A 112,230-nucleotide genomic window follows, 5' to 3' on the forward strand; every position below is an offset into this window, starting at 1 on the left:
AATAGGCTAGGTAAATTTTCGTAAGCTGTTCTAGCATCGGTTCCATGCCCTCAACCACCTTGCCAAGAAGGTAGCTGCCCATGGATTTCGCCTATTCACCCAAGGTTCAGGAACTGCGTGAGCGCGTGACCGCGTTCATGGACACTTATGTCTATCCAGCTGAAGCCGTGTTCGAGCGCCAGGTCGCCGAAGGCGATCGCTGGCAGCCGACGGCGATCATGGAAGAGCTCAAACTCAAGGCCAAGGCCGAGGGCCTGTGGAATCTGTTCTTGCCCGAGTCGGAACTCGGCGCCGGCCTGACCAACCTCGAATACGCGCCGCTGGCGGAAATCATGGGCCGTTCCCTGCTGGGGCCGGAACCCTTCAACTGCTCGGCACCGGACACCGGCAACATGGAAGTGCTGGTGCGTTACGCCAATGAAGAGCAGAAGCAACGCTGGCTGGAGCCGCTGCTGCGCGGCGAGATCCGCTCCGCCTTCGCCATGACCGAGCCGGACGTGGCATCGTCCGACGCCACCAACATGGCCGCCCGCGCCGTGCGTGATGGCGACGAATGGGTGATCAACGGCAAGAAGTGGTGGACCTCGGGGGCCTGCGACCCGCGCTGCAAGATCCTGATCTTCATGGGCCTGAGCAACCCGGACGCACCGCGCCACCAGCAGCACTCGATGATCCTGGTGCCGGTCGACACCCCCGGGGTGAAGATTGTCCGGCCGCTGCCGGTGTTCGGTTACGACGACGCCCCCCACGGCCATGCCGAAGTGCTGTTCGACAACGTACGGGTGCCGTACGAGAACGTGCTGCTGGGCGAGGGTCGTGGCTTCGAGATCGCCCAGGGTCGCCTTGGCCCGGGCCGGATTCACCACTGCATGCGCTCGATCGGCATGGCCGAGCGCGCACTGGAGTTGATGTGCAAGCGTGCGGTGAGCCGTACCGCGTTCGGCAAGCCGCTGGCGCGCCTGGGCGGTAACGTCGACAAGATCGCCGATTCGCGGATGGAGATCGACATGGCGCGCCTGCTGACCCTGAAGGCGGCGTACATGATGGACACCGTCGGTAACAAAGTGGCGAAAAGCGAAATCGCCCAGATCAAGGTGGTGGCGCCGAACGTGGCCTTGAAGGTGATCGACCGGGCCATCCAGATTCATGGCGGGGCCGGGGTCTCCAACGATTTCCCGCTGGCCTACATGTACGCCATGCAACGCACCCTGCGCCTGGCCGACGGCCCGGACGAAGTGCACCGCGCGGCTATCGGCAAGTTCGAAATCGGCAAGTACGTGCCCAAGGAAATGCTGCGCAGCGGGCATTAAAAACGATCGTGGGCTCCGCTCCTACAGAATCTTCCGTAGGAGCGAGGCTTGCCCGCGATAATGTCCTCGATTACGCCGCCGATTTTCCCTCCCTCAATACACCCAGACCTCCACCCGCCGATTCTTGATCCGTCCCTCGTCCGCGGTATTGGCCGCGACCGGCATCTGCGCGCCAAAACCGCGGATCTCGCGCAGCACCACACCGTTTCTCACCAGTTCCCGGCGCACGGTCATCGCCCTCAGCTTGGACAGCAGCGCCGCGCGTGCCGGATCGTTCTTGGCGTCGCCGAAGCCGACCAGGGTCACGCGCTTGGCTAGTTTGTCGTGGCGCTTGAGAAAATCCAGGACCCGCGCCAGATCCTGGTGCGCCTTGTTGTCGAGGGTGGCGCTGCCTTCCTCGAAGCGAAAGTTCACGGTCAGGCGCTGCGCCTGCCGGGCGATGGCCTGGTACCCCTCGGGCATCTGCGGGGCGGGGGTGACGCTCATGGCCAGCACCGTCTGCGCGATAAAACCGTTGGCCGCGACTATCGCCTGGCCCCTGGGGCTCTGGGCGAAACGTACCAGGGCGCGGGCCCAGGGGTTTTGCTCATCGGGTGGCAGGTAGAAGTACAGGCGCCGTGACAGCGGGTAGTCCTCGGTAGCGATCAGGCTGTCGAGGGGCAACATCGGTTGCGAGCCGCCGTCGACGATCGCCACGGCCTTGGCCTGGCGCACATAAGGCAGGCCGATAAAACCGATGCCCTGGGGATCGTGGCTGACCGCGTCGGAGAGCTGCTCGCTGGACTCGAAGCGTTGCGCCGTGGCGCTGAGGTTCTTGCCGCGTTGGGCCAGCACCAACTCCTTGAAGGTGTCGTAGGTGCCGGACCGGTCATCGCGGGCGTACAGGTGAATGGCACCGCCGATGCCACCCAGTTCTTCCCAGGTTTTCACCTCGCCGCTGAAGACCCGCGCCAGTTGTTCGGTGTCCAGCCGCGTCAGCGGGTTTTGCGGGTGGAGGATGATCGCCAGGCCGTCGATGGCGATCACCTGTTCGGCCTCGGGATCTTTCAGGTCGCCGAGGGCTTCCAGTTCCACCAGTTCGCTGTCCTTGATCGGCCGTGACGCGGCGGCGAGGTCGGCGCTGGCGTTCTTCAACGCGGCAAAGCCGGTACTGGAGCCATGGGCGGCGATCTCGACGAAAACGCGCCGGCCCTGGGCATCCTGGCCGGTCAACCGACGCTCGTTGTCTTTGCCTGAGGCCTCGATCCGGATGTCGAGCAAACCCTGTTCCTGCATCAGGCCCTTGACCAGGGCCGGGCCCAGCGCGGCACCGATGGTGTTGGAACCCTGGATGCGCAGCACCGGCTGGTCGCCGCCAGCCAGGGGCAGGGCGGCGGACACCGACCAGGGCAGGGCGTAGCAAACGAAGCCGACCAGCAGCAGGCAGAGGGTTCGGCACCAGAGGTCCCGTTCACTGACGGTACAAACGCGTGACATGCGGCAATGGCCTTCTATGGCGGGAGCGAGTGCGGCGAGATTAAGTCAGGGAGGTGACGGAGATATGACGGTTGATGCGGGTAATCAGAGTCTTCTCGTGGCTTTTCGGAATGCTCTTAAAGACCCGGCACGGCTGGCTCAGTACAGTTGAAAACTTTGTCTGGAGGGGAATTGGCGCAAGCCGATTCTCGTCTTCACCAGGCGTCGATGCAGCCCTGGCTGCAATTTGCTTGTGTCAAAGGAGTATGAAATGAGTGGCTGGTTCGAGCTGAAGCAATATGGCAGCGGAGGTTTCAGGTTCTTGCTGAAGTCCAAGGACGCGCAGACCATGCTTCAAAGCGACCGTTACCCTTGTCGTGAGAGTGTCGAGGCAGCCATCGCGCTGTTGCGCAAGCACTGCACGTCCCCGGGTAGTTACGAAAAGAAGATCGCCCCTGGTGGCAAATCCTACTTCAATCTCAAGGCCGGCAAGGAGGTGATCCTGGTCAGCCACCTGTATGACTCGGAGCCGACCCGTGAGTCCGCCATCGAGGCCATCATGCAGGCCGGCACCAGCACCCGGGTCGAGTTGTGTTGAGACGCTGAAGCCATAAAAAAGCCCATCGCAGGATGGGCTTTTTTGTGCCTGGCGATCAGCTCAGTTCGAGCCAGATCGGTGCGTGGTCGGAAGGCTTTTCCATGCCGCGCAGGTCGTAGTCGACCCCGGCATCCTTGATCCGTGGCAGCAGGCCGCGGGAGGCCATGATCAGGTCGATGCGCAGGCCGCGCTTGGGCTCGTCCTCGAAACCGCGGCTGCGGTAGTCGAACCAGCTGAAGCGATCGACCACCTCGGGATTGAGGTGACGGAAACTGTCGACCAGGCCCCAGTTCTTCAGGCGGTCCATCCACTCGCGCTCTTCCGGCAGGAAGCTGCACTTGCCGGTTTTCAGCCAGCGTTTCATGTTGTCCGGGCCGATGCCGATGTCGCAGTCTTCCGGGGAAATGTTCACATCACCCATGACCACCAGCGGCTGCTCGTTGCTGAAACGGGTTTCCAGCAGGTGCTGCAGGTCGCTGTAGAAACGCTGCTTGGCCGGGAACTTGGTGGGGTGGTCGCGGCTTTCGCCCTGGGGGAAGTAGCCGTTCATGATGGTTACCTGGGTGCCGTTGGCGTCGACGAAGGTGCCCCAGATAAAACGCCGCTGGGCGTCTTCATCGTCACCGTCGAAGCCTTTGTACAGGTCCAGTGGCGCCTGGCGCGAAAGCAGGGCGACGCCGTAGTGGCCTTTCTGCCCGTGGAAATTCACGTGATAGCCCAGCGCCTGGACTTCGGCCAGGGGGAACTGGTCGTCTGATACCTTGGTTTCCTGCAGGCCGATGATGTCCGGTTGATGCTTTTCGATCAGCGCCGCCAGCTGATGGGGGCGGGCGCGCAGCCCGTTGATGTTGAACGAGACGATCTTCATGGTCGGCAGTCCTGGCAAAACTGCGATGCTAGCCGACAAGTCGCGCGGCGGCCAGCGTGGCGGCGTGGCGGCTGCGCTGCTAAGGTCCATGAGCAGCGCAGCGTAGTGGAACGATCGCGGGCCTGGAAGGCTCGTAGCTATGAAGCACATCAAGAACTGGCACATGTTCGCCGCCATTCAGCGCGGCCACTTCAAGCCGGCCCCAGGGGGGAGACCCATCGCCATGCCTGAAACCTCGACTGCCATCGCCGACATTCATATGCTCGACAGCGGCTACGCGCGCGAAGCCCGTTCCCTGCTGTACCAGGCTTATCGCCACGAGCCGACCTTCGCCTATCTGTTCGAGTCCGAACGCCCGGGTTATGAGCAGCGGGTTCGGGCCACGGTGCGGGAGCTGGTCAAGCAGCACTTCATTCAGGACCTGCCGGCCATTGGCCTGCTGGTCAACGACCGGCTGATCGGCATCGCCCTGATCGCGCCACCCCAGCGTCGCCTGGGCATTACCGAGAGCTGGGCCTGGCGCTTGCGCATGGTGCTCAGTACCGGTTTCCGTTGCACCCGGCGTTACCTGGACTATCACGCGGCAGTGCTGGGTTGCCTGCCCACCGACTCGGTGCACGTCCTGCCATTGCTGGGCGTGCACCCGCAGTTCCAGGGCAGGCATTTCGGTGAGCAGTTGCTGCAGGCGGTGCACAACTGGTGCGCGGTGGACGAGCATTCCCAGGGCGTGGTGCTGGACACCGGCAATCCGCGTTACCTGGCGTTCTATGAGCGCCAGGGTTACGAAGAGATTGGCGAGATCGCTGTCGGTCCGATCCGTGAGCACGTTTTCTTTCACGCCAACCCGCAGGTTCTGCAAAGCGCGACCGGCTGAACAGAACTTTCCTCACATTTGTGCGCTCTATCGGGCTCCCTGCTCGTGATAGCATTCGCGCCTATGAAGTTTTCAGGAAGATTCACCAGCGGCTTGTTGCTGCTGTTCACAAGCTGTGCGGCACTGGCGCAAAGCGAATTGGACGTCAGGGTCAAACCCTCCAACGATGAACTCAAGGCCAATGTGGAAGGCTACATTGGCGGGGTGGGCGATCGCGACGAGGAGGCGCTGCTGCGCTTCAGTCGTGGCGCCGAGGAGCAGGCCCGCAAGGCCGCCCAGGCCCTGGGCTACTACCAGCCGCAGATCAGCAGCGAAGTCAAAGGCGGCGAAAAGCCGCGTTTGGTGCTGAATATCGATCCTGGCGAGCCGGTGCACCTGCGCAACGTCACCATCCGGGTCGACGGCCCGGCGGCCTCCCTCAAGGGCTTTCGTGTGCCCAAAAGTGATCAGCTGAAAAGCGGCGCGGTCCTCAATCACGGTCATTACGAAGACGCCAAGCGGCTGATCCAGAACCAGGCGTCGCGCTACGGCTTTTTCAGCGGGCGTTTCACCCGGCAGAAGCTGGCCGTGGACCCCCAGGCTGGGGTGGCGGACATCGAACTGGTGTACGAAAGCGGTCCGCGCTACGCCCTGGGCAAGGTCAGTTTTGCCGGCGATACGCCGTTCGACGAAGACCTGCTGCAACGCATGGTGCCGTTCAAGGCCGGCACGCCCTACGATTCCGAACTGATCGCCGAACTCAACCAGGCGCTGCAATCGAGCGGCTACTTCGAAGGCGTGCGGGTCGACGCGGCGCCGACCGCGGCCGCCGCCGAGGTGATTCCGGTGGCGGTCCAGCTGGAAACCCGCAAGCCGCGCACCATGGGCCTGGGCCTGGGGTTTTCCACCGACGTCGGGCCGCGGGCCAAGGCCAACTGGACCCGGCACTGGGTCAATGCCCAAGGCCACAGCTATGGCTGGGAGGCGGAAATATCCGCGCCGCGGCAGAACGTCGGCCTGTTCTACGACATACCGCTGGACCCGCCGCTGACCGACAAGCTGCGTTTTGCCGGCGGCTACCAGAACGAAGAAATCTCCAATACCGACACCCTGAGCAAGCTGCTCACCCTCGGTCCCGAGTGGCACAGCAAGTTGCCCAGCGGCTGGCAGCGGGTCATCTCGCTGAAGTGGCAGCGCGAGGAATACCGCCTTGGCGACGACTCGGGCCTGAGTACCCTGTTGATGCCCGGCATCAGTTATTCCTACCTGCGCAGCGATAACCGCATCGACCCGCACAATGGCTATCGCCTGCAATTCGACAGCAAGGTGGCCAAGGAAGGGCTGGGCTCGGACACCAACCTGCTGTATGGCACCGTGCTGCTCAAGGGCCTGACCACGGTGTGGGACAACCACCGGTTTCTTGGCCGGGTGCAGTTCGGTGGCAGCGCCACCAACGGTTACAAGAAGGTCCCGCCATCGCTGCGCTTTTTCGCCGGTGGCGATCAGAGCGTGCGTGGTTACGATTACCAGAGCCTGTCGCCGGAGAACTCCGACGGCGACCGGATCGGCGGGCGCTACATGGTGGCCGGCAGCGTCGAGTACCAGTACTCCATCGCGGAAAAATGGCGCCTGGCGACCTTTGTCGACCAGGGCAACTCCTTCGACAAACTTGAACTGCCGAACCTCAAGACCGGGGTCGGCGTCGGTGTGCGCTGGATCTCCCCGGTGGGGCCGATCCGTCTCGACCTGGCCCGTGCGCTGGACGACGACGGCGGCATTCGCTTGCACTTTTCCATGGGGCCAGAGCTGTGAAGCGTGGTTTGAAGATCGCGGCGCTGGCGCTGCTTGTACTGGTGGCGGTGCTGATACTGGCGCTGGCTTCGATACTCGGCACCCAGGCCGGCAGTCGCTGGGCCCTGGGCCTGGTGCCGGGCTTGACGGTGGAGAACTTCGCCGGCCGCCTGGGCGGGCAGTGGAGCGCCGATCACCTGTTGTGGCAGCAAGACAGCAGCCGGGTCGAACTCCAGGCGCCGAAATTCGCCTGGTCGCCGGCGTGCCTGATGCGCATGACCCTGTGCATCGAGCAACTGGACGTGGAGCAGGTCAGCCTGCAATTCCCGCCGGGTGCGGAAGAAGAAAGCAGCGGCCCGATCAGCCTGCCGGATCTGCAACTGCCCCTGGCTATCGAGCTGGGTCAGGTGCGGGTCGGCAGCCTGCAGTTCAATGGCGCCGAAGAGCTCAAGGGCCTGCAACTGGCGGCGCAGTGGACGGCCAAGGGCTTGCAGATCGACTCGGTGAGCCTGCAACGCGACGACCTCAGCCTCAAACTTTCGGGCTTGTTGTCGCCCAGCGGCGACTGGCCATTGAGCGCCACCGGTACCCTGACCCTGCCGGCGCCCGGCAGCGAACCCTGGGCGCTGGCACTGAAGGTCGACGGCGACCTGTTGAAGACCCTCAAGCTTACGGCCGACAGCAGCGGTTATCTGCAAGGCCAATTGAGCGGTGAGCTGCAACCTTTGGTGGAGAACCTGCCGGCCGAGGTACGGATCACCGCCGATGGCTTCAAGGCCAGCGCCGACCTGCCCGACACCCTGATGCTCAATCAGCTGGAGCTGACCGGCAAAGGTGACCTCAAGGCGGGTTACCAACTGCTGGGCAAGGCTACCCTGCCGGCCGAACAGGGGCCGGTGGCACTGGCGCTGCAAGGCAAGGTCGACGCCAAGGGCGCGCAGATCGCCGCGCTGGACCTGACCGCCAACGACAAGCAAAACCTCAAGCTGACCGGCCAACTGAACTGGAGCCAGGGCCTGAACGCCGAAGCCAAGCTCGACTGGCTGGATTTCCCCTGGCATCGCCTGTACCCGCTGATCGAAGAACCCGCCGTGGCGGTGCGCCGTTTCAATGCTGAAGTCGCCTACCGCGACGGCAATTACCTGGGCAACTTCAAGGGCGACCTCGATGGCCCGGCGGGGGCGTTCAGCCTCAGCAGCCCGTTCAGTGGCGACCTGACAAAAATCTTCCTGCCCCAGTTCAAGCTCGCGGCCGGCCAGGGCAAGGCCGAAGGCCACCTGAACCTGCAATTCGCCGATGGCATCGCCTGGGACACCGCGCTGGACCTGTCGGCGATCAACCCGGCGTACTGGGTCGCCGAGCTGCCGGGCACCTTGGCCGGGCCGCTGCGCAGCCAGGGTGAGATGAAGAATGAGCAACTCAAGCTCAACGCCGACCTCGACCTCAAGGGCAAGTTGCGCGGCCAGCCGGTGGTGCTGCAGGCCAAGGCCGATGGCGCTGGCGAGCAGTGGAACCTGAGTACCCTGGACATCCGCCTGGGCGATAACCGCATCAACGGTTCCGGCCGCCTGCAACAACGCTTGGCCGGGCAGCTCGATATCAAGCTGCCACGCCTCGGCCAGCTGTGGCCCGAGCTGCGTGGCCAGCTCAACGGCCGCCTCGATGTGGCCGGCACCCTGAAGGCGCCGCAGGGCAAGCTCGATCTGCAAGGCCAGCAACTGGTGTTCGCCGACAATCGCCTGCAGAGCCTCAAGCTCGATGCCAACCTGGACAGCGCGCAACGGGCACGAATCGACCTCAAGGGGGGTGGCATCCAGGTCGGTGAAACCTCGCTGGGGACGCTGACGGCCAGCGGCCAGGGCGATATCAAGAACCAGAAGCTGCAACTGGACCTGCAAGGCCCGCAGCTCAAACTGGCGCTGGGCCTGGACGGCAAGCTGGACCAGGGCAACTGGCGCGGCCGCCTGGCCAGCGGCGATATCCAGACCGGTGGCCAGGACTGGAGGCTGCAGGCTCCGGCGAAGCTCGAGTACCTGGCCGACGGCAAGCTCAACTTCGGCGCCCATTGCTGGGCCAGCGGCGATGCCAGCCTGTGCGGCGAGGATCAGCGGCTGATGCCCGAGCCCAAGTTGCGCTACCACCTCAAGCAGTTCCCGATCGACAGCCTCGCGCAGTGGCTGCCCAAGGACTTCGCCTGGAAGGGCCGGCTCAACGCCGATATCAAGCTGGACGTACCGGCCGGCGGCCCGCAGGGGCGGATCCTGCTGGATGCCAGCGGCGGCACCTTGCGGGTCAAGGAAAAGCAGCAGTGGCTGGACTTCCCGTATCAGACGCTGAAAATCGACACCACCCTCAACCCCAAGCGTATCGATACGCAGCTGGCGTTCAGCGGCGGCAAGCTCGGTGAACTGATGCTGCAGGCGCAGATCAATCCGTTGCCGAAAAACAAGCCGCTGTCCGGCGAGTTCCGCCTCAGCGGCCTGGACCTGGCGGTGGCGCGGCCGTTCGTGCCGATGGTCGAGAAGCTCGCCGGCACCCTGAACGGCAGCGGGCGCATCTCCGGTGGTCTGCTGGCGCCGCAGGTCAACGGCAACCTGGCCCTCAGCGGTGGTGAAGTCTCCGGTCCCGAATTACCCATCAGCCTCCAGGACCTGCAACTGCAGGCGCTGATCTCTGGTGAAAGCGTGCAATTGAACGGTGGTTGGAAGAGTGGCAAGGCCGGGCAGGGCAGCCTGAACGGCAATATCACTTGGGGCCAGGCGTTGGTGGTGGACCTGAGCCTCAAGGGCTCGCAGCTGCCGGTCACCGTCGAGCCCTATGCGGTGCTGGACGTGGCGCCGGACCTGAAGATCTCGATGAAGGACGACAAGCTGGCGATCGCCGGCAAGGTCCATGTGCCCAAGGGCGAAATCACCGTTCGTGAGTTGCCGCCGTCGACGGTCAAGGTGTCGGACGACACCGTGATCATCGGCCACCAGACCGAGGAGGGCAAAGCGCCGATGGCCATGGCGATGGACATCGACGTGGTGGTCGGCGAGGACAAGCTCAGCTTCTCCGGTTTCGGCCTGACCGCCAACCTGCAAGGCCATGTGCACATCGGCGACAACATGGACACCCGTGGCGAGCTGTGGCTCAACGACGGCCGCTACCGCGCCTACGGCCAGCGCCTGACCGTGCGCCGGGCGCGCTTGCTGTTCGCCGGGCCGATCGACCAGCCGTACCTGGACATCGAGGCGATCCGCCAGACCGATGACGTGATCGCCGGGATCCGCCTCAGTGGCAGCGCCGAACAGCCGACCACGCAGATCTTCTCGGAGCCGGCGATGAGCCAGGAACAGGCGCTGTCCTACCTGGTGCTCGGGCGTCCCTTGAGCACCACCGGCGAGGACAACAACATGCTGGCGCAAGCCGCCCTGGGCCTTGGCCTGATGGGCAGCTCGAACATCACCGGCGGGCTGGCCAAGAACCTGGGGATCGAAGACTTCCAGCTCGACACCCAGGGCAGTGGCAACACCACCAGCGTGGTGGCCAGCGGCAATATCTCCGAGCGCCTCAGCCTGCGGTACGGGGTGGGGGTCTTCGAACCGGCCAACACCATCGCCCTGCGCTACAAACTGAGCAAAAAGGTCTACCTGGAAGCGGCCAGCGGCGTCGCCAGCTCGCTGGACATCTTCTACAAGCGCGACTTCTGATAGCGGTCGGCAAGCCAGTCCCCTTTGGCGAGGGGACGGGCTTTCGCCACCCCTCCAACCGGTATTCCTCCCCCCGATTTTCGACGTCAAGGCTTTCCCATTAATTAGCTTGATAGTGAGCATGCTAATTATTGTTTGGATATTGGCTGCCTAGGCAGTAACATCTCGACATACTTTCGCTGCCTAGGCAGCTAACAGGTGGTCAGATGAAGCACTTCACCCCAGACGATTTCCACAATTGCCACCTTGGGCTCTTGCTGGGCCGCGCGGCCCTGCTCAAGGACCGGATCATCGACACCCACATGGAACCCCACGGCATCACCGCCGCGCAGTTCAAGGTGCTGATCATCATGGCCCAGTTCGGCGTCGACACCCCGGCCGAGCTGTGCCGCTACCTGTCCCTCGACAGCGGTTCCATGACCCGCATGCTCGATCGCCTGGAGCAGAAGGACTTCCTCGCCCGCCAACGTTCGGAGCACGACCGCCGCCAGGTGCGCCTGGTGCTCACCGAGGAGGGCCAGAAGCTCGCCGACTGCCTGCCGCACATCGGCGCCAACGCCATGAACGAACTGGCGGGCGCCATCACCCCCGAAGAGTTGAAAACCCTGGAACAGATCCTCAAGAAAATTTTGCTGGCGGCCGGTGACCCGATCACCGTGTTGCGGGTAGGTGATAAGTAAATGAGCAGTAAAACCTTGCGTACCCGTTTCAGCCTGGTACTGCTGGCCATGAGCCTGGCCGGATGTGCCAACTACAGCGGCCTGACAACCGAAGGGGTGAGCCTCGATGCCAAATCCCTCAAGGCCGGACAATCCCTGAGTGGCGTGACCCTGTCGCCGGCGGCCTGGCCGAAGAGCGACTGGTGGAAGAGCCTGGGCGATCCACAGCTCGATGGCCTGATCCGCGAAGCCCTGCACGACAGCCCCGACATGCAGATCGCCAGCGCCCGCGCGCACCAGGCCAGCGCGGCGGCCTATGCCGCGGATGCGGCACGCATGCCGACCCTGGATGCCAGCGGCAGTGTCAGCCGCTCGCGCCTGGCTCGCTCGCAGGACCCGAGGGGGCAGGGCGACAACTACAGCACCCTGCGCAGCCTGACGGGCACCTTCAATTACACCTTCGACCTCTGGGGCGGCCAGCGCGATACCTGGGAAGCCGCCCTGGGCCAGGCGCGCGCCGCCGAGATCGATCGCCAGGCCGCGCAACTGACCCTGGCCGCCGACGTGGCCCGGGCCTACAGCGACCTGGGGCAGGCGCATATCGTCCATGACCTGGCCACTGAAGACCTCAAGCGCACCCGGCAGATGCTCGAGCTGAGCCAGAAGCGCCTGAGCTCGGGCATCGACAGCCAGTATCAGTACCAGCAGACCGAAAGCCTGGAGGCCAGCTCCGAAGCCTCGCTGATCGACGCCGAGAAAAACCTGCAGAGCGCCAAGATCGCCCTGGCGGTATTGCTCGGCAAAGGCCCCGACCGGGGCAACGAAATCGCCCGGCCGAAAGTCCTCCAGGCCAGCGCGGTGGCGTTGCCATCGGTGCTGCCGGCGGAACTGCTGGGCCGCCGTCCGGACCTGGTGGCCGCGCGCTGGCGGGTCGAGGCGGCGAGCAAGAGCATCGACGCCGGCAAGACCAACTTCTACCCCAACCTCAACCTGAGCGCTGCCGCCGGCACTCAAGCGTTGCTGGGGGATGCGATGTTCGGATCGGCCAGCCGCTTCTTCAATATCGCCCCGACCGTGTCGCTGCCGATCTTCGACGGTGGCCGCCTGCGCGCCGACCTGGATGCCCGGGACGCCGACTACGACCTGGCCGTGGCGCAATACAACAAGAGCCTGGTGACTGCCCTGGGGGATGTCAGTGACACCATCTCCCAGCTGCGTGACATCGGTCGGCAGATCGCCGCCCAGCAACACGCCACCGACATCGCCCAGGACTCCTACGACACCGTGGTCCAGCGCTACGGCTCGGGGATCGGCAATTACCTGGACGTGCTCAGCATCGAGCAGCAATTGCTGCAGGCCCAGCGTCAGCTGGCGACCCTGAATGCCCAGCAGATCGACCTGTCGATCCAGCTGATGCAAGCCCTGGGCGGTGGTTTCCAGACCGACAATCTGGCCGCGGCCACCCCGACCCCAGCCTCGCGCAATCAATAATTCAAGGTACTCATCATGGCCACTGTCGAAACCAACAACGCTCCTGAAAATACGCCGGACAGCGCCAACCCGCGCAAACGCAAGGTCATGCTGCTGGGCCTGGTGGCGCTGATCGCCCTGGGCGGGCTGGGGGTCTTTGCCTGGTATGAACTCTACGGACGCTGGAATGAAAGCACCGACGACGCCTATGTGAACGGCAACGTGGTGGAAATCACCCCGCTGGTCACCGGCACGGTGGTCAGCATCGGCGCCGACGATGGCGACCTGGTTCATGAAGGCCAGGTGCTGATCAACTTCGACCCCAACGATGCCGAGGTCGGCCTGCAAAGCGCCGAGGCCAACCTGGCCCGCACCGTGCGCCAGGTGCGCGGTTTGTACAGCAACGTCGACGGCATGCGCGCCCAGGTGGCGGCGCAGAAGGCCGAAGTGCAGAAAGCCCAGGACAACTTCAACCGTCGCCGGACCCTCGCCAGCAGCGGGGCGATTTCCCAGGAAGAACTGTCCCACGCCCGCGATGACCTGACCTCGGCGCAGAACGCCCTGGCCAATGCCCAGCAGCAGCTCAACACCACCAACGCGCTGGTGGACGACACCGTGGTCTCCAACCATCCGGACGTGCAGTCGGCCGCCGCGCAGCTGCGCCAGGCCTACCTGACCAACGCCCGCAGCACGCTGATCGCGCCGGTGACCGGTTATGTCGCCAAGCGCACCGTGCAACTGGGCCAGCGGGTACAGCCGGGCACCGCGTTGATGGCGGTGATCCCGCTCGACCAGCTGTGGATCGACGCCAACTTCAAGGAAACCCAGCTGCGTGACATGCGCATCGGCCAGCCAGTGGACATCGAGGCCGATATCTACGGCAGCGAGGTCAAGTACAGCGGCACCATCGACAGCCTGGGCGCTGGTACTGGCAGTGCCTTCGCCCTGTTGCCGGCGCAGAACGCCACCGGCAACTGGATCAAGATCGTGCAGCGGGTGCCGGTGCGCATCCACGTGAACGCCGAAGAACTGGCCAGGCACCCACTGCGGGTCGGCCTGTCGACGGTGGTCAACGTCGACCTGCACGACCAGAGCGGCCCGGTGCTGGCCCAGCAGCCGCCACAAAAGGCGTCGTTCAGTACCAACGTCTACGACCGCCAGTTGAGCGAGGCCGATGCGCTGATCGCCCGCCTGATCCACGACAACAGCGCCGCCATCGGCAAGACCGCGCAGCGTTGATTCGCCGATCCCTCTGCTGCGGCCGTTAGCGGCCGCGGCGCCAGCCTCGCTTCATAGGATTCGCGATGAGCAATAACGCCTCTTTCACGCCGCCCAGCCTGTTGCTCAGCACCATCGGCCTGTCGCTGGCGACCTTCATGCAGGTGCTCGACACCACCATCGCCAACGTGGCCTTGCCGACCATCTCCGGCAACCTCGGGGTGAGTTCGGAGCAGGGCACCTGGGTGATCACCTCGTTTGCCGTGAGCAACGCCATCGCCTTGCCGCTGACCGGCTGGCTGAGCCGGCGTTTCGGCGAAGTGAAGCTGTTTATCTGGGCCACCCTGCTGTTCGTGCTGGCCTCGTTCCTCTGCGGGATTTCCACTTCCATGCCCGAACTGGTGGGCTTTCGGGTGCTGCAAGGGGTGGTGGCCGGGCCGTTGTACCCGATGACCCAGACCCTGTTGATCGCGGTCTACCCGCCAGCGAAAAGGGGCATGGCCCTGGCGCTGCTGGCGATGGTCACGGTGGTGGCGCCGATTGCCGGGCCGATTCTCGGCGGCTGGATCACCGACAGTTACAGCTGGCCGTGGATCTTCTTCATCAACGTACCGATCGGCCTGTTCGCCGCCTGGGTGGTCAAGCAACAGCTGAAGGCACGGCCGGTGGTGACCAGTCGCCAGCCGATGGACTACATCGGCCTGCTGAGCCTGATCGTCGGTGTCGGCGCCTTGCAGATCGTGCTCGACAAGGGCAACGACCTGGACTGGTTCGAATCCAATTTCATCATTATCGGTACGCTGATTTCGGTGATTGCCCTGGCGGTGTTCGTGATCTGGGAAATGACCGACCGCCATCCGGTGGTCAACCTGCGGCTGTTCGCCCACCGCAACTTCCGCATCGGCACCATCGTGCTGGTGGGCGGTTATGCCGGCTTCTTCGGCATCAACCTGATCCTGCCGCAGTGGTTGCAGACCCAGATGGGCTATACCGCGACCTGGGCCGGCCTGGCGGTGGCGCCGATCGGTATCCTGCCGGTGCTGATGTCGCCTTTCGTCGGCAAGTACGCGCACAAGTTCGACCTGCGCTTGCTGGCCGGGCTGGCGTTCCTGGCGATCGGCCTGAGCTGCTTCATGCGCGCCGGGTTCACCAACGAAGTGGACTTCCAGCACATCGCCCTGGTGCAGCTGTTCATGGGCATCGGCGTGGCGCTGTTCTTCATGCCGACCCTGAGCATCCTGATGTCGGACCTGCCACCGCACCAGATCGCCGATGGCGCCGGCCTGGCCACCTTCCTGCGGACCCTCGGTGGCAGCTTCGCCGCTTCGCTGACCACCTGGATCTGGATCCGTCGGGCGAACGAGCACCATGCCTACATGAGTGAACACATCAGCACCTTCGAGCCGGCCACCCGCGATGCCCTGGGCGCCCTGGGCGGTGCCAGCAACCAGGCCTACGCGCAGCTGGACCAGGTGCTGACCGGCCAGGCGTACATGATGTCCACCGTGGACTACTTCACGCTGCTGGGCTGGAGCTTCATGGGCCTGATTCTGCTGGTGTGGCTGGCCAAGCCGCCGTTCACGGCCAAGGCCGGGCCGGCGTCGGCGGGGCATTGATATCGCGGTGGGGCAGAGGCGTTATCGCGAGCAAGCTCGCTCCTACAAAAAGGTACGTCCCTCTGTAGGAGCGAGCTTGCTCGCGATAGAACGCGCAGCGTTCGCCTGGAAGGCCCCGGAAGACCCTCCGGGCCTTATCGCAGCCTGCGGCAGCGGCTACAGGCTCGAGCGGGGCAACGCCAACGGCGACGGGACGAAGTCGAAAGCTGCCAGCTGGAAGCCCTGTTCATCCACCTGCAAGGCCCAGCCCTGGCGGTCCCAGTCGCCCAGCACGATGCGCTTGGCGGCCTGGTCGCCGATCTGCAACTTGTGGATGGCCGGGCGGTGGGTGTGGCCGTGGACCAGGGTCCGCACTTTGAACTCCTGCATGATCCGCGGCACTTCGTCCGGGGTCACGTCGACGATGTCGTTGGCCTTCATGCGGGTTTGCGCGCGGCTTTCGTTGCGCAGCTTGCGCGCCAGCTTGTGCCGGGTGCGCAGCGGCAGGTGCCTGAGGATCCACAGCGAAACCGGGTTGCGCAGGTAACGGCGCATGCGCATATAGGCTTCGTCGCGGGTGCACAGGCTGTCGCCGTGCATCAGCAGCACCGGCTCGCCGTAGAAGTCGACCACGCTCGGGTCCTTGAGCAGGGTCGCGCCCGCGGCCTTGCAGAAGGCCTTGCCGAGCATGAAGTCGCGGTTGCCATGCATCAGGAAAACCTGCGTGCCGCTGTCGCTGAGCTCGCGCAGTGCCTGGCAAATGGAAAGCTGGTAGGGGGTCATGGCGTCGTCGCCGATCCAGACCTCGAAGAAATCTCCCAGGATGTACAGCGCTTGCGCCGAGCGGGCACGCCCGCCCAGTAAATCCAGAAACGCCCGGGTAATGTCCGGGCGTTCCTCTTCCAGATGCAAATCTGAAATCAGCAGTATCACTCAACGATCTCGGCTTTCTCGATGATCACGTCTTCTGCCGGTACGTCCTGGTGGCCGGCCTTCATGGTGGTGGCCACGCCTTTGATCTTGTCGACCACTTCGGTGCCGGCGACCACTTTGCCGAATACCGCGTAGCCCCAGCCCTGGACGGTCTTGCCGCTGTGGTTGAGGAAGCTGTTGTCGGCGACGTTGATGAAGAACTGCGCGGAAGCCGAATGCGGCTCCATGGTGCGGGCCATGGCGACGGTGTACTTGTCGTTGGAAAGACCGTTGTCGGCTTCGTTCTGGATGCTTGGACGCTTGTCTTTCTTCTCTTTCATGCCTGGCTCGAAACCGCCGCCCTGGATCATGAAGTTACCGATGACGCGGTGGAATACGGTGTTTTCGTAATGACCGGCTTTAACGTATTCGACGAAGTTGGCCACGGTGACCGGGGCTTTCTCGGCGTTCAGTTCCAGCACGATGTCGCCGTGGTTGGTGGTCAGTTTGACTTGAGTCATGATCGGTACTCTTTATAAGGAGGAGCGTTTTCAAGGAATTCCCGGGTTCCGGGAGGCGGGCCTGGGGCCCGCGGGCCGGAACCGCGCTGGCAAAAATCCGCCAAGGTGCGCAGTTTAGCGTGCCGAGCGTGAAATTCGAGGCTGTTTTTTCATTTGCGACGGATTAATCACGGCAGATTTAAAGCCCGCTCTGTCAGGGGCTTGACCGCATCGGCTATGATATCCGTTTTGATTTATCAGGCCGCACCGGCCGCGCACTTGTACGTTCAAGGATCCTATGAGCAAGCCCACTGTCGACCCTACCTCGAATTCCAAGACCGGACCGGCCGTGCCGGTCAACTTCCTGCGCCCGATCATCCAGGCGGACCTGGACTCGGGTAAGCACACACAGATCGTGACCCGCTTCCCGCCGGAGCCCAACGGCTACCTGCACATCGGTCACGCCAAGTCGATCTGCGTGAACTTCGGGCTGGCCCAGGAATTCGGTGGCGTCACCCACCTGCGCTTCGACGACACCAACCCGGCCAAGGAAGACCAGGAATACATCGATGCCATCGAAAGCGACGTCAAGTGGCTGGGCTTCGAGTGGGCCGGTGAAGTGCGCTACGCCTCGCAATACTTCGACCAGTTGCACGAATGGGCGGTGGAGCTGATCAAGGCGGGCAAGGCCTATGTCGACGACCTGACCCCCGAGCAAGCCAAGGAATACCGTGGCAGCCTGACCGAGCCGGGCAAGAACAGCCCGTTCCGTGACCGTTCGGTGGAAGAGAACCTGGACCTGTTCGCCCGCATGAAGGCGGGTGAATTCCCGGATGGCGCACGCGTGCTGCGGGCCAAGATCGACATGGCCTCGCCGAACATGAACCTGCGCGACCCGATCATGTACCGCATCCGCCATGCGCATCACCACCAGACCGGCGACAAGTGGTGCATCTACCCGAACTACGACTTCACCCACGGCCAGTCGGACGCCATCGAAGGCATTACCCACTCGATCTGCACCCTGGAGTTCGAAAGCCACCGTCCGCTGTACGAGTGGTTCCTCGAGAACCTGCCGGTGCCGGCGCAGCCGCGCCAGTACGAGTTCAGCCGCCTGAACCTGAACTACACCATCACCAGCAAGCGCAAGCTCAAGCAACTGGTGGACGAGAAGCACGTCAACGGCTGGGACGACCCGCGCATGTCGACCCTGTCGGGCTTCCGGCGTCGTGGCTACACGCCGAAATCCATCCGCAACTTCTGCGAAATGGTCGGCACCAACCGTTCCGACGGCGTGGTGGACTTCGGCATGCTCGAATTCAGCATCCGTGACGACCTCGACCACAGCGCCCCGCGCGCCATGTGCGTGCTGCGTCCGCTGAAGGTGGTGATCACCAACTACCCGGAAGGCCAGGTCGAGAACCTCGAACTGCCGCGCCACCCGAAAGAAGACATGGGAGTGCGGGTACTGCCGTTCGCCCGTGAAATCTACATCGACCGCGACGACTTCATGGAAGAGCCGCCAAAGGGCTACAAGCGCCTGGAGCCGGCCGGCGAAGTGCGCCTGCGCGGCAGCTACGTGATCCGCGCCGACGAGGCGATCAAGGATGCCGACGGCAACATCGTCGAGCTGCGTTGCTCGTACGATCCGGACACCCTGGGCAAGAACCCGGAAGGCCGCAAGGTCAAGGGCGTGATCCACTGGGTGCCGGCCGCCGCCAGCGTCGAGTGCGAAGTGCGCCTGTACGACCGTCTGTTCCGTTCGCCGAACCCGGAGAAGGCCGAAGACAGCGCAAGTTTCCTGGACAACATCAACCCTGACTCCCTGCAGGTCCTCACTGGTTGTCGTGCCGAACCCTCGCTGGGCAACGCACAGCCGGAAGACCGTTTCCAGTTCGAGCGCGAAGGTTACTTCTGCGCGGATATCAAGGACTCGAAACCGGGCGCACCGGTATTCAACCGTACCGTGACCCTGCGCGACTCCTGGGGTCAGTGATCAGTTAAGGAACTCCTTGTGCTAACGATCTACAACACGCTCACCAAGAGCAAAGAAGTCTTCAAGCCGCTCGATGGCAACAAGGTGCGCATGTACGTGTGCGGCATGACCGTGTACGACTACTGCCACCTGGGCCACGGTCGCAGCATGGTCGCCTTCGACCTGGTGACCCGCTGGCTGCGTTTCAGCGGTTACGACCTGACCTATGTGCGCAACATCACCGACATCGACGACAAGATCATCAATCGGGCCAACGAGAACGGCGAGTCGTTCGAAGCGCTGACCGAGCGCATGATCACGGCGATGCACGAAGACGAAGCGCGCCTGAACATCAAGAAGCCGGACATGGAGCCGCGTGCCACCGACCATATTGCCGGCATGCACGCGATGATCCAGACCCTGATCGACAAGGGCTACGCCTACGCGCCGGGCAACGGCGACGTGTACTACCGCGTGGCCAAGTTCATGGGTTACGGCAAGCTGTCGCGCAAGAAGATCGAAGACTTGCGCATTGGCGCGCGCATCGAAGTCGACGAGTCGAAACAGGACCCGCTGGACTTCGTGCTGTGGAAAGCCGCCAAACCGGGCGAGCCGAGCTGGGAATCGCCATGGGGCGCCGGGCGTCCGGGCTGGCACATCGAATGCTCGGTGATGTCGACCTGCTGCCTGGGCGAGACCTTCGACATTCACGGCGGCGGCAGCGACCTCGAGTTCCCGCACCATGAAAACGAGATCGCCCAGAGCGAGGCGGCCACCGGCAAGACCTACGCCAATGCCTGGATGCACTGCGGCATGATCCGCATCAATGGCGAGAAGATGTCCAAGTCCTTGAACAACTTCTTCACCATTCGCGACGTGCTCGACAAGTACCATCCGGAAGTGGTGCGTTACCTGCTGGTGTCGAGCCACTACCGCAGCGCGATCAACTACTCGGAAGACAACCTCAAGGACGCCAAGGGCGCCCTGGAGCGTTTCTACCACGCCCTCAAGGGCCTGCCGAGCGTGCCGGCCGCCGGTGGCGAAGCCTTCGTCGAGCGTTTCACCGAGGTGATGAACGACGACTTCGGCACCCCGGAAGCCTGTGCGGTGCTGTTCGAGATGGTGCGCGAGATCAACCGTCTGCGTGAGAGCGATCTCAATGCGGCGGCTGGTCTGGCGGCGCGCCTGCGGGAACTGGCGGATGTGCTGGGTGTGCTGCAACTGGAAGCCGACGACTTCCTGCAGGCCGGTGCCGCCGGCCGGGTCGACGCGGCGCAGGTCGAATCGCTGATCCAGGCGCGCCTGGCGGCCCGTGCCAACAAGGACTGGGCCGAGTCCGACCGCATCCGCGACCAGATCACCGCCATGGGCGTGGTGCTGGAAGACGGCAAGGGTGGGACTACTTGGCGTCTGGCTGACTGATCGCGGTACTGGCTACAAACAGAAACCCGCCTTGTGCGGGTTTTTGTTTGCTTGCCATTTGGGGATGGAGGGGGCGGGGGATCAATCCTCCTGCTGACGCAATCTTTTATAGAGGGTATTGCGACTCACCCCCAGCCGTCGCGCCAGCTGGGAAATGTTGCCGCCCACGGCCTTGAGCTGGCGGTGCAGGTCGGCGCTGTCTTCCAGGGCGATGTCGCCGGGCGGTTCGTGGCTGGCGGCTGGCTCCATGTCCAGGTCGACAAAAAAGTCGTCCGGCAGGTGCTCGGCGCGGATCGGCTGGTCTTCGGCCATGGCCAGCGCCACCTGCATCACGCTGCTGACCTGGCGCAGGTTGCCCGGCCAGGGGTGGCGCTCGAAGAGGTCCTGGACTTCGCGGCTGAGCCCGGCCCATTGGCCGGGCTCGCGGTGCTGCTCCCAGATGCGCTTGAACAGCGCCTGCTTGTCGCTGCGTTCGCGCAGGGGCGGCAACTCCAGGGTCAGGCCGCCGATGCGGTAATACAGGTCCTCGCGGAAGCGCCCGAGTTGCACCTGTTCGCGCAGGGAGCGGTTGGTCGCCGAGATGATACGGATGTCCACCGGGAACAGTTCGCTGCTGCCCACCGGCTGCACGCAGCGCTCCTGCAGCACCCGCAACAGGCGGGCCTGGGTAGGCAGGGGCATGTCGCCGATTTCGTCGAGGAACAGCGTGCCTTTGTCAGCCTTGCGGATCAGGCCGATGCTGCCTTTCTGGTTGGCGCCGGTGAAGGCGCCTTTTTCATAGCCGAACAACTCGGACTCCACCAGTTCGGCGGGGATCGCCGCGCAGTTGACGGCGATGAATGCCTGTTTGCTCCGCGAGCTGGCCTGGTGCAGCGCCTTGACGAAGACTTCCTTGCCGACGCCGGTTTCGCCGTGGATCAACAACGGAATGTCCTTTTCCAGCAGCCGTTCGGCCTGGCGCACGGCTTTCTCTACGCGGCTGTCGCCGAAGTGCAGGGTGTTCAGGCCGATGGCATCGGCGTTGGCGGGGGCCGGGCGGGCAGGCGCTTCGGCGAAGACCCGGGCCTGGATCGGCACCTGCCTTGGACGCTTGAGCAGGCAATGGAAGCGGTTGCGTCCGGCGGCCTGCAGGGCGAAGGGCAGGCCTTCCGGCTGGTTGAGCAATTCCAGCAGGGACACCTTGAACAGGCTTTCGATGCCGACCCGCGACAGGCTGATGCCCAGCAGGTTGTCGGCGCGGCGGTTGGCCGAGAGCACCTGGCCGCTTTCATCGAAGATCAGCAAGCCGGCCCACTGGCTGTCGAGGTTGTTCAGGCCGGTGTTGAAGGTCAGCTGGAAATGCCGGCCTTCGAACAGGTTGAGGATCAGCCGGTTCTCCACCGTCTGGCTCATCATCTTGACCATGCCCAGGGTGTGGGAGGGCGGCAGGTAGCTGTCGCTGGAGACATCCAGCACCGCGATCACCCGGCGCTCGGCATCGAAGATCGGCGCGGCCGAGCCGGTCATGAAGCGGTTGGCCTTGAGAAAGTGTTCATCGTGCTCGATATGCACCGCCTGCTCGCAGGCCAGGGCGGTGCCGATGGCATTGGTCCCGCTGCAGTGTTCCAGCCAGCTGGCGCCGGCACTGAAACCACGGGCCAGGCTCGGCTCGATAAAACGCTGGGTGCCCCAGGAGGTCAGCACCTGGCCCTGGTTGTCGGCGAGCATGATCAGGCAATTGGAGTTGCTGAGGATGTTCTCGTAGTAGGGCAGGACTTCCTGGTGGGTGGTCTGCACCAGGGCATGCTGGCTCTCCAGTAGCTGGGCGATACGCTCGGCGGGCAGTTGATCGAAAGCGGGGGCGCTCTGGTGGCTGAGGCCAAAGGCCCGGCAGCGGCTCCAGGAGTCCTTGATGATGGTCTCGTGAGACAGCGGTGAGGCAGGTGCGCTCATGGCGGTAGGTCTCTGAAAACGCTTTTATTGTTGTTATTGGCGTATGGCCTGGCCTTTGTAGTTGCAGCCCGCGGCAGCGGCTACAAGAAGCAATCTTGCCGGCAAAAACGTCCATCCAGTGTTGTTCACTCTTGTTCATTGTCAACCGCCGGACTGTTCAGTTGTTCAGTGCGGGTTGTTCATTTCTGTTCAGCTATGAACCCGCGGATAACCTGTCTTGGAATAAATATCAGGCTTATCAGTGGCTTGGTTTGCTGCCGCGGTTCTGGCACGAAAGTCGCTCTGCTGCTCCGGTCGCTTGACTCCAATAATAAAAAAGGCCGAGCCATGTCATTAACGCTGGAACACGTCAGCCGTGTCGTCGAGGGCCAGACCTGGATCGATGACATCTCGCTGCGCTTTGAACCCGGTTCCTTCAATGTCCTGCTGGGACGTACGCTGTCCGGCAAGACCAGCCTGATGCGCTTGATTGCCGGGCTCGACAAGCCCGCCAGCGGACGCATCCTGATGAATGGCGTGGACGTCACCGGGCGCCCGGTGCGGCTGCGCAACGTGTCGATGGTCTATCAGCAGTTCATCAACTACCCGACCATGACCGTGTTCGAGAACATCGCCTCGCCGCTGCGCCAGGCCGGTGTCGCCGCGCAGATGATCGAGAGCAAGGTGCTGGAGACGGCGAAGATGCTGCGGATCGAGAAGTTCCTGCAGCGCCATCCGCTGGAGCTGTCCGGCGGCCAGCAGCAGCGCACGGCGATGGCCCGGGCGCTGGTCAAGGATGCCGAGCTGATCCTGTTCGACGAGCCGCTGGTCAACCTCGACTACAAGCTGCGTGAAGAGCTGCGCCAGGAGATGCGCGAGCTGTTCCAGGCCCGCCACACCATCGCCATCTACGCCACCACCGAGCCCAACGAGGCGCTGGCTTTGGGCGGCACTACCACCATTCTCCATGAGGGGCGCCTGGTGCAGAGCGGCAAGACCGCCGAGGTCTATCACCAGCCCCAGACGGTGCTGGCCGCCGAGCTGTTCTCCGAACCGCCGATCAACCTGATGCCGGGGCGCATCGCGGGCAATGAAGTGAGCTTCGCCAACTTCGTGCACTTTCCGCTGAACGTCGATTTGCGCCCGGTCGGCGAGGGTGAGTTCCGCTTTGGCGTGCGGCCCAGCCATATCTCCCTGGTGCCGAGCAACGACGACGACCTGGAGCTGGCGGTGACCGTCGAGGTGGCGGAAATCAGCGGCTCGGAAACCTTCCTGCATGTGCGCAACGAACAATTCCTGTTGGTGCTGCACTTGCCCGGCGTGCACGAATATGACGTCGACGCGCCGATCCGCATTTATATCCCCACCCACAAACTGTTCGTCTTCGATGCCCAGGGCCGTCTGGTCCAGGCGCCGGGGCGACGCGTCGCGAGGGTTGCCTGATGGCCGAGATCCGTTTGCACAACCTCGCCCACAGTTACACCAGCACTCCGGCTGGTCCCGAGGACTATGCGATCCGCGAGATGAACCACATCTGGGAGCAGGGCGGCGCCTATGCCTTGCTCGGGCCGTCCGGCTGCGGCAAGTCGACCTTGCTCAATATCATTTCCGGGCTGCTCAGCCCGTCCCAGGGGCAGGTGCTGTTCGACACCCGGGTGGTCAACGAGCTGACTCCCGAGAAGCGCAATATCGCCCAGGTTTTCCAGTTCCCGGTGGTCTACGACACCATGACGGTGTTCGACAACCTGGCCTTCCCGCTGCGCAACCAGGGCATGGCCGAGGCCAAGGTGCACAGCAAGGTGCAGGAGATCGCCGAGGTCCTCGACCTGCAGGCGCTGTTGAGCAAGAAGGCGCGCAACCTCAGTGCCGACGAAAAGCAGAAGGTCTCGATGGGCCGCGGCCTGGTGCGCGACGACGTGTCGGCGATCCTGTTCGACGAGCCGCTGACGGTAATCGACCCGCACCTGAAGTGGAAGCTGCGGCGCAAGCTCAAGCAGATCCACGAGCAGTTCAACATCACCATGGTCTACGTCACCCACGACCAGCTCGAAGCCTCGACCTTCGCCGACAAGATCGCGGTGATGTACGGCGGGCAGATCGTCCAGTTCGGCACCCCGCGGGAGCTGTTCGAGCGACCGAGCCACACCTTCGTCGGCTACTTCATCGGCAGCCCGGGGATGAACCTGATCGAGGTCCGGGCAGAGGCCGGCGGTGTCAGGTTCGCCGGCACCCATCTGGCACTGCCCGAGGCCTTGCAGCAGCGGATCGCCGAGAGCGATTACCAGAGCCTGAAAGTCGGTATCCGCCCGGAATTCATCCATGTCTGGGACGAGCCTTACGAGGAGGCGCTGCAGGCCGACGTGGTCCACATCGAGGACCTGGGCACCTACAAGATCATGACCCTGAACCTCGACGGCGCGGTGTTAAAAGTGCGCCTGGCCGAAGACAAGCCAGTGCCGCAGGGCAGGGCCTGCATCAGCTTCCCCGCGCAGTGGCTGATGGTCTACGCCGACGAATACCTGCTGGAGGCCCACGCCACGAACGAGGTTCAGCCATGAACAAAGTGCAGAACAACAAGGCCTGGTGGCTGGTATTGCCGGTGTTCCTGCTGGTGGCCTTCAGTGCGGTGATCCCGATGATGACCGTGGTCAACTACTCGGTGCAGGACATCTTCGACCAGTCCAGCCGCTATTTCGTCGGCGCCGACTGGTACCGCCAGGTGCTGCTCGACCCGCGCCTGCACGACTCGTTGCTGCGCCAGTTCATCTATTCGGCCTGTGTGTTGCTGATCGAGATTCCCTTGGGGATAGCCATTGCCCTGACCATGCCGAGCAAGGGGCGCTGGTCGTCGGTGGTGCTGATCATCCTCGCCATTCCGTTGCTGATCCCGTGGAACGTGGTGGGCACCATCTGGCAGATCTTCGGCCGCGCCGACATCGGCCTGATGGGCTCGGCGCTGAATGCCCTGGGCATCAATTACAACTATGCGGCCAACACCATGGATGCCTGGGTCACGGTGCTGGTGATGGACGTGTGGCACTGGACCTCGCTGGTGGCGCTGCTGTGCTACTCGGGGCTGCGGGCGATCCCGGACGTGTACTACCAGGCGGCGCGCATTGACCGGGCGTCGAACTGGGCAGTGTTCCGGCATATCCAGTTGCCGAAGATGAAAAGCGTGCTGCTGATCGCGGTGATGCTGCGCTTCATGGACAGCTTCATGATCTACACCGAGCCGTTCGTGCTCACCGGCGGCGGGCCGGGCAACGCCACCACCTTCCTCAGCCAGACCCTGACCCAGATGGCGATCGGTCAGTTCGACCTGGGCCCGGCCGCGGCGTTTTCCCTGGTGTATTTCCTGATCATCCTGCTGGTGTCCTGGCTGTTCTACACCGCCATGACCCACTCCGACGCCAATCGCTGAGGACGGCCGCCATGACCAAGCGCAAGCTGATACCGCTGCTGATCTACATCCTGTTCCTGCTGGTGCCGATCTACTGGTTGCTGAACATGTCGTTCAAGAGCAACAACGAGATCCTCGGCAGCCTGACCCTGTGGCCCCAGGACTTCACCTGGCACAACTACAAGGTGATCTTCACCGACCCCAGCTGGTACACCGGCTACCTCAACTCGCTGTATTACGTCAGCCTGAACACGGTGATTTCCCTGAGTGTGGCACTGCCGGCGGCCTATGCGTTCTCGCGCTACCGCTTCCTCGGCGACAAGCACCTGTTCTTCTGGCTGCTGACCAACCGCATGGCGCCGCCGGCGGTGTTCCTGCTGCCGTTCTTCCAGCTGTATTCGTCCATCGGCCTGTTCGATACGCACATTGCCGTGGCCCTGGCCCACTGCCTGTTCAACGTGCCGCTGGCGGTGTGGATTCTCGAAGGCTTCATGTCCGGGGTGCCGAAGGAAATCGACGAGACCGCCTACATCGACGGCTACAGCTTTCCCAAGTTCTTCGTGAAGATCTTCGTCCCGCTGATCGGCTCGGGGATCGGCGTGACGGCGTTCTTCTGCTTCATGTTTTCCTGGGTCGAGCTGCTGCTGGCGCGGACCCTGACCTCGGTGAACGCCAAGCCGATCGCCGCGGTGATGACCCGCACCGTGTCCGCCTCCGGTATCGACTGGGGTGTGCTGGCGGCGGCCGGGGTGCTGACCATCCTGCCGGGCATGCTGGTGATCTGGTTTGTTCGCAACCATGTGGCCAAGGGCTTCGCCCTGGGCCGGGTATGAGGATCCGTTGATGGAATGGATGAACTGGACCGCCCCGACGGCGGCATTCTTCGGTGTCATTGCCTTGATCCTGCTGGGCATGACCACGTGGGAATTACGTTCGCCGAGTATCCCTCGGCGCGGCTTCCTGCCGATTGCCACCACCCGTGGCGATCGCCTGTTTATCGGTCTTCTCGGCAGCGCCTACCTGCATCTGCTGGTAATCGGCGTCACCGACTGGAGCATCTGGGTGGCGTTCGTGCTGTCCCTGGTGTGGCTGTTGGCTGTGATGCGTTGGGGCTAATGCTGATACCCATTCCTGTAGGAGCGAGCTTGCTCGCGAAGAATTCCAGCGCGCCGCGTACAGGCTGGTTCTACGCGTCATCGTTAGCGACCTTCGCGAGCAAGCTCGCTCCTACAGGGAGGTATTGGTATCGGTCCTCTTTGAACTTAACCGGGAGGTCTCTATGTTCGACAAAAACAATAAGCTGCGACATAGCGTTTCATTGGCGGCCATGCTGGCTCTGAGCGGCTTGAGCGCGACGGCCTGGGCCGACGCCTATGAGGACGCCGCGAAAAAATGGATCGGCAGCGAGTTCAAGCCATCCACCCTGACTGCGGAGCAACAGCTGGAAGAGCTGAAGTGGTTTATCAAGGCGTCCGAGCCGTTTCGCGGGATGAAGATCAACGTGGTCTCTGAGACCATCGCCACCCATGAATACGAGTCCAAGGTGCTGGCCAAGGCCTTCAGTGAAATCACCGGGATCAAGCTGACCCACGACCTGCTGCAGGAAGGCGACGTGGTGGAGAAGCTGCAGACCCAGATGCAGTCGGACAAGAATATCTATGACGGCTGGGTCAACGACTCCGACCTGATCGGCACGCACTTCCGTTATGGCAAGACCGAATCCATCACCGACCTGATGGCCAACGAGGGCAAGGACTACACCTCGCCGACCCTGGACATCAAGGACTTCATCGGCATCTCCTTCACCACCGCGCCGGACGGCAAGATCTACCAGTTGCCCGACCAGCAGTTCGCCAACCTGTACTGGTTCCGCGCCGACTGGTTCGAGCGGGCCGACCTGAAAGCCAAGTTCAAGGAGAAGTACGGCTACGAGCTGGGTGTGCCGGTGAACTGGTCGGCCTATGAGGACATCGCCAAGTTCTTCAGCGAAGACGTCAAGGAGATCGACGGCAAGCGGGTCTACGGGCATATGGACTACGGCAAGAAGGATCCGTCCCTGGGCTGGCGCTTCACCGATGCCTGGTTCTCCATGGCCGGCGGTGGCGACAAGGGCTTGCCCAACGGTTTGCCGGTGGACGAGTGGGGGATCCGCGTCGAGGATTGCCATCCGGTGGGCTCCAGCGTGACCCGCGGCGGCGACACCAACGGCCCGGCGGCGGTGTTCGCCACCACCAAGTACGTCGACTGGATGAAAAAGTACGCGCCACCGGAAGCGGCGGGCATGACTTTCTCCGAATCCGGGCCGGTGCCGTCCCAGGGCAATATCGCCCAGCAGATCTTCTGGTACACCGCCTTCACCGCCGACATGACCAAGCCGGGCCTGGCGGTGATGAACGCCGACGGCACGCCGAAATGGCGCATGGCGCCGTCGCCCAAGGGGCCGTACTGGGAGGAGGGCATGAAGCTGGGGTATCAGGACGCCGGCTCCTGGACCTTCCTCAAGTCCACCCCGGAGAAACAGAAACTCGCGGCCTGGCTCTATGCCCAGTTCGTGACCTCGAAAACCGTGTCGCTGAAGAAAACCATCGTCGGCCTGACACCGATCCGCGAGTCGGACATCAACTCCCAGGCGATGACCGACCTGGCGCCGAAACTCGGTGGCCTGGTGGAGTTCTATCGCAGTCCGGCCCGCGTGCAGTGGACGCCGACCGGCACCAACGTGCCGGACTATCCACGCCTGGCACAGCTGTGGTGGAGCCATATCGCCGAAGCGGCCAGCGGCGAGAAAACCCCGCAACAGGCACTCGATGGCCTGGCCAAGGATCAGGACGCAATCATGACCCGGCTCGAGCGCTCGAAAGCCCAGGCCACCTGCGCCCCGAAAATGAACCCCGAGCGCGACGCGCAATACTGGTTCGACCAACCGGGCGCGCCGAAACCGAAACTGGCCAACGAGAAACCCCAGGGCGAGACCGTGAGCTACAACGAACTGCTCAAGTCGTGGGAGGCGGCGCGCAAGTAAGGTTGTGGATCGGTAATGCGCAACGGCACCTTCGGGTGCCGTTCTGTTTTGGGAGCTGTAGTGCCCGGACCATTGTTATCGCGGGCAAGCCTCGCTCCTACAGAAGAAGGTGATCCGTCGGAGCGAGGCTTGCCCGCGATGACGTCCTGCGAACCAGTGCAGACCTTCAGGCCAATGCTGCCAGCCGCTCCACCGTATCGGGAAAACGCTGTACCAGGCGGATCAGGGTAGTGGCCTGAGCGTTGGGTTTTGCCCGTCCTTGCTCCCAGTTCTCCAGGGTCCGAGTATTGGTGCGCAGGTACATGGCAAATACCGATCTGGACAGGTTCAACTGCTCGCGCACGGCCAGCACTTCTTCAGCGGTGATCGGGAGCAGCGCGTTCAGCTTGACCTTGTAGGTGCGCAGCGTGAGCTTGCCTTGGCGCTCTTTGGCCAGGGCGTCGAAACCTTCGACCAGTTCGGAAAAGATGTCACGTTTCATGATGGGTTCTCGCCTCGACTTCTCTGTTCAGCAGTTGCTTGAGCAGTTTTTTCTGATGGGGTGTCAGGTCGTTCTGCTCGTTCTTTGCGTAAAGGGTGAAGAGCCAGAATTGGGCGCCTCCGGACCACCAGTAATAAATCACCCGGATCCCGCCGCGTTTGCCCTTGTGCCGTCGCTCATCGACAAAGCGGATCTTGCGCAAGCCATCGGTTCCCTCGATGAGATCTCCGGCTTCGGGGGCTTTCAGCAACTCAAGCTGCAAGCTACGAAAAAGCTCGTCGTCCAGGTAGTCCTGTCGATGGCGTTGGAACGGGGGCAGCTCAATAAAAAGTGCGTCCATGATCTGTACGTAATCTGCGTATATTTTTGGTTGAATGGGTCGAGAGGTCAAGGCGTTGCGCATGGCGCTCGTCGCCTTTTAATGACCTTAGACTTGGCAATCAGGATGAGACGTAGGACGCGTCTTTAAAGCCTGAAAGGCAATTCCTTTCAGATGGCAGGAGGAAGGGCAGGGTGGTTTTTCTTTGGAAAACAAAACGGCGCCCGAAGGCGCCGTCTTGTTTTGCTGCGGATCGTTCTTGAGCGATCAGCCCGCCAGACCGGATTGCTGGACCAGGATCAGCAGCGGTTGTGGGTAGACGCCGAGGAAGAACGCCAGGACCGCGATGGCCAGCAGCATCACGCCGCCGGCTTTCTGTTCCCAGTGCAGTTGGGCGTCGACGCGGCGCAGGTTCGGCTCGATCAGGTACAGGGTGACCATGACGCGCAGGTAGTAGAACACGCCGATGGCGCTGCCCAGGACCAGGGAACCGACCAGCCACCATTGGTGCGCTTCGACACCGGTGGCAATGATGTAGAACTTGCCGATGAAGCCCGCGGTCAGCGGGATACCGGCCAGGGACAGCATCATCACGGTCAGTACGGCGGTCAGGTACGGACGACGCCAGAACAGGCCGCGGTACTCGTACAGGGCATCCGCATCGCGACCCTTGTAAGGCGAGGACATCAGGGTGATCACGCCGAAGGCGCCGAGGCTGGTGATCACGTAGGTGACCAGGTAGACGCCGATGGCTTCCATCGCCAGGCCCTTGCTCGCCACCAGGGCGATCAGCAGGTAACCGAAGTGGGCGATGGACGAGTAACCCAGCAGACGCTTGAGGTTGCTCTGGGTCAGCGCCAGCAGGTTACCGAACAGGATCGAGGCAATCGCGATCAGGGTCAGCACGGTGTTCAGGACACCGCTGCTGGCCACCGGCGAGATCTGGAACAGACGCACCATCACCGCGAACACCGCCACCTTGCTCGCGGTGGCCAGGAAGGCCGCCACAGGCGCCGGAGCGCCTTCGTAGACGTCCGGGGTCCACAGGTGGAAGGGCACCAGCGACAGCTTGAACGCCAGGCCGATCAGCATCATGCCCAGGCCCAGTTGGGCCAGCGGGCTAGGCAGGCCGGTCGCGGCCAGGGCCTGACCGATGCCGTTGAAGCTCAGGCTGCCGGCTTCGGCGTAGAGCAGGGCCATGCCGAACAGCAGGAACGCGGAACCGGCGGCCGACAGCACCATGTACTTGATGCCGGCTTCCAGCGAACGCTTGTTGAAGAAGGCATAAGCCACCAGGCCGTAGACCGGTACCGAGAGCAGTTCCAGGCCGATGAACAAGCCGGCCAGGTGTTGCGCGCTGACCAGGACCAGGCCGCCGGCGGCGGCCATCAGGATCAGCAGGTACAGTTCTTCGCGATTGCCTGGGTAGCCGGTGCCGCCGTCGCCCAGGTAGGCGTGGGCGAGGGTGACGCAGGCCAGGGTGGCCACCAGGATCAGCGCCATGTACAGGCAGGCGAACTGGTCGATCTGCAGCAATGGAGTCACCGCCAGAGGGGTGACTTTCAGGGCCGGCAGGATCGACAGCAACGCCAGGTTCAGACCGGCGACCGACAGCAGGAAGGTTTGCGAATGGTTGCGACGCCAGGCGATAGCCAGCATCACCACAATGATGGTGAGGCTGGTGATCAACAGCGGCGCAAGCGCGATAAAGTGTTGAATCGTAAAGTCCATAGCGCTCTTACCGGGCCGAAGCGAGTTGAGTGAAGGCGGTGCCGAGCCATTGCTGCACGCCACTCATCGTGGCGGCAGAGGTATCGAGGAACGGTTGCGGGTAGATGCCGATGTAGATCAGCAGCGCCGCCAGTCCGACCACCATGATCAGTTCGCGAGCGTCCATGCCGTGCAGGACCGCGTCCGACTTGGCCGGGCCGAAGTAGGCGCGGTGAATCATGATCAGCGAATAGACCGAACCGAACACCAGGCCGGAAGTCGCGAGCACGGTGACCCATGGCGCGCTGGCGAAGGTACCGATCAGGATCAGGAATTCGCCGACGAAGTTACCGGTCGCCGGCAAGCCCAGCGAGGCTGCTGCGAAGAACAGGCTGATGGCTGGCAGGTAGGCGATCTTCGACCACAGGCCACCCATTTCACGCATGTCGCGGGTGTGGGTGCGTTCGTACAGCTGGCCGCACAGGATAAAGAGTGCCGCCGCCGACAGACCGTGGGCCAGCATCTGGATCACCGCGCCCTGCAGGGCCAGCTGGCTGCCGGAGTAGATGCCGATCAGCACGAAGCCCATGTGCGAAACGCTGGAGAATGCCACCAGGCGCTTGATGTCGGTCTGGGCGAAGGCCAGGAAGGCACCGTAGAAGATGCCGATCAGACCCAGGGTCATGGCGATTGGTGCGAACTCGGCCGAGGCGTTCGGGAACAGCGGCAGGGCGAAGCGCAGCAGGCCATAGGCCGCGGTCTTCAGCAGGATCCCCGCGAGGTCCACGGAACCCGCGGTCGGTGCCTGGGCGTGGGCATCGGGCAGCCAGGAGTGGAACGGTACCACTGGCAGCTTCACCGCGAAGGCGATGAAGAAACCGAGCATCAGCACGTACTCGGTAGTGGTCGACATCTTGGTCTTCAACAGGTCGGCGTAGTTGAAGGTAATCACGCCGGTGTCGTTGAAGTTGACCAGTACCAGACCGAGGATCGCCACCAGCATGATCAGGCCGGAAGCCTGAGTGAAGATGAAGAACTTGGTCGCGGCGTAGATCCGGGTTTTCTTGCCATCCGAAGAACTGTGACCCCAGAGCGCGATGAGGAAGTACATCGGCACCAGCATCATTTCCCAGAAGAAGAAGAACATGAACAGGTCGAGGGCGAGGAACACGCCGACGACACCGCCCAGGATCCACATCAGGTTCAGGTGGAAGAAGCCCACGTGACGCTGGATCTCTTTCCAGGAACAGAGGACGGAAAGCACGCCCAGGAGGCCGGTCAGCAGGATCATCAACAGCGACAGGCCGTCGAGGGCCAGGTGCACGTTGATGCCGAAGCGCTCGATCCAGACGTGCTTGAACTCCAGGGTCCAGGTCGGATCGGCGCCAGGCGCCGGAGCGAGTGAATAGTCGCCGTGGGCCCACAGCCAGAGGCCGAGGCTGAGCAACAGGGACATGGTGATCAGCGCAATCCAGCGGGGGAGGGTGGCGCCGAAGCGCTCACCCATCCAGCACAGCAGGCCGCCGATGAAGGGGATCAGGATTAGCCAAGGCAGAATCATGACGGGCTCAATTCCTTTCGCAAGTTCGCAAGGTTCATATCAGACCGCTACCAGCACGACGGCGCCGATAACCAGCACGGCACCAGCAGCCATCGAGGCGGCGTACCAACGCAGTTGACCGGTTTCCGTACGGCTCAGGGAGTTGTGGCCCCCTTTGGCCAGGCGCGGGATCAGACCGATGGTCTGGTCGAGCGGGTCTTTGCGCAGTACATGGCTGATCGCCAGATATGGTTTGACGAACAGTTTGTCGTAGATCCAGTCGAAGCCCCAGGCAGCGAACCACCAGGCCGAGAGGAGGCGGCCGATGCCGCTGTTGGCGATGGCGGTAACGAAGCGACGCTTGCCGAGGAACAGCAGCGCGGCCAGCAGGATACCGGCGATGGCGATGGCGCCGGACGCGAGTTCCAGGCTGTGCTTGGCTTCGCCGCCGGCATGGCCGACGCTGAGTGGCAGCACACCGTGCAGCGGTGGGGTGATCATGGCGCCGACGGCGGTCGACAGAACGATCAGCACCGACAGCGGCAGCCAGTGGCTGATGCCGTGGCCGGCGTGGGCTTCGGTCTTGGCTTCACCGTGGAAGGTGATGAAGATCAGGCGGAAGGTGTACAGCGAGGTCATGAAAGCCCCCACCAGACCGGCATACAGCAGGCCATGGTTACCGCTGGCGAAGGCTTCCCAGAGGATCTCGTCCTTGGAGTAGAAACCGGCGGTGACCAGTGGCAGGGCCGCCAGGGCCGCGCCGCCGACGATGAAGCTGGCGTAGGCCAGCGGCAGTTTCTTCCACAGGCCGCCCATCTTGAAGATGTTCTGCTCGTGGTGGCAGGCAACGATCACCGCACCGGAGGCAAGGAACAGCAGGGCCTTGAAGAAGGCGTGGGTCATCAGGTGGAAGATCGCGCCGTCCCAGGCACCAACGCCCAGGGCCAGGAACATGTAGCCGATCTGGCTCATGGTCGAGTAGGCGAGGATCCGCTTGATGTCGGTCTGTACCAGCGCGGCGAAGCCGGCCAGCACCAGGGTCACGCCACCGACGACGCCCACCAGGTGCAGGATGTCCGGCGCCAGGGCGAACAGGCCGTGGGTACGGGCGATCAGGTAGACACCGGCGGTCACCATGGTTGCGGCGTGGATCAGTGCCGAAACCGGGGTAGGACCGGCCATCGCATCCGCCAGCCAGGTCTGCAGCGGCAGCTGGGCGGATTTACCGACCGCGCCACCCAGCAGCATCAGGGTCGCCAGGACGATCCAGAAGTCGCCGGCCTGGAACTTCGCAGGCGCCGCGACCAGCAGTTGCTGGATGTTCAGCGTACCCAGCTGCTGGAACAGGATGAACAGGCCGATGGCCATGAACACGTCGCCGATGCGGGTGACGATGAAGGCCTTGAGTGCCGCGTTACCGTTGTTGCGGTTGCTGTAGTAGAAACCGATCAGCAGGTACGAACACAGGCCCACGCCTTCCCAGCCGAAGTACAGGAACAACAGGTCGTCGCCGAGCACCAGGAACAGCATGCTGGCGATGAACAGGTTGGTGTAGGCGAAGAAGCGCGAGTAACCGTCTTCACCGCGCATGTACCAGGACGCGAACAGGTGGATCAGGAAACCCACGCCCACCACCACGCCGAGCATGGTCACGGACAGGCCGTCCAGGTACAGGGCGAAGGTTGGCTTGAAGTCGCCAACGGTCATCCACTGCCACAGCACCTGGGTGTAGTGGCCACCTTCCGGCGGAGCGACATTGAATTGCCAGATCACATAAGCCGCGACAATCGCCGACAGGCCAACGGAGCCGACACCGATCAGGGCGGCGAGGTTTTCCGAGAGGCGTCCACGGGAGAACGACAGCAGCAGAAAACCGATCAGGGGGAACAGGAAAGTCAGATAGAGAAGGTTCATCCGCGCATCTCGCTGGCAGCGTCGATATCGAGAGTGTGGAAGCGGCGATACAGCTGCAACAGGATCGCCAGGCCAATACTGGCCTCGGCGGCTGCCAGGCTGATCACCAGGATGAACATGACCTGTCCATCCGGCTGCGCCCAGCGGCTACCGGCGACGATGAAGGCCAGGGCGGAGGCGTTCATCATCACCTCCAGGCTCATCAGCACGAAGAGAATGTTGCGGCGCACCATCAGGCCGACCAGGCCGAGGCAGAACAGGATGCCGGCAACGGCCATGCCATGCTCCAGAGGGATAGTTCCGATAGTAGGCATGGTCTTACTCCTTCGCCTCGTTGCGGCCCAGGTGGAACGCCGTGACGGCTGCGGCGAGCAGCAGCATCGAGGCGAGTTCGACCACCAGCAGATAAGGACCGAACAGGCTGATGCCCACGGCCTTGGCGTCCACGGTGGTGTGGCCGATACCGGTGCCGCTCTGGTGGCTGAACAGCACGTACAGCAGTTCCACCAGCAGCAGGGCGGCGAGCACCACCGGCCCGAGCCAGATCCCCGGCTTGAGCCAGATCCGCTCCTGCTGAACCGAGGCGGGGCCCAGGTTCAGCATCATCACCACGAACACGAACAGCACCATGATGGCGCCGGCATAGGCGATCACTTCCAGCACGCCGGCGAACGGTGCGCCGAGGCTGAAGAACGTCATCGCCACGGCGATCAGCGAAATGATCAGGTAGAGCAGGGCGTGCACAGGGTTGGTGTTGGTCACCACACGTAGCGTGGAGACAACGGCGACACCTGACGCGAAATAGAAAGCGAATTCCATCTTTCTTCCTTAAGGCAGCAAGCTCTTCACGTTGATCGGCTCGGCTTCGTTTTGCGCGGAGCCCTTTGGCTTACCGGCAATGGCCATACCTGCAACACGATAGAAGTTGTAATCAGGGTTCTTTCCGGGACCGGAGATCAGCAGATCTTCTTTCTCGTAAACCAGGTCCTGACGTTTGAACTCGGCCATCTCGAAATCCGGGGTCAGCTGGATCGCGGTGGTCGGGCAGGCTTCCTCGCAGAGGCCGCAGAAGATGCAACGCGAGAAGTTGATGCGGAAGAAGTCCGGGTACCAGCGACCGTCTTCGGTTTCAGCTTTCTGCAGCGAGATGCAACCCACCGGGCACGCCACGGCGCACAGGTTGCAGGCTACGCAACGCTCTTCGCCATCGGGGTCGCGGGTCAGTACGATGCGGCCACGGTAGCGGGGCGGCAGGTAGACCGGCTCTTCCGGGTATTGCAGGGTGTCGCGCTTGCGAAAGCCATGGCCGAAGACCATCACCAGGCTGCGCAGTTGGGTACCAGTACCCTTAACGATGTCGCCAATATATTTGAACATGGGTCAAATCCTCACTGAACCGCGCCCGCTGGCGTGTTCAACAACACAAGCGCAGCAGTCACCAGCAAATTGATCAGGGTCAGCGGCAGGCAGAATTTCCAGCTGAAGTCCATCACCTGGTCATAACGCGGACGCGGGATGGAAGCCCGCAGCAGGATGAACAGCATGATGAAGAACGCGGTCTTCAGGGCGAACCAGACGAAGGACAGTTGCGGCAGGATGCCGAACGGACCGTGCCAGCCACCGAAGAACAGGGTGACCAGCAGTGCCGAGATCAGGATGATGCCGATGTACTCGCCAACGAAGAACATGCCCCATTTCATGCCGGCGTATTCAATGTGGTAACCGTCGGCCAGTTCCTGTTCCGCTTCCGGCTGGTCGAACGGGTGACGGTGAGTCACGGCCACGCCAGCGATGAAGAAGGTACAGAAGCCGAAGAACTGCGGAATGATGAACCACAGGTTCTGCGCCTGGTAGTCGACGATGTCGCGCATGTTGAACGAACCGACCTGGGCCACGATGCCCATCAGCGCCAGGCCCATGAACACTTCATAGGACACGGTCTGGGCCGAGGCCCGCAGGCTGCCGAGCAGGGCGAACTTGTTGTTGCTCGACCAGCCGGCGAACAGCACAGCGTAGACCGACAGGCCGGCCATGGCGAAGAAGAACAGCAGGCCGATGTTCAGGTCCGCCACGCCCCAGGTCGGGGTGATCGGGATGATCGCGAACGCGATCAGCAAGGCGCTCATGGCCACGACCGGTGCCAGGGTGAAGATCACCTTGTCGGCAAACGGCGGGGTCCAGTCTTCCTTGAAGAACATCTTCAGCATGTCGGCGGCGATCTGGAACATGCCGAACGGGCCAACGCGGTTCGGACCGTAACGGTCCTGCCACCAGCCCAGCAGGCGACGCTCGACAAAGCTGAGCAGGGCACCGGCGACCACCACGGCCAGCATGATGACCAGGGCTTTGACGACCGCCAGGATCACGTCGATCACTTCAGGGGTGAACCAGGTCATTGCGCTGCCTCCTGCAGACCGTCAACGGATTTGCCAAAGAACGCCGGAGGAATGCCCGCCAGGCCGGCCGGCAGGGCCACCAGGCCAGCGCCCAGCTCGTCGTTGATGCGCAGCGGCAGACGCAGGGTCTGGCCCGCCACGTTCACGGCGAGCAGCGCGCCATCGTTGACACCCAGGCGATCGGCTTCGGACTTGGCCAGGGAAACGTAGGCGGCCGGGATGCGTTCCTGGACCGGAGCGGCTTTCGAAGAGTTCTCTTCGCTGCCGAACAGGTGGTAGAACGGCACCGCCTGCCAGGTGCCCTGGGCAGGGGAGAAGGCGCGCGGCACGCTGGCGAACCAGCCGAGTCTGTCGCCCTGGCTTTCGATCAGGCGGGTGCCCGGATCACCGGCACGCAGGTGGCCACCGACTTCGTCCTGGAACTTGTTCCAGGCTTGCGGCGAGTTCCAGCCCGGCGACCAGGCGAACGGCACCTGGGAGCGTGGCTCCACGGAGCCCGAGTAACCTTCCATGGAGAAGGAGAACGCGGTGTCCTGGTCCTGCGGGGTACGTGGCTCGTGCACGCTGATGTCGGCGCGCATGGCGGTACGGCCGCTGTAACGCAGCGGTTCGCGGGCCAGCTTCAGGCCCTTGATGCGGAACGACGCCGATGGCGCGGCATCGACGATGCGCGCCAGTTGCGGGTCGCTCTGGGCGCAGGCGGCGGTCACGTGGTCCAGTTGGGTCCAGTCCACCGGCTTGTTCAGCAGGGTAGAGCGCAGGGCATGCAGCCAGCGCCAGCCTTCGTGAACCAGGATGCTGGCATCCATATAGGTCGGATCGAACACCTGGAAGAAGCGCTGGGCACGGCCCTCCTGGCTGACCAGGGTGCCGTCGCCTTCGGCGAAGCTGGCCGCTGGCAGGACCAGGTGCGCGCGATCGCTGGTGGCGGTCTTCTGGTGGTCGGCGACGATCACCACTTTCGCGGCGTTCAGCGCAGCATCGACCTTGGCGGCGTCGGTGCGGGTGTACAGATCGTTTTCCAGCACGACCAGGGCGTCGGCCTTACCGTCGATCACCGCTTGCAGCGCGGCGTCCACCGATTCGCCACCGAGCATGGCCAGGCCGAGGCTGTTGGCCTCAGGCACGATCAGGCTGATGGAGCCGTTCTTCTCGCGCAGCTTCAGGGCCTTGGCGATGTTCGCCGCGGCTTCGATCAGCGCCTTGGAACCCAGGGAGGTGCCGGCGATGATCAGTGGGCGCTTGGCGGCGAGGAGGGCGTCGGCGATACGCTTGGCCAGTTCCTGGGCTTCGGCGTCCAGGCCTTCGACGGTCGGGGCACTGGCGTCCAGGGCGTGGGCCACGGCGAAACCGATGCGCGCCAGGTCGTCGGGAGCGGCGTGTACACACTCCTCGGCAACGTCGTCGAGCTTGGTTTCAGCCAGGCTGGCGATGAACAGCGGGTTCAGCGCGTGCTGGCCGATGTTTTTCACCGCGGCGTCGAGCCATGGCTGGACGCGCATGGCGTCGGCCATTTCTTCGGCCTTGCCCTTGACCGACTGGCGCAGGGCCAGGGCCATGCGGGCGGCGGTCTGGGTCAGGTCTTCGCCGAGGACGAACACTGCATCGTGGTCTTCGATGTCGCGCATGGTCGGCACGGGCAGCGGGCTGTTTTTCAGCACTTGCAGGACCAGGCGGATACGCTCCAGCTCGGCGGCTTCGATACCACTGTAGAAGTGCTCGGCGCCTACCAGTTCACGCAGGGCGTAGTTGCTTTCCAGGCTGGCACGAGGCGAACCGATACCGACGATATTGCGGCCGCGCAGCAGGTCGGCGGCCTTGTCCAGCGCCTGGTCCAGGCTCAGCTTGGTGCCGTCGTTCAGCAGCGGCTGGCGTGGACGGTCTGTGCGGTTGACGTAGCCATAGCCGAAACGGCCACGGTCGCACAGGAAGTACTGGTTCACCGAACCATTGTAGCGGTTCTCGATGCGGCGCAGTTCGCCGTAGCGCTCGCCCGGGGAGATGTTGCAACCGCTGGAGCAGCCATGGCAGATGCTCGGCGAGAACTGCATGTCCCATTTGCGGTTGTAGCGCTCGGAGTGAGTCTTGTCGGTGAACACACCGGTCGGGCAGACCTCGGTGAGGTTGCCGGAGAACTCGCTTTCCAGGGTGCCGTCTTCAACGCGACCGAAGTACACGTTGTCGTGGGCGCCGAACACGCCGAGGTCGGTGCCGCCGGCATAGTCCTTGTAGAAACGCACGCAACGGTAGCAGGCGATGCAGCGGTTCATCTCGTGAGCGATGAACGGGCCGAGTTCCTGGTTCTGGTGGGTACGCTTGGTGAAGCGATAACGGCGCTCGTTGTGGCCGGTCATCACGGTCATGTCTTGCAGGTGGCAGTGACCGCCTTCCTCGCAGACCGGGCAGTCGTGCGGGTGGTTGGTCATCAGCCATTCGACGACACTGGCGCGGAAGGCCTTGGATTCTTCATCGTCGATGGAGATCCAGGTGTTGTCGGTGGCGGGCGTCATGCAGGACATGACGATGCGACCACGGGTGTCGTTCTCGTCGGTGTATTGCTTGACCGCGCACTGGCGACAGGCACCGACGCTACCGAGAGCGGGGTGCCAGCAGAAATAAGGGATGTCGAGGCCTAGTGACAGACATGCCTGTAACAGGTTGTCCGCCCCATCGACTTCGAGCGCTTTGCCGTCTACGTGGATAGTGGCCATGGTTCAAAGTTCTTCGTTGGCCCGGTGTCAGCGGGCGTGGCTAATGGAATCTTGGTGCTCGCCTGGCGCGTCGCGGCGTCTTCAGGCGATACGAGGGCGGCACGGACCACCCTCGTTCGATACGTTTACGCGCCGACTACGATCGGCCGGGCCAGGGGCGGGACGACGGCAGCGCTGGTGGCTGCGATGCCGGCCTCGAACTCTGGACGGAAATACTTGATGGCACTGCCCAATGGCTCCACGGCGCCCGGTGCGTGAGCACAGAAGGTCTTGCCTGGGCCGAGGAAACCGACCAGACCCAGCAGGGTCTCGATATCGCCGGCTTGCCCTTCGCCTTTCTCGAGGGCGCGCAGCAGCTTGACGCTCCACGGCAAGCCATCGCGGCAAGGGGTGCAGAAGCCGCAGGATTCGCGGGCAAAGAACTCTTCCATGTTGCGCAGCAGCGACACCATGTTGATGCTGTCGTCGACCGCCATGGCCAGGCCGGTACCCATGCGGGTGCCTACCTTGGCGATGCCACCGGCGTACATCTGTGCATCCAGGTGTTCGGGCAACAGGAAGCCGGTACCGGCGCCGCCTGGCTGCCAGCACTTGAGCTTGAAGCCGTCGCGCATGCCGCCAGCGTAGTCTTCGAACAGCTCGCGCGCGGTCACGCCGAACGGCAGTTCCCACAGGCCAGGGTTCTTCACTTTGCCGGAGAAGCCCATCAGCTTGGTGCCATGGTCTTCACTGCCTTCGCGAGCGAGGGATTTGTACCATTCCACGCCATCGCCGATGATCGCTGGCACGTTGCACAGGGTCTCGACGTTGTTCACGCAGGTCGGCTTGCCCCACACGCCGACGGCGGCAGGGAAGGGCGGCTTGGAGCGCGGGTTGGCGCGACGGCCTTCGAGGGAGTTGATCAGTGCGGTTTCTTCACCGCAGATGTAACGCCCGGCGCCGGTGTGGACGAACAGCTCGAAGTCGAAGCCGCTGCCCAGGATGTTCTTGCCCAGCAGGCCCGCGGCCTTGGCCTCTTCCACAGCACGGTTGAGGTGCTTGGCGGCGGTGGTGTACTCGCCCCGCAGGAAGATGTAGCCACGGTAGGTTTTCAGCGCGCGGGCGCTGATCAGCATGCCTTCGATCAGCAGATGGGGCAGTTGCTCCATCAGCATGCGGTCTTTCCAGGTGTTGGGTTCCATTTCGTCCGCGTTGCACAGCAGGTAGCGGATGTTCATGGATTCGTCTTTGGGCATCAGGCCCCACTTCACGCCAGTGGGGAAGCCTGCGCCGCCGCGGCCCTTGAGGCCGGCGTCCTTGACGGTCTGGACGATGTCGTCCTGGGACAGGTCGGCGAAAGCCTTGCGCGCAGCGGCGTAGCCGTTCTTGGCCTGGTACTCGTCGAGCCATACCGGCTCGCCGTCGTCGCGCAGGCGCCAGGTCAGCGGATGGGTTTCGGGGCTGCGCTGGATGCGGTTGGCAGGGCCGAAGGATGTCAGGGTCATACGTAGCCCTCCAACAGTTTGGCCACGCCAGCAGGCTGCACGTCGCCGAAAGTGTCGTCGTCGATCATCAGCGCCGGGGCCTTGTCGCAGTTGCCCAGGCAGCATACCGGCAGCAGGGTGAAGCGGCCGTCGGCGGTGGTCTGGCCGAGGCCGATGCCCAGCTCGCTCTGGATCTGGCTGACCACGGACTCGTGGCCGCCGATGTAGCAGACCATGCTGTCGCAGACACGGATGATGTGACGGCCGACCGGCTGGCGGAAGATCTGGCTATAGAACGTTGCCACGCCTTCTACGTCGCTGGCCGGGATGCCGAGGATCTCGCCGATGGCGTAGAGGGCGCCATCGGGCACCCAGCCACGTTCCTTCTGGACGATCTTCAGGGCTTCGATAGACGCCGCGCGCGGGTCTTCGTAGTGATGCAGCTCGTGCTCGATGGCCGAGCGCTCGGTTTCGCTGAGGGCGAAACGGTCTGTCTGGATAAGCGGGCTGTTCATGCTTAGCGGTCCACGTCGGCCATAACGAAGTCGATACTACCCAGGTACGCGATCAAGTCCGCGACCATGCTGCCGCGGATCACCGAAGGGATCTGCTGCAGGTGGGCGAAGCTCGGGGTGCGGATCCGGGTGCGGTAGCTCATGGTGCCGCCATCGCTCGTCAGGTAATAACTGTTGATGCCCTTGGTCGCTTCGATCATCTGGAAGGACTCGTTGGCCGGCATGACCGGGCCCCACGAAACCTGCAGGAAGTGCGTGATCAGGGTCTCGATGTGCTGCAGCGTGCGCTCTTTCGGCGGCGGCGTGGTCAGCGGGTGGTCCGCCTTGTACGGGCCTTCCGGCATGTTGCGCAGGCACTGGTCGATGATCTTGATGCTCTGGCGCATCTCTTCGACGCGGACCATGCAGCGGTCGTAGGCATCGCCATTGGCCGCCAGCGGGACTTCGAACTCGAAGTTCTCGTAGCCGGAGTAGGGGCGCGCTTTACGCAGGTCGAAATCGCAACCGGTGGAACGCAGGCCGGCACCGGTGACACCCCATTCCAGGGCTTGCTTGGTGTTGTAGGCGGCGACGCCGATGGTACGACCCTTGAGGATGCTGTTCTGCAGGGCGGCCTTGGTGTATTCGTCGAGGCGCTTGGGCAGCCAGTCGACGAAGTCTTTCACCAGCTTTTCCCAGCCGCGTGGCAGGTCGTGGGCGACGCCGCCGATGCGGTACCAGGCCGGGTGCAGGCGGAAGCCGGTGATGGCTTCGATCACGGTGTAGGCGCGCTGACGGTCGGTGAAGGTGAAGAACACCGGGGTCATGGCGCCGACGTCCTGGATGTAGGTACCCAGGAACAGCAAGTGGCTGGTGATCCGGAAGAACTCGGCCAGCATGATGCGGATGACGTCGACCTTCTCCGGCACCTTGATCCCGGCCAGCTTCTCGACCGAGAGCACGTACGGCAGGTTGTTCATCACGCCGCCGAGGTAGTCGATACGGTCGGTGTACGGAATGAAGCTGTGCCAGGACTGACGCTCGGCCATTTTCTCGGCGCCACGGTGGTGGTAGCCGATGTCCGGTACGCAGTCGACGATCTCTTCGCCGTCCAGCTGCAGGATGATGCGGAAGGCACCGTGAGCCGAAGGGTGGTTCGGGCCCAGGTTGAGGAACATGTAGTCCTCGTTGGCGCCGGAACGCTTCATGCCCCAGTCTTCCGGCTTGAAGCGCGCGGCTTCTTCTTCCAGTTGTTGCTTGGCCAGGGTCAGGCTGAACGGATCGAATTCGGTGGCGCGCGCCGGGAAGTCCTTGCGCAGCGGGTGACCTTCCCAGGTCGGCGGCATCATGATGCGCGACAGGTGAGGGTGGCCGGCGAAGTCGATGCCGAACATGTCCCAGACTTCACGCTCGTACCAGTTGGCGTTCGGCCAGATACCGGTCACGGTCGGCAAGCTGAGGTCGCTCTCGGACAAGGCGACCTTGATCATTACGTCACTATTACGTTCGATCGACAGCAGGTGGTAGAACACGCTGAAGTCGGCGCCTGGCAGCCCTTGGCGCTTGGTGCGCAGACGCTCGTCCACGCCGTGCAGGTCATAGAGCATGACGTACGGCTTGGGCAGGTTGCGCAGGAAGGTCAGGACTTCGACGAGTTTGGCGCGGGTAACCCACAGCACCGGCATGCCGGTGCGGGTGGCCTGGGCGGTGAACGCCTCAGGGCCAAAACGGTTATTGAGTTCGACGACCACATCCTGGTCGTCTGCCTTATAAGGCGGGATGTACAGAGCACTGCCTGTAGTCATGGTTTTTTATCGCTTTCGGTCAACGTAAAGAATGAAGCCAGTTTTTCGTTCTTTGTAAGAAGCGCTCTGGAATCAGACTTCGTCGGGGCTGCGCAGGTTGGTTACCTGAATACGCTGTTCGCGGCGCTGTTCCTTTTGCGACGGCATTTCGGCGCGATACACGCCTTGGTCACCGACGACCCAGGAAAGTGGGCGACGCTCCTGGCCAATCGACTCCTGCAAGAGCATCAGGCCTTGCAGAAAAGCTTCAGGGCGGGGCGGGCAGCCAGGCACGTAGACGTCCACGGGCAGGAACTTGTCCACCCCTTGAACGACGGAATAGATGTCGTACATGCCACCGGAGTTGGCGCACGAACCCATGGAGATGACCCACTTCGGTTCGAGCATTTGCTCGTAGAGACGCTGAATGATCGGCGCCATCTTGATGAAGCAGGTTCCGGCAATAACCATGAAATCCGCCTGGCGCGGTGATGCCCGGATAACTTCGGCGCCGAAGCGCGCGATGTCGTGGGGCGCCGTGAAGGCAGTGGTCATTTCCACGTAGCAGCAGGACAAGCCGAAGTTGTACGGCCACAGGGAGTTCTTACGCCCCCAGTTGACCGCGCCGCTCAGCACGTCTTCCAGCTTGCCCATGAAGATGTTTTTGTGGACTTGATCTTCTAACGGATCGGAAACGGTTTCCCGTTCGCCGATCGGATACTGCTCGTTAGGAGCATCGGGGTCGATCCTGGTGAGATTGTATTGCATCGCCAAAGCCTCATTGTTTTAGCTTCGCCTGCCGCTTACGGCGACCTTCCGGAGCCCAATCAAGAGCCCCCACCCGCCAAAGGTAGACAAGACCTGCCAACAGAATTGCTATGAAAACGAGAGCTTCGACGAATCCGGTCCAGCCGCTTTCGCGGACGGACACAGACCAGGCAAAGAGAAAGAGGGCTTCGATATCGAAGATCACGAAGAGCATCGCGACCAGATAGAATTTGGCTGAGAGCCGCAAGCGGGCGCCACCGGTAGGTAGCATGCCGGACTCGAACGGTTCGTTTTTGCTGCGGCCCCAGGCTTTTGACCCGAGGAGGCTGGAGACGCCGAGCATGAAGGCGCAGAGGCCGCCTACACCCAGAAGGAAAATGGCAAAGCCCCAGTTGTGGGCCATGAGTCCTGTCGCTTCGGGCATGCTGGTAATCCTTAACAGAGAGCAAAGGTCTCTGAGCTTGATAAAGAAATAAAGCAGTGACGATATGTCGCAGTGCAATCAATCGCCGTGATTTTATGGCTAAACACCGGGCAAGTAAATTTTCATGGCGAAATTATTTAGCGGAATAAGGACATGGCTCCTCTTGCAAGCCCCGTAAGCCACGGCCTGTGGGCATTAGCGGGTGTTTTGTTAATTATGTTTTGTCCTCGCTGTAACGAATATCGCCATCTCTAAATGATAATCAATATTATTTGGCGCTGCTTTTAAACAATGATTCCCATGAAGAGCCGCTAAGTTGTCTTTTATATGCTCGTTACTGCAAGTTGCGAGCGGCCCCTTTTACCCGCTTTTTCCTCCACGCATACCGCTCTGGATCAATGTTTTGCCTGATTGGCAATAGGCTCGGGCGAGGTCATCGCGAGCTGGCTCGTTCCTCCTGGAGCTTGGGGTTGGTCGGTGACGCTGCAAAAGTCGCAGGCAAAAAAAACGCCCCGAACCAGTCGGGGCGTCAGATGTGCGGCACTGCAGTTAGCTTTTACCGGGTCTGCAATGGCCGTTTTTCAGCGTGAAGTCGAATCAGTGGAACTGTTCTTCTTCAGTGGAGCCGGTCAGTGCGGTGACCGAAGACGAGCCACCCTGGATCACGGTGGTCATGTCGTCGAAGTATCCGGTGCCCACTTCCTGCTGGTGAGCCACGAAGGTGTAGCCCTTGGCGGCGTCAGCGAATTCCTGCTCCTGCAGCTTCACGTAGGCGGTCATGTCGTTGCGGGCGTAGTCGTGCGCCAGGTTGAACATGCTGTGCCACATGTTGTGAATGCCGGCCAGGGTGATGAACTGGTGCTTGTAGCCCATGGCGGACAGTTCGCGCTGGAACTTGGCGATGGTCGCGTCGTCCAGGTTCTTCTTCCAGTTGAAGGAAGGCGAGCAGTTGTACGACAGGATCTGGTCCGGGTATTCCTTCTTGATCGCTTCGGCGAAGCGACGGGCCTCGTCCAGGTCCGGCTTGGCGGTTTCGCACCAGATCAGGTCGGCGTACGGCGCGTAGGCCAGGCCGCGAGCGATGGCCTGGTCGAGGCCGGCGCGCACTTTATAGAAGCCTTCCTGGGTACGGGTGCCAGTCACGAACGGCTGGTCGTACGGGTCGCAGTCGGAAGTCAGCAGGTCGGCAGCGTTGGCGTCGGTACGGGCCAGGATGATGGTCGGTACGCCGGCAACGTCGGCCGCCAGACGGGCAGCGGTCAGCTTCTGTACGGCTTCCTGGGTCGGAACCAGTACCTTGCCGCCCATGTGGCCGCATTTTTTCACGGAAGCCAGCTGGTCTTCGAAGTGAACGCCGGCAGCGCCTGCTTCGATCATGCTCTTCATCAGCTCGTAGGCGTTCAGCACGCCGCCGAAACCGGCTTCGGCGTCAGCCACGATTGGCGCGAAGTAGTCGATGTAGCCTTCGTCGCCCGGGTTCTTGCCGGATTTCCACTGGATCTGGTCGGCGCGGCGGAACGAGTTGTTGATGCGCTTGACCACGGTCGGCACGGAGTCCACCGGGTACAGCGACTGGTCCGGGTACATCGATTCGGCGGAGTTGTTGTCCGCGGCAACCTGCCAGCCCGACAGGTAGATAGCCTGGATGCCGGCTTTGACTTGCTGTACCGCCTGGCCGCCGGTCAGGGCGCCCATGCAGTTGACGAAATCTTTCTCAGGGCGGAAGGACGGTTTGGCACCCTGGGTCACCAGGTTCCAGAGCTTCTCGGCGCCCATGCGTGCCAGGGTGTGCTCAGGTTGAACCGAGCCACGCAGACGGACAACGTCGGCAGCGGAATAAGTGCGAGTCACGCCTTTCCAGCGCGGGTTTTCAGCCCAGTCTTTTTCAAGGGCTGCAATTTGCTGTTCGCGTGTCAGTGCCATGGAGATAAACCTCGTCGCATAGGTCTGGGGTGGAAAATTCTTGCTCCACCAGATACGCAGGATCAAAGGTGCGTAATTGGCTGCTCGCTGACCAGAAGTCTAGGCGGTCAAGTCGGCTATGGCGCAGATGGCGACGGGTGAACGATGGGCTCAAGGGGAAAGTGAGCAGGTGAGGGCCAGCTGTCGGGCGCATTCGGGCGTCGTGGGCCTTCATACGAACCATCAGTGTGTTGCCGATCTACCTAATTAGCTTCCGTCCCTCGGGACAACCTCGTTCCAGTCGCAATCTCGTCAAACACACCTTGTGGGCGGTACAGACACGAATCGGCTCAGGTGGGTAGGTTAGAGCGGCGATCCGAAGGCCCTTGCCAGGGCCCCTGATTAGCGGGAGCGAGGCCATCATGCCTTCGGTTTTTTGCCTCGTCAAACGTTTTGTAGTGCTTTTTTTATATCACTACATCTTTGGTCTAATACGACTAATCAGTCAGTTTTCGGTGCTTTAGTCCAAGGCGTCGACTTTCACTCGCAAGGTCATGTCATCCCGGCCCTGAGTCGAGTAGCTGCGGGTTCCAGCCTGTTTGTCGGCCTGGTTCTGGCGATTGACGCCGGCCAGGGTGATCCACTCGCCAAGACGGCCGCTGACAGTTGTGTCGGTACTTTGCACATTCACTACATCGGGACGTTCCTGGCTCATTCGGTCACGGTTGGTACTGATGCTCAGGTGAACGGTTTCGCCGGTGACGGTGGCCGTGACGTAGAAGCCCTGGGTGACATTGCGATACTGGGTCTGGTTCTGCAGGCGACCGTAAGGGTCGGTCTGGGTGGTGGTCAGTGGCACGCTCTGGCCGACCTGGATCAGGGCCGGTATGCCTTCGCTGGCCTGAATCTGCTGTATGCCGCCATCGCGGCTGACGGTGCTGTGGGTAATGGTGCGGGTTTGCGGAGCTCCGTTGACCGAATAACCCTGATTGTTCTGGGTGTTGTTTTCGTTGGTGTCGACCGTGATCAGCAGGCGTTTGGCGGCGGTATCCAGTTGCGCGATGAAGGCGCGCAGTTCCTCGATCTTCTCCGGTTCAGCGTTGACGATCAGCTGGTTGCCGTAGGCGCTGACCCGGCCTTCCTTGCCGAGGAAGTTCTGGGCGACGGGCAGCAGGTCGGCGCTGGTGCGGTTGTTCAGGGGCACGATCTCGGTCGCGGCCGTGACTGAAAAGCTCGCAGTCAGCAGCAGCGTCGTGAGCAGGGTGCGTAGGGACATGTCCGTTATCTCCGCTAGGGGTGGAAGCCTTGAGTTTGACAGTTTGTCGGCTCGCGGTGGGGCAAGTTGAATCGCCGATGGCAAAACGCCCCGGCCTCCAGGGAGCCAGCTTAGCTTGCTGGATCCGGGGAGGGCGGGGCGTTTTGTGACGGCTGGCAGGATATCGCCAGCAGGCTCGCTGCTGCGCAGAGCTTGCTCAGGCGCTGCCGCGGACCATGTCGACGTGAGGAATGCCTGCTTCCAGGAATTCCTCGCTGACGATACTGAAGCCCAGGCGCTCGTAGAAGGCGGTGGCCTGAACCTGGGCGCTGAGCATCAGCTGCTTGAGGCCGCGTTTCTCGGCTTCGCCGATCACTGCTTGCATCAGTGCGTCGCCGACCTTCAGGCCGCGCCAGTCCTTGAGGACCGATACCCGGCCGACCTGCCCGTCGGGCAGCAGGCGTGCGGTGCCGATCGGAAAGTCGCCTTCGAGCGCGAGGAAATGCACCGCGCTGTCGTCGTCGGCGTCCCACTCCAGTTCGGGCGGGACGGATTGCTCGACGATGAACACCGCTTCACGAATGCGCCGGATCTCGGCGTTATCCTTTTGCCAGTCTGCGACACGTACGCGAATCTTATTCATCGGCAAATCCCAGGCTTCCTTGCTTGACCAGTTCGCACAGCAGGCCGCGTCCATCGTCGTCCGCCAGCCATGGGCCGAGGTTGTCGAGGTGCAGCGCGTCGGCGGCGCAAATCATCTTCAGCAGTTCACGCAGCTTGCCCGGCAGATAACGGCTCTGGCCGCTGGCGAACAGCAGCAGGTCGTCGTCGACTTCGGACCAGGCCAGGCGCGCGCTCGGGTTGCGGATCAGTATGGCGCCCTGTTCGAGGCTGCCGAGCAGGTCTTCTTCTTCCAGCTCGGGGCCGACCACCAGTTCCGGGTAGCGCGGCTCGGTCATGAACTGGCCGAACCAGGTCAGCAGCATGCGCTCGTCGCTCATGTGCTCGGCCAGCAGGCCCTTGAGGCGGTCGAGGGCGTCGTGCTGGATCTGGTGCGGGTCGCTGACAGGTTGCACGTCGGCGTCGGTATAGCGGTCTTCGTCCGGCAGGTACTGGCTGAGGAAGTCGGTGAAGTGGGTCAGCACTTCGGCGGCGCTCGGGGCGCGGAAGCCCACCGAGTAGGTCATGCAGTCGTTCACCGCGACGCCATAGTGGGCCAGGCGCGGTGGCAGGTAGAGCATGTCGCCGGGTTCCAGGACCCAGCTCTCGGTTTCTTCGAACTCGGCGAGGATACGCAGGTCCGCGTGCTGCAGCAGTGGGCTCTCGGCGTCGCACATCTGGCCGATCTTCCAGTTGCGCTTGCCGTGGCCTTGCAGCAGGAACACATCGTAGTTATCGAAGTGCGGACCGACGTTACCGCCGGGAGCGGCGAAGCTGATCATCACGTCGTCGATGCGCCAGCTCGGCAGGAAGCGGAAATGTTCCAGCAGTTCGGCGACTTCCGGCACGAACTGGTCGACAGCCTGGACCAGCAGGGTCCAGTCACGCTCCGGCAGCTTGCTGAACTCGTCTTCGGCGAACGGGCCGCGGCGCAGTTCCCAAGGGCGTTCGCCGTGTTCGATGACCAGGCGCGACTCGACCTCTTCTTCCAGCGCCAGGCCGGCCAGTTCGTCGGCGTCGATCGGGCTTTCGAAGTCGGGCAGGGCCTGACGGATCAGCAGGGGCTTTTTCTGCCAGTAGTCACGCAGGAATTCCCGTGCGCTGATGCCGCCCAGAAGTTGAAGAGGAATATCAGGATTCATGTGTAACCTATTGAAAAAATGCACTTTTCATACGGGAATAAAAACGCCCGGCGCTGCCGGGCGTCAAAGGTCTTGCCATCGATCAGATGCGTTTGGCTTGGGCCGCGGCATTACCGATGTAGCTGGCCGGGGTGAGCTTTTTCAGCTCGGCCTTGGCGGCTTCAGGCATTTCCAACGCGTCGATGAAGGTCTGCAGCGCTTCAGGGCTGATGCCCTTGCCACGAGTCAGTTCCTTGAGTTTTTCGTACGGGTTTTCGATGTTGTAGCGGCGCATCACAGTCTGGATCGGCTCGGCCAGGACTTCCCAACAGGCATCCAGGTCTTCGGCGATCTTCTGGGCGTTGAGCTCCAGCTTGCTGATGCCTTTGAGGCTGGCTTCGTAAGCGATCACGCTGTGGGCGAAACCGACACCGAGGTTACGCAGGACGGTGGAGTCGGTCAGGTCGCGCTGCCAGCGGGAGATCGGCAGTTTGCTCGCCAGGTGCTGGAACAGCGCGTTGGCGATGCCCAGGTTGCCTTCGGAGTTCTCGAAGTCGATCGGGTTGACCTTGTGCGGCATGGTCGAGGAACCGATTTCGCCGGCAATGGTGCGCTGCTTGAAGTAGCCCAGGGAGATGTAGCCCCAGATATCGCGATCGAAGTCGATCAGGATGGTGTTGAAGCGGGCGATGGCGTCGAACAGCTCGGCGATGTAGTCGTGCGGCTCGATCTGCGTGGTGTACGGGTTGAAGCTCAGGCCCAGCTCGTCTTCGATGAAGGCGCGGGCGTTGGCTTCCCAGTCGATTTCCGGGTAGGCCGACAGGTGCGCGTTGTAGTTGCCCACGGCGCCGTTGATCTTGCCCAGCAGCGGCACGGCGGCGACCTGAGCGATCTGGCGCTCCAGGCGGTACACCACGTTCGCCAGCTCTTTGCCCAGGGTGGTCGGCGAGGCCGGCTGGCCGTGGGTGCGCGACAGCATTGGCACGTCGGCGAAGCGCAGGGCCAGTTCGCGGATGGCCCCGGCGGTCTGGCGCATCAGCGGCAGCATCACCTCGTCGCGGCCTTCGCGCAGCATCAGGGCGTGGGACAGGTTGTTGATGTCCTCGCTGGTGCAGGCGAAGTGGATGAATTCGCTGACGTTCGCCAGTTCAGGCAGCTTGGCGGCCTGTTCCTTGAGCAGGTACTCGATCGCCTTGACGTCGTGGTTGGTGGTGCGTTCGATCTCTTTGACGCGCTCGGCGTGTTCCAGAGAGAAGTTTTCCGCCAGGGTGTTCAGCACAGCGTTGGCTTCGGCGGAGAATGCCGGTACTTCGCTGATGGCGGAATGGGCGGCCAGGCGCTGGAGCCAGCGCACTTCAACCAGGACACGAGCACGGATCAGGCCGTATTCGCTGAAAATGGGGCGCAGGGCCTGGGTTTTGCCGGCGTAGCGGCCGTCAACAGGGGAAACCGCAGTGAGCGAAGAGAGCTGCATGGGGTGTTCTCGGACAGTCGGGCAACGAAATGGGGCGCGTATCATACATGAAAATATCCGCCGGTCCGTTGCCAACTGACCAGCGTCTTACGCGTTACTGACTACAAAAGGTCTTGCGGGCGCAGTTCAGCTGCTGCGCATCAGCGGATAAAGCTCTTTGAGCAGTTTGCGGCGGCTGATCACCAGCTGCCAGCGGTGGCCACCCAACTGGCGCCACAGGCGCGCCGAGCGGATGCCGGCCAACAGCAGGGCGCGGATCTTCGAGGCGTTGCTCGGCTGCTGCAGGTTGCGCATGTCGCCATGCACCTGGATCCGCTGGCGCAGGGTGCTCAGGGTGTCCTGATACAGCGAGCCGCAGGCGGCAATCACGTTTTCGTGGGCCGGGCCGAAATGTTCGACCTGGGACTGAATCTGCGGCAGGCGCTTGCCGATGATTTCCAGCAGGTCGTCGCGCTTGGCCAGCTGGCGCTCGAGACCGAGCATCGACAGGGCATAGCGCAGCGGCTCGCGCTGCAGGGTGCTGGGGTCACGTTCCAGGGCGCCGATCAGGGCGCGATAACCCTCGCGTAGATTGATGTCGTCGCCACCGTAGACTTCCAGGGTGTCTTTCGGGTCGCGGATCAGCAGGCTGCCGAGCATGCAGCTCAAGGCCGCTTCGGTGACCTGGCCGGTCTTGGCGATCTTGTCCACCAGGACGGCGGCGAGAAACACGCCACCCAGTGCCGTCAGTTGTTCCTGGGTCGGGCTCATGCCTTGCTGCTCCAGGGCTCTGCGACTTCGATCACACCGCCGCCCAGACAGATGTCGCCGTCATAGAAGACTACGGATTGGCCAGGGGTGACCGCGCGTTGCGGGTCATCGAAGGTGGCGCGGTAGCCGTTGGCGGTCTTTTCCAGGGTGCAAGGCTGGTCGCTCTGGCGGTAGCGCACTTTCGCGGTGAGGCGGCGCGGTTGGCTCAAGTCGATCGGGTTGACCCAATAGATGTCGGAGGCGAGCAGGGCGCGGGAGAACAGCCACGGGTGATCGTTGCCCTGGCCAACGATCAGCTCGTTGTGTTCCAGGTCCTTGATCAGCACGTACCACGGCTCATCGCCGGCGTCCTTGAGGCCGCCGATGCCCAGGCCCTGGCGCTGGCCGATGGTGTGGTACATCAGGCCGTGGTGACGGCCGATCACTTCACCTTCGGTGGTCTTGATCTCGCCGGGCTGGGCCGGCAGGTATTGCTTGAGGAAGTCGCTGAAGCGTCGCTCACCAATAAAGCAGATACCGGTGGAGTCCTTCTTCTTGGCGGTGGCCAGGTCGTGTTTCTCGGCGATCGCGCGGACTTCGGGCTTTTCCAGCTCGCCGACCGGGAACAGGGTCTTGGCGATCTGCTCGCCGCCGACGGCGTGCAGGAAGTAGCTCTGGTCCTTGTTCGGGTCCAGGCCCTTGAGCAGTTCGGTGCGCCCGTCGATGTCGCGGCGGCGCACATAGTGGCCGGTGGCGATCAGGTCGGCGCCGAGCATCATGGCGTAGTCGAGGAACGCCTTGAACTTGATTTCACGGTTGCACAGGATGTCCGGGTTCGGCGTGCGGCCGGCCTTGTATTCGGCCAGGAAGTGCTCGAACACATTGTCCCAGTACTCGGCGGCGAAGTTAGCGGTGTGCAGCTTGATGCCAATCTTGTCGCACACGGCCTGGGCGTCCGCGAGGTCGTCCATGGCGGTGCAGTACTCGGTTCCGTCGTCTTCCTCCCAGTTCTTCATGAACAGGCCTTCCACCTGGTAACCCTGCTCCATCAGCAGGAGGGCGGAAACGGAAGAGTCCACGCCGCCGGACATGCCGACGATGACGCGCTTCTTTTGGGTGTCAGAAGGGGCTGGATCACGCATAGGAATTTAACGGGTGTCTTGAAAAAGGACGCGATTCTAACAGGCTGAGGCCTGCAAGGCTAAAACTGCGGTTAAAGCGACGGACGGATCAGCTCGAGGCTGTGCAGTTGCCCGGCCAGATAGTCGTCGACGCAGCGGATGATCAACTCGCTGCGCCATTGCGGGCGCAAGGCCAGCAGTTCGTCGCGGCTCAGCCAGCGCGGGCCGATGATGCCGTCGTCCAGTGGGTAATCGGGGTGGTGCCTGAGCGGTTTGCCGGCAAAGCAGACGCGCTGGTAGGTCACGCCATTGCTGGGGGCGGTGTACAGATAGATGCCGACCACGCCGGTCAGCTCGATGTCCCAGCCGGTTTCTTCCAGGGTTTCGCGAATGGCGGCCTGGAGCAGGCTTTCGTCCGGATCCAGGTGCCCTGCGGGCTGGTTGAACACCGCCTGGTCGCCCTGGAACTCCTCGACGAACAGAAAGCGTCCCTGGTTCTCAATGATGGTGGCGACGGTGATGTGGGGTTGCCATTCCATATATAAAGCTCTGTCTTGAGTGGGTGGTCATCATAAGGCGAACGCCAGTCCTGTAGGAGCGAAGCTGGCTCGCGATGAAAGCAGCGCGTTTCGCCTGACTCACCGCAGCGCCACTATCGCGAGCAAGCTTCGCTCCTACAGGGAGGGTGTTGTCCAAAAAAGCACAAACCCCGGCACCTGGCCGGGGTTTGTATTACAGCGGTGTTGCTTAGACCAGCGCAGCGATAGCCGCGTTGAGGGTGGCGCTTGGGCGCATGGCCTTGCTCACCAGCTCAGGGTTGGCGCTGTAGTAGCCGCCGATGTCCACTGGCTTGCCTTGAACGCCGTTGAGCTCGGCGACGATGGTCGCTTCGTTCTCGGTCAGGGTCTTGGCCAGGGTGCTGAACTGCGCTTGCAGGGCGGCATCTTCGGTCTGGGCGGCCAGGGCCTGGGCCCAGTACAGCGCCAGGTAGAAGTGGCTGCCGCGGTTGTCGATGTTGCCGACTTTGCGCGATGGCGACTTGTTGTTGTCCAGGAACTGACCGGTTGCCTGGTCGAGAGTCTTGGCCAGTACCAGCGCTTTCGGGTTGTTGTAGGTGTTGCCCAGGTGCTCCAGGGAAGCGGCCAGGGCCAGGAACTCACCCAGGGAGTCCCAGCGCAGGAAGTTCTCTTCCAGCAGCTGCTGCACATGCTTAGGAGCCGAACCGCCGGCGCCGGTTTCGAACAGGCCGCCACCGTTCATCAGCGGCACGATCGACAGCATCTTGGCGCTGGTGCCCAGTTCCATGATCGGGAACAGGTCGGTCAGGTAGTCGCGCAGCACGTTGCCGGTGACGGAGATGGTGTCCTTGCCTTCGCGGGTGCGGGCCAGGGTGAACTTCATGGCGTCGACTGGCGACATGACACGGATGTCCAGGCCAGCGGTGTCGTGATCCTTCAGGTACGCCTGGACCTTCTCGATCATCACGCCGTCGTGGGCGCGCATCGGGTCCAGCCAGAAAATCGCTGGAGTGCTGCTTGCGCGAGCGCGGTTGACGGCCAGTTTGACCCAATCCTGGATCGGCGCGTCCTTGGTCTGGCACATGCGGAAGATATCGCCGGCTTCGACGGCCTGTTCCAGCAGCAGGTTGCCCTTGCTGTCGGTGACGCGTACGACGCCGTCAGCCTTGATCTGGAAGGTCTTGTCGTGGGAGCCGTACTCTTCGGCTTTCTTCGCCATCAGGCCAACGTTCGGCACGCTGCCCATGGTGGTCGGGTCGAAGGCGCCGTTGGCCTTGCAGTCTTCGATCACCGCCTGGTAGATGGTGGCGTAGCAGCGATCCGGGATCAGCGCCTTGGTATCGTGCAACTGGCCGTCGGTGCCCCACATCTTGCCGGAGTCACGGATCATGGCCGGCATCGAGGCGTCGACGATCACGTCGCTCGGCACGTGCAGGTTGGTGATGCCTTTATCGGAGTTGACCATGGCCAGGGCGGGGCGCACGGCGTAGACGGCCTGGATGTCGGCTTCGATCGCAGCTTGCTGCTCTGCAGGCAGGGCCTTGATGCGGGCGTACAGGTCGCCAATGCCGTTGTTCAGGTTGAAGCCGATCTGGCTCAGCACGTCGGCGTGCTTGCTCAGGGCGTCCTGATAGAACTCGGCAACGATCTGGCCGAACATGATCGGGTCGGAAACCTTCATCATGGTGGCTTTCAGGTGTACCGACAGCAGTACGCCTTGTTTCTTGGCGTCTTCGATCTCGGCGGCAACGAAAGCACGCAGGGCTTTCTTGCTCAAGACTGCGCAATCGAGGATCTCGCCGGCTTGTACGGCGGTTTTTTCCTTCAGGACGGTAGCGCTACCGTCTTGAGCGATCAGCTCGATCTTTACGGTGTCCTGGGCGTCGATCAGGGCGGCTTTTTCGCTGCCGTAGAAATCGCCCTGGCTCATGTGAGCCACGTGGGACTTGGAGTCTTTGGCCCAGGCGCCCATTTTGTGCGGGTGCTTGCGCGCGTAGTTCTTGACCGACAGTGGAGCGCGGCGGTCGGAGTTGCCTTCACGCAGGACCGGGTTCACGGCGCTGCCCTTGACCTTGTCGTAGCGCGCCTTGGCGTCTTTGTCGGCGTCGCTGGTCACGGTTTCCGGGTAGTCCGGCAGGGCGTAGCCCTTGGCTTGCAGCTCTTTGATCGCGGCCTGAAGCTGCGGTGCCGAGGCACTGATGTTCGGCAGCTTGATGATGTTGGCTTCAGGGGTTACAGCCAGGTCGCCCAGCTCGGCCAGGTGGTCCGGTACGGCTTTGTCGCCCAGCAGCTCCGGGAAGCTGGCAAGAATACGCCCTGCGAGAGAGATGTCGCGGGTTTCCACGGCAATATCAGCGGAAGCGGTGAAGGCTTCGACGATAGGTAGCAGCGAGTAGGTGGCGAGGGCGGGGGCTTCGTCGGTGAAGGTATAGATGATCTTCGAGCGGGTGGGCATATTCGGATTAACTCTCTTCTTTGCTAAAGCGTGCGCAGAAACTCGAGGGGCGCCGGGTAAGCGCGTTCGTTCAAAGTCATTCATGAACCGAATATCGAGGTTTCTTCGCGGTGATGTTGGGTGCATCAGTCGAGCGTCAAGCGGGTGGGCTGCGATAACAGCCCGGCTTTGGGCGGAAAGTCTCGGCTCCTTTTTTCCAGTAGCAGAGCGCTCAGCCGTCGTGACTCTGTGGTCAGCGGCGGCATTATACATAGGTAGCTGGCAAAACGCCGACGGTTCATATGCAACCGCTCTCGTCCATTGGTCTAAAGGTCGCAGGTGGGGTGGCGGCGTAGAGTCCTGCGCAGTGCTCGAGTTTGGCGCTTTTCCCTTTGCTTTCAGGCTTGTAGGCCACGAACTGCGCCGCCTTCACGGCAGATGAGTGGAACATGAGGTTCCCGTCCAGATTCAACTGGGGTACGCTCGAACGCAGCCAGATGTTCAATCCACACAACGGAGTTCAGCATGGGATACAAGAAGATTCAGGTTCCAGCAGTCGGCGACAAAATCACCGTCAACGCAGACCATTCTCTCAATGTTCCTAACAACCCGATCATCCCTTTCATCGAAGGCGATGGTATTGGCGTTGATATCAGCCCGGTCATGATCAAGGTTGTCGATGCTGCTGTTAAGAAGGCCTACGGCGGCGAGCGCAAAATCTCCTGGATGGAAGTCTATGCCGGCGAGAAAGCAACTCAAGTGTACGACCAGGACACCTGGCTCCCTCAGGAAACCCTGGACGCAGTCAAGGATTACGTGGTTTCCATCAAGGGCCCGCTGACCACTCCGGTAGGTGGCGGTATCCGTTCCCTGAACGTGGCCTTGCGTCAGCAGCTTGACCTGTATGTGTGCCTGCGCCCGGTGCGCTGGTTCGAAGGCGTGCCGAGCCCGGTGAAGAAGCCTGGCGATGTCGACATGACCATTTTCCGTGAGAACTCCGAAGACATTTACGCCGGTATCGAATGGAAGGCTGGCTCCGCCGAAGCAACCAAGGTCATCAAGTTCCTCAAAGAAGAAATGGGCGTCACCAAGATCCGTTTCGACGAAAACTGCGGTATCGGCGTCAAGCCGGTTTCTCTGCAGGGCACCAAGCGTCTGGCGCGCAAAGCGCTGCAATATGTGGTCGATAACGATCGCGATTCGCTGACCATCGTGCATAAAGGCAACATCATGAAGTTCACCGAAGGTGCCTTCAAAGAATGGGCCTATGAAGTAGCGGCGGAGGAGTTCGGCGCGACGCTGCTCGATGGCGGCCCGTGGATGCAGTTCAAGAACCCGAAAACCGGCAAGAATGTGATCGTCAAGGACGCCATCGCCGATGCGATGCTCCAGCAGATCCTGCTGCGTCCGGCCGAATATGACGTGATCGCGACCCTCAACCTGAACGGCGATTATCTGTCCGACGCGCTGGCTGCCGAAGTAGGCGGTATCGGCATCGCTCCGGGCGCCAACCTGTCCGATACCGTGGCCATGTTCGAGGCGACCCACGGTACGGCGCCGAAGTACGCGGGCAAGGACCAGGTGAACCCGGGTTCGCTGATTCTCTCCGCGGAAATGATGCTGCGTCACATGGGCTGGACCGAAGCGGCCGACCTGATCATCAAGGGCACCAACGGCGCCATTGGTGCCAAGACCGTGACCTACGACTTCGAGCGCTTGATGGAAGGCGCCACGCTGTTGTCGTCGTCGGCATTCGGCGATGCGTTGATCTCGCACATGTAAGCAGTACGCATCAAAACGAAGCGGCCGGTTCAAATGATTGAACCGGCCGTTTTTTTATGACTGTTTTTTAGGGTTGGATCTGGATACAGGTGTTTCAGCTCAGGACCGTTTCCTGCTGGGGGGAGGCTGCGGCGGAGGCATTCTGGGTCTTGATGGAGTTGATCTTCACCGCGTGCAGGCCCTTGGGCCCTTGGGTGATCTCAAAACTCACGGCCTGTCCGGCTTTCAAGGTTTTGTAGCCTTCCATCTCGATGGCCGAGTAATGGGCGAAAAGGTCGTCGCTCTTGCCCTCCTCATTAATGAAGCCATAACCCTTGGCGTTGTTGAACCACTTGACCTTGCCGCTTGCCATGCTCATATCCCTCTGCAACAGACTCCATCACTGGAGTATCATCCTGTTAATCCGTACCGAAATCCGCAATATAGGATTGACTGCACGGACCTTTATTACCCAATGTGGGCTCTATTGGTTGTAACACCGTTTTGCCGATAGTCAAGGTGACCCGGCGGTCGGAGTTGAAATCCCCCCAGAGCGCCCCCACCACTGTATTTGCACAACTAACGAACCTTTCTTTCCATGCATGCAATCAGCCAGATTCGACTAACATTCAATCAGGATCGCCCGGATTTCCAAGACGACGATTCCGCTGGCTTGGCTGTACAGGAAGCTAAGCCGACGTTGCAGGCTCCGCCGATGTACAAGGTGGTTTTGTTCAATGATGACTACACACCGATGGATTTCGTCGTCGAAGTGCTCGAGGTGTTTTTTAACCTGAATCGCGAGCTGGCGACCAAGGTAATGCTGGCCGTTCATACAGAAGGACGGGCAGTATGTGGATTGTTTACCCGCGACATCGCCGAGACCAAGGCCATGCAGGTCAACCAGTACGCCAGGGAAAGCCAGCATCCGCTACTCTGTGAAATCGAGAAGGACGGTTAACGCCGACCACTTGGGTATGAGGTGAAGCTATGTTAAACCGCGAGCTCGAAGTCACCCTCAATCTCGCCTTCAAAGAGGCTCGTTCGAAGCGTCATGAGTTCATGACCGTCGAGCATCTCTTGTTGGCTCTTTTGGATAATGAGGCCGCCGCCACCGTTTTGCGTGCCTGCGGAGCAAACCTCGACAAACTCAAGCACGACCTGCAGGAGTTCATCGACTCCACCACACCGCTGATTCCCGTGCATGACGAGGATCGCGAAACCCAGCCAACCCTGGGCTTCCAGCGTGTACTGCAGCGTGCTGTCTTCCATGTGCAGAGCTCGGGCAAGCGCGAAGTGACTGGCGCCAATGTGCTGGTTGCGATCTTCAGTGAGCAAGAGAGTCAGGCGGTGTTCCTGCTGAAACAGCAGAGCGTTGCCCGTATCGATGTCGTCAATTACATCGCCCATGGCATCTCCAAGGTGCCCGGGCATGGCGATCATTCTGAAGGTGAACAGGATATGCAGGACGATGAAGGCGGTGAGTCTTCCTCTTCAGGTAATCCGCTGGATGCTTATGCCAGCAACCTCAATGAACTGGCGCGCCAAGGGCGTATCGACCCGTTGGTGGGGCGTGAGCAGGAAGTCGAGCGTGTGGCGCAGATTCTTGCGCGCCGGCGCAAGAACAACCCGCTGCTGGTAGGCGAGGCCGGTGTAGGTAAAACCGCGATCGCCGAAGGTCTGGCCAAACGCATCGTCGATAGCCAGGTGCCTGATCTGCTGGCCAGCAGCGTGGTGTACTCCCTGGATCTCGGTGCATTGCTGGCGGGTACCAAATACCGCGGCGATTTCGAGAAACGCTTCAAGGCGTTGCTGGGCGAGTTGAAGAAACGTCCGCAGGCGATCCTGTTCATCGACGAGATTCACACCATCATTGGCGCCGGTGCGGCGTCCGGTGGGGTGATGGACGCCTCGAACCTGCTCAAGCCGCTGCTTTCTTCGGGCGACATCCGTTGCATCGGTTCGACCACCTTCCAGGAATTTCGTGGAATTTTCGAGAAGGACCGGGCCTTGGCTCGCCGCTTCCAGAAGGTCGATGTATCCGAGCCTTCGGTAGAAGACACCATTGGTATTCTGCGTGGCCTCAAGGGGCGTTTCGAGCTGCACCACGGCATCGAGTACAGCGATGAGGCATTGCGTGCCGCCGCCGAACTGGCGTCGCGCTATATCAATGACCGGCATATGCCCGACAAAGCGATCGATGTGATCGACGAGGCGGGCGCCTATCAGCGTCTGCAGCCGTCCGACAAGCGCGTCAAGCGCATCGAGGTGGCTCAGGTCGAGGATATCGTGGCGAAAATTGCGCGAATTCCGCCGAAACACGTCACCAGTTCCGACAAGGAGCTGCTGCGTAACCTCGAGCGCGACCTGAAGCTGACAGTATTCGGCCAGGATGCAGCGATCGACTCGCTGTCGACCGCGATCAAGCTGTCCCGTGCCGGCCTGAAATCGCCAGACAAGCCTGTCGGTTCGTTCCTGTTCGCCGGGCCTACCGGTGTCGGTAAGACCGAGGCCGCGCGGCAGTTGGCCAAGGCGCTGGGCATCGAGCTGGTGCGTTTCGACATGTCCGAGTACATGGAGCGCCACACCGTATCGCGTCTGATCGGTGCGCCTCCAGGTTATGTCGGTTTCGACCAGGGCGGTTTGCTGACCGAAGCGATTACCAAGCAGCCTCACTGCGTATTGCTGCTCGATGAAATCGAAAAGGCACACCCGGAAGTCTTCAACCTGCTGCTGCAGGTGATGGACCACGGTACCTTGACCGATAACAACGGGCGCAAGGCGGATTTCCGCAACGTGATCGTGATCATGACCACTAACGCAGGCGCCGAAACGGCGGCTCGGGCTTCCATCGGGTTCACTCATCAGGATCACTCTTCCGATGCCATGGAAGTGATCAAGAAGAGCTTCACGCCGGAATTCCGTAACCGTCTGGACACCATTATCCAGTTTGGTCGCCTCAGTCATGAGGTCATCAAGAGCGTGGTGGACAAGTTCCTTACCGAACTGCAGGCGCAGTTGGAGGACAAGCGCGTTCAGCTGGAAGTCACCGATGCGGCCCGCAGCTGGCTGGCGGCAGGTGGTTACGATGTGACCATGGGCGCTCGTCCTATGGCGCGCCTGATCCAGGACAAGATCAAGCGTCCGCTGGCGGAAGAGATACTCTTTGGCGAACTGGCCGAACATGGCGGTGTGGTGCACATCGACATCAAGGATGGCGAGCTGACCTTCGAGTTCGAGACCACCGCAGAAATGGCCTGACCGGCCGCAATGAAAAAGGCGCCGCAAGGCGCCTTTTTTATATCTGTTCTGTCTTTATATCTGTTCTGTCGGCATGCAGGGCAAATCGCAGGCAAACAAAAACGCCCGGCATGAGCCGGGCGTCTTGTATTGACTTGCTTAGCGAGCGCGGTAAGTGATGCGCCCTTTGCTCAAGTCATAGGGCGTCAGTTCGACGCGCACTTTGTCACCGGTAAGAATACGAATGTAGTTCTTGCGCATCTTGCCGGAGATATGCGCGGTTACGACGTGCCCATTTTCCAACTCCACACGAAACATGGTGTTGGGCAGGGTGTCGACGACAGTGCCTTCCATTTCGAAGCTGTCTTCTTTCGACATGCAGTAAAGCCCTCGGTGTCCAGTGAATGGCCCGGTGCAACTGCGCCAGGCAAAAGCGGCGTGCATTGTGCCCGAAAAGTGGGGTTCAAGCCAAGGGCTTCTAGTTCAGGATGACCCATCTCTGGTTGATCAGCAGCTCAATGGGCCGATATTGGGTCTTGTAGTTCATCTTTTTGCAGTTCTTGATCCAGTATCCGAGGTAGACCGCGTCCAGGCCCAGGCGCAAGGCCTCGCCGATTTGCCACAGAATGGCGTAGCGACCGAGGCTGCGACGCTCTTCATCGGGTTCATAGAAGGTGTAGACCGCGGAAAGGCCATTGGGCAGCAGGTCGGTGACGGCCACGGCGAGCAGGCGCCCATCGAGGCGAAACTCGTAGAACCTGGAGAAGGGCAGGTCGCGCACCAGAAAAGTCGAGAACTGATCACGGCTGGGCGGGTACATGTCGCCATCGGCGTGGCGTTGCTCGATGTAACGCTGGTAAAGGTCGAAATACTCTTCGCTGAACCCCGGTTTGACAGGCTGGACCTTCAGGTCGGCATTGCGTTTGAGAATGCGTTTTTGCTGACGATTGGGTACAAACTGCGCGGCAGGAATGCGTGCAGGAACACAGGCATTGCAGTTCTGGCAATGCGGCCGGTACAGATGGTCGCCACTGCGACGAAAGCCCATTTCCGACAGGTCTGCGTAGACATGCACATCCATGGGCTGACTAGGATCGAGGAACAGCGTGGTCGCCTGTTCTTCGGGCAGGTAGCTGCAAGAGTGGGGTTGAGTGGCATAAAACTTCAAACGCGCCAACTCGGTCATGAATCAACCCTCGGGATTAGCTTTGAATTAAGTGTAAGCCACACCGGCAAAACCCGCCTAGGAAACCCATATGGCGCGGCTGGGCTGGTCCAGATGGCGCTGCAGATAGCCGGCGAACTCCTGGCGTGGAATGGCGCGGGCGCCCAGGCTGTGCAGGTGGTCGGTGGGCATCTGGCAGTCGATCAGGGCGAAGCCCCATGCCTGTAAATGTTGGACCAGCGTGACGAAACCGAATTTCGACGCATTGTCGGCCCGGCTGAACATTGATTCGCCAAAAAACAGCTGGCCCATTGCCAGTCCATACAGTCCACCTACCAGTGCCCCCTGATCCCAGACTTCGACCGAATGGGCATGGCCGCGCCTGTGCAACTCGAGGTAGGCATTCTGCATCGATTCGGTGATCCAGGTGCCGTCGGCATAAGGGCGTGGCGCCGCGCAGGCGCTGATGACCGTGGCAAAATCTTGATCGAAGGTGACCTGATAGCGTTGCTGGCGCAGTAGCTTGCCCAGGCTGCGGGATACATGCAGTTCGTCTGGAAATAACACGGTGCGCGGGTCGGGTGACCACCAGAGGATAGGCTGGCCTTCGGAAAACCAGGGAAAGCAGCCGTGGCGATAGGCCTGGATCAGTCGGTCGGCCGACAGGTCGCCGCCGGCGGCCAGCAGGCCGTTGGGGTCGCGCAGGGCCTTTTCCAGTGGGGGAAAGTCGAAGTTGTTGCGTTGTAACCAGGTCAGCATGGCATTCAGACTTGCGGAAGGGGAGGGCGGTGGCGGGGCCTGCAAGGCCCGCCGCAAGCGTAGGTCGGGAGGTCAGTTGTCGTCGAGAAATTTCTCCGCATCCAGGGCCGCCATGCAGCCCGCGCCCGCGGAAGTGACGGCCTGGCGATACACATGGTCGGCCACATCGCCCGCGGCGAACACGCCCGGGATGCCGGTGGCCGTGGCGTCGCCTTCGCTGCCGCCCTTGACCAGCAGATAGCCGTCGCGCATTTCCAGCTGGCCCTTGAACAGGTCCGTATTGGGCTTGTGGCCGATGGCGATGAAGACGCCGGTCAGCGCCAATTCCTGGATTTCTCCGCTGAGGCTATCGCGCAGGCGGGCGCCGGTGACGCCGCTGGCATCGCCCAGCACTTCGTCGAGATTCTGGTTCCAGTGCAGGCGGATATTGCCCTTGGCGGCTTTGTCGAACAGCTTGTCCTGGAGGATTTTCTCCGCGCGCAGCTTGTCGCGCCGGTGCACCAGGTGTACCTCTTTGGCGATGTTGGAGAGGTACAGGGCTTCCTCCACGGCGGTGTTACCGCCACCGACCACGGCAACCACCTGATTGCGATAGAAAAAGCCGTCGCAGGTAGCGCAGGCCGAGACACCCTTGCCGGCGAAGGTTTCTTCGGAGGGCAGGCCCAGGTACTGGGCCGATGCGCCGGTGGCGATGATCAGTGCATCGCAGCTGTAGACGCCGCTGTCGCCCTTGAGGACAAAGGGCCGCTGCTGCAACTCCGCGGTATGGATGTGGTCGTAGACGATCTCGGTGTCGAAGCGTTCAGCGTGTTTTTGCATGCGTTCCATCAGCACCGGGCCGGTCAGGCCCTCGACATCGCCAGGCCAGTTGTCGACCTCCACGGTGGTGGTCAACTGGCCGCCTGCTTGCAGGCCGGTGATGACGGTCGGTTTGAGGTTGGCGCGGGCGGCATAAACGGCAGCGCTGTAACCGGCAGGGCCGGAGCCCAGAATGATCAGGCGTGAATGCTTCGCTTCGGTCATAAAAACACCTCATAAGCCTTTGTCACAAAAGAGAATGCGTGCTCAAATTGAATACTGCGTAAAGTGTTCCTGACTTATGCTACACCCAGTATTGAGCAGCGTGGCACGGCGCTTACAAACCCGTACAATGCGGGTTTGCACGCCTATATGGAATACATCGGCATTGCGCTCGGCAGCTCTTACAGTTTCGCAATGCGTGGGCAGAATGTTAAAAGTAGCCCCAGTTACGCTCGTCAACTTTTTTACCTGCTCGGATTGGGCAGTATTTTTTAGTCGATCAACAGTTGGACGCGCCCATGGCGCAGGAAAAGACGCGTTTTGAAGAAATCCACCGCAGCACCTAAAACAGTAGTCCCACTCTGGCGCCAGCAATTGCACTACCGCCTCAAGGAAGGTGCGTTGATCGCCATTGGGGCCTTGTGCCTGTTCCTGATGATGGCATTGCTGACATATGGCAAAGACGATCCGGGCTGGAGTCATAACAGCAAGATCGAAGATGTGCAGAACTTCGGTGGTCCTGCCGGTTCTTACAGCGCCGATATCCTGTTTATGGTCTTGGGTTACTTCGCCTATATCTTCCCGTTGTTATTGGCGATCAAGACTTATCAGATCTTCCGTCAGCGCCATGAGCCGTGGCAGTGGAGCGGCTGGCTGTTTTCCTGGCGCCTGATCGGCCTGGTGTTCCTGGTGCTGTCCGGTGCCGCGTTGGCGCATATCCATTTCCATGCGGCGACTGGCCTGCCGGCCGGCGCGGGCGGGGCGCTGGGCGAAAGCCTGGGCGACCTGGCCAAGAACGCACTGAACATCCAGGGCAGTACCCTGATGTTTATTGCGTTGTTCCTGTTTGGCCTGACCGTGTTTACCGATCTTTCCTGGTTCAAGGTCATGGATGTGACCGGCAAGATCACCCTGGACCTGTTCGAACTGTTCCAGGGCGCCGCCAACCGCTGGTGGGCAGCCCGTACCGAGCGCAAGCAACTGGTCGCCCAGTTGCGTGAAGTGGATGCCCGGGTCGACGAAGTGGTCGCTCCGACCGTCACCGACAAACGTGAGCAGGCCAAGGTCAAGGAGCGCCTGATCGAGCGCGAGCAGGCCCTGAGCAAGCACATGTCCGATCGTGAGAAGCAGGTCCCGCCGGTGATCGCCCCGGCCCCGGTAAAAGCGCCCGAGCCAAGCAAGCGCGTGCAGAAAGAGAAACAGGTCCCGCTGTTCATCGACAGCGCGGTCGAAGGCACCTTGCCGCCTATCTCGATTCTCGATCCGGCGGAAAAGAAACAGCTCAACTATTCCCCCGAGTCGCTGGCCGCCGTCGGCCATTTGCTGGAAATCAAGCTCAAGGAGTTCGGGGTCGAAGTGTCGGTGGACTCCATCCACCCGGGCCCGGTGATTACCCGTTACGAAATCCAGCCGGCCGCAGGGGTGAAAGTCAGCCGTATCGCCAACCTGGCCAAGGACCTGGCGCGTTCGCTGGCGGTGACCAGCGTGCGGGTGGTGGAAGTGATTCCCGGCAAGACCACCGTGGGTATCGAGATCCCCAACGAAGACCGGCAGATCGTGCGCTTCTCCGAAGTGCTGTCGACCCCGGAATACGACAACTTCAAATCCCCGGTCACCCTGGCCCTGGGCCACGATATCGGCGGCAAGCCGATCATCACCGACCTGGCGAAGATGCCTCACCTGCTGGTGGCCGGTACCACCGGTTCCGGTAAGTCGGTGGGTGTGAACGCGATGATCCTGTCGATCCTGTTCAAGTCCGGCCCGGAAGACGCCAAGCTGATCATGATCGACCCGAAAATGCTCGAGCTGTCGATCTACGAAGGCATCCCGCACCTGCTGTGCCCGGTGGTGACCGACATGAAGGACGCCGCCAACGCCCTGCGCTGGAGCGTGGCCGAGATGGAGCGGCGCTACAAGCTGATGGCGAAGATGGGCGTGCGTAACCTGTCGGGCTTCAACGCCAAGGTTAAAGAAGCGATCGAAGCCGGTACGCCGCTGACCGACCCGCTGTACAACCGCGAAAGCATCCACGACGAAGCGCCGCTGCTGACCAAGCTGCCGACCATCGTCGTGGTGGTCGACGAATTCGCCGACATGATGATGATCGTCGGCAAGAAGGTCGAAGAACTGATCGCGCGGATCGCCCAGAAAGCCCGTGCCGCGGGGATCCACCTGATCCTGGCGACCCAGCGGCCGTCGGTAGACGTGATCACCGGCCTGATCAAGGCCAACATCCCGACCCGCATGGCGTTCCAGGTATCGAGCAAGATCGACTCGCGGACCATCATCGACCAGGGTGGTGCCGAACAGCTGCTGGGTCACGGTGACATGCTCTACATGCCGCCGGGCACCAGCCTGCCGATCCGTGTCCATGGTGCCTTCGTCTCCGACGATGAAGTGCACCGGGTGGTGGAAGCCTGGAAGTTGCGTGGCGCGCCGGAGTACAACGACGACATCCTCAACGGTGTCGAAGAGGCCGGTAGCGGCTTCGACGGTGGCGGCGGCGGTGGCGACGGTGACGACGCCGAGACCGACGCGCTGTACGACGAAGCGGTGCAGTTCGTCCTCGAGAGCCGCCGGGCGTCGATCTCCGCGGTTCAGCGCAAGCTCAAGATCGGCTACAACCGCGCGGCCCGCATGATCGAAGCCATGGAAATGGCCGGGGTGGTGACCGCCATGAACACCAACGGCTCCCGCGAAGTGATAGCGCCGGGTCCGATGCGCGACTGACAATGACCCGATACAGGCGGCGCGACCCTGCGCCGCCGGTTTTTTCCACGAATCTAATGAGGACTCCCATGCGTCTTATCCGCATGTTGCTGGTACCGGTACTGGCTTTAACGACACTGTCGGCCCATGCCGATCAGAAAGACGTGGCGCGCCTGACCCAGTTGCTCGAAAAGTCCCAGACCCTGACCGCGCGTTTCTCGCAACTGACCCTCGACGGCAGCGGCACCCAGCTGCAGGAAACCGCTGGTGACATGGCACTCAAGCGCCCGGGCCTGTTCTACTGGCACACCGATGCACCGCAGGAGCAACTGATGGTCTCCGACGGCAAGAAGGTTTCCCTGTGGGACCCGGACCTGGAACAGGTCACCATCAAGACCCTGGACCAGCGCCTGACCCAGACTCCGGCCCTGTTGCTGTCGGGCGATGTGTCGAAAATCAGCGAAAGCTTCGATATCAGCGCCAAGGAAGCCGGTGGCGTGGTCGACTTCATCCTCAAGCCGAAAACCAAGGACACTCTGTTCGACAGCCTGCGCCTGTCGTTCCGCAACGGCCTGGTGAATGACATGCAGCTGATTGACAGCGTTGGCCAGCGCACCAATATCCTGTTCACCGGGGTCAAGGCCAACGAGCCGATCGCCGCTTCCAAGTTCAAGTTCGACATCCCTAAGGGTGCCGACGTGATTCAAGAATAAGTCGACGCCAAGAGGTTTCAATCGTCCGCCATGGATCTGTTTCGCAGTGACCCGATCGCCCAACCCCTGGCCGCGCGCTTGCGCCCGGCCAACCTGGACGAGTACGTCGGTCAGGAGCATGTGCTCGCCCGCGGCAAGCCTCTGCGCGAAGCGCTGGAGCAGGGGGCCTTGCACTCGATGATCTTCTGGGGGCCGCCGGGGGTGGGCAAGACCACCCTGGCGCGGCTCCTGGCGAAAGTCTCGGATGCGCACTTCGAAACGGTCTCGGCGGTGTTGGCCGGGGTCAAGGAGATCCGCCAGGCGGTGGAAATCGCCAAGCAGCAGGCGGCCCAGTACGGGCGCCGGACCATCCTGTTCGTCGACGAAGTGCACCGTTTCAACAAGTCCCAGCAGGATGCCTTCCTGCCTTACGTTGAAGACGGCACCCTGATTTTCATCGGCGCGACCACCGAGAACCCATCCTTCGAGCTGAACAACGCACTGTTGTCCCGGGCCCGGGTGTATGTGCTCAAGAGTCTCGACGAGGCGGCGCTGCACAAGCTGGTACAGCGCGCGTTGAGCGAAGAGCGCGGGCTGGGCAAACGCCAGCTGAGCCTCAGTGACGAAGGCTTCCAGATGCTCCTGGCGGCGGCGGACGGCGATGGCCGGCGGCTGCTCAACCTGCTGGAGAACGCCTCCGATCTCGCCGAAGACGGCACGGAAATCGGTGTCGAGCTGCTGCAAAGCCTGCTGGGCGATACCCGTCGGCGTTTCGACAAGGGCGGCGAAGCCTTTTACGACCAGATTTCGGCGCTGCACAAGTCGGTCCGTGGTTCCAACCCGGACGGCGCCCTGTACTGGTTCGCGCGGATGCTCGACGGTGGTTGCGACCCGCTGTACCTGGCGCGCCGCGTGGTGCGCATGGCCAGCGAAGACATCGGCAACGCCGACCCACGGGCGCTGAGCCTGTGCCTGGCCGCCTGGGATGTGCAGGAGCGCCTGGGCAGCCCCGAAGGCGAGCTGGCGGTGGCCCAGGCCATCACCTACCTGGCCTGCGCGCCGAAAAGCAACGCCGTGTACATGGGCTTCAAGGCCGCCATGCGCAGCGCCGCCGAACATGGTTCGCTGGAAGTGCCGCTGCACCTGCGCAATGCGCCGACCAAACTGATGAAGCAGCTGGGCTACGGCGACGAATATCGTTATGCCCACGATGAGCCGGATGCCTACGCGGCCGGTGAAGACTACTTTCCCGAGGCGCTGGAGCCGCAGCCGTTCTATCAGCCCGTGCCCCGTGGCCTGGAACTGAAGATCGGCGAGAAGCTCAAGCATCTGGCGGAGCTTGACCAGGCCAGCCCCAAGCAGCGGAGAAAGCCGTGATCCCATTGATCGTTGCCGTCTCGGTGGGCGGCGTTGCCGGCACCCTGTTGCGCTTTGCCACCGGCAACTGGATCAGCGCCAATTGGCCGCGGCACTTCTATACCGCGACGCTGGCCGTTAATATCGTGGGCTGCCTGCTGATCGGCGTGCTGTACGGCCTGTTTCTGATACGCCCGGAGGTGCCCATCGAGGTGCGTGCCGGGTTGATGGTGGGCTTCCTTGGCGGCCTGACGACTTTTTCATCCTTTTCACTGGATACGGTGCGTCTGCTGGAAAGCGGACAGATACCGCTGGCCCTGGGCTATGCGGCCATCAGCGTATTCGGCGGGCTGCTCGCGACCTGGGCCGGCCTGTCCCTGACCAAACTTTGATAAACGAGAGACCGACATGCTCGATTCCAAACTGTTACGTAGCAACCTTCAGGACGTAGCGGACCGCCTGGCATCCCGTGGCTTTGCCCTGGATGTAGCACGCATCGAAGCGCTGGAAGAACAGCGCAAGACCGTCCAGACCCGCACCGAGCAACTGCAGGCCGAACGTAACGCGCGCTCCAAGTCCATCGGTCAGGCCAAGCAGCGCGGCGAAGACATCGCGCCGCTGATGGCTGATGTCGAGCGCATGGCGGGCGAGTTGGCGGCCGGCAAGGTCGAGCTGGACGCCATTCAAACCGAGCTGGATGCGATCCTGCAGGGCATCCCGAACCTGCCTCACGAATCGGTGCCGGTTGGCGACGACGAAGACGGTAACGTCGAAGTACGCCGTTGGGGCACGCCGACGGCGTTCGACTTCCCGATCCTGGACCACGTCGCCCTGGGTGAAAAACACGGCTGGCTGGACTTCGAGACCGCGGCCAAGCTGTCGGGCGCGCGTTTTGCCCTGCTGCGCGGGCCGATCGCCCGTCTGCACCGCGCCCTGGCGCAGTTCATGATCAACCTGCACACCAGCGAGCACGGCTACGAAGAGGCCTACACCCCTTACCTGGTGCAGGCACCGGCTTTGGTGGGTACCGGCCAGTTGCCGAAGTTCGAAGAAGACCTGTTCAAGATCAGCCGTGAAAACGAAGCCGATCTGTACCTGATCCCGACCGCCGAAGTGTCGCTGACCAATATCGTGGCCGGCGAGATCCTCGATTCGAAGCAACTGCCGATCAAGTTCGTCGCCCACACCCCGTGCTTCCGCAGCGAAGCCGGTTCGTCGGGCCGCGACACCCGCGGCATGATCCGCCAGCACCAGTTCGACAAGGTCGAGATGGTCCAGATCGTCGAGCCATCGACTTCCATGGAAGCCCTGGAAGGCCTGACTGCCAACGCCGAGAAAGTCCTGCAACTGCTGGAGCTGCCTTACCGCACCCTGGCGCTGTGCACCGGCGACATGGGCTTCAGCGCGGTCAAGACCTACGACCTGGAAGTGTGGATCCCGAGCCAGGACAAGTACCGCGAGATTTCGTCGTGCTCCAACTGCGGCGACTTCCAGGCCCGTCGCATGCAGGCGCGCTTCCGCAACCCGGAAACTGGCAAGCCGGAACTGGTGCACACCCTGAACGGTTCCGGCCTGGCGGTCGGTCGTACCCTGGTGGCGGTGCTGGAGAACTACCAGCAGGCCGACGGTTCGATCCGGGTGCCTGAGGTGCTCAAACCTTACATGGGCGGCCTCGAGGTCATCGGCTAAATGGAATTTCTGCCGCTGTTTCATAACCTGCGCGGCAGTCGTGTGTTGGTGGTCGGCGGCGGGGAAATTGCCTTGCGCAAATCCCGCCTGCTGGCCGACGCCGGTGCGCTGCTGCGGGTAGTTGCACCTGAAGTGGAACCCCAATTGCGCGAGCTGGTCACGGCCAGCGGCGGCGAATGCCGGTTGCGCGGTTATCTCGAGGCGGACCTGGACGGCTGCATGCTGATCATCGCCGCCACCGACGACGAACCGCTCAATGCCCAGGTCTCCGCCGATGCTCATCGGCGTTGTGTGCCGGTCAATGTGGTGGACGCGCCGGCCCTGTGCAGCGTGATCTTCCCGGCGATCGTCGACCGTTCGCCGCTGGTCATTGCCGTCTCCAGCGGTGGCGATGCGCCGGTGCTGGCGCGCCTGATCCGGGCCAAGCTGGAAACCTGGATTCCCTCGACCTACGGTCAGTTGGCCGGCCTGGCTGCGCGTTTTCGCAATCAGGTCAAAGGCCTGTTTCCGGACGTGCAGCAGCGTCGTGCCTTCTGGGAAGACGTGTTCCAGGGACCGATCGCCGACCGGCAGCTGGCCGGGCAGGGCGAGGAGGCCGAGCGCTTGCTGCAGGCCAAGATTGCCGGCGAAGCACCCCATGCGCCGGGCGAGGTGTATCTGGTGGGGGCGGGGCCGGGCGATCCGGACCTGCTGACCTTCCGCGCCTTGCGCCTGATGCAGCAAGCCGACGTGGTGCTCTACGACCGCCTGGTAGCGCCGGCGATTCTCGAACTGTGCCGTCGCGATGCCGAGCGGGTGTATGTCGGCAAGCGCCGCGCCGATCACGCCTTGCCCCAGGAGCAGATCAACCAGCAACTGGTGGACCTGGCCAAGCAGGGCAAGCGCGTGCTGCGTCTGAAGGGGGGCGATCCGTTCATCTTCGGCCGTGGCGGCGAAGAGATCGAAGAGCTGGCGGCCCAGGGCATTCCGTTCCAGGTGGTGCCAGGGATTACCGCGGCCAGCGGCTGTGCGGCCTATGCCGGGATTCCGCTGACCCATCGTGACTATGCGCAGTCCGTGCGTTTCGTCACCGGGCACCTGAAGGATGGCACCACCGATCTGCCCTGGGCCGATCTGGTCGCGCCTGCACAGACCCTGGTGTTCTACATGGGCCTGGTGGGCTTGCCGGTGATCTGCGAACAACTGATCCAGCATGGCCGTTCGGCGGACACGCCGGCCGCCTTGATCCAGCAGGGCACGACCTCCAACCAGCGGGTGTTCACCGGCACCCTGGCGGACCTGCCGAAGCTGGTGGCGGAGCATGAAGTGCATGCGCCGACCCTGGTGATCGTCGGCGAAGTGGTGCAGCTTCGCGAGAAGCTCGCCTGGTTCGAAGGCGCGCAGTCGCAGGTCTGAACAGCATCGCGGGCAATCTCACTCCTGCACAGAACATCTCTTCTGTAGGAGCGAGGCTTGCCCGCGATAGCGATCTCAAGAACGATCGCTCTCCTGAGTTATTGCTTGTTGCCTTGCCAAACCCCACGCCCGCTCAAACGCTCGCGATCATGCGCTGCATCGAAGTCCTGCACCGGCCCTTTCGGCACGATGCCGGTCGGGTTGATGGTGCGGTGGCTGGCGTAGTAGTGCCCCTTGATATGGGTGAAGTCCACGGTTTCGGCGATCCCCGGCCACTGGTACAGCTCTCGCAGCCAGTTCGACAGGTTCGGATAGTCGGCGATCCGCCGCAGGTTGCACTTGAAGTGACCGTAATACACCGCGTCGAAGCGAATCAGCGTGGTGAACAGGCGGATGTCCGCTTCCGTCAGGTATTCGCCGGCCAGGTAGCGTTGGCCGGCCAAGCGCTGTTCCAGCCAGTCGAGTTCGGCGAACAGATCGTCGAAGGCCGCTTCGTAGGCTTGCTGCGAAGTAGCGAAGCCGGCGCGATACACACCGTTGTTCACCGCCGGATAGATGCGCGCGTTCAATTCGTCGATTTCGCGGCGTAGCGGTTCCGGGTAGAAGTCCAGGTCGTTGCCGTTCAAGTCATCGAAAGCGCTGTTGAACATGCGGATGATTTCCGCCGATTCGTTGCTGACGATACGTTTTTGCTGGGTGTCCCAGAGCACGGGCACGGTGACGCGGCCGGTGTAGTCGCGGGTATCGGCGGTGTAGCGCTGATGGAGGAAATCCAGGTGGTCCAGCTTGTCGCCGCTGGAGCCCAGGGTCCGGTCGAAAGTCCAGCCTTGTTCCAGCATCAGCCAGCTGACCACCGACACATCGACCAGGCTTTCCAGACCCTTGAGCTTGCGCAGGATCAGGGTGCGGTGCGCCCACGGGCAGGCCAGGGAGACATACAGATGATAACGGCCGGCTTCCGCGCGAAAGCCGCCTTCGCCGCTAGGGCCGGGTTTGCCGTCGGTGGTCACCCAGTTGCGGCGTTGCGCCTGTTCGCGCTGGAAGGCGCCGTCTTTGCTGCTTTCGTACCACTGGTCGTGCCAGCGTCCTTCAATCAGCAGGCCCATGAAAAAGCTCCTCGGTCAGTGTGCATTGGCGTGCAGTTTAATCCGAGAAGTTCGAACGAATTACGCAAAAGTCGGGCGGTTATGATCGGTTAAATCGATTTGTTGCGAGCGTCCCAGTATTGCCGAGCCTGCTCGAACGCCTGCTCCCGCGGCACGCCGAGCCCGCGCAGGGCGAGGGCCATGGTGGCGATCAGCGCCAGTTGCGGGTAGCTGTCCTGCACATCGCCGCGCCAGACGGCTTTCAGGTGCTCGGGGTCGAGGGCGGCTGGTTTGACATGGCGCTGCTCGGACAGCGCCGGCCATTCCTCATCCCAGCTGACACCGCCAGTAGTGCCGTACAGATGGCTGGCGCTGTCCGGGTTGATCTCGATTTCGCCGCCGTCGCCCTTGATCACAATGACGTTGTCCCCCAGCAGCCCGCTGGCATCGCGGTGCACGCCCTGATAGCCGGGGTGGAAGATGCTTTGCAGGCCGCAGCGCGCGCCCAGCGGGTTGAGGATGCGCGCCAGGGAGTGGATCGGCGAGCGCAGGCCCAGGGTGTTGCGCAGGTCGATCATGCGCTGCAACTGGGGCGCCCAGTCGCCCAGGGGGATAAAGGCCAGGTTGCCCTGGTCCAGCGCCTTGCCTACCGCCTGCCAGTCGCGGCACAACGGGATGTGCAATTGTTCCAGCAATTGCTCGGTGTACAGCCGGCCGGCGGTGTGGGCGCCACCACCGTGCAGCAGGATGCGCACGCCGTTCTGTGCCAGGCACTTGGCGGCCAGCAGGAACCAGGGCAGGTGGCGCTTTTTGCCGGCGTAGCTGGGCCAGTCCAGGTCGACCTTGATCGGTGGCGCCTGCAGTCGCTCGCGCAGGGCCTCGGTAAAGCCGGCCAGTTCCTCGGGGCTTTCTTCCTTGTGCCGCAACAACATCAGGAAGGCGCCGAGCTGGGTGTCCTCGACCTTGTCGTCGAGCAGCATGCCCATGGCTTCGCGGGCTTCTTCACGGGTGAGGCTGCGGGCGCCGCGTTTGCCTTTGCCGAGAATGCGCACGAACTGCGCGAAAGGATGCTCGGCGGGCGTTTCGGTGGTCAGCGAGGTGAAATCGGTCATAGGCAATTGGTCGGCTTGGGCAGGCCCGCCAGCTTGGCGGCAAGTTTGGCGGGAGTGCCTTTGAACAGTCGGTTGAGGTGCAGGCTGTTGCCCTTGTCCGGGCCCAGCTTCAAGGCGGTGTATTTGATCAGCGGGCGTGTCGCGGGCGACAGCTGGAACTCTTGATAGAAGCCGCGCAGCAGCTCGAGGATTTCCCAGTGCTCGGGCGTCAGCTCGATCTGTTCCGCCGCGGCCAGGGCATCGGCCACCTCGCTGGACCAGTCGTCCAGTTCCACCAGGTAGCCGTCCTTGTCCAGGGCGATGGTGCGTTCGCCGACAGTCAGTGCATTCATAACCAGCTGTTGACCTTGTCGTAGTGGATCGACAGCGCGACGAACCCCGGGTAATCGACGCTGGTGGCCCAGGCTGGAACTTCCAGGCCTCGGGCCTGGTGGTCTTCCGCCAGGACGTAGAGCGCCAGCGCCTCCCCGCGTGCCTGCAAGGCCGCCAGCGGTGCGCTGCCAGGCTGCAGGGCGTACACCGCGTCGCCACACAGGAGAATGGCATCCTGCGCGCCAAGCAGGCGCAAGCAACTGGTCAGCCGGGAGTCGGTGAAGGGCGAGTGGGACAGCACGTGCAAGGTCGACATCAGAGGGTGATCACCTGGTCAAAACGGTCAATAAGTGCGCCGAGTTCGGCCGGGGCCAGGACCTGCACCTCGTCCAGGTTCAGCGCGGCCGGGTTGAGGCCACGTTCCGCCACGCTGGCGCCACAGGCGAACACCTGCTCCACACCAAACAACGACAGGGCCTGCAGATTGGCGCTGAGATCCTTTTGCTGCACGGCGGCGGCTTGTTGCCCGGGGGCGAGCTGAAACACGCCGTCGTCGAGAAACAGCAGGCCGATCGGCAAGTCGAAGGCGCCGCCGGCCAGCACGATATCCAGTGCCTCGCGGGCGCCGGGGCCGGACCAGGGCGCCTGGCGGCTGATAATCAACAGGGATTGCGCCATGTTTCATGGCCCTCCAAAACAGATCAGGCGGTCGGCCGCCTGTACGGCGTCGTGCAACTGGCCGAGCCCGGAAAGCTCCCAGGGCGCGCTCAGGTTGACGGCCGGGCGCTGGTAGCGTGCGGCTTCCTCCTGGTTCAACACCCCGCGGCGCAGGGCTGCGGCAATGCACACCACGCCATCGAGCTGGTGCTCGCTGACGAAGGTCCGCCATTGCGCGGGCAGGTCCAGCTCGTCCTGCGGGGTGACGATGTTGTCCGATGCGCTGTGCACGCCATCCTGATAGAAAAACAGCCGCACGATCTCGTGGCCACCGGCCAGCGCTGCCTGGGCGAATGCCAGGGCGCGGCGCGAGGAGGGCGCGTGAGCGGCGGAGAAAAGGGCAATGGCGAACTTCATGAAGAACTCTGTCTGCAAACCTGGGGCCATGATAAAGCTTTATGCCGGGCCCGGCGAAGTGGCTTTAGCGCGGCATATAGCCCAGTTGCCAGCGATGGGGGATCTTCAGCGACAACAGCCCCAGCAGCGCCGACAGCAGGCCGCTGACGAACAGGGCCGCGAGGCCGAGATGCTGTTCCAGAACGGCGCCCAGCACGGCGCCGGCGAACATGCCGCTCCAGGGCACCAGCTGCACGCGCCAGCCATTGCGCCGCTCGCCGAGCATCCAGCGGCCCAGGCCGCGGCCAAAGCGCGACAGGGCGCCGGTGACATAGGTCAGGCCCACGGGAAGCCCGTTCACTTCCTCGACGGCGGCATTGAGCATGCCCATGGAGATGATCGCGGCCAGCACGGCCGGTAGCCGTTGTTCAAACGGCCAGGCGGCTGCCGCGCACAGCAGCGTGGCAATGCACAGCAGCAGCGGCAGGGCGCGGCGCCCGCCAAAGCGGCTGACGACTATGCCCAGGGCGTTGCCTGCGATGAAGGTGGCGACCAGCAGCACCAGGTGCAGGGTCAGGGCCAGGTCGGCATCGCTGATGGCGACGGCCAGGCGCGTGGTGTTGCCGCTCATGAAGGAGACGAAATCGCCGGTGGCCATGAAGCCGATGGCGTCGGTCATGCCGGCCAGGACCGACAGGCTGGCGACCAGGCACAGGCCTATGCGGCCGCGCCATTTCTGGCGCCGCAGCAGCTCCGGGTTACTACGAAGACTGGTGGAAGAGGGCAGCATCAGCGTTGACTCATGGTGACAGTGATCCTTTATCGAAGGCCCGAGCGGCGCTCAATCGCGCGGCAGGCCATGTAGCTCGCAATACTCGCTCCAGGGCATGCCGGCCATTTCCGCCACTTCCCGGTGCACTTCGAGCCGCCGCGCGGCAAATTCCTCCGCGCTCTGTGCGGTCAGTTGCAGGCTCAGTTCCCAGGCAAACAGGCCCTGACGTTCCGCCTCGGCCTCGAAGGCTTCGTGCAGTCGCTCGGCGCGGTATTGTTCCTGGGTTTCGCCCCTGGCCTGGGCGGCCAGAGGGTTGAGGTGATCGAGTGCTTCACGAAGCTCCGGGCGCGCCGCGAGAAACTTCTGCAGGGCCACTTCATGCGGGTGTTCGGGGGCGGCCATCGGTGATCCTGGATGGGGTTGGAGGAAGTCGTTTCGGCTTGGGGCTGTGCGAAAGCCCAGCGACCATAACGCCTGGCCGGTCCAGCGTCAAAATGCTCCCGGGCGGAGCTGCCGCGACGGACGGTCGAAGCCATGTCCGCGCCATGCCACTGAGCGGATTGGCTTGGCAAAAATGCGTGCTGGATAACACTTTCCACTGAATGCCTTGGTATGAGCCCCGTTCTTGTGACCTATTCTCAACAGGCACTCTCTCCAAGTGGCGTCGCCAAGGAGGAATTTCTCATGCTCTCGATGGACGAGCTTTGCCAGATCCTGGAGTCCGGTTTTCTGCCGCTTTCCTGCACCTGCACCGTCAACCCCGACGGCTCCCTGGCGATCAAGGTTTTCGAGCCGCAAAGCGGACGGATCGACCTGTTCATTACCAGGGTATCGACCGAGCATCTCACCAGTGTCCGCGCGGCGGCCAATTTTGTCGGTGAGTTGCGGACTGAAATCAGGGCGGGGCGTCGGGCATTTGCCGGCGGTTTCTAGTGATTGAACACGTTGAGCATTGGGCAGGTCGAGCGCGCTTCCTTGCGCGAATGTGGCAGGTGACGTCTGAACGGTTGCGGGGAGGGGGGGCTAGTTCTTTTCAGACAGCTCTCTCCAGTTCGCCAGCGTGACGCCACTGCGCTCGGCGAATGTCTGCATGGTGCGGTAGGTCCCGCCGCAGGGGGTGTCGAGGGTAATCAGGCACCCTGAATGCAGAAAGGCAAGATACCAGGTATCGCTGTCGCTCAATCGCGCGCCCTGGTAGGTGAAGGTCCTTTGCGAACCTGCGAAACAGTAGCGGATTTCGAAAGTCTTGATGCTGTTCATCGCCGCGTCCTTTGGGCTGTATTTGGGTGTTGGCGATTCAAGATATTCCCAAAAGGACGCGTTGGCGTGCACCGCTCATCCGAACTCTATGAACAGTCGCGGTTCGTTCCTCAAATGCTTCGCCGCATTCTCCTGCACCTCACGCGCGCCTGGCTGCAACCGCCCTCAATAGGTGTCATGTTGAGCCAGGTCGTCGGTGATGCTGAACCAGGGCGCCTTGCTCCCGACAAAGATATGGCGGCTGGCGCTGACCCGAGGATCGCTGTCCAGGGTCCCCAGGGGGAACCCGGGTACGTGTGGGGCGGCATCAAAACGGGTGAACCATTTGCCTGTTCGGGACGTGATGGGGTTAACGGTTTTTTGACAGCTGTCAGGTGATGATCGCCGGGCGGGGGGACCGTTCGGCGAAAGAGGCAGGTGCTGCTAACGGTCGGCGCGGGCAAATGATACATTTCTCGATTTTTTAGGGGTGAGGAAGACATATGCGAGTTTGGCTAGGGGCGTCGCTGATGGGATTGTTGGCCGGGTGTTCGTTACCCACGGCTTTGGCACCGGGCAAGCCGAATGTCAGTGAGCTGACTGGCAAAACGCCAAAAGACTATGCGCAGTGTGTTCTGCCGGCCTGGCAGCGTGAGACGCCCAGGAGCACCCAGGCCGATATCTCCAACGGTTATCGGATCACCGCTCCTGGCAGCCTGGCATCGGATGAGGTCGTGGAAGTGGTGAAGTCGAAGAACGGCAGCCTGGTCTCGCTCTACCAGGGAACACCCTGGGCCAAGTCCGCGGTGCTGAAAAAGGCCGTGCACGATTGCCTGTAAGGCCGCTTCACGCCTTGCGTGAACGACCTGTCAAAGTGACAGCCCGCTGCCGTGGAACCGCAGGATCCCACCCACAAGAAAGCCCTGACCGTTCAGGGCTTTTTTGTGCCGGGTATTCGCCGGGCCTTGTCCGGAGGGCTCACTTTGCTCGAATCAGGGCAAGTTCTTGAATCATCAAGGTGCTTTTCTGCATAAAAACAGGATAAATCTGACAGTTTTTTTGACGGCTTTATCCGTCCAGTAGACAATGGCGCGTTAGCCACCACCCATGATGGCCATTATGTCCGTTTTCAGCAGGAGGGCTGCCAGGGTTGGGGGCGATCCCTGTTGCGATACCCGTGGCCTTGCCGCTGTCAGGCGGTGATCGGGGCATTGGCAGCAGGCCGATCGTGATACCGGGTGTTGTTGACTCACTCCTTTGGTTACACCCGACTAGTCTCTCTGTGGGAATGTGGTTTTAGCGGGCGTTTCGGACCGTCGATCGATGCTGTCCGAAGGCGTCCCAACAAAAGAGTGTCACTCAAGTAGCTGAAGCCAATAGCGAATAAGAAGTCAGCGCAGGAGCGACATATAAACTGAGGTCGATAGTGTCATGTCGGCCTTGTGTGCCCACCCTTCAGTTCTTCTGAGTGCGGGAACCCATGGCGGTGCCGGGGCGACTGATGATCGAGAATGGGGGGGCGGATGGCGTTCTATCGTAGGAACTACTGTATGTTGAAAAAAGTGAACACGGCCCTGCTGGGCTTGGCGATGACGATGGGGCTCAGCTCCGCGTACGCCGCCGAGACCAAGAAAGTGGATGTGCTGCTCATCGGTGGCGGCATCATGAGTTCGACCCTGGGTGTCTGGCTCAATGAGCTGGAGCCGGGCTGGTCGATGGAAATGGTCGAGCGTCTCGACGGCGTTGCCGAAGAAAGCTCGAACGGCTGGAACAACGCCGGTACCGGTCACTCTGCCCTGGCGGAACTGAACTACACCCCGGAAAACAAGGACGGCAAGGTCGAGATCGCCAAGGCCATCGAGATCAACGAAGCGTTCCAGATTTCCCGCCAGTTCTGGTCGTGGCAGGTCAAGAACAATGTCTTGAAGGACCCGCGTTCGTTCATCAACTCCACTCCGCACATGAGCTTCGTGTGGGGCGATGACAACATCAAGTTCCTGAAGAAGCGCTACGAAGCGCTTCAGGCAAGCCCGCTGTTCGCCGGCATGCAGTACTCCGAAGACCCGGAGCAGATCAAGAAGTGGGTCCCGCTGATGATGGAAGGGCGCGATCCGAAGCAGAAGATCGCCGCCACCTGGTCGCCGCTCGGCACCGACGTGAACTTCGGCGAGATCACCCGCCAGTTCGTCGGCCACCTGAAAGCCCAGCCGAACTTCTCGCTCAAGCTGTCGAGCGAAGTGGAAGACATCAAGCGTAACGAAGATGGCTCCTGGCGCGTGGTGTACAAGAACCTGAAAGACGGTACTGAAACCCAGACCGACGCCAAGTTCGTGTTCATCGGCGCGGGCGGCGGTGCCCTGCACCTGCTGCAGAAGTCGGGCATCCCTGAAGCCCAGGAATATGCCGGTTTCCCTGTGGGCGGCTCGTTCCTGGTGACCGAGAACCCGGCGATCGCCGAGCAGCACCTGGCGAAGGCCTACGGCAAGGCGTCGGTCGGCGCTCCACCGATGTCGGTTCCGCACCTGGACACCCGCGTGCTGGACGGCAAGCGCGTGATCCTGTTTGGCCCGTTCGCGACCTTCTCCACCAAGTTCCTCAAGGAAGGTTCGTACCTCGACCTGCTGACCACTACCACCACTCACAACATCTGGCCTATGACCAAGGTCGGCATCAAGGAGTACCCGCTGGTCGAGTACCTCGCCGGCCAGCTGATGCTGTCGGATGAAGACCGCCTGAATGCCCTGAAAGAGTACTTCCCTAACGCCAAGGCTGAAGACTGGCGTCTGTGGCAGGCCGGCCAGCGCGTGCAGATCATCAAGCGCGACGAGCAGCTGGGTGGCGTGCTGAAACTGGGCACCGAGATTGTCAGCGCCAAGGACGGCAGCATTGCCGGCCTGCTGGGTGCCTCGCCAGGTGCTTCGACCGCCGCGCCGATCATGCTCAGCGTGCTGGAGAAGGTCTTCAAGGACAAGGTCGCGACGCCTGCCTGGCAGGCGAAGCTGCACCAGATCGTGCCGAGCTACGGTACCCAGCTCAACGGCAGTCCTGAGCGTGTCGCTCAAGAGTGGGCCTACACCAGCGAAGTGCTGCAATTGACTCCGCCACCGGCCATCGGTCAGACCGCTGCTCCTCAGCAGCCGGCTGGCGACAAGCCGAAAGCGCAAGAGAGCAACCCGTCGGCTGACATGGCTCTGTAATACCCGGCTGCGCCCAACACTGTTGGATGCCGCCAATACCCGGAACCCGCTGTTCGTTCCAGGTTAAAAAAAACGCCGCTCCCAGGAGCGGCGTTTTTGTTTGTGCGGCGCGCTCAAGCGCCTTTGCCCTCGCGTCCTGCGACCCTGCCTTGCGCCCATGGCGCCTTGCTGACCGAAACATCCAGGTCACGCCTGCCCGGGAACTATTGCCGGGGAATCCCTTTCCATAAGCTCGACGCAATGATGCCTGGAGAAGGCGATGTTCAGAGCTGGCTCTTTAATCTCGATCGTCTCGATTCTGCTATCGATCCCGCTGGATGCCGACGCTGCGCCTGGCGCGCAGGCGAACGCGCGGTACTCCAACGATCATGCGAATTGGGAGCGTCTTCCCGTGGTCAACTACTACCAGGTGAAAACGCTGTTGCAGGCTTCGAAGCGGGACTGGAGCCCGACCGCGGCCCTGCCGGCGGACATCAGGCAGAACCTTCGCCGGGGCAGGACGTTGCCCGCGCAGCAATCGCGACGCTTGAACCCCAGGCTGGTCCGGCAGTTGCCGCGTTACGACGGTTACCAGTGGTGGCGCGCGGGTTCCGATCTGCTGCTGGTCAGGACCTCGAATCGGATGATTTTCGACGTCCTGGTCGACGCCTTCCAGTAGGCCTGGCCCCGATCAGAAGTTGATCGAGGCACTCAAGCGCGCGGTCAGGGGCGCGCCCTGGAACAGGTAGCCATCGCCCATGTATTCACCGGCATCGCGCCAGTAGCGCTTGTCGAACAGGTTGTCCACGGTCAACCGGAACACGGTGTCGTAACCGTCGATGCGGGTGCTGTAGCGACTGCCGATGTTGAACACGGCGTAGCTGCCGGTCTGCACTTCGCCCTCGCGGTTGGCGTATTTGCGACCGCTGTACTGCACCCCGCCAAGCAGTGCCAAACCGTCGAACCAGGGCAGGGCGTAGTCGCCATAGAGGCTGGCGCGCAGGGTCGGCACGTTGAGCGCCTGGTGACCTTCGTACTCCGGGGTGTCGCTGCCGGTGACCCGCGCGCGGATCGCTGCGACACTGGCCGAGACTTGCAGGCGTTGGGTGGCCCAGCCATTGGCCGAGAGTTCCAGCCCGGTGTTCTTCTGTTCGCCCTGCTGGGTGAAAGTGAAGGTGCCGTCGCCATTCGGCCGGGAATACTGGTAGGCCTGGCGGATCTGGAACAGCGCCGCGGCCAGGCTGATGCGCTGCCAGTCGTATTTGATGCCGGCCTCGATCTGCCGCGACACGGTGGGCGCGAGGATCTCGAAGGCATTGCTGGCGAACCACGGCGCTTCGCCGCCCAGGGACAGGCCCTTGCTGTAACGGGTGTACAGCGCCAGGTTCTGCACCGGCTTATAGATCAGCGCGGCCTGGGGCAGGAACACATAACGCTGGGTGTGGCGGGTGGTATCGCCCTGGTCGTCGAAGGTTTCCTCGTCCAGGCGTACTTCACGCCCGCCGAGCACGGTCTGCCAGTGTTCGTTGAAGCTGATGCGGTCGTTGAAGAACAATCCGTACTGGCGGCTGTCCAGGCGGCGGTAAGAGTCGTTGAGCGGTCCGTCGTAGCGGGCGAAATCCGCTGGTTCGCCGTTGATATTGGCGCTGCCGATCATCTGGTTGATCGGGTCGCGCTTATCCACCACGCGGCGGAACGCGCTGGTCCCGACGCTGAGTTCGTGACCCAGGCCGGCGGTGTCGAAGCTGCCGCTGAGGACGGCCTGTACCTCATCGTTGCGCCGGGTATCGTCGGGGCTGCGGAAGTCGTAGATGTCGTAGTCGCCCTCGGGGCTGAAGTGATTGGGCACCGCTGTGCCGGCGCAACTGGCGGCGCCATAGCAACCCCAGGCGAACGAGCTGTAGTCGTCGATCACCACCCGGCTGCGCGAGGCGCTGAGGTTGCCTTTCCATTGATCGTTGAAGCGGTATTCGAAATTGCCATTGAGGTTCAGCGCGTCGGTGCTGACCGGCTTCGAGCCGCTCTGGTGCGCCAGGAGCTTTTTCGGCGAGGCGTGGTGCGGCAGGCTGGAGCCGCCGAGCAACTGATAACCCGGGGCCGAACGCTGTTCCTTGGTCTGGTACTCGACATCCAGTTGCAACAGGGCGTCGGGGCTGATGTTCCAGTCGAAGGCCAGGGACGCGAAGTCGCGCTGGCCATTGGTGTGTTCGACGTAGGAGTGGATGTCCTCGTGGGCCAGGTTGGCGCGCAGCCCGAACTGCTGTTCGCTGCCGAACCAGCCGCCGACGTCGGTGGCCACATAGCCGCTGCCGCGATCGTCGGTGGAGACCGTGACCGAGCGCACGTCGGTGGGGCGCTTGGTCACGTAGTTGATCAGCCCGCCGGGTTCGCTGACGCCGCTCTGCAGGCCGTTCAGCCCCTTGAGCAATTCCACCTGCTGCTTGTTTTCCAGGCCGACGTTCTGCTCGCCGGTGATGCTGCGACCATTGATCCGGTAGCTGCTGGCGGCGTTCAGGGAGAAACCGCGCACCGTGAAGTTCTCGTAGTAACCGACCGGCGCGTAGCTTTCACCGACCGAGGCGTCGTTCTTCAGCACCTCGCTGAGCAGGCGGGCCTGCTGGTCCTTGATCAAGTCTTCGTTGATCACCGCAATCGAGGCCGGCGTGTCGAGCAGGGGAGCCGCCTCGAAACCACCGACCGCGGCGCTGCTGGCCTGATAACCGGAGCGGTCTTCGCCGGTCACGGTCAGCGCCGGCAATTCGGTTTCGGCGGCCTGGGTCACGGGTGCGGCACCGGCCAGCAGCAGGCTCAGCAGATTGCGCGCGAACCGCGGGGCGGGCAGCCCCTGGCGGGAGGCCCGGTAAAGCATATCCATGAAAAGCTCCTCGACGATGGCGATCCCGGCCCCGGCGAATACCAGGCACGGAGGTCCAGGCGCGCTCGGGAAAGCATCGTGCTGTTTAAGACGGGGGAAGCGCTGTGTGCCCTGAAGGCGTCAGGCCGGATTTGCTCCGGTGGTCATTGGCAAGACGAAATCCGCGACCCATTCTTGAAGCGCGCCATCATACAAGAGATCGGGCTCGTGGCATGCACGGTCCCTGTAGGAGCGAGGCTTGCCCGCGATGGGGGTTTACCTGACCCATCGCGCTGCCTGGATCGCCAGCAAGCTTGGCTCCTACAGAAGCGGTGGCGTCATCGAGAACGCCGTTCAGCCGGCCTTTTTGCTCTGGTGCACGGGAAGCTCGACGCGGAAGGTGGTGCCGACACCGACCTCGCTGCGCACCGAGATGTCGCCGCGGTGCTTCTTGACGATGCCGTAGGACAGCGACAGCCCCAGCCCCGTGCCCTGGCCCACGGGCTTGGTGGTGAAAAACGGGTCGAAGATCTTCTGCAGGCTGTCCGGCGGGATGCCCGAGCCGTTGTCGGCCACTTCGATCCATACGTTTTCGCCCTCGACGCCATTGCGCAGGGTAATGGTGCCCCGTTCGTTGCCCATGGCCTGGGCGGCGTTGACGATCAGGTTCATCACCACCTGGTTGATCTGCGAAGGCAGGCACTCGACCTCCGGCAGCTCGGCGTACTCCTTGATCACGTCGGCCTTGTACTTGATCTCGGCGGCGACGATGTTCAGGGTCGAGTCGATGCCCTGTTGCAGGTTCGCCCATTGCCATTCCTGGGTCGAATCGACCCGGGAAAAGTCCTTGAGGTCCTTGACGATCTGGCTGACCCGGCCGATGCCGTCCTTGGACTCCTTGATCAGCAATGGAATGTCCTCGAGGAGGAAATCCAGCTCGATGTCCGTGCGCAGCTGTTTCAGCCGATCGCGCAGCTCGCTGGCGCCGATCCCGGTTTCGGCGTTGGCGTAAGCCTCGAGCATCTCCTGCAAGCGCTTGAAGTAATTGTCCAGGGCGCCGAGGTTGGAGGAAATGAAGCCGATCGGGTTGTTGATTTCATGGGCGACCCCGGCGGCCAACTGGCCCAGGGAGGCGAGCTTTTCCGATTGCACCAGCTGGCTTTCCAGCAGCTTGCGCTCGTCGATTTCCCGTTGCAGCGCGGCGCTAGCCTGCTTGAACGCCAGGGTGCGTTGCTCCACCCGTTCTTCCAGCTCGCTCATCTGCAGCTGCGCGCGCAAGGTCATTTCCCACTTGGTGGTGAGGGTGTTGGCCATCTGCTGGACTTCGATATTGTCGAAGGGCTTTTTCAGGATCAGCAGGCGGTCATGACCGTTCAGGCGATCGAGCAACTCGTCCCAGGAGTAATCGGAATAGGCGGTGCACACCACCACCTGCAGCAGTGGGTCGTGTTTCCACAACTCTTCGATGGTTTGCGCGCCATCCCAGCCATCGGGCATGCGCATGTCGACAAAGGCCAGGGCATAGGGCTGGCCCTTGCTCGCCGCCTCCAGCAGTTTGCCCAGGCCTTCCTGGCCACCGTAGGCCGAGTCCAGTTCGAACACCGTGGCGGCGGTTTTCGGCGCACTGCCGAACAGCGTGCTTTCCATTGCATCGAGGTCGGCGCTGTCGCCGGTCTTGGGGGTGAGGATCTTGCGGAAGTCGTCGTGGATCGTAGGGGTGTCGTCGATCAGCAGGACGCGCCGGTTTATCGGGTTGTTCATGACTCACCTTCGGCGGGGATCAGTGGGATCTGCAGGACGAACAGCGCGCCTTTGCCCGGACCGTCGCTGTGGGCGGTCAGGTGGCCATTCATCTCGATGGCCGCCAGTGCGCAACTGTGCAGGCCGAACCCATGGCCTTCCTTACGGGTGGTGAAGCCGTGGGCGAAGATGCGGGTCATGTTTTCCGGGGCGATGCCTTCGCCTTCGTCGCGCACGCTGATCTGCAAGGTTTCGCCGTCGACCACCGCTGCCGCCAGGGTCATGTTGCGCGTCTGGTTGGCCAGGTCGGACATGGCGTACTTGGCGTTGCTGATCAGGTTGATCAGGATCAGCAGCAGGCGGTGTTTGTCGCCCATGATCCGCGGCACATCGGCGTAATCCTTGAGCACGGTCACATGATGGCGGGTGAGGGCGCCGGAGTTCATGCGCAGCGCGTCTTCGAGCAGCTCGCTGATCGACAGGGGTTCCAGCAGGCTGCTGGCACCCGCATAGGATTGCTGGGTGGCGACGATGTCCTTGATGTGATCGACGCTTTTGCTCAGTTGCGTCAGCTCCTCGGTCATGCCTTGCTGTTCCAGGTCGATGGCCTCGACCAGCTGGTTCAGGTAGCCGGGCAGCAACTTGCCTTTTGCATCCTCGGTGAGAAAGTTGCCCAGGTCCTCTTTGTGCTCGTTGATCAGTTGCATCGCCTTGCCCAGCCCCTGGGCCTTGCTGTTGCGCAGCTTGCGGCTGACCAGGTCGGCGGAGATGTTCACGCTGTTGAGCACGTTGCCGACGTTGTGCAGGACGTTGGTGGCGATTTCCGCCATGCCGGCCTGGCGGGCGGTGTCGAGCAGCTCGCTCTGGGTGTCCTTGAGCTGGCGCGTGCGCTCTTCGACCCTTTGCTCGAGTTCGTCGTTGGCGGTCACCAGGGCCCGGTTCATCTGGTTGATCTCGGCAAAGCTGCGGATCAGGCGGATGCCCAGCCAGATCAGCAGCAGCACCAGCAGCGCGGAAAACAGCAGCAGGTAGAAATGGTACTGCTGGTCGACGGTCTCGGCCTGCTGCTGGTCGCGGTTGAGCAGGACGGTGATGTCGTCCAGGCGTTCGTCGACCGGCACCACTTCTATTTCCTCGAGCAGGCGGTTGACCTTGGGTTGCTCGCGCAGGATCAGCCCGACGTGGTTGCTGAGGGTATCGATCAGCTCATGGAAGTCCGTGGGCAAGCGCTCCTTGTTGACCGCCAGCTTGTTCAGGCCCACCAGGATGTCCGCGGCCCGGTCGGCGGAGGTGACCTGGGCGAACTCCAGGCTGCTGAGCAACAGGTCGTAGGTATCGGTGGCGATGTTCTGCAACTGCAATTTGTCCACGTCCTGCAGTTGCGCCAGCTCCTGCTGGATGTCGTCCTCGGCGGTCGGCAGGAAGGCCAGGGAGTTGCGCAGCACGGAGTTGTGCGACTTGAACTGTTCCACCAGCCGGGTCTTTTCCTTTATCGCGCTCAGGTAGCCGTCATGGGCGTTGCGCCACAGCGGCGAATCGTTGCGCTGGTTCTGAGCCTCTATCGAGTCGAATTTCTGCCACAGGCGCGTCATTTCGCCCAGGGGTGAAACCAGTGGGTCGTAGTTGTGGGTGATGGCCACCCTGGCCTTGAGTATTTCGTTCTCCCACAGCGAATCCTGCTGCTTGATCTGGCGGATCAGGTCGCGGGATTCGGTGTAGGTCACGGTCTGGTCGGACCTGGACTTGAGGTAGAGAAACAACAGGATCGAAGCCAGCAGGGCCGCCAGGGCGGACAGCAGCAGGATGCTCACGCGACGGGATACTTTCATAAGGGTTTGCCTTCCCACTCGCCGGTCAGGGTCTTGAGAAACTTGACGATCAGGCGTTTGTCTTCCTCGGACGGTGTACGCCCCAACTGGTACTTGAACATCACCGTCACGGCGCCTTCGAGGGTGGCTTGCGAACCGTCGTGGAAGTACGGCGCGGTGACCGCGACGTTACGCAGGCTCGGTACCTTGAACACATTGCGGTCTTCTTCTTCGCCCGTGACATTGAACCGTCCCAGGTCGGCCTCGGTCGGATTGCCCCGGGCCGCGAAGTAGTCGCCGAGCACGCCGAATTTCTGGAACATGTTGCCGCCGATATTCACCCCCTGGTGACAGGCGATGCAGCCGTATTCCTGGAAGCGCTGGTAGCCGTACTTTTCCTCGATGTCGAGGATCTCGGTGTTGCCCGCCAGGTACTGGTCGAAGCGCGAGTTGACGCTGAGCAGGGTGCGCTCGTAGTCGGCCAGGGCGCCCTGGATATTGCCCTGGGTCACGGCGTCGGGGTAGGCGTCGGCGAAGGCGGTGCGATAGGCTGGGTCGTCGGCGATACGCTGTACCACGACTTTCCAGTCGCTGCCCATTTCACTGGGGCTCTGCACCACGATATGCACCTGGTCTTCCAGGGTCTCGACCCGACCGTCCCAGAACTGATGGAAGTTCAGGCTGGCGTTGAACACGCTCGGGGTATTGACCACCACCGGCTTGCCATCGAAACCCAGGGAGTGCGGGACGGTGTCGGCACCACCTTGGTCGAGGCGATGGCAACTGGCGCATGACAGGCTGTTGTTCACCGACAGGCGTGGGTCGTTGAACAGTCGTCGTCCCAGTTCGACCCGTTTGCTGTCCAGCACCGGAACTGCGGGGAGGGGTTTGAGCGGTCCTTCCAGTGGCGCAGCCGCGGCGCCTGGAGCGAACAGCAAGCCAGTCGAAAGGAGTAAGACGAGTGACAACATGGAGGTTTCCTTACCAGGCACAACTTCATGGATGGGGCAGGTGAGGTTGCAGGGAGTCGACCAGGAAGCGGGCGAAGGCGTCGGGCTCCACGGCCTTGCTGAAGTAGAAGCCCTGGCCTTCCTCGCAATGGTGGCGCTTGAGGAAGTCCAGTTGCTCGAGGGTCTCGATCCCTTCGGCGATGATGCTCAGGTTGAGGCTCTTGCCCAGGTCGATGATGCTGCTGACCAGTTTCGCGTCGTTGCTGTCGGTACCCAGGTCACGCACGAACGACTGGTCGATCTTCAGCACGTCGACCGGGAACTTCTGCAGGTAACTCAAGCTCGAGTAGCCGGTGCCAAAGTCGTCGATGGCCAGGCGCACGCCCAGTTGCTTGATGGCGCGGAGCGTGGCGATGGTGGCGTCGACGTTCTGCATCAGCACGCTTTCGGTGATTTCCAGCTCCAGCAGCTTCGGGGCGAGCCCGGTCTCGGTCAGCGTGCGGGTGAGACGCTCGACGTAGTCGCGCTGGCGAAAATCGATGGCCGACACGTTCACCGACATGCAGATGGGGGGCAGGCCCTGCTTTTGCCAGGCCTGGGATTGCAGGCAGGCTTGGCGCAATACCCATTGGCTGAGGGCGACGATCAGTCCGCTGTCTTCGGCCACCGGGATGAAGGCCGAGGGGAACACCCAGCCATGGCCGGGCCGGTTCCAGCGCACCAGCGCTTCGGCGCCGACCACCGTGCCCCGGGCCAGGTCCAGCTTGGGCTGGTAGTGCAGGACGAACTCTTCGCGCTGCAACGCCAGGCGCAGGCCGGTTTCCAGGGTCTGCTGCTGGCGCGCGCGCAGGTTCATGTCGTCGATGAAAAAACTGAAGTCGTTGGGGCCGCAATCCTTGACGTTGCGCATGGCGGTCTCGGCCTTCTTGATCAGCGTTACGGCATCGGAACCGTCGTCGGGGTAGATGCTGATGCCCAGGCTGGCGGTGACCGTCAGGTCGTGGCCTGCCACGGAGTGAGGGGTATTGACGGCGGCCAGGAGTTTTTCGGCCACCCCTCGGGTCTGCTGCGGATGCAGGATGTCGCCGAGAATCACCACGAACTCGTCCGAACCGTAGCGAAACACCGAGTCGGACTCGCGCACCGCCGCCGCCAGGCTCTGGGCGACGAGCTTGAGCATTTCGTCTCCCGCCGGGTGCCCGAGGGCATTGTTGATGCGTTTGAAACGGTCCAGGCCGATGAACATCACCGCCAGCTTGCGGTCATGACGGCGTGACTGTGACAGGTGCTGGGTCAGGCGGTCGCCCAGCAAGGTGCTGTTGGGCAGCCCGGTGAGCACATCGTAATGCAGCAGGTGCGACACGCTCAGCAGTTCCTGGACCCGTTCCTCGATGGTCTGTTCCAGGTTGCGCATCTTGCTCGCCACGTCCTGCGCCAGTTGCCACTTCCAGGTCAGGGCACTGGCCATCTGGCGGATCTCCAGGCTGTCGAATGGCTTTTTCAGGATCAACAGCTGGTCGCCGAACTCGATGCGTTCGGCCATGGCTTCCCAGGAGTAATCGGAGAACGCCGTGCATAAAGCGATCTGCAGCTGCGGGTCGGTTTTCCAGAGGCGTTCGACGGTCTGCAGGCCATCCCAGCCGGGTGGCATGCGCATGTCGATGAAAGCCAGGGCATACGGCCGGCCTTCGGCCTGGGCGCGCTTGACCAGTTCCACGGCCTCTTCGCCCTGGTAGGCGGAGTCGATCTGGAAGTGCTGGTGAGGCCTGCTGTTGACGCCGAACAGCAAGGCTTCGGTGCTGCCCAACAGCCCTTCGTCTTCGGGGCTGAGAATCTTGCGAAAGTCCTGATGGATCGCCGGTGTGTCGTCGATGATCAGAATCCGCCGATTGGGCGCCACGGATAAAGGGCTCACCTGAAATGCTCCGACGTGGGATCCGCCGGCCAGGCACTGCCATCCATAGCGACAGACCTGGCCTTGAGCAGTTCGCCAGCCTGGTCGCTGTCGACTGCCGTACCAAGTGAGTGCCCCAGTGGCGTGCCGCTGGATATCAGGGTCGTGCGCTGCTCCTGGGTTTCCACCCCTTCAGCGGTGACCCCGATCCCCACCTCGCGGGCGAAGTTGAGGATGGCCCGCAGCGTCATGGCGTTGTCCGGGTCGCTGCTGGCGCTGTCGAGAAAACGCTGGGCAAGCTTGAGGTGGTTGACCCTGTAGGTCTTGAGGTAGTCGAACGAGGAATACTCGGTGCCGAAATCGTCGATGGCGATCTTCACGCCCAGCTCGCACAACCTCGGCAGGATATCGTTGTGGGTCCACTTGGTCTGGGCCAGGGTACCCTCGGTGACGTCGAATCTCAGGTCCCACGGGCACAGGCCCCAGCGCGTGGTGGTGCGCAGCACGTCGTAGATCAGTTCCGATCCGGTCTTGAGCTGGACCAGGGACAAATGGATCGCAATCAACGGCGGCGCCACGTTCTGGTCGCGCCAGGCGCTCATCTGCCGGCAAGCCTGGTCCAGCAGCCAATGGCCGAGAGCGATGACGATGCCGGTCTTCTCGGCCGCGGGCATGAAATCCTCGGCCTCGAGCCAGCCGCGCCGGGGGTGGAGCCAACGGACCTGCGCTGCCATGCCGAGGATCCTGCCGGTGCCGAGATCGACTTCCGGCAGGTAATGCAGGTGCAGTTCGTCGCGTTCCAGGGCCAGCTTCAACTCGTTGGCCAGGGTCACCCGCTCCGTGACTTCCCGGTTGATTTCCTCGCTGTGGAAATGGAACTGGTTGCGGCCCTGGTCCTTGGATCGGTACAGCGCCATGTCCGACTGCGCCATCAGGCTGTCGGCGCTCAGGGTCTGCGGGCTGTAGAGGCTGATGCCGATGCTCACCGAGATGCGCACCTCGTTACCTTCCAGCGAGTAGGGCAGCACCAGGGTGTCGCGGATTTTCGTCGCCAGCGCGGCGCAGTGCGTGGCCTCGTCGACGTCCAGTTGCAGGATCGCGAACTCGTCGCCACCCAGGCGCGCCACCACATCGTTTTCCCGGGTACAGGCCCTGATACGTCGGGACACTTCCTGCAACAACAGGTCGCCGATGGGGTGGCCGAGGGTGTCGTTGATGCGCTTGAAGTGGTCCAGGTCCAGGTAAAACATCGCGAAGGGCGAGGATCCCCGCCGGGCCGCGGCGAATGCCTGGTGCAGGCGCTCGATCAGGGTGGCGCGGTTGGCCAGCCCGGTCAGGCTGTCGGTGCGGGCCATCAGGGCCATCTTTTCTTCGGCTAGCTTGCGTTCGGTGATGTCGAGGATGATCCCTTCCACTTCGACCAGTTGGCCCTGGTCGTTGCGCACCGGGATGTAGCGGTTTTCCACCCAGCGGAAGGCACCGTCGCCGGTGCGCATGCGGAACTCGATGGACGCTCCCGCCACATCCCGGTCGAGGACCCGGAGCATGGCGCTCTCGACCTTGGCCTGGTCATCGGGGTGGATCAGCGTCTGGGCCCAATCGGCCGAGGCCACCAGTTGCGCCGCCACATGGCCGAACTTGGTGATGTTGTGGGAGATGTACATCAACTTGAACGACGGCTCGCCGCGCAGGCGATAGAGGATGGTGGGGCTGTTCTGCACGATGATGTTGGCATCGGCCAGCTCGCGGGTGCGTTCCTCGACCGCCTGTTCCAACTGGTCCATTTTCAGCGCGGCGTCTTCGGTCATCTGCCATTTGACGGTCAGGGCGCTGGCCATCTGGCGGATCTCGATGGCATCGAAGGGCTTTTTCAGGATCAGCAGGCGGTCGCCCAGTTGCAGGCGCTCGGCGATGTCTTCCCACGAGTAGTCGGAGTAGGCGGTGCACAGGGCGATTTGCAGCTTGGGGTCGACCTGCCACAGCCGCTCGATGGTTTCCAGGCCGTCCCATCCAGGCGGCATGCGCATGTCGATGAAGGCCATGGCATAGGGCGCATTGCGTTCCAGCGCCGCTTGCACCATGTTCAGCGCCTCCCGGCCCTGGAATGCCGAGTCGAGGAAAAAGTGCTCCAGCGCGGCACTCACGGGCGTACCGAACAGGGCGGCCTCGGCGTCGCTGAGGCCGTCTTCGGGGGCATCCGTGGCGGCGAGGATCTTGCGAAAATCCTCGTGGATCGACGCCGTGTCGTCGACGATCAGAATTCGCCGGTTGGTCCGGTCTGCCGACGCCATCATCGTCGTGCTCCAACCCAGCGCGGGGACCTTATAGATAGGCTCATCGGGCTTCCCTTCCTGCTTCCTGGACATGCAATCCATTTTCGCCTTGAGCATAGTCAGGCTCCCCTGTATGCGCTAATCGGCCGGCGTCAAATCCATGCCGAAACGCTACAAGTCATCTAGCCTGTCCCAGAAGGCAGGTCTGATCGAAGTCAAAAGGGAGGGGGAGACATGGAAGAACATACAGCGGGCGCAGCCCAGGACAGATCGACGGTACTGCTGGTCGACGATGAGGAATCGATTCTCAATAGCCTTCGCCGGCTGTTACGCAGCCAGCCTTACGATATCCTGCTGGCCGACAGCGGTACCAAGGCCCTGGAAATCCTCGAACAGCGGCCGGTCGACGTGGTCATGAGCGACGCCCGGATGCCGGGCATGGACGGCGCGACCTTGCTGGCCCATATCCATCAGCGTTATCCATCGACGCTGCGCATCCTGCTCACCGGTTATGCCGACATGACGTTGATCGCCAAGGCCATCAACGAAGGACAGATCCATCGCTATATCAGCAAGCCCTGGAACGACGAGGACATGCTGGTGACGCTGCGCCAGGCCCTGGCCCATCACCATTCCGAAAGCGAGCGCCTGCGTCTGGAAGCGCTGACCCGGCAGCAGAACGAGCAACTGAAGAGCCTCAACTCGACCCTGGAAAAGCGCGTTGCGGCGCGCACCGCCGAGCTGCAACAGACCGCCGACATGCTCGACCTGGCCTATGAAGAGCTCAAGCGCAGCTACGTGACCGGCACCGAGGTGTTTTCGCTGCTGGCGAACCTGCGCTTGCCCAAGGCCAAGCAGACCAACCGGCAGATCATCGAACTGATTCGCGTCTACTGCATCACCCATGGCCTGGATGAAAGCGAAAGCCGCGACATGACCATGGCCGCCGCGTTGTACAACATCGGCAAGCTGAGCTGGACCGACAGCATGATGACCGCGCCAGCGGATCTGCTGCACCACACCGAGCGCGACCTGTACCGCGCCTACCCGAAACAGAGCGAATCGCTGCTGATGACCCTGGAGCCGATGAAGGACGCGGCGCGCATCATCCTGCATCACCAGGAGCGCTGGGATGGCAGTGGTTTTCCCGATCATCTCAAGGGCGAGGCGATTCCGCTGGGCTCGCGCTGGCTCAAGCTGGCCGTGGACTTCATCGAGTTGCAGCGTGGGCTGATCCTCGAACGGCAGATGAACAGCGATGAGGCGCTGCTGTTCATTCGCAAATACGCCGGCAAACTCTACGATCCGGACCTGGTGGAGGACTTCGTCGGCGTCTGCGCGGCCTATCAGAACGATGTCACCCTGGCCGATCCGACGGTCAGGGTCCTGACCACCCGGGACCTGGCTGCCGGCATGACCCTGGCGCGCAACCTGAATGCCGACAACGGCATGCTGCTGCTCAATGCCGGCAAGGTGCTGAGCGGCCCGCTGGTGGACAAGCTCATCGCTTTCGAAGCGATGGAAGGGGCCAAATACAGCATCTTTGTCAAAATACCCGAAGAGCCGGAAACGGCGGCCTTAGCCGCCGGTTGAGGGACGAACGGATTAACCGCCGCTGGCGGCGACAATGCTGGCCACCTGGCGTGGCTGGCAGTTGAGATAGGGCGAGGATTTCAGCCATTGCTGGTCGGGGTACCAGGAAAACATGAACTGACCGTCCTTGAGGCGGTCGATCACCTGGCGTGCCACCTGTGGCCGCACGGCCGGGCAACCCAGGCTGCGGCCGATGCGCCCTTGGCGTCGGCTCCACAGGGGGCTCACGTAGTCGGCCGCGTGAATCACAATGTCCCGATCGCGGGCGAGGTCGTTGAAGCCTGGTTCCAGGCCGTCCATGCGCAGCGAATAACCGTGGCTGCCTTCATAACTTTCCTGGGTGCGAAACAGGCCGAGGCTGGACTGGAAGCTGCCCATGCGATTGGAAAACTGGGTGGCGAAGTTTTCCCCGGATTTCTGCCCGTGGGCGACCAGGTCGCGCAGCACCAGGGTTCTTTTATTCAAATCGAAGATCCACAGGCGGCGGGCGGTGGAAGGTTGCGAATAGTCGATGACCGCCAGGTGCCGGGCCTGCCTGGCGCCGCTGTTGACGGCGCATTGCATGGCGCTCAAGGCACTTTTCAGCACTTGGGGATTGAGTTCTGGAGCGGCGTGGGCGAGGCTGTTGTAAAGCAGCGGAGTCGTGTTGTTGGCGGCGAGCGCGGGGCTGCAGATCGCGCCTAGGGTGGTCATTGCCAGGCAGAGCCGGCGCAGAAAGGTCAGCATTCTAGAGTGTCCCCACAGTCACTTTGGCTCCCGACGTCCTATCGCTCTTCTGGCAGTTCTGGTTACAGGTGGTTGGACGATTTTTCGCAGCCACTGCCGAGGTTGACCATCACCATGATGGCCATGATTGGAGTAAAGCAGTTGTTCAAAAAACACGCATGTTACTTGAGCCTTTTCCTGCTCGCTGCGCCGTTGGTCGCGACTGCTCAGGATGTACCGGTCAATCATGAGAACCCTGTGCAACTGGTATTCACTCGATTGTCCGCTGCCTGTCCGGGGTTGGCGGCGCACCTGGACATTCCCGCCCAGAGCCTGCTACAGGCCTTTTACCAACAGCAGGGTGACCAGCCGCTCTGGTCGTCCAGCGCACGTTTGGAGGCGTTGCAGGCACAGTTGCAGCAACTGGCCGACGATGGACTGGACCCGGCCGACTACCGGTCACCGGCCAGCGCGCTCGCGGGCGACGCGCTGTGCGCCGACCTGAGCTTCAGCCAGCATTACCTGCAAGCCCTGCATGACCTGCATTACGGCCGTCTGTCGCAAGCCCGTTTCGAGCCGATGTGGCACGCCCACCCCTTGCAGCTGGATCGCCAGGCGCAGGTGCTCGCCATCGCCGGGCCCGGCCTGCAAGACATCCCGGCGGCCTTCGCGCTGGCGCGGCCGAGCCTCGAGCAATATCAGAACCTGCGCCAGCTGTATGCCCAGCAGCGCCAACTGGAGTTGCCCCATTGGCAACCGCTGCCCAGCGGGCCGCTGCTGCGTCCGCAGATGCAGGACGCGCGGGTGCCGGAGTTGGCGCAACGGCTGTTCAAGGAGGGATACCTGAACACCCTTGGCAACGAGGGCGATACCCTTTACAGCGGCGACCTGGTGAGCGCGGTGAAAAGCTTCCAGCTCAGCCATTCGCTGCAAGTCGACGGGGTGATCGGCGCGGGGACCTTGAATGAACTGAATATCAGCCCGCAGATGCGCCGCGAACAGCTGCGCATCAACCTCGAACGCTTTCGCTGGCTGGCGCAGGACATGGAACCCGACAGCCTGCTGGTCAACCTTGCCGCGGCGCAGTTGATCGTCTATCAGGACGGCGTACCGGTGTGGCAGACCCGGACCCAGGTGGGGCGTGCCGAGCGCCAGACGCCCTTGCTGAAATCCCAGGTCACGCGCCTGACCCTGAACCCGACCTGGACGGTGCCGCCGACCATTTTCCGCGAAGACAAACTGCCGGAAATTCGCCGTGACCAGTCCTTCCTCAATCGGCAGAACCTGCAGGTGCTCGATAGCGAGGGGCATCCCCTGGCGGTGGAAGATATCGACTGGGACAACCCCGGCAATATCCTCCTGCGCCAGGAGGCCGGGCCGAGAAACCCGCTGGGGCAGATGGCGATCCGGTTCCCCAACCCATTCTCGGTGTACCTGCACGACACGCCCAGCCAGGCGTTGTTCAACAAGGGGCCGAGGGCCTTCAGTTCGGGCTGCGTACGGGTCGAGCATGCGTTGCAGCTGCGCGATCTGCTGGTGAGTCCGGCGGAGCGGGTGCGTACCGACGAGTTGCTGAGCACCGGGCTCACGCATGAGTTCAGGCTGTCGACGCCGGTACCGATCCTGCTCACGTACTGGACGGCGCAAGCCGACAGCCATGGCCAGCTGTCCTATGCCCCGGACATCTACGGACGGGACGCGGCCTTGCTGGTGGCGCTGAACAGCAAGCTTTGAGCGCCTGGCCATGGGCATGGGAGCGCTGTGCCTTTGGTCAGGAACTGCTGAACATCCGCCGGTGCGCGACGATCTGAATAAATAAGAGGGCCATAAAGGAGAACCGAAATGGTTCAGCGTCGCCGCCACCACATCTCGCAGCTGTCCCTTCGTATCGAAGGGCTGCGGGCCAATGTCCTGCAATTCAAGCAGGATGAGTTCCAGATCCAGCAAGCCCTGTGCGGTGCTTCGGCGACAGCGAGGGTGCGCGATCTGGAGGATGCCTTCGATGAGATCCGGGAATCGATCAACCACACCGAGGCCTTGCTGGAAGCCCTGGTCCAGGTCGCAGGAGGCGTGGGGGAAGAGGGCGCAGGAGCCTGCCAGGCCGCTGGCCGATAAAGGGGCCCGGCACAGGACCGGATTCGCGGCTCCAGCTGCAGGCACCGCTACGCGATTGATGAAAACCCGGCCATTGCGCCGGGTTTTTTATGGCGACGCGAATGGCTATCATCGCTCGGTGATTTTTCAGCGTAGGTTGCCATGGCCTTTTTCGAGTTATTCGATCAATTCATGAGAAGCATGCTGGCGGCCTGGCTCTTTGTCGGTATCTGCCAGCTGGCCCGGTTCGTCTTCTCGCAGGCCCCGTCCAGGTTGTCCGGATGGATCACCCTCGCCGGGCTGGCCTTCTTGATGGTGTACCCCTGTGGGTGGGACTGGGCTTCCGGCTTCATGGAAAACGCCTGGGTGGCGATGTGCAGGGTCTACCAGCATTCGGCCTCTCAACTGGCGCTGTTTCTGGCCGATGCGGCGGGCGCGGCATTGGGCGGCCTGGTCGCCTACCTGATGTCCCGTTATGTCATGGCCGCCCCGGCGCCACTGAAACCTGCCGGCTGAAGCGCTGACAGATACAAAAACAGCCTCGCCACTTGTGCGGGGCTTTTTATGGCCTTCGGAAAATCTGTCTCTAACTCTTGATGGGGGCCTATCGACTGGCATGAATCAATGGGCTGTGCCTTACTCGAACTTCATTTACTGAGGGATGCGGCCATGACTGAGCGCCATTTGAACCACAGTGAAACCCTTTCCAATGGGTGCAAGATCAAGGTGCGGTCAGAGATCCTCAGAGATGGCTCGCTCAAGATGTTCATTGGCATCTACAAGCCGGATGGCAGCGTTATTGTCGAGGATAATGACCTGGCCCCGGATGGTCTGGATATGGAGGATGCGTTTGAGTGGGGGATCGACAGGGCCAAGAAGATTGGCAGCGAGCAGAAGGTGCAATGACAGGTCATGCCGCGCGCTAAATAAGCCGGCATGCAGAGAACCAGGTAAATTGGCCGGCCAAGGAACTGAATGGATGCTAGAGCATGTTCAAGTTGAACGCTCTGGTGCCGGAACTGATCGTTTCGGACCTGCAGCAGAGTCTGTATTTCTACTGTGACGTGTTGGGTTTCAGGGTCGAGTACGACCGACCCGAAGACAAGTTTGCCTTTCTCTCCTTTGGCAACAGCCAGATCATGCTGGAGCAGGACTGGCATGACGATTCACCCTGGCGTGTGGGCCCCCTGGAGCCTCCCTACGGACGTGGCATGAACCTCTCCATCGAGTGTCCGGATGCCTTTGCCCTGGTTTGTGCACTGGAGAAGGCTGGTTGCGCGATCAGGAGATCCGTCGAAGAGCATTGGTACCGCAGCAATGACCGGCAATTCGGGCAGAGGAATTTCCTGGTCCTGGACCCTGATGGTTATCTGCTTCGTTTTGCAGAAGATATTGGCGTGAAATAACTGCCAAACAGCACCGGAAGCTCGAACGGTTCGACAGGTATCACGCCATTTGCCGGCTATCCGTTACGGCAGGGGTTGCCCGCGATTCAGGCGTAAAATGGCGGTGCTACCTCGTCAAAAGGAGTCCCATATGATCGCCGACCAAGTAAGCAAGCAGGCGTCGGAACAAAGAGTCTGGGATCAATACTTCTGCGCTGCGTTGATTGCCGAAAGCAACCTGACGGCACCGGTCGTAGGAGTGGCCACTCACGAAGACAGGCAGAACCTGTTGATCGAAAGAGCCAAGACGCTCGCCGACAAGATGATGGAATCCAGAAAATAACCAGAGCCCGGCCATAGTGCCGGGCTTTTTGCATCCATCTCCTTGCACATGACCAAGGTCTGCCGACCGTTATACCCATGATGACGGTGCTCTGTGGTATCGATTGAGCACTCGACCCTCAGACTTTCTCGAGGCAGGTACAAGCCGGTTTTCAAGGGCAAATGTATGCCGTAGGCGCCGGCCAGGCGACTCCAGATCCAGATGGACGGCTGGGCAGGTAACTTGTTGATACAAATATGAGTACGTATCATTTAGTTTCAAATCAAGGGTGCGAGGGAGTGCATTGCCCACATAAGAATAAGGTCAAGGTAATGCTCAAAATGCTACTCGTGTATGGTCATCTGATTGCCACCTGTATTGCTCTGGGGAGGGTGTTACAGGCTGATCAAAAGCTCTGGAGCTGGCGCAAGGATGTGCTGGGCCAGGTGCAGCGTGAGTACCTCGACGAGACTCAAAAGATCGTCATGCTCGCGCTATTGGCTCTTTGGGGAAGTGGCTTGTTGCTGGTGCTCCAAGGCTACCTCTATGAGGGCAGTGCGTATCTGCTCAATCAAAAACTCTGGGCCAAGGCCAGTGTCGTCGCGCTGCTTAGCCTCAACGGCGCTTTGTTGCATCGGATCGGTTTCCCGCTGCTGCAGAAGGCTCCTTTTGCCTCGTTACCCAACTCCGCCCGTACTCGCCTTGCTCTCTTGGGCGCGCTCTCCATGAGTGGCTGGTTATTTGCCGCCTTCCTGGGGGTGGCTCGAGCGTGGAATAACGCACTGCCTTACTTGCATGTGATGGGGGTCTTTGCCGTGTTCGCGTTGTTTGCCTGTGTCGTGGCGCTGATAGTCGCCAATACCGCGGGCGCTATGGATGATGAGTGGTCGCGCACTGGCAGCAAGTGAGGTTTGGATCTGTCATGCATTGTGCTGCGAGTGCCGTATAGCGTGCTGTAGAGGCACTGGACCTTCGGCGTACCCAGTGTAACCAGCGTCAATTAGCCCGTTCATGGTCGAATTTGCGCTTTGCATCAGAACTATCGCTGAGCGTAATAGCATCTGGGGCATCGGAGCTGAAGTAAACTCCGGCGAATTTGACCGAAGGGACGCGATCATGAATTGGCAAATCAGACAGGCCGTCTTGAGCGATATCGAATGGTTGGTGCGTGTGGATCCTATAGCGGCAAAAGACCACGGCCGTCGAGCACAAATAGAAAGGGTAGTAGGCTCGGGCGAATGCTGGGTTGCTTGTGAGCCGAACGATCCCCGTGTCCCGATCGGTTACGGCTGCTTGGACAAAAGCTTTTTCGGGGAGTGGTTCATCCCGCTTGTAGTCGTTTCAAACGCTCATAGACGTTCTGGTGCAGGTAGGCAAATCATTGCTCACTTGGAGCATTGCTCCTCTGCCAGAAAGATCTTCACTTCGACCAACACGTCCAATACACCCATGCGGCAATTGTTGGTACAGAGTGGATATCAATACAGCGGGACTGTGGAGAATCTTGACCCTGGTGATCCAGAGCTGATTTTTGTGAAATTTTTGAATTAACTCCGCACCAAACCCCAGAAACGAAAAAGCCCCGAATAATCGGGGCTTTAGCGTGACGAATATGGCGGAGGCGATGGGATTCGAACTCATGGACCTGTTACAGTCGACGGTTTTCAAGACCGTTGCCTTAAACCACTCGGCCACACCTCCGTTTTTGTTGCGGGCGCCATAATACCTGAATGAAACACACTGTCAAACTCTGTGCATGGCTTGTTGCAGAGCGTCTGTTATGATCTTTGCCACTGAACGTTTCAAACCAACAGGAGTGTCGCCATGCGCGAACAGGATTACGCAGTTAATAACAGCGTGCAGGCCGAGCAGCTAGAAGTTAGCCGCGTCCTGCGCAACACCTACGGCCTACTCGCTCTCACTCTCGCCTTCAGTGGCGTGATGGCTTACGTGGCCCAGCAGATGCGGGTCGGTTATCCGAACATCTTCGTGGTGCTGATCGGTTTCTACGGTCTGTTCTTCCTCACCAACAAACTCCGTGATTCGGCCTGGGGCCTGGTGTCGGCGTTTGCCCTGACCGGTTTCATGGGCTTCCTGCTCGGCCCGATCCTCAACCGTTACCTGGGCATGCAGGGCGGCGCGGAAGTGGTCAGCTCGGCCTTTGCGATGACCGCGCTGGTGTTCGGTGGCCTGTCGGCCTACGTGCTGATCTCCCGCAAGGACATGAGCTTCCTCGGTGGTTTCATCACCGCCGGTTTCTTCGTCCTGCTGGGCGCGACGCTGGCCAGCCTGTTCTTCCAGATCAGCGGCCTGCAACTGGCGATCAGCGCGGGCTTCGTGCTGTTCTCCTCGGTGTGCATCCTGTACCAGACCAGCGCCATCATCCATGGCGGCGAGCGGAACTACATCATGGCGACCATCAGCCTGTATGTATCGATCTACAACCTGTTCGTCAGCCTGTTGCAGCTGTTCGGCATCATGGGCCGCGACGACTGATCGCCAGCCTTGAAACAAAAAAAGCCCGCTTCGGCGGGCTTTTTATTGTCTGCGATCTGGTCGCCCGGCCAGGGTCAAGCCGGGTCGTGGCAGCGCACGCAGAGTTTATTGCCGTCCAGGAGCGCTACTCGGTAATGATCAGGCTGCCGTCGGTTTGTTGTTGATAGATGGTGTAGGGCAGCAGCAAGGTGTCGAGCACGCCTGAAACGGCCATGTCGAGCAGCATGCCTTGGGTCGAGGCAGGGCCGGTGGGAGTTCTTCCGTTTTCTGGCACAGGGGCGTGCATGCTGCAGAAGTCATAAGTCACGCCACTGTAGATGCGCGGGACTCCACCGCAGTACGATTTTCGCTCCTTGAGTTTCTGGCTGGCCACCGCATCCTCCCTGAAGACGGTATCGATGGTTCCACAGCCCGAGAGCATCAATACCGCCAGCAACAGAAAACAGGTTTTCACGGTGCGAGTCCTTCGTCGATGAGGCCCTGAGTCTAGTCAGTTTTTAGGCGCCAGGGGACAAGCGCCGTGCGTGAGCTCATGCATTACGCCATCGGCGGCAATCGCCGTTTCACCGGGCTTTTCTTGACGATCGCGGTGTTGGTTTCCGCGCAGCTGTTGAGGTGGTCGAGCAGGTTGTCCAGTTGCTCCATGTCGCGCACATGCAGGCGGGCGATAAAGCAGTCTTCGCCAGTGACCTTGTCACACTCGGTGAACTCGGGGATGGCCAGGATCTGCCGTTCGACTTCCTGGAGTTTCCCCGGCAGCGGCCGGATGCGCACGATGGCCTGCAACTGATAGCCGAAGAACCTGGGGTCGACTTCGACGGTATAGGCCTTGAGCACGCCGCGCTCTTCCAGGCGTCGCAGGCGTTCGGCGACGCTGGGCGAGGACAGCCCGCTGATCTGTGCCAGCGCCTTGAGCGAACGGCGTGAGTCTTCCATCAGGGCGCTGATCAGCGCCTGGTCAATTTCGTCGATCATGTCAGCCTCATTAGGTAAAACCTAAGAAATACCTTGATAAAAAAGGTGTAAGCCGAGTTTAGCCTGCCGTTGAGTCTTGAGCGGGGCAGGAGCCGATTGTCATACTTTTGGCTCTTGTTGAGGAGAGTGATCATGGACAAATTGTTACGCCGCGGCTCACTGGAAATGACCGCTGCCATGTTGATTTCCGGGACCATCGGCTGGTTCGTGCTGGTGTCCGGGCAGCCGGTGCTGGACGTGGTGTTCTGGCGCTGCGTGTTCGGCGCCGCGACCCTGCTGCTGATCTGCGCCGGCTTCGGTTTTCTGCGCCCCGGCATCCTGACGCGCACCACCTTTCTCCTCGCCGTGCTCAGTGGTGTCGCCATCGTCGGCAACTGGGTGCTGCTGTTCGCCTCCTATTCCCGGGCCTCGATCGCCATCGGCACCGCGGTCTACAACGTCCAGCCGTTCATGCTGGTGGGGCTGGCGGCATTGTTTCTCGGCGAGAAAATCACCGCGCAGAAACTGTTCTGGCTGAGCATTTCCTTTGCCGGGATGCTGGCGATCGTCAGTGCCCATGGCGAGCAGGGCGCGGGGGGCAATGATTATCTGCTGGGGATCGCCCTGGCGCTGGGGGCGGCCCTGCTGTACGCCTTCGCCGCGTTGCTGATCAAGCGCCTGACCGGCACGCCGCCGCACCTGATCGCGCTGATCCAGGTCTGCACCGGGGTGTTGCTGCTGGCGCCCTGGGCCAATCTTTCCGCGCTGCCCACGGCGCCGGGTGCCTGGGCCAGCCTGCTGACCCTGGGCATCGTGCACACCGGGGTGATGTACGTGCTGTTGTACGGCGCGATCCAGAAACTGCCGACCGCACTGACCGGCGCGCTGTCGTTCATCTACCCGATTGCGGCGATCTTCGTCGACTGGTTTGCCTTCGGCCATCGCCTGGAGCTGCTGCAATGGATCGGCGTGATCGCCATCCTGCTGGCGGCGGCCGGCATGCAGCAGGGCTGGAGCCTGGGCTTGCGTCGTCGGGTGGCGGCGCAGTAAGCGCCGCGGTCCACTCAGGCACTGTGACTGGGCGATTGTTTGCTACTCTGCGGTCCTTCTATCCCGTTCCGCCGAGTACAGAACATGCCTATATCCGACGCCAGTCCTGAACCGCAATCTGTCTGCAACCCGATTACCAGCAGCGCGATCTTTATCGTCGCCACCCTGGCCCCTGGCAGTGACGCCGCCGCCAAGGTACGGGGCTGGTGCGAGGATGTGGCGGGCCTCACCCGTTCGGTTGGCAAGCGGGTGCCCGCGGGTAACCTGTCGTGTGTCTGCGGTTTTGCTTCGGCGGCTTGGGACCGGCTGTTTGGCGGCCCGCGCCCGGCATCCCTGCACGCCTTTCGCGAGTTCGGCCCGCAAGAGCGCCGGGCCGTGGCGACCCCGGGCGACATCCTGCTGCACATTCGCGCGGACCAGATGGACCTGTGCTTCGAGCTGGCGACGCAACTGATCGCGGCGCTGGGCGATGCGATCACAGTGGTCGATGAGGTGCAGGGTTTCCGCTATTTCGACATGCGCAGCATCATCGGTTTTGTCGATGGCACGGAAAACCCGGTCGGGCGCAAGGCCATCGAGTTCACCCTGGTCGGCGATGAAGATCCGGCCTTCAGCGGCGGCAGTTATGTGCTGGTGCAGAAGTACCTGCATAACATGAACGCCTGGAACGAGCTGTCGGTCGAGGAACAGGAACGGGTGATCGGGCGCAAGAAGCTGTCCGACATCGAACTCGACGATGCCGTCAAGCCGAGCTCTTCCCACAGTGCCTTGACCACCATCACCAAGGACGGCGAAGAGGTGAAGATCCTGCGCGACAACATGCCGTTCGGCCGGCCCGGGGCGGGGGAGTTCGGCACCTATTTCATCGGCTACGCGCGTTCGCCGGAGCCCATCGAGCAAATGCTCGAGAACATGTTTGTCGGACGGCCGGCGGGCAACTATGACCGTCTGCTGGATTTCAGCACGGCGGTGACCGGCGGCCTGTTCTTTGTGCCTTCGGCCGATCTGCTGGAAGCGTTGGCCGAACGCCAACCCTGATCCGGATGCAAAGAGCCCGCGAGGTGAGGGCCTCGCGGGCTCGTTGTATCTGGCTGATTGGAACCACAAACCGGGAAAGGCGTCGACGCTCCAAAAAGCGCCGGGCCTTTACTGGCGCAGCGCGCAATCAGTGACTGCTCATCCCGGCCAGCTGCATCATCAGCCGCAACAGACCGGCCACCGCACCCAGGGCCAGCACACTGCCAAACCAGATGCCCACCAGCCACGCCAGTCGCCGGTACCAGGGGGCGGCCGGACCTTCAGTGCTCGATACCTCAGAGCCTTCCATAAGCCAACTCCATCATCAGTGCGGTGGCGGCGGCCAGCATCAGCAGCCCACCGAGGAACAGCAGGCTCAATTGCGCCACCTGCTGGTAGAAAGGCCTCGACCTGGCAGGGGCTCGAAGGGTTTCGCTGTCAATGGTAACCATCGCCGATCCTCACTTTGCCGCGGAACACGTAGTAGCTCCAGCAGGTGTACATCAGGATGATCGGCAGGATGAACAGGGTGCCGATCAGGATGAACAGCTGGCTGGACGGGGGCGATGCCGCCTGCCACAGGCTGATGGAAGGCGGCACGATATTCGGCCAGATGCTGAAGGCCAGGCCGATATAGCCGAGGAACACCAGCGCCAGGGTGAACACGAACGGCCAGTGCGAGTGATGCTGGCGCAAGGTGCGCAGCAGCCCGAACAGCGCCAGCAACCCGAGGACCACCAGGGCGCCGAAGACCACGATATGCGCGTGGGTGAACCAGCGGCTGGCGATTTCCGGGTGCAGCAAGGGCGTCCACACGCAGAGCACCGCGACCACTGCCATCAGCACGAATGCCAGCGGCCGGCTGTAGTGGCGCATCCGCGATTCCAGCATGCCTTCGGTCTTGACCAGCAGCCAGGTGCTGCCCAGCAATGCATAGGCGACGATCAGGCCCAGGCCGCAGAACAGCGGGAACGGTGCCAGCCAGTCGAGGTTGCCGCCGGCGAACTGGCGATCGACTACCGGGATCCCGGCGATGTAACTGCCAATCACGATGCCCTGGCAGAAGGTCGCCAGCAGCGAGCCGCCAATGAACGCCATGTCCCAGATATGGCGTTTTTCCGGGCTGGCCTTGAAGCGGAACTCAAAGGCCACGCCGCGGAAGATCAAGCCGGCCAGCATGAAAATCAGCGGCAGGTACAAGGCCTCGAGAATCACCGAATAGGCCAGCGGGAAGGCCCCGTACAGCGCCGCGCCGCCGAGGATCAGCCAGGTCTCGTTACCGTCCCAGACCGGTGCCACGGTGTTCATCATCACATCGCGCTCCTGCGCGTCCGGGATCAGCGGGAAGAGGATCCCCAGTCCCAGGTCGAAGCCATCCATGATGACGTACATCATCACCCCGAAGGCGATGATCACGCCCCAGATCAACGACAGATCTATACCTTGAATGCCCATGGGCAAGCTCCTTGTTCAGTTGGCAGGGTTGCCGGACGCGAAGGTCTCGGGGACTGCGGACAGCGGCCGGCGCGGCGTGCGGTCCTGGCCGGGGCCGCCTTGTGGCGGATGATCGTGATGGGGCTGCGGGCCCTTGCGGACCAGCTTCATCATGTAGGCGATGCCCACGGTGAACACCGAGAAGTAGATCAACACGAACAGCGCCAGCGAGATGCTCAGTTGGCTGACCGAGTGGTTCGACGCCGCGTCGGCGGTGCGCTGCAAGCCGTACACCACCCACGGCTGGCGGCCGACCTCGGTGGTGATCCAGCCGGCGAGCATGGCGATCAGCCCGGTCGGGCCCATGAACAGCACCAGGCGCAGGAACAGCCGGTTGCGGTACAGCGCACCGTTGCGGCGCAGGGCCAGGCCGAGCAGGCCGGTGAGGATCATCAACATGCCCAGCCCGGCCATGATCCGGAAGCTGAAGAAGATGATGGTCGCGTTCGGCCGGTCCTCTTTCGGAAAGCTCTTGAGCGCCGGGATCTGCTTGTCCAGGCTGTGGGTCAGGATCAGGCTGCCCAGGTAAGGCACCTCGATCGCATAACCGGTCTTCTCGGCGTCCATGTCGGGGATGCCGAACAGCACCAGCGGCGTCGGTTGGTTGCCGATGTTTTCCCAGTGGCCTTCGATGGCGGCGATTTTCGCCGGCTGATGTTCCAGGGTGTTCAGGCCGTGGGCATCCCCGACCACCGCCTGGATCGGCGCGACGATCAAGGCCATCCACATTGCCATCGACAGCATCTTGCGCACCTGCGGCGTGTCGTTCTTGCGCAGCAGGTGCCAGGCCGCGGACGAGCCGACAAAAAACGCCGTGGCGACGAACGCGGCGATCGCCATGTGCGCCAGGCGGAACGGGAACGACGGGTTGAACACGATGGCCAGCCAGTCCATCGGTACGATCCGCCCATCGACGATGGAGAAGCCCTGTGGCGTCTGCATCCAGCTGTTGGAGGCGAGGATCCAGAAGGTCGAGATCAGCGTGCCGATCGCCACCATGACCGTGGAGAAGAAGTGCAGCCCACGGCCGACCCGGTTCCAGCCGAACAGCATCACCCCGAGGAAACCGGCCTCGAGGAAAAACGCGGTCAGCACTTCATAGGTCAGCAGGGGCCCGGTAATGCTCCCGGCGAAGTCCGAGAAACGGCTCCAGTTGGTGCCGAACTCGTAGGCCATGACCAGCCCGGAGACCACCCCCATGCCGAAGTTGACGGCAAAGATTTTCGACCAGAAGTGATACAGGTCCTTGTAGACCGGATTATTGCTTTTCAGCCACAGGCCTTCGAGCACGGCCAGGAAGCTGGCCAGCCCGATGGTGATGGCGGGAAAGATGATGTGGAACGAGACCGTGAACGCGAATTGAATTCGCGCCAGGTCAAGCGCTTCCAGGTTTGGCATGACGATACCCTCAGAGTGGCTCGAGACCTGTGCACGGCACGGCCGACCGCGGTGCACCTTGCGGCTCGCGGTCGACGGCAATGCAGGTTTCGAAAGGGCCGGGGCGACGCGCGCCGCCCCGGGCAGGTTCAATCGACGGAGGACTGGATCAGGTTGCTGGCCGGCGCCGGTTCAAGGCGGATCGCAATGAACTTCGAGGTCGGGGTGAAGGTGCGGTCGCCGTAGCTTTCCAGTGGCACCAGAGGGTTGGTTTCCGGGTAGTAGGCCGCGGCCTGGCCGGGTGGAATGTCATAGGCGATCAGGGTGAAGCCGCTCACCCGTCGCTCGCGACCGTCGCCCCACAGCGAGATCATGTCGACCTTCTGCCCAGGCTCGTAGCCCAGCTGGCGAATGTCCTGCTCGTTGACGAACACCACGTCGCGCATGCCGTAGACCCCGCGATAACGATCGTCCAGGCCATACAGGGTGGTGTTGTACTGATCGTGGGAGCGCATGGTCTGCAGGATCAGCTCCGGCTTCACTCCCAGGTCGCGCACGCCCTTGCTCACCAGGTGTTCCGGCAGCACGCCGGGGGTGAACTGGGCCTTGCCGGTGGCGGTTTTCCAGATGCGCTGGGCGGCGTCGTTACCCAGGTGGAAACCACCGGGGTGCAGCAGCTTCTGGTTGAAGTCCTTGAAGCCGGGAATGGTGTCGGCGATCAGGTTGCGGATCCGGCTGTAATCCTCGATCACCCACAGCCAGTCGATCGGGTGGCTGCCGAGGGTGGCGTTGGCGATCCCGGCGATGATCGCCGGTTCCGAACGCATCAGCGGTGACTTGGGTTTCAGCTGGCCGTGGGAAATGTGCACCATGCTGAAGGTGTCTTCCACGGTGACGCCTTGTGGGCCCTGGGCTTGCAGGTCGATATCGGTACGCCCCAGGCACGGCAGGATCAGCGCCTCGCGGCCGGTGACCAGGTGGCTGCGGTTGAGCTTGGTGGCGATGTGCACGGTCAGCTCGCAGTTGCGCAGGGCGGCGTGGGTGCGCGGGCTGTCGGGGGTGGCCTGGGCGAAGTTGCCGCCCAGGCCGATGAACACCTTGGCACGACCTTCTTCCATGGCGGCGATCGCCATCACCGTGTTGTGCCCGTGCTTGCGCGGCGCCTTGAAGGCAAAACGCGCCTCCAGGGCATCGAGCAACTCGGCGGGGGCCAGTTCATTGATGCCCATGGTGCGGTCGCCCTGCACGTTACTGTGGCCGCGCACCGGCGACAGCCCGGCGCCCGGCCGGCCGATATTGCCGCGCAGCAATTGCACGTTGACCACTTCCTGCACGGTCAGCACCGAGTGGGTGTGCTGGGTCACGCCCATGGCCCAGCACATGATCACCCGCTTGGCCTTGCGGTACATGCGCGCGGCCAGCTCGATATCCTCCAGGGACAGCCCGGACTGTTCGAGGATGTGCTCCCAGCTGGTGGCGTCGACCTCGGCCAGGTAGGCGTCCAGGCCCGAGGTGTGCTCGGCGATGAAGGCGCGGTCGAACACCGCCTCGCCATTGTTCGCCAGCGCTTCGCGTTCCCATTGCCAGAGGAACTTGGCGATGCCACGCATGGCCGCCATGTCGCCGCCCAGGGCCGGGCGGAAGTAGGCGGAGGAGGTGGGTTCCGAGCCGTTGGTGAGCATCTCCAGCGGATGCTGTGGGTGCTGGAAGCGTTCCAGGCCACGCTCTTTCAGCGGGTTGAAACAGATCACCTGGGCGCCACGCTTCACTGCCTCGCGCAGCGGTTCGAGCATCCGCGGGTGGTTGGTGCCAGGGTTCTGGCCGATGACGAAAATGGCGTCGGCTTCCTCCAGGTCATCGAAGGTCACCGTGCCTTTGCCCACGCCAACGCTGTCGTCCATGCCCAGGCCGCTGGCCTCGTGGCACATGTTCGAGCAGTCGGGGAAGTTGTTGGTGCCATAGGCGCGCACGAACAGCTGGTAGAGGTAGGCGGCCTCGTTGCTGGCCCGGCCCGAGGTGTAGAACTCGGCCTGGTCGGGCGACTCCAGCGCGTTCAGGTGCTTGGCGATCAGGGCGAAGGCGTCGTCCCAGCTGGTTTCGACATAACGATCCAGGCTGGCGTCGTAACGCATCGGGTGGGTCAGGCGGCCCTGGTATTCGAGCCAGTAGTCGCTTTGCGCCGCCAGCGCCGACACTGTGTATTTATTGAAGAAAGCCGGGTTGACCAGGCGCCCGGTGGCTTCCCAGTTGACCGCCTTGGCGCCGTTCTCGCAGAACTTGACCATGCCGTTTTCCGGCGATTCGCCCCAGGCGCAACCCGGGCAGTCGAAACCGCCGTTCTGGTTGGTCTTGAGCATGGTGCGAATATTCTTGAAAGCGTTTTCGCTGCCCAACCAGTTTTTGGTCACGGCAATCAGCGCGCCCCAACCGGCGGCTGCTCCCTTGTAGGGTTTGTAGCGTTCAACTTCGCTCATGGTTCTTCTCCAGGACATCGCACGTAGGCTGTGCCTAATGCCAAGTCATTGTTCATGACTGTTTTGTTGTGCGGTTAAATGCGCTTTTATTTGCAGCCAGTTACAAGGCATGCGCATTTATTCACTTCACGGGTGCCGCTCAAGTACTACGGGAACAAGCCTATGTTGGTCGTGAAGTGCCTGTCTAATCGCTATTAATGACCAGGTGATCGAGATCCTCTATCAGATAAAAAATAGAAATAAATCAATGGATTATTTGTTTAAGGTGGCGTGCTTCTGGATGCTTTTCTGCTTGATAGATCCTATTGATCAACCGGTTGTTAATAGCGATTAGACGGCGCTTTTAATTGAACTTAGTCTTGCCGCAACAAGGCCCCTCTATAACGGCGGCCTTCCAATAACAGCCTTCTGGTCAATGCGCCTGAAGTGTTGATGGAGGCGGTAATGTCAGATCGAATCCTGCAGGATGGTTTTTCCCGGCGAGTCGACTATCTGCGGATGTCGGTGACCGATCGCTGCGACTTTCGCTGTGTGTATTGCATGGCCGAAGACATGCAGTTCCTGCCACGGCAACGCATCCTGACCCTGGAGGAGCTCTATCAGCTGGCGCACAGCTTCGTCGCCCTGGGCACCCGGAAAATCCGCCTGACCGGGGGCGAACCCCTGATCCGCCAGGGCGTCGTCGAGCTGTGCCGGCGCATCGCCGCGCTGCCGGGGCTGCGCGAGCTGTGCATGACCACCAATGGCTCGCAGCTGGGCAAACTGGCGGCACCCCTGTTCGATGCCGGGCTCAAGCGTCTGAACATCAGCATCGACAGCCTCGATGCCAGGCGCTTTCGCGAGCTGACCCGTACCGGCGACCTGGCCCAGGTCATCGCCGGCATCGATGCGGCGAGCGCCGCCGGTTTCCAGCACACCAAACTCAACTGCGTGGTGATGAAAGGGCGCAACGATCACGAGATCAACGACCTGGTGGGGTTCGCCATCGACCGTGGGCTGGACATCTCCTTTATCGAAGAGATGCCCCTGGGGGTGATCAGCGAACACAGCCGCGCCGATGCGTTCTTTTCCAGCGCCCAGGTGCGCGAGCGCATCGCCGAGCGCTACACCCTGATCGACTCCACCGAATCGACCCAGGGGCCGTCGCGTTACTGGCGCCTGGCCGAGGCGCCGGAGATTCGCCTGGGGTTCATCTCGCCCCACAGCCACAACTTCTGCGCCACCTGCAACCGGGTGCGGCTGACCGTCGAGGGCCGGCTCCTGCTGTGCCTGGGCAACGAGCATTCGGTCGACCTGAAGCAGGTGCTGCGCAGCCATCCGGGCGAGCCGGAGCGCCTGGAGCGGGCGATCGTCGAGGCGATGAAAATCAAGCCGTACCGCCACAACTTCGAACTCAATGACGAGGTGCAAGTGGTGCGGTTCATGAACATGACCGGCGGCTAGCCCGCGCGGTTTTCCTTCTGCAAAAAGGCTGTCTTGCGATGATCGTCAGATCCAAACCCAACCTGATCAATGTGCTGATCTCCCTCAAGGGCTCGATCGCCAAGCGCATCGCCCTGCGCAGCCTGCTGGTGACCCTGCTGGCCTCGGCCATCGTGTTTATCGAGACCCTGTACCCGGCCTATTTCTCCAGGGTCAACGCCACGCCGTTCACCCTGTTGGGCCTGTCGCTGTCGATCTTCATGAGCTTTCGCAACAACGCCTGCTACGACCGCTGGTATGAAGCGCGCAAGGCCCTGGGCACGCTGGTGACGGAGGTGCGTTCGATGATCCGCGAAACCCAGGCGATCAAGGATTCGCGACAACGCGGCAAGATCCTGCGCGACCTCTGCGGCTTCGCCCATGCCCTCAACGCCAGGCTGCGCCAGGAAGACGAGTCGAGCGCGGCGGGCACCTGGCTGAGCCGGTTGCCGCCGGCCCAGGCGCCCAACGTGCCGGACAGCATCCTGCGCCACGTCGGCCAACAGTGTTCGACCCTGGCCGAATCCGGGGCGATCAGCGAATGGCGCTACACGCTGCTGGCCAATCACCTGAGCAGCCTGACCAACGCCCAGACCATCTGCGAGCGGATCAAGGGCACGCCATTGCCTTTTCCCTACACGCTGTTGCTGCACCGCACCAGCTACATCTTCTGCATCCTGCTGCCCTTTGCCATGGCCGAGCCCCTGGGCTGGTTGACGCCGATCTTCACGGCCATCGTCAGTTATACGTTCTTCGGCCTGGATGCCATTGGCGACGAGCTGGAGGACCCCTTCGGCCGAGACGAGAACGACCTGCCGACCAACGCCCTGGTGCGCACCATCGAGCGTGAGGTGCTGGATGCCCTGGGGGCGACCCAGCTGCCGCCGGTGTTGCAGCCGGTGGACTTCGTGCTGAGCTGATCGGCGCCCATGTGTTCGCCTGGCTTCCCCGGGCGACATCAAGTACTCAACCCAGCCAGCCGGCTGCGAGGATAACCATGAATCACGATTCCACCACCCTGACTCACCTGGACGCCGAAGGCCGGGCCAACATGGTCGATGTCAGCGACAAGCAGCCCACCGACCGCGAAGCCCAGGCCCAGGCCTGGGTGCGCATGCGGCCCGCCACCTTGCAGATGATCCAGCAGAACGGCCACCCCAAGGGCGACGTGTTCGCGGTCGCGCGCATCGCGGGCATCATGGCGGCGAAGAAAACCCATGAACTCATCCCGCTCTGCCACCCGCTGATGCTCAGCTCGATTCACCTCGAACTGAAGGCCGTCGAGCCCGACAGCGTCAGGATCGTCGCCACCTGCCGGCTGAACGGCCGCACCGGGGTCGAGCTGGAAGCCCTCACCGCGGCCAGTGTGGCCGCGCTGACTATCTACGACATGTGCAAGGCGGTCGACCGCGGCATGGTCATCGACAGCATCCAGCTGCTGAAGAAACAGGGCGGACGATCAGGCGCCTTTGACGCGGGAGTCACCGCATGATTCTGATCAACTACTTTGCCCGTTATCGCGAGCAGCTCGGCATCGGCGGCGAGAAGATCGCGCTGGATGATTCGTTGCGCAGCGTCGGCGATGTGAGGACATTGCTGATGGCCAGGGGCGAGACCTGGCAGGCGGTGCTCGGCGAAAACAGCCTGATGTGCGCGCTGAACCAGGACCTGTGCAACCTCGACGCGCCCATCGAGGACTTCGACGAGATCGCGTTTTTCCCACAAGTCACAGGGGGCTGAACCATGACCGTGCACGTCCAGGCCGAGGTCCTCGACCTCGATCGACTGCACCGCGAGGTGCACGGCGGCGACCCGAGCATTGGCGCGGTGGTGACCTTCGTCGGTTATGTGCGCGACCTGAACCTGGGGGATCAGGTCGGCAGCC

104 protein-coding genes and 1 tRNA gene (1 of these 105 only partly in view) are annotated in these 112,230 nt (G+C 62.1%); 47 read left to right on the forward strand and 58 right to left on the reverse strand.

The annotated features are described in order from the left end of the window. Window positions 1-80 precede the first annotated feature (80 nt). The gene (locus tag J4D28_RS06315; protein ID WP_009049813.1) at window positions 81-1,310 is read left to right on the forward strand and encodes an acyl-CoA dehydrogenase; all 1,230 of its coding nucleotides are present in this window, start codon (window positions 81-83) and stop codon (window positions 1,308-1,310) included. A 93-nt stretch (window positions 1,311-1,403) separates the two neighbouring features. Here J4D28_RS06315 and J4D28_RS06320 read toward each other — a convergent pair whose 3' ends face one another. Continuing rightward, entirely contained in the window at window positions 1,404-2,786 is a 1,383-nt protein-coding gene (locus J4D28_RS06320; protein ID WP_101282836.1) for a substrate-binding domain-containing protein, read from the reverse strand. A gap of 250 nt (window positions 2,787-3,036) precedes the next feature. Here J4D28_RS06320 and J4D28_RS06325 point away from each other — a divergent pair, with 250 nt between their 5' ends. Then, window positions 3,037-3,363, forward strand: a complete 327-nt coding sequence (locus tag J4D28_RS06325) for a YegP family protein (protein ID WP_009049811.1) — start codon at window positions 3,037-3,039, stop codon at window positions 3,361-3,363. 55 nt (window positions 3,364-3,418) lie between these two features. Here J4D28_RS06325 and xthA read toward each other — a convergent pair whose 3' ends face one another. Next, the gene (xthA, locus tag J4D28_RS06330; RefSeq protein WP_016701913.1) at window positions 3,419-4,231 is read right to left on the reverse strand and encodes an exodeoxyribonuclease III; all 813 of its coding nucleotides are present in this window, start codon (window positions 4,229-4,231) and stop codon (window positions 3,419-3,421) included. Between the two features lie 223 nt (window positions 4,232-4,454). Here xthA and J4D28_RS06335 point away from each other — a divergent pair, with 223 nt between their 5' ends. The 7 genes from J4D28_RS06335 to J4D28_RS06365 all read left to right on the forward strand — a co-directional run bounded on the left by J4D28_RS06335 (window position 4,455) and on the right by J4D28_RS06365 (window position 15,530). Continuing rightward, entirely contained in the window at window positions 4,455-5,105 is a 651-nt protein-coding gene (locus J4D28_RS06335) for an N-acetyltransferase (protein WP_009049809.1), read from the forward strand. A gap of 63 nt (window positions 5,106-5,168) precedes the next feature. Beyond that, window positions 5,169-6,896, forward strand: a complete 1,728-nt coding sequence (locus tag J4D28_RS06340; protein WP_009049808.1) for an autotransporter assembly complex family protein — start codon at window positions 5,169-5,171, stop codon at window positions 6,894-6,896. Beyond that, window positions 6,893-10,567, forward strand: a complete 3,675-nt coding sequence (locus J4D28_RS06345) for a translocation/assembly module TamB domain-containing protein (protein WP_103331599.1) — start codon at window positions 6,893-6,895, stop codon at window positions 10,565-10,567. The genes J4D28_RS06340 and J4D28_RS06345 overlap by 4 nt, the downstream gene beginning before the upstream one ends. 206 nt (window positions 10,568-10,773) lie before the next feature. Beyond that, entirely contained in the window at window positions 10,774-11,247 is a 474-nt protein-coding gene (locus J4D28_RS06350) for a MarR family winged helix-turn-helix transcriptional regulator (RefSeq protein WP_009049806.1), read from the forward strand. Then, complete coding sequence (locus tag J4D28_RS06355; RefSeq protein WP_103331600.1) at window positions 11,248-12,717, forward strand: efflux transporter outer membrane subunit; 1,470 nt, start codon at window positions 11,248-11,250, stop codon at window positions 12,715-12,717. Between the two features lie 15 nt (window positions 12,718-12,732). Then, window positions 12,733-13,935 carry an efflux RND transporter periplasmic adaptor subunit gene (locus J4D28_RS06360; protein WP_103331601.1) on the forward strand — a complete coding sequence of 401 codons (1,203 nt, stop codon included), beginning with the start codon at window positions 12,733-12,735 and terminating at the stop codon, window positions 13,933-13,935. A 65-nt stretch (window positions 13,936-14,000) separates the two neighbouring features. After that, complete coding sequence (locus J4D28_RS06365) at window positions 14,001-15,530, forward strand: DHA2 family efflux MFS transporter permease subunit (RefSeq protein ID WP_009049803.1); 1,530 nt, start codon at window positions 14,001-14,003, stop codon at window positions 15,528-15,530. A gap of 156 nt (window positions 15,531-15,686) precedes the next feature. On the opposite strand, the gene lpxH is transcribed toward J4D28_RS06365, so the two are convergent. Both lpxH and J4D28_RS06375 read right to left on the reverse strand, forming a co-directional pair. Continuing rightward, window positions 15,687-16,442, reverse strand: a complete 756-nt coding sequence (gene lpxH / locus J4D28_RS06370) for a UDP-2,3-diacylglucosamine diphosphatase (protein WP_038633659.1) — start codon at window positions 16,440-16,442, stop codon at window positions 15,687-15,689. Further along, a complete protein-coding gene (locus J4D28_RS06375; RefSeq protein ID WP_007929634.1) occupies window positions 16,439-16,942 on the reverse strand; it encodes a peptidylprolyl isomerase in 504 nt (167 codons plus the stop codon). The genes lpxH and J4D28_RS06375 overlap by 4 nt, the downstream gene beginning before the upstream one ends. 277 nt (window positions 16,943-17,219) lie before the next feature. On the opposite strand from J4D28_RS06375, the gene J4D28_RS06380 reads away from it, so the two are divergent. Both J4D28_RS06380 and cysS read left to right on the forward strand, forming a co-directional pair. Beyond that, a complete protein-coding gene (locus tag J4D28_RS06380; RefSeq protein WP_009049801.1) occupies window positions 17,220-18,917 on the forward strand; it encodes a glutamine--tRNA ligase/YqeY domain fusion protein in 1,698 nt (565 codons plus the stop codon). A gap of 18 nt (window positions 18,918-18,935) precedes the next feature. Next, window positions 18,936-20,318: a cysteine--tRNA ligase gene (cysS, locus tag J4D28_RS06385; protein ID WP_009049800.1), complete on the forward strand. Its 1,383-nt coding sequence runs from the start codon at window positions 18,936-18,938 to the stop codon at window positions 20,316-20,318. 81 nt (window positions 20,319-20,399) lie between these two features. Here cysS and J4D28_RS06390 read toward each other — a convergent pair whose 3' ends face one another. Then, the gene (locus tag J4D28_RS06390; RefSeq protein ID WP_016701905.1) at window positions 20,400-22,250 is read right to left on the reverse strand and encodes a sigma-54-dependent Fis family transcriptional regulator; all 1,851 of its coding nucleotides are present in this window, start codon (window positions 22,248-22,250) and stop codon (window positions 20,400-20,402) included. Window positions 22,251-22,577: 327 nt separating this feature from the next. Here J4D28_RS06390 and J4D28_RS06395 point away from each other — a divergent pair, with 327 nt between their 5' ends. The 6 genes from J4D28_RS06395 (at window position 22,578) to J4D28_RS06420 (ending at window position 28,651) form a co-directional block, all read left to right on the forward strand. Further along, window positions 22,578-23,672, forward strand: coding sequence for an ABC transporter ATP-binding protein (locus tag J4D28_RS06395; protein ID WP_103331603.1), 1,095 nt, complete (start codon window positions 22,578-22,580; stop codon window positions 23,670-23,672). Then, window positions 23,672-24,787 carry an ABC transporter ATP-binding protein gene (locus J4D28_RS06400; RefSeq protein WP_016701904.1) on the forward strand — a complete coding sequence of 372 codons (1,116 nt, stop codon included), beginning with the start codon at window positions 23,672-23,674 and terminating at the stop codon, window positions 24,785-24,787. The genes J4D28_RS06395 and J4D28_RS06400 overlap by 1 nt, the downstream gene beginning before the upstream one ends. Then, window positions 24,784-25,650, forward strand: coding sequence for a carbohydrate ABC transporter permease (locus tag J4D28_RS06405; protein WP_009049796.1), 867 nt, complete (start codon window positions 24,784-24,786; stop codon window positions 25,648-25,650). The genes J4D28_RS06400 and J4D28_RS06405 overlap by 4 nt, the downstream gene beginning before the upstream one ends. An 11-nt stretch (window positions 25,651-25,661) precedes the next feature. Continuing rightward, complete coding sequence (locus tag J4D28_RS06410) at window positions 25,662-26,462, forward strand: carbohydrate ABC transporter permease (protein ID WP_007929618.1); 801 nt, start codon at window positions 25,662-25,664, stop codon at window positions 26,460-26,462. A gap of 10 nt (window positions 26,463-26,472) precedes the next feature. Next, window positions 26,473-26,745, forward strand: coding sequence for a DUF2160 domain-containing protein (locus J4D28_RS06415; protein ID WP_009049795.1), 273 nt, complete (start codon window positions 26,473-26,475; stop codon window positions 26,743-26,745). Between the two features lie 163 nt (window positions 26,746-26,908). After that, window positions 26,909-28,651, forward strand: a complete 1,743-nt coding sequence (locus tag J4D28_RS06420) for an ABC transporter substrate-binding protein (protein WP_028682814.1) — start codon at window positions 26,909-26,911, stop codon at window positions 28,649-28,651. Window positions 28,652-28,817: 166 nt separating this feature from the next. Here J4D28_RS06420 and J4D28_RS06425 read toward each other — a convergent pair whose 3' ends face one another. The 24 genes from J4D28_RS06425 to J4D28_RS06540 form a co-directional block, all read right to left on the reverse strand. Then, on the reverse strand, window positions 28,818-29,132 hold the full coding sequence (locus J4D28_RS06425) for a DNA-binding transcriptional regulator (protein WP_009049793.1): 315 nt from the start codon (window positions 29,130-29,132) through the stop codon (window positions 28,818-28,820). Further along, complete coding sequence (locus J4D28_RS06430; RefSeq protein ID WP_041986396.1) at window positions 29,122-29,472, reverse strand: toxin; 351 nt, start codon at window positions 29,470-29,472, stop codon at window positions 29,122-29,124. The genes J4D28_RS06425 and J4D28_RS06430 overlap by 11 nt, the downstream gene beginning before the upstream one ends. 246 nt (window positions 29,473-29,718) lie before the next feature. After that, the gene (gene nuoN / locus J4D28_RS06435) at window positions 29,719-31,182 is read right to left on the reverse strand and encodes an NADH-quinone oxidoreductase subunit NuoN (protein ID WP_007929613.1); all 1,464 of its coding nucleotides are present in this window, start codon (window positions 31,180-31,182) and stop codon (window positions 29,719-29,721) included. Between the two features lie 7 nt (window positions 31,183-31,189). Then, a complete protein-coding gene (nuoM, locus tag J4D28_RS06440) occupies window positions 31,190-32,722 on the reverse strand; it encodes an NADH-quinone oxidoreductase subunit M (RefSeq protein ID WP_009049790.1) in 1,533 nt (510 codons plus the stop codon). A 39-nt stretch (window positions 32,723-32,761) separates the two neighbouring features. Continuing rightward, complete coding sequence (gene nuoL, locus J4D28_RS06445) at window positions 32,762-34,615, reverse strand: NADH-quinone oxidoreductase subunit L (RefSeq protein WP_009049789.1); 1,854 nt, start codon at window positions 34,613-34,615, stop codon at window positions 32,762-32,764. Continuing rightward, entirely contained in the window at window positions 34,612-34,920 is a 309-nt protein-coding gene (gene nuoK, locus J4D28_RS06450; RefSeq protein WP_023964387.1) for an NADH-quinone oxidoreductase subunit NuoK, read from the reverse strand. The genes nuoL and nuoK overlap by 4 nt, the downstream gene beginning before the upstream one ends. A gap of 13 nt (window positions 34,921-34,933) precedes the next feature. After that, a complete protein-coding gene (nuoJ, locus tag J4D28_RS06455; RefSeq protein WP_009049787.1) occupies window positions 34,934-35,434 on the reverse strand; it encodes an NADH-quinone oxidoreductase subunit J in 501 nt (166 codons plus the stop codon). Between the two features lie 9 nt (window positions 35,435-35,443). Continuing rightward, the gene (gene nuoI / locus J4D28_RS06460; RefSeq protein WP_003223795.1) at window positions 35,444-35,992 is read right to left on the reverse strand and encodes an NADH-quinone oxidoreductase subunit NuoI; all 549 of its coding nucleotides are present in this window, start codon (window positions 35,990-35,992) and stop codon (window positions 35,444-35,446) included. A gap of 11 nt (window positions 35,993-36,003) precedes the next feature. Then, complete coding sequence (nuoH, locus tag J4D28_RS06465) at window positions 36,004-37,011, reverse strand: NADH-quinone oxidoreductase subunit NuoH (RefSeq protein WP_007929607.1); 1,008 nt, start codon at window positions 37,009-37,011, stop codon at window positions 36,004-36,006. Then, window positions 37,008-39,722, reverse strand: coding sequence for an NADH-quinone oxidoreductase subunit NuoG (gene nuoG / locus J4D28_RS06470; protein ID WP_103331604.1), 2,715 nt, complete (start codon window positions 39,720-39,722; stop codon window positions 37,008-37,010). The genes nuoH and nuoG overlap by 4 nt, the downstream gene beginning before the upstream one ends. A 125-nt stretch (window positions 39,723-39,847) precedes the next feature. Continuing rightward, on the reverse strand, window positions 39,848-41,206 hold the full coding sequence (gene nuoF, locus J4D28_RS06475; RefSeq protein ID WP_009049785.1) for an NADH-quinone oxidoreductase subunit NuoF: 1,359 nt from the start codon (window positions 41,204-41,206) through the stop codon (window positions 39,848-39,850). After that, window positions 41,203-41,700, reverse strand: coding sequence for an NADH-quinone oxidoreductase subunit NuoE (gene nuoE / locus J4D28_RS06480; RefSeq protein WP_009044589.1), 498 nt, complete (start codon window positions 41,698-41,700; stop codon window positions 41,203-41,205). Before nuoE ends, nuoF begins: the two co-directional genes overlap by 4 nt. A gap of 2 nt (window positions 41,701-41,702) precedes the next feature. Continuing rightward, a complete protein-coding gene (nuoC, locus tag J4D28_RS06485) occupies window positions 41,703-43,484 on the reverse strand; it encodes an NADH-quinone oxidoreductase subunit C/D (protein ID WP_009049783.1) in 1,782 nt (593 codons plus the stop codon). 72 nt (window positions 43,485-43,556) lie between these two features. Continuing rightward, window positions 43,557-44,231, reverse strand: a complete 675-nt coding sequence (locus J4D28_RS06490) for an NADH-quinone oxidoreductase subunit B family protein (RefSeq protein ID WP_007929186.1) — start codon at window positions 44,229-44,231, stop codon at window positions 43,557-43,559. A gap of 10 nt (window positions 44,232-44,241) precedes the next feature. After that, window positions 44,242-44,655: an NADH-quinone oxidoreductase subunit A gene (locus J4D28_RS06495; protein ID WP_007929187.1), complete on the reverse strand. Its 414-nt coding sequence runs from the start codon at window positions 44,653-44,655 to the stop codon at window positions 44,242-44,244. A 597-nt stretch (window positions 44,656-45,252) separates the two neighbouring features. Beyond that, complete coding sequence (aceA, locus tag J4D28_RS06500) at window positions 45,253-46,578, reverse strand: isocitrate lyase (RefSeq protein WP_007929188.1); 1,326 nt, start codon at window positions 46,576-46,578, stop codon at window positions 45,253-45,255. 499 nt (window positions 46,579-47,077) lie between these two features. Continuing rightward, window positions 47,078-47,833, reverse strand: a complete 756-nt coding sequence (locus J4D28_RS06505; RefSeq protein WP_103331605.1) for a secretin N-terminal domain-containing protein — start codon at window positions 47,831-47,833, stop codon at window positions 47,078-47,080. Between the two features lie 196 nt (window positions 47,834-48,029). Then, complete coding sequence (locus tag J4D28_RS06510) at window positions 48,030-48,455, reverse strand: GNAT family N-acetyltransferase (protein ID WP_041986238.1); 426 nt, start codon at window positions 48,453-48,455, stop codon at window positions 48,030-48,032. Continuing rightward, complete coding sequence (locus tag J4D28_RS06515) at window positions 48,448-49,614, reverse strand: cupin domain-containing protein (RefSeq protein WP_016701891.1); 1,167 nt, start codon at window positions 49,612-49,614, stop codon at window positions 48,448-48,450. The genes J4D28_RS06510 and J4D28_RS06515 overlap by 8 nt, the downstream gene beginning before the upstream one ends. 82 nt (window positions 49,615-49,696) lie before the next feature. Then, window positions 49,697-51,067, reverse strand: a complete 1,371-nt coding sequence (gene purB / locus J4D28_RS06520) for an adenylosuccinate lyase (RefSeq protein WP_007929192.1) — start codon at window positions 51,065-51,067, stop codon at window positions 49,697-49,699. 126 nt (window positions 51,068-51,193) lie between these two features. After that, window positions 51,194-51,817 (reverse strand): high frequency lysogenization protein HflD, encoded by a 624-nt coding sequence (hflD, locus tag J4D28_RS06525; protein WP_009049779.1) that lies wholly within the window; start codon window positions 51,815-51,817, stop codon window positions 51,194-51,196. Beyond that, a complete protein-coding gene (mnmA, locus tag J4D28_RS06530) occupies window positions 51,814-52,938 on the reverse strand; it encodes a tRNA 2-thiouridine(34) synthase MnmA (RefSeq protein WP_009049778.1) in 1,125 nt (374 codons plus the stop codon). Before mnmA ends, hflD begins: the two co-directional genes overlap by 4 nt. 71 nt (window positions 52,939-53,009) lie before the next feature. Then, complete coding sequence (locus tag J4D28_RS06535; RefSeq protein ID WP_103331606.1) at window positions 53,010-53,456, reverse strand: NUDIX hydrolase; 447 nt, start codon at window positions 53,454-53,456, stop codon at window positions 53,010-53,012. Between the two features lie 208 nt (window positions 53,457-53,664). Then, on the reverse strand, window positions 53,665-55,890 hold the full coding sequence (locus J4D28_RS06540; protein WP_009049776.1) for an NADP-dependent isocitrate dehydrogenase: 2,226 nt from the start codon (window positions 55,888-55,890) through the stop codon (window positions 53,665-53,667). Between the two features lie 504 nt (window positions 55,891-56,394). Between J4D28_RS06540 and icd the strand changes: the two genes are divergently transcribed. Then, the gene (gene icd, locus J4D28_RS06545) at window positions 56,395-57,651 is read left to right on the forward strand and encodes an NADP-dependent isocitrate dehydrogenase (protein ID WP_007929208.1); all 1,257 of its coding nucleotides are present in this window, start codon (window positions 56,395-56,397) and stop codon (window positions 57,649-57,651) included. A gap of 94 nt (window positions 57,652-57,745) precedes the next feature. Here the strand turns inward: icd and cspD are convergent, their stop codons facing one another. Further along, window positions 57,746-58,003, reverse strand: coding sequence for a cold shock domain-containing protein CspD (gene cspD, locus J4D28_RS06550; RefSeq protein WP_009049775.1), 258 nt, complete (start codon window positions 58,001-58,003; stop codon window positions 57,746-57,748). Between the two features lie 225 nt (window positions 58,004-58,228). Between cspD and clpS the strand changes: the two genes are divergently transcribed. Next, entirely contained in the window at window positions 58,229-58,591 is a 363-nt protein-coding gene (gene clpS / locus J4D28_RS06555) for an ATP-dependent Clp protease adapter ClpS (protein ID WP_009044582.1), read from the forward strand. A 29-nt stretch (window positions 58,592-58,620) separates the two neighbouring features. Further along, window positions 58,621-60,891, forward strand: a complete 2,271-nt coding sequence (gene clpA / locus J4D28_RS06560; protein WP_009049774.1) for an ATP-dependent Clp protease ATP-binding subunit ClpA — start codon at window positions 58,621-58,623, stop codon at window positions 60,889-60,891. A 138-nt stretch (window positions 60,892-61,029) separates the two neighbouring features. Here the strand turns inward: clpA and infA are convergent, their stop codons facing one another. The 4 genes from infA to trxB all read right to left on the reverse strand — a co-directional run bounded on the left by infA (window position 61,030) and on the right by trxB (window position 63,817). Further along, window positions 61,030-61,248 (reverse strand): translation initiation factor IF-1, encoded by a 219-nt coding sequence (gene infA, locus J4D28_RS06565; RefSeq protein WP_002553999.1) that lies wholly within the window; start codon window positions 61,246-61,248, stop codon window positions 61,030-61,032. Between the two features lie 100 nt (window positions 61,249-61,348). Next, entirely contained in the window at window positions 61,349-62,056 is a 708-nt protein-coding gene (locus J4D28_RS06570; protein ID WP_007929216.1) for an arginyltransferase, read from the reverse strand. Between the two features lie 57 nt (window positions 62,057-62,113). Beyond that, entirely contained in the window at window positions 62,114-62,794 is a 681-nt protein-coding gene (gene aat, locus J4D28_RS06575) for a leucyl/phenylalanyl-tRNA--protein transferase (protein ID WP_016701884.1), read from the reverse strand. 72 nt (window positions 62,795-62,866) lie between these two features. Beyond that, window positions 62,867-63,817 (reverse strand): thioredoxin-disulfide reductase, encoded by a 951-nt coding sequence (trxB, locus tag J4D28_RS06580; RefSeq protein ID WP_016701883.1) that lies wholly within the window; start codon window positions 63,815-63,817, stop codon window positions 62,867-62,869. Window positions 63,818-64,135: 318 nt separating this feature from the next. Here trxB and ftsK point away from each other — a divergent pair, with 318 nt between their 5' ends. The 6 genes from ftsK to cysG all read left to right on the forward strand — a co-directional run bounded on the left by ftsK (window position 64,136) and on the right by cysG (window position 71,655). Then, the gene (ftsK, locus tag J4D28_RS06585; protein ID WP_009049771.1) at window positions 64,136-66,544 is read left to right on the forward strand and encodes a DNA translocase FtsK; all 2,409 of its coding nucleotides are present in this window, start codon (window positions 64,136-64,138) and stop codon (window positions 66,542-66,544) included. 68 nt (window positions 66,545-66,612) lie between these two features. Beyond that, window positions 66,613-67,236: an outer membrane lipoprotein chaperone LolA gene (gene lolA, locus J4D28_RS06590; RefSeq protein ID WP_007929220.1), complete on the forward strand. Its 624-nt coding sequence runs from the start codon at window positions 66,613-66,615 to the stop codon at window positions 67,234-67,236. Between the two features lie 30 nt (window positions 67,237-67,266). Then, entirely contained in the window at window positions 67,267-68,592 is a 1,326-nt protein-coding gene (locus J4D28_RS06595) for a replication-associated recombination protein A (RefSeq protein ID WP_038633628.1), read from the forward strand. Next, entirely contained in the window at window positions 68,589-68,963 is a 375-nt protein-coding gene (gene crcB / locus J4D28_RS06600; RefSeq protein WP_016701881.1) for a fluoride efflux transporter CrcB, read from the forward strand. The genes J4D28_RS06595 and crcB overlap by 4 nt, the downstream gene beginning before the upstream one ends. A 16-nt stretch (window positions 68,964-68,979) precedes the next feature. After that, window positions 68,980-70,260, forward strand: coding sequence for a serine--tRNA ligase (gene serS, locus J4D28_RS06605; RefSeq protein ID WP_009049768.1), 1,281 nt, complete (start codon window positions 68,980-68,982; stop codon window positions 70,258-70,260). After that, window positions 70,261-71,655: a siroheme synthase CysG gene (gene cysG / locus J4D28_RS06610; RefSeq protein ID WP_038633625.1), complete on the forward strand. Its 1,395-nt coding sequence runs from the start codon at window positions 70,261-70,263 to the stop codon at window positions 71,653-71,655. It abuts the gene before it with no gap. Window positions 71,656-71,753: 98 nt separating this feature from the next. Here cysG and J4D28_RS06615 read toward each other — a convergent pair whose 3' ends face one another. The 8 genes from J4D28_RS06615 to J4D28_RS06650 form a co-directional block, all read right to left on the reverse strand. Beyond that, complete coding sequence (locus J4D28_RS06615; RefSeq protein WP_103331611.1) at window positions 71,754-72,761, reverse strand: glutathione S-transferase family protein; 1,008 nt, start codon at window positions 72,759-72,761, stop codon at window positions 71,754-71,756. An 89-nt stretch (window positions 72,762-72,850) separates the two neighbouring features. Then, the gene (locus J4D28_RS06620) at window positions 72,851-73,852 is read right to left on the reverse strand and encodes a glycosyl transferase family protein (RefSeq protein ID WP_101282819.1); all 1,002 of its coding nucleotides are present in this window, start codon (window positions 73,850-73,852) and stop codon (window positions 72,851-72,853) included. Continuing rightward, the gene (locus tag J4D28_RS06625) at window positions 73,849-74,184 is read right to left on the reverse strand and encodes a TusE/DsrC/DsvC family sulfur relay protein (protein WP_103331610.1); all 336 of its coding nucleotides are present in this window, start codon (window positions 74,182-74,184) and stop codon (window positions 73,849-73,851) included. The genes J4D28_RS06620 and J4D28_RS06625 overlap by 4 nt, the downstream gene beginning before the upstream one ends. Further along, window positions 74,181-74,480 (reverse strand): sulfurtransferase complex subunit TusB, encoded by a 300-nt coding sequence (tusB, locus tag J4D28_RS06630; RefSeq protein ID WP_009049763.1) that lies wholly within the window; start codon window positions 74,478-74,480, stop codon window positions 74,181-74,183. The genes J4D28_RS06625 and tusB overlap by 4 nt, the downstream gene beginning before the upstream one ends. Further along, window positions 74,480-74,842 (reverse strand): sulfurtransferase complex subunit TusC, encoded by a 363-nt coding sequence (tusC, locus tag J4D28_RS06635; protein WP_103331609.1) that lies wholly within the window; start codon window positions 74,840-74,842, stop codon window positions 74,480-74,482. Before tusC ends, tusB begins: the two co-directional genes overlap by 1 nt. 3 nt (window positions 74,843-74,845) lie before the next feature. Next, complete coding sequence (gene tusD, locus J4D28_RS06640; RefSeq protein ID WP_009049761.1) at window positions 74,846-75,238, reverse strand: sulfurtransferase complex subunit TusD; 393 nt, start codon at window positions 75,236-75,238, stop codon at window positions 74,846-74,848. A gap of 64 nt (window positions 75,239-75,302) precedes the next feature. Further along, window positions 75,303-76,007, reverse strand: a complete 705-nt coding sequence (locus J4D28_RS06645; RefSeq protein ID WP_009049760.1) for a YoaK family protein — start codon at window positions 76,005-76,007, stop codon at window positions 75,303-75,305. 51 nt (window positions 76,008-76,058) lie between these two features. Then, a complete protein-coding gene (locus J4D28_RS06650) occupies window positions 76,059-76,391 on the reverse strand; it encodes a DUF6388 family protein (protein ID WP_016701876.1) in 333 nt (110 codons plus the stop codon). Between the two features lie 282 nt (window positions 76,392-76,673). Between J4D28_RS06650 and J4D28_RS06655 the strand changes: the two genes are divergently transcribed. Beyond that, window positions 76,674-76,922: a DUF1652 domain-containing protein gene (locus J4D28_RS06655; protein WP_009049758.1), complete on the forward strand. Its 249-nt coding sequence runs from the start codon at window positions 76,674-76,676 to the stop codon at window positions 76,920-76,922. Window positions 76,923-77,012: 90 nt separating this feature from the next. Here J4D28_RS06655 and J4D28_RS06660 read toward each other — a convergent pair whose 3' ends face one another. Then, window positions 77,013-77,249: a DUF6555 family protein gene (locus J4D28_RS06660; RefSeq protein ID WP_009049757.1), complete on the reverse strand. Its 237-nt coding sequence runs from the start codon at window positions 77,247-77,249 to the stop codon at window positions 77,013-77,015. 482 nt (window positions 77,250-77,731) lie between these two features. On the opposite strand from J4D28_RS06660, the gene J4D28_RS06665 reads away from it, so the two are divergent. The 3 genes from J4D28_RS06665 to J4D28_RS06675 all read left to right on the forward strand — a co-directional run bounded on the left by J4D28_RS06665 (window position 77,732) and on the right by J4D28_RS06675 (window position 81,083). Further along, window positions 77,732-78,067: a hypothetical protein gene (locus tag J4D28_RS06665; protein WP_016701875.1), complete on the forward strand. Its 336-nt coding sequence runs from the start codon at window positions 77,732-77,734 to the stop codon at window positions 78,065-78,067. A 711-nt stretch (window positions 78,068-78,778) separates the two neighbouring features. After that, complete coding sequence (gene mqo / locus J4D28_RS06670) at window positions 78,779-80,425, forward strand: malate dehydrogenase (quinone) (protein ID WP_009049755.1); 1,647 nt, start codon at window positions 78,779-78,781, stop codon at window positions 80,423-80,425. 259 nt (window positions 80,426-80,684) lie between these two features. Beyond that, a complete protein-coding gene (locus tag J4D28_RS06675) occupies window positions 80,685-81,083 on the forward strand; it encodes a hypothetical protein (RefSeq protein ID WP_016701874.1) in 399 nt (132 codons plus the stop codon). A gap of 12 nt (window positions 81,084-81,095) precedes the next feature. On the opposite strand, the gene J4D28_RS06680 is transcribed toward J4D28_RS06675, so the two are convergent. From J4D28_RS06680 to J4D28_RS06705, 6 genes are all read right to left on the reverse strand, one after another. Further along, complete coding sequence (locus J4D28_RS06680; protein ID WP_103331608.1) at window positions 81,096-83,279, reverse strand: TonB-dependent siderophore receptor; 2,184 nt, start codon at window positions 83,277-83,279, stop codon at window positions 81,096-81,098. A gap of 333 nt (window positions 83,280-83,612) precedes the next feature. After that, complete coding sequence (locus J4D28_RS06685) at window positions 83,613-85,019, reverse strand: ATP-binding protein (protein ID WP_009049752.1); 1,407 nt, start codon at window positions 85,017-85,019, stop codon at window positions 83,613-83,615. Then, window positions 85,016-86,827 (reverse strand): DAHL domain-containing protein, encoded by a 1,812-nt coding sequence (locus tag J4D28_RS06690; RefSeq protein ID WP_009049751.1) that lies wholly within the window; start codon window positions 86,825-86,827, stop codon window positions 85,016-85,018. The genes J4D28_RS06685 and J4D28_RS06690 overlap by 4 nt, the downstream gene beginning before the upstream one ends. Then, entirely contained in the window at window positions 86,824-87,777 is a 954-nt protein-coding gene (locus J4D28_RS06695) for a cytochrome-c peroxidase (RefSeq protein ID WP_103331607.1), read from the reverse strand. The genes J4D28_RS06690 and J4D28_RS06695 overlap by 4 nt, the downstream gene beginning before the upstream one ends. Before the next feature lie 25 nt (window positions 87,778-87,802). Next, window positions 87,803-89,671: a GGDEF and EAL domain-containing protein gene (locus tag J4D28_RS06700; protein ID WP_009049749.1), complete on the reverse strand. Its 1,869-nt coding sequence runs from the start codon at window positions 89,669-89,671 to the stop codon at window positions 87,803-87,805. Then, window positions 89,668-91,944 carry an EAL domain-containing protein gene (locus J4D28_RS06705; RefSeq protein ID WP_009049748.1) on the reverse strand — a complete coding sequence of 759 codons (2,277 nt, stop codon included), beginning with the start codon at window positions 91,942-91,944 and terminating at the stop codon, window positions 89,668-89,670. Before J4D28_RS06705 ends, J4D28_RS06700 begins: the two co-directional genes overlap by 4 nt. A gap of 213 nt (window positions 91,945-92,157) precedes the next feature. On the opposite strand from J4D28_RS06705, the gene J4D28_RS06710 reads away from it, so the two are divergent. Further along, window positions 92,158-93,516 carry an HD domain-containing phosphohydrolase gene (locus tag J4D28_RS06710; protein ID WP_009049747.1) on the forward strand — a complete coding sequence of 453 codons (1,359 nt, stop codon included), beginning with the start codon at window positions 92,158-92,160 and terminating at the stop codon, window positions 93,514-93,516. A gap of 12 nt (window positions 93,517-93,528) precedes the next feature. Here J4D28_RS06710 and J4D28_RS06715 read toward each other — a convergent pair whose 3' ends face one another. Beyond that, a complete protein-coding gene (locus J4D28_RS06715) occupies window positions 93,529-94,242 on the reverse strand; it encodes a murein L,D-transpeptidase catalytic domain family protein (protein ID WP_009049746.1) in 714 nt (237 codons plus the stop codon). Window positions 94,243-94,383: 141 nt separating this feature from the next. Here J4D28_RS06715 and J4D28_RS06720 point away from each other — a divergent pair, with 141 nt between their 5' ends. The 8 genes from J4D28_RS06720 (at window position 94,384) to J4D28_RS06755 (ending at window position 99,573) form a co-directional block, all read left to right on the forward strand. Further along, window positions 94,384-95,955 carry a murein L,D-transpeptidase gene (locus J4D28_RS06720; RefSeq protein WP_009049745.1) on the forward strand — a complete coding sequence of 524 codons (1,572 nt, stop codon included), beginning with the start codon at window positions 94,384-94,386 and terminating at the stop codon, window positions 95,953-95,955. A 108-nt stretch (window positions 95,956-96,063) separates the two neighbouring features. After that, window positions 96,064-96,336, forward strand: coding sequence for a hypothetical protein (locus tag J4D28_RS06725; protein WP_009049744.1), 273 nt, complete (start codon window positions 96,064-96,066; stop codon window positions 96,334-96,336). Between the two features lie 171 nt (window positions 96,337-96,507). Next, complete coding sequence (locus tag J4D28_RS06730) at window positions 96,508-96,831, forward strand: hypothetical protein (protein ID WP_169751699.1); 324 nt, start codon at window positions 96,508-96,510, stop codon at window positions 96,829-96,831. Window positions 96,832-96,984: 153 nt separating this feature from the next. Beyond that, window positions 96,985-97,221, forward strand: a complete 237-nt coding sequence (locus J4D28_RS06735) for a hypothetical protein (RefSeq protein ID WP_028682827.1) — start codon at window positions 96,985-96,987, stop codon at window positions 97,219-97,221. Window positions 97,222-97,304: 83 nt separating this feature from the next. Beyond that, window positions 97,305-97,721, forward strand: a complete 417-nt coding sequence (locus tag J4D28_RS06740) for a VOC family protein (protein WP_009049741.1) — start codon at window positions 97,305-97,307, stop codon at window positions 97,719-97,721. Window positions 97,722-97,851: 130 nt separating this feature from the next. Beyond that, a complete protein-coding gene (locus J4D28_RS06745) occupies window positions 97,852-98,043 on the forward strand; it encodes a hypothetical protein (RefSeq protein ID WP_009049740.1) in 192 nt (63 codons plus the stop codon). A 311-nt stretch (window positions 98,044-98,354) separates the two neighbouring features. Then, complete coding sequence (locus J4D28_RS06750) at window positions 98,355-98,930, forward strand: hypothetical protein (protein WP_016701863.1); 576 nt, start codon at window positions 98,355-98,357, stop codon at window positions 98,928-98,930. Between the two features lie 208 nt (window positions 98,931-99,138). Next, entirely contained in the window at window positions 99,139-99,573 is a 435-nt protein-coding gene (locus tag J4D28_RS06755; RefSeq protein WP_009049738.1) for a GNAT family N-acetyltransferase, read from the forward strand. Between the two features lie 62 nt (window positions 99,574-99,635). Here the strand turns inward: J4D28_RS06755 and J4D28_RS06760 are convergent. After that, window positions 99,636-99,723, reverse strand: a tRNA-Ser gene (locus tag J4D28_RS06760). 123 nt (window positions 99,724-99,846) lie between these two features. Between J4D28_RS06760 and J4D28_RS06765 the strand changes: the two genes are divergently transcribed. Next, window positions 99,847-100,518 carry a Bax inhibitor-1/YccA family protein gene (locus tag J4D28_RS06765; protein WP_007929309.1) on the forward strand — a complete coding sequence of 224 codons (672 nt, stop codon included), beginning with the start codon at window positions 99,847-99,849 and terminating at the stop codon, window positions 100,516-100,518. A gap of 124 nt (window positions 100,519-100,642) precedes the next feature. Here the strand turns inward: J4D28_RS06765 and J4D28_RS06770 are convergent, their stop codons facing one another. Then, a complete protein-coding gene (locus J4D28_RS06770) occupies window positions 100,643-100,972 on the reverse strand; it encodes a YceK/YidQ family lipoprotein (protein ID WP_009049737.1) in 330 nt (109 codons plus the stop codon). An 83-nt stretch (window positions 100,973-101,055) separates the two neighbouring features. Continuing rightward, the gene (locus tag J4D28_RS06775) at window positions 101,056-101,493 is read right to left on the reverse strand and encodes an Lrp/AsnC family transcriptional regulator (protein ID WP_009049736.1); all 438 of its coding nucleotides are present in this window, start codon (window positions 101,491-101,493) and stop codon (window positions 101,056-101,058) included. A 132-nt stretch (window positions 101,494-101,625) separates the two neighbouring features. Between J4D28_RS06775 and J4D28_RS06780 the strand changes: the two genes are divergently transcribed. After that, window positions 101,626-102,522, forward strand: a complete 897-nt coding sequence (locus J4D28_RS06780) for a DMT family transporter (protein ID WP_009049735.1) — start codon at window positions 101,626-101,628, stop codon at window positions 102,520-102,522. A gap of 84 nt (window positions 102,523-102,606) precedes the next feature. Then, complete coding sequence (locus J4D28_RS06785) at window positions 102,607-103,560, forward strand: Dyp-type peroxidase (protein WP_009049734.1); 954 nt, start codon at window positions 102,607-102,609, stop codon at window positions 103,558-103,560. Between the two features lie 127 nt (window positions 103,561-103,687). On the opposite strand, the gene J4D28_RS06790 is transcribed toward J4D28_RS06785, so the two are convergent. The 5 genes from J4D28_RS06790 to J4D28_RS06810 form a co-directional block, all read right to left on the reverse strand. Beyond that, window positions 103,688-103,849: a DUF2474 domain-containing protein gene (locus J4D28_RS06790; RefSeq protein ID WP_009049733.1), complete on the reverse strand. Its 162-nt coding sequence runs from the start codon at window positions 103,847-103,849 to the stop codon at window positions 103,688-103,690. Continuing rightward, window positions 103,836-103,991, reverse strand: a complete 156-nt coding sequence (locus J4D28_RS06795; protein ID WP_009049732.1) for a hypothetical protein — start codon at window positions 103,989-103,991, stop codon at window positions 103,836-103,838. The genes J4D28_RS06790 and J4D28_RS06795 overlap by 14 nt, the downstream gene beginning before the upstream one ends. After that, complete coding sequence (cydB, locus tag J4D28_RS06800) at window positions 103,978-104,994, reverse strand: cytochrome d ubiquinol oxidase subunit II (RefSeq protein ID WP_009049731.1); 1,017 nt, start codon at window positions 104,992-104,994, stop codon at window positions 103,978-103,980. Before cydB ends, J4D28_RS06795 begins: the two co-directional genes overlap by 14 nt. 15 nt (window positions 104,995-105,009) lie before the next feature. Continuing rightward, window positions 105,010-106,431 carry a cytochrome ubiquinol oxidase subunit I gene (locus J4D28_RS06805; protein WP_009049730.1) on the reverse strand — a complete coding sequence of 474 codons (1,422 nt, stop codon included), beginning with the start codon at window positions 106,429-106,431 and terminating at the stop codon, window positions 105,010-105,012. Window positions 106,432-106,559: 128 nt separating this feature from the next. Further along, window positions 106,560-108,884: an FdhF/YdeP family oxidoreductase gene (locus tag J4D28_RS06810; RefSeq protein ID WP_009049729.1), complete on the reverse strand. Its 2,325-nt coding sequence runs from the start codon at window positions 108,882-108,884 to the stop codon at window positions 106,560-106,562. A gap of 444 nt (window positions 108,885-109,328) precedes the next feature. Between J4D28_RS06810 and moaA the strand changes: the two genes are divergently transcribed. The 5 genes from moaA to moaE all read left to right on the forward strand — a co-directional run. Further along, window positions 109,329-110,327 (forward strand): GTP 3',8-cyclase MoaA, encoded by a 999-nt coding sequence (gene moaA, locus J4D28_RS06815; protein ID WP_009049728.1) that lies wholly within the window; start codon window positions 109,329-109,331, stop codon window positions 110,325-110,327. Window positions 110,328-110,365: 38 nt separating this feature from the next. Further along, on the forward strand, window positions 110,366-111,265 hold the full coding sequence (locus tag J4D28_RS06820) for a bestrophin family protein (RefSeq protein WP_009049727.1): 900 nt from the start codon (window positions 110,366-110,368) through the stop codon (window positions 111,263-111,265). Between the two features lie 77 nt (window positions 111,266-111,342). Next, on the forward strand, window positions 111,343-111,837 hold the full coding sequence (gene moaC, locus J4D28_RS06825) for a cyclic pyranopterin monophosphate synthase MoaC (RefSeq protein ID WP_009049726.1): 495 nt from the start codon (window positions 111,343-111,345) through the stop codon (window positions 111,835-111,837). After that, on the forward strand, window positions 111,834-112,085 hold the full coding sequence (locus J4D28_RS06830) for a MoaD/ThiS family protein (protein WP_009049725.1): 252 nt from the start codon (window positions 111,834-111,836) through the stop codon (window positions 112,083-112,085). The genes moaC and J4D28_RS06830 overlap by 4 nt, the downstream gene beginning before the upstream one ends. A 3-nt stretch (window positions 112,086-112,088) precedes the next feature. Beyond that, a protein-coding gene (moaE, locus tag J4D28_RS06835; protein ID WP_009049724.1) for a molybdopterin synthase catalytic subunit MoaE crosses the window boundary here: on the forward strand, window positions 112,089-112,230 show its 5' end (the start). It continues 305 nt past the right edge of the window; only the first 142 of its 447 coding nucleotides appear in the window; the start codon lies at window positions 112,089-112,091; its stop codon lies beyond the right edge, outside the window.

Source organism: Pseudomonas sp. GW531-T4 (assembly GCF_017349615.1).
GTDB lineage: Bacteria > Pseudomonadota > Gammaproteobacteria > Pseudomonadales > Pseudomonadaceae > Aquipseudomonas > Aquipseudomonas chlororaphis_I.

Excerpts from the sequence above, each read along its gene's own strand:
- J4D28_RS06315 (WP_009049813.1), top strand. The coding sequence starts at position 81 with ATGGATTTCGCCTATTCACCCAAGGTTCAGGAACTGCGTGAGCGCGTG.
- J4D28_RS06320 (WP_101282836.1), bottom strand. The coding sequence starts at position 2,786 with ATGTCACGCGTTTGTACCGTCAGTGAACGGGACCTCTGGTGCCGAACC.
- J4D28_RS06325 (WP_009049811.1), top strand. The coding sequence starts at position 3,037 with ATGAGTGGCTGGTTCGAGCTGAAGCAATATGGCAGCGGAGGTTTCAGG.
- xthA (WP_016701913.1), bottom strand. The coding sequence starts at position 4,231 with ATGAAGATCGTCTCGTTCAACATCAACGGGCTGCGCGCCCGCCCCCAT.
- J4D28_RS06335 (WP_009049809.1), top strand. The coding sequence starts at position 4,455 with ATGCCTGAAACCTCGACTGCCATCGCCGACATTCATATGCTCGACAGC.
- J4D28_RS06340 (WP_009049808.1), top strand. The coding sequence starts at position 5,169 with ATGAAGTTTTCAGGAAGATTCACCAGCGGCTTGTTGCTGCTGTTCACA.
- J4D28_RS06350 (WP_009049806.1), top strand. The coding sequence starts at position 10,774 with ATGAAGCACTTCACCCCAGACGATTTCCACAATTGCCACCTTGGGCTC.
- J4D28_RS06355 (WP_103331600.1), top strand. The coding sequence starts at position 11,248 with ATGAGCAGTAAAACCTTGCGTACCCGTTTCAGCCTGGTACTGCTGGCC.
- J4D28_RS06360 (WP_103331601.1), top strand. The coding sequence starts at position 12,733 with ATGGCCACTGTCGAAACCAACAACGCTCCTGAAAATACGCCGGACAGC.
- J4D28_RS06365 (WP_009049803.1), top strand. The coding sequence starts at position 14,001 with ATGAGCAATAACGCCTCTTTCACGCCGCCCAGCCTGTTGCTCAGCACC.
- J4D28_RS06375 (WP_007929634.1), bottom strand. The coding sequence starts at position 16,942 with ATGACTCAAGTCAAACTGACCACCAACCACGGCGACATCGTGCTGGAA.
- J4D28_RS06380 (WP_009049801.1), top strand. The coding sequence starts at position 17,220 with ATGAGCAAGCCCACTGTCGACCCTACCTCGAATTCCAAGACCGGACCG.
- J4D28_RS06390 (WP_016701905.1), bottom strand. The coding sequence starts at position 22,250 with ATGAGCGCACCTGCCTCACCGCTGTCTCACGAGACCATCATCAAGGAC.
- J4D28_RS06395 (WP_103331603.1), top strand. The coding sequence starts at position 22,578 with ATGTCATTAACGCTGGAACACGTCAGCCGTGTCGTCGAGGGCCAGACC.
- J4D28_RS06400 (WP_016701904.1), top strand. The coding sequence starts at position 23,672 with ATGGCCGAGATCCGTTTGCACAACCTCGCCCACAGTTACACCAGCACT.
- J4D28_RS06405 (WP_009049796.1), top strand. The coding sequence starts at position 24,784 with ATGAACAAAGTGCAGAACAACAAGGCCTGGTGGCTGGTATTGCCGGTG.
- J4D28_RS06410 (WP_007929618.1), top strand. The coding sequence starts at position 25,662 with ATGACCAAGCGCAAGCTGATACCGCTGCTGATCTACATCCTGTTCCTG.
- J4D28_RS06415 (WP_009049795.1), top strand. The coding sequence starts at position 26,473 with ATGGAATGGATGAACTGGACCGCCCCGACGGCGGCATTCTTCGGTGTC.
- J4D28_RS06420 (WP_028682814.1), top strand. The coding sequence starts at position 26,909 with ATGTTCGACAAAAACAATAAGCTGCGACATAGCGTTTCATTGGCGGCC.
- J4D28_RS06425 (WP_009049793.1), bottom strand. The coding sequence starts at position 29,132 with ATGAAACGTGACATCTTTTCCGAACTGGTCGAAGGTTTCGACGCCCTG.
- J4D28_RS06430 (WP_041986396.1), bottom strand. The coding sequence starts at position 29,472 with ATGGACGCACTTTTTATTGAGCTGCCCCCGTTCCAACGCCATCGACAG.
- nuoN (WP_007929613.1), bottom strand. The coding sequence starts at position 31,182 with ATGGACTTTACGATTCAACACTTTATCGCGCTTGCGCCGCTGTTGATC.
- nuoM (WP_009049790.1), bottom strand. The coding sequence starts at position 32,722 with ATGATTCTGCCTTGGCTAATCCTGATCCCCTTCATCGGCGGCCTGCTG.
- nuoL (WP_009049789.1), bottom strand. The coding sequence starts at position 34,615 with ATGAACCTTCTCTATCTGACTTTCCTGTTCCCCCTGATCGGTTTTCTG.
- nuoJ (WP_009049787.1), bottom strand. The coding sequence starts at position 35,434 with ATGGAATTCGCTTTCTATTTCGCGTCAGGTGTCGCCGTTGTCTCCACG.
- nuoI (WP_003223795.1), bottom strand. The coding sequence starts at position 35,992 with ATGTTCAAATATATTGGCGACATCGTTAAGGGTACTGGTACCCAACTG.
- nuoH (WP_007929607.1), bottom strand. The coding sequence starts at position 37,011 with ATGACCTGGTTCACCCCTGAAGTGATCGACGTGATCCTGGCGGTCGTC.
- nuoG (WP_103331604.1), bottom strand. The coding sequence starts at position 39,722 with ATGGCCACTATCCACGTAGACGGCAAAGCGCTCGAAGTCGATGGGGCG.
- nuoF (WP_009049785.1), bottom strand. The coding sequence starts at position 41,206 with ATGACCCTGACATCCTTCGGCCCTGCCAACCGCATCCAGCGCAGCCCC.
- nuoE (WP_009044589.1), bottom strand. The coding sequence starts at position 41,700 with ATGAACAGCCCGCTTATCCAGACAGACCGTTTCGCCCTCAGCGAAACC.
- nuoC (WP_009049783.1), bottom strand. The coding sequence starts at position 43,484 with ATGACTACAGGCAGTGCTCTGTACATCCCGCCTTATAAGGCAGACGAC.
- J4D28_RS06490 (WP_007929186.1), bottom strand. The coding sequence starts at position 44,231 with ATGCAATACAATCTCACCAGGATCGACCCCGATGCTCCTAACGAGCAG.
- J4D28_RS06495 (WP_007929187.1), bottom strand. The coding sequence starts at position 44,655 with ATGCCCGAAGCGACAGGACTCATGGCCCACAACTGGGGCTTTGCCATT.
- aceA (WP_007929188.1), bottom strand. The coding sequence starts at position 46,578 with ATGGCACTGACACGCGAACAGCAAATTGCAGCCCTTGAAAAAGACTGG.
- J4D28_RS06505 (WP_103331605.1), bottom strand. The coding sequence starts at position 47,833 with ATGTCCCTACGCACCCTGCTCACGACGCTGCTGCTGACTGCGAGCTTT.
- J4D28_RS06510 (WP_041986238.1), bottom strand. The coding sequence starts at position 48,455 with ATGAATAAGATTCGCGTACGTGTCGCAGACTGGCAAAAGGATAACGCC.
- J4D28_RS06515 (WP_016701891.1), bottom strand. The coding sequence starts at position 49,614 with ATGAATCCTGATATTCCTCTTCAACTTCTGGGCGGCATCAGCGCACGG.
- purB (WP_007929192.1), bottom strand. The coding sequence starts at position 51,067 with ATGCAGCTCTCTTCGCTCACTGCGGTTTCCCCTGTTGACGGCCGCTAC.
- hflD (WP_009049779.1), bottom strand. The coding sequence starts at position 51,817 with ATGAGCCCGACCCAGGAACAACTGACGGCACTGGGTGGCGTGTTTCTC.
- mnmA (WP_009049778.1), bottom strand. The coding sequence starts at position 52,938 with ATGCGTGATCCAGCCCCTTCTGACACCCAAAAGAAGCGCGTCATCGTC.
- J4D28_RS06535 (WP_103331606.1), bottom strand. The coding sequence starts at position 53,456 with ATGGAATGGCAACCCCACATCACCGTCGCCACCATCATTGAGAACCAG.
- J4D28_RS06540 (WP_009049776.1), bottom strand. The coding sequence starts at position 55,890 with ATGCCCACCCGCTCGAAGATCATCTATACCTTCACCGACGAAGCCCCC.
- icd (WP_007929208.1), top strand. The coding sequence starts at position 56,395 with ATGGGATACAAGAAGATTCAGGTTCCAGCAGTCGGCGACAAAATCACC.
- cspD (WP_009049775.1), bottom strand. The coding sequence starts at position 58,003 with ATGGCAAGCGGCAAGGTCAAGTGGTTCAACAACGCCAAGGGTTATGGC.
- clpS (WP_009044582.1), top strand. The coding sequence starts at position 58,229 with ATGCATGCAATCAGCCAGATTCGACTAACATTCAATCAGGATCGCCCG.
- clpA (WP_009049774.1), top strand. The coding sequence starts at position 58,621 with ATGTTAAACCGCGAGCTCGAAGTCACCCTCAATCTCGCCTTCAAAGAG.
- infA (WP_002553999.1), bottom strand. The coding sequence starts at position 61,248 with ATGTCGAAAGAAGACAGCTTCGAAATGGAAGGCACTGTCGTCGACACC.
- J4D28_RS06570 (WP_007929216.1), bottom strand. The coding sequence starts at position 62,056 with ATGACCGAGTTGGCGCGTTTGAAGTTTTATGCCACTCAACCCCACTCT.
- aat (WP_016701884.1), bottom strand. The coding sequence starts at position 62,794 with ATGCTGACCTGGTTACAACGCAACAACTTCGACTTTCCCCCACTGGAA.
- trxB (WP_016701883.1), bottom strand. The coding sequence starts at position 63,817 with ATGACCGAAGCGAAGCATTCACGCCTGATCATTCTGGGCTCCGGCCCT.
- lolA (WP_007929220.1), top strand. The coding sequence starts at position 66,613 with ATGCGTCTTATCCGCATGTTGCTGGTACCGGTACTGGCTTTAACGACA.
- J4D28_RS06595 (WP_038633628.1), top strand. The coding sequence starts at position 67,267 with ATGGATCTGTTTCGCAGTGACCCGATCGCCCAACCCCTGGCCGCGCGC.
- serS (WP_009049768.1), top strand. The coding sequence starts at position 68,980 with ATGCTCGATTCCAAACTGTTACGTAGCAACCTTCAGGACGTAGCGGAC.
- cysG (WP_038633625.1), top strand. The coding sequence starts at position 70,261 with ATGGAATTTCTGCCGCTGTTTCATAACCTGCGCGGCAGTCGTGTGTTG.
- J4D28_RS06615 (WP_103331611.1), bottom strand. The coding sequence starts at position 72,761 with ATGGGCCTGCTGATTGAAGGACGCTGGCACGACCAGTGGTACGAAAGC.
- J4D28_RS06620 (WP_101282819.1), bottom strand. The coding sequence starts at position 73,852 with ATGACCGATTTCACCTCGCTGACCACCGAAACGCCCGCCGAGCATCCT.
- J4D28_RS06625 (WP_103331610.1), bottom strand. The coding sequence starts at position 74,184 with ATGAATGCACTGACTGTCGGCGAACGCACCATCGCCCTGGACAAGGAC.
- tusB (WP_009049763.1), bottom strand. The coding sequence starts at position 74,480 with ATGTCGACCTTGCACGTGCTGTCCCACTCGCCCTTCACCGACTCCCGG.
- tusC (WP_103331609.1), bottom strand. The coding sequence starts at position 74,842 with ATGGCGCAATCCCTGTTGATTATCAGCCGCCAGGCGCCCTGGTCCGGC.
- tusD (WP_009049761.1), bottom strand. The coding sequence starts at position 75,238 with ATGAAGTTCGCCATTGCCCTTTTCTCCGCCGCTCACGCGCCCTCCTCG.
- J4D28_RS06645 (WP_009049760.1), bottom strand. The coding sequence starts at position 76,007 with ATGCTGCCCTCTTCCACCAGTCTTCGTAGTAACCCGGAGCTGCTGCGG.
- J4D28_RS06650 (WP_016701876.1), bottom strand. The coding sequence starts at position 76,391 with ATGGCCGCCCCCGAACACCCGCATGAAGTGGCCCTGCAGAAGTTTCTC.
- J4D28_RS06655 (WP_009049758.1), top strand. The coding sequence starts at position 76,674 with ATGCTCTCGATGGACGAGCTTTGCCAGATCCTGGAGTCCGGTTTTCTG.
- J4D28_RS06660 (WP_009049757.1), bottom strand. The coding sequence starts at position 77,249 with ATGAACAGCATCAAGACTTTCGAAATCCGCTACTGTTTCGCAGGTTCG.
- J4D28_RS06665 (WP_016701875.1), top strand. The coding sequence starts at position 77,732 with ATGCGAGTTTGGCTAGGGGCGTCGCTGATGGGATTGTTGGCCGGGTGT.
- mqo (WP_009049755.1), top strand. The coding sequence starts at position 78,779 with ATGTTGAAAAAAGTGAACACGGCCCTGCTGGGCTTGGCGATGACGATG.
- J4D28_RS06675 (WP_016701874.1), top strand. The coding sequence starts at position 80,685 with ATGTTCAGAGCTGGCTCTTTAATCTCGATCGTCTCGATTCTGCTATCG.
- J4D28_RS06680 (WP_103331608.1), bottom strand. The coding sequence starts at position 83,279 with ATGGATATGCTTTACCGGGCCTCCCGCCAGGGGCTGCCCGCCCCGCGG.
- J4D28_RS06685 (WP_009049752.1), bottom strand. The coding sequence starts at position 85,019 with ATGAACAACCCGATAAACCGGCGCGTCCTGCTGATCGACGACACCCCT.
- J4D28_RS06690 (WP_009049751.1), bottom strand. The coding sequence starts at position 86,827 with ATGAAAGTATCCCGTCGCGTGAGCATCCTGCTGCTGTCCGCCCTGGCG.
- J4D28_RS06695 (WP_103331607.1), bottom strand. The coding sequence starts at position 87,777 with ATGTTGTCACTCGTCTTACTCCTTTCGACTGGCTTGCTGTTCGCTCCA.
- J4D28_RS06705 (WP_009049748.1), bottom strand. The coding sequence starts at position 91,944 with ATGATGGCGTCGGCAGACCGGACCAACCGGCGAATTCTGATCGTCGAC.
- J4D28_RS06710 (WP_009049747.1), top strand. The coding sequence starts at position 92,158 with ATGGAAGAACATACAGCGGGCGCAGCCCAGGACAGATCGACGGTACTG.
- J4D28_RS06715 (WP_009049746.1), bottom strand. The coding sequence starts at position 94,242 with ATGCTGACCTTTCTGCGCCGGCTCTGCCTGGCAATGACCACCCTAGGC.
- J4D28_RS06725 (WP_009049744.1), top strand. The coding sequence starts at position 96,064 with ATGGTTCAGCGTCGCCGCCACCACATCTCGCAGCTGTCCCTTCGTATC.
- J4D28_RS06730 (WP_169751699.1), top strand. The coding sequence starts at position 96,508 with ATGAGAAGCATGCTGGCGGCCTGGCTCTTTGTCGGTATCTGCCAGCTG.
- J4D28_RS06735 (WP_028682827.1), top strand. The coding sequence starts at position 96,985 with ATGACTGAGCGCCATTTGAACCACAGTGAAACCCTTTCCAATGGGTGC.
- J4D28_RS06740 (WP_009049741.1), top strand. The coding sequence starts at position 97,305 with ATGTTCAAGTTGAACGCTCTGGTGCCGGAACTGATCGTTTCGGACCTG.
- J4D28_RS06745 (WP_009049740.1), top strand. The coding sequence starts at position 97,852 with ATGATCGCCGACCAAGTAAGCAAGCAGGCGTCGGAACAAAGAGTCTGG.
- J4D28_RS06750 (WP_016701863.1), top strand. The coding sequence starts at position 98,355 with ATGCTCAAAATGCTACTCGTGTATGGTCATCTGATTGCCACCTGTATT.
- J4D28_RS06755 (WP_009049738.1), top strand. The coding sequence starts at position 99,139 with ATGAATTGGCAAATCAGACAGGCCGTCTTGAGCGATATCGAATGGTTG.
- J4D28_RS06765 (WP_007929309.1), top strand. The coding sequence starts at position 99,847 with ATGCGCGAACAGGATTACGCAGTTAATAACAGCGTGCAGGCCGAGCAG.
- J4D28_RS06775 (WP_009049736.1), bottom strand. The coding sequence starts at position 101,493 with ATGATCGACGAAATTGACCAGGCGCTGATCAGCGCCCTGATGGAAGAC.
- J4D28_RS06780 (WP_009049735.1), top strand. The coding sequence starts at position 101,626 with ATGGACAAATTGTTACGCCGCGGCTCACTGGAAATGACCGCTGCCATG.
- J4D28_RS06785 (WP_009049734.1), top strand. The coding sequence starts at position 102,607 with ATGCCTATATCCGACGCCAGTCCTGAACCGCAATCTGTCTGCAACCCG.
- J4D28_RS06790 (WP_009049733.1), bottom strand. The coding sequence starts at position 103,849 with ATGGAAGGCTCTGAGGTATCGAGCACTGAAGGTCCGGCCGCCCCCTGG.
- J4D28_RS06795 (WP_009049732.1), bottom strand. The coding sequence starts at position 103,991 with ATGGTTACCATTGACAGCGAAACCCTTCGAGCCCCTGCCAGGTCGAGG.
- cydB (WP_009049731.1), bottom strand. The coding sequence starts at position 104,994 with ATGGGCATTCAAGGTATAGATCTGTCGTTGATCTGGGGCGTGATCATC.
- J4D28_RS06805 (WP_009049730.1), bottom strand. The coding sequence starts at position 106,431 with ATGCCAAACCTGGAAGCGCTTGACCTGGCGCGAATTCAATTCGCGTTC.
- J4D28_RS06810 (WP_009049729.1), bottom strand. The coding sequence starts at position 108,884 with ATGAGCGAAGTTGAACGCTACAAACCCTACAAGGGAGCAGCCGCCGGT.
- moaA (WP_009049728.1), top strand. The coding sequence starts at position 109,329 with ATGTCAGATCGAATCCTGCAGGATGGTTTTTCCCGGCGAGTCGACTAT.
- J4D28_RS06820 (WP_009049727.1), top strand. The coding sequence starts at position 110,366 with ATGATCGTCAGATCCAAACCCAACCTGATCAATGTGCTGATCTCCCTC.
- moaC (WP_009049726.1), top strand. The coding sequence starts at position 111,343 with ATGAATCACGATTCCACCACCCTGACTCACCTGGACGCCGAAGGCCGG.
- J4D28_RS06830 (WP_009049725.1), top strand. The coding sequence starts at position 111,834 with ATGATTCTGATCAACTACTTTGCCCGTTATCGCGAGCAGCTCGGCATC.